This is a genomic window from Paenibacillus sp. FSL R7-277 (assembly GCF_000517965.1).
Lineage (GTDB): Bacteria > Bacillota > Bacilli > Paenibacillales > Paenibacillaceae > Paenibacillus_AQ > Paenibacillus_AQ silagei.
The window spans coordinates 57672-147838 of record NZ_ASPX01000071.1; the positions used below are offsets into that span (position 1 = coordinate 57672).

71 protein-coding genes (1 of these 71 only partly in view) are annotated in these 90167 nt (G+C 55.3%); 45 read left to right on the top strand and 26 right to left on the bottom strand.

The features are described from left to right. From C173_RS21315 to C173_RS21340, 6 genes are all read left to right on the top strand, one after another. A protein-coding gene (locus tag C173_RS21315; RefSeq protein WP_036728168.1) for an alpha/beta hydrolase crosses the window boundary here: on the top strand, nucleotides 1-282 show its 3' portion. The gene continues 336 nt to the left of window position 1, outside the view; only the last 282 of its 618 coding nucleotides appear in the window; its start codon lies off the left edge, out of view; it ends in the stop codon at nucleotides 280-282. A 237-nt stretch (nucleotides 283-519) separates the two neighbouring features. Continuing rightward, nucleotides 520-1749 carry a multidrug effflux MFS transporter gene (locus tag C173_RS21320; RefSeq protein ID WP_442792666.1) on the top strand — a complete coding sequence of 410 codons (1230 nt, stop codon included), beginning with the start codon at nucleotides 520-522 and terminating at the stop codon, nucleotides 1747-1749. Then, complete coding sequence (locus C173_RS21325) at nucleotides 1746-2612, top strand: DMT family transporter (RefSeq protein WP_036728171.1); 867 nt, start codon at nucleotides 1746-1748, stop codon at nucleotides 2610-2612. The genes C173_RS21320 and C173_RS21325 overlap by 4 nt, the downstream gene beginning before the upstream one ends. 85 nt (nucleotides 2613-2697) lie before the next feature. After that, complete coding sequence (locus C173_RS21330; protein ID WP_036728173.1) at nucleotides 2698-3057, top strand: FlxA-like family protein; 360 nt, start codon at nucleotides 2698-2700, stop codon at nucleotides 3055-3057. Nucleotides 3058-3390: 333 nt separating this feature from the next. After that, entirely contained in the window at nucleotides 3391-6045 is a 2655-nt protein-coding gene (gene mprF / locus C173_RS21335) for a bifunctional lysylphosphatidylglycerol flippase/synthetase MprF (RefSeq protein WP_036728323.1), read from the top strand. A gap of 161 nt (nucleotides 6046-6206) precedes the next feature. Then, complete coding sequence (locus C173_RS21340) at nucleotides 6207-7271, top strand: hypothetical protein (RefSeq protein WP_036728176.1); 1065 nt, start codon at nucleotides 6207-6209, stop codon at nucleotides 7269-7271. 571 nt (nucleotides 7272-7842) lie between these two features. On the opposite strand, the gene C173_RS33020 is transcribed toward C173_RS21340, so the two are convergent. Together C173_RS33020 and C173_RS21350 are read right to left on the bottom strand one after the other, a co-directional pair. Continuing rightward, nucleotides 7843-9636, bottom strand: a complete 1794-nt coding sequence (locus C173_RS33020; RefSeq protein ID WP_051478255.1) for an ATP-binding cassette domain-containing protein — start codon at nucleotides 9634-9636, stop codon at nucleotides 7843-7845. Next, a complete protein-coding gene (locus C173_RS21350) occupies nucleotides 9633-10445 on the bottom strand; it encodes an ATP-binding cassette domain-containing protein (protein WP_036728177.1) in 813 nt (270 codons plus the stop codon). The genes C173_RS33020 and C173_RS21350 overlap by 4 nt, the downstream gene beginning before the upstream one ends. A 225-nt stretch (nucleotides 10446-10670) precedes the next feature. Here C173_RS21350 and C173_RS21355 point away from each other — a divergent pair, with 225 nt between their 5' ends. Then, nucleotides 10671-11279, top strand: a complete 609-nt coding sequence (locus C173_RS21355) for a biotin transporter BioY (RefSeq protein WP_036728178.1) — start codon at nucleotides 10671-10673, stop codon at nucleotides 11277-11279. Nucleotides 11280-11713: 434 nt separating this feature from the next. Here the strand turns inward: C173_RS21355 and C173_RS21360 are convergent, their stop codons facing one another. The 3 genes from C173_RS21360 to C173_RS21370 all read right to left on the bottom strand — a co-directional run bounded on the left by C173_RS21360 (nucleotide 11714) and on the right by C173_RS21370 (nucleotide 16094). Further along, entirely contained in the window at nucleotides 11714-13198 is a 1485-nt protein-coding gene (locus C173_RS21360) for an alpha-amylase (protein ID WP_036728179.1), read from the bottom strand. A gap of 94 nt (nucleotides 13199-13292) precedes the next feature. Next, entirely contained in the window at nucleotides 13293-14138 is an 846-nt protein-coding gene (locus C173_RS21365; RefSeq protein WP_036728180.1) for a DUF72 domain-containing protein, read from the bottom strand. A 363-nt stretch (nucleotides 14139-14501) separates the two neighbouring features. Continuing rightward, entirely contained in the window at nucleotides 14502-16094 is a 1593-nt protein-coding gene (locus tag C173_RS21370; RefSeq protein ID WP_036728185.1) for a histidine kinase N-terminal 7TM domain-containing diguanylate cyclase, read from the bottom strand. 330 nt (nucleotides 16095-16424) lie between these two features. On the opposite strand from C173_RS21370, the gene C173_RS21375 reads away from it, so the two are divergent. The 6 genes from C173_RS21375 to C173_RS21400 all read left to right on the top strand — a co-directional run bounded on the left by C173_RS21375 (nucleotide 16425) and on the right by C173_RS21400 (nucleotide 23034). Then, complete coding sequence (locus C173_RS21375; protein ID WP_036728193.1) at nucleotides 16425-17207, top strand: ABC transporter ATP-binding protein; 783 nt, start codon at nucleotides 16425-16427, stop codon at nucleotides 17205-17207. A 2-nt stretch (nucleotides 17208-17209) separates the two neighbouring features. Continuing rightward, nucleotides 17210-18022 (top strand): ABC transporter permease, encoded by an 813-nt coding sequence (locus C173_RS21380; protein ID WP_036728194.1) that lies wholly within the window; start codon nucleotides 17210-17212, stop codon nucleotides 18020-18022. Continuing rightward, nucleotides 18022-18876, top strand: a complete 855-nt coding sequence (locus tag C173_RS21385) for an ABC transporter permease (RefSeq protein WP_051478257.1) — start codon at nucleotides 18022-18024, stop codon at nucleotides 18874-18876. Before C173_RS21380 ends, C173_RS21385 begins: the two co-directional genes overlap by 1 nt. 86 nt (nucleotides 18877-18962) lie before the next feature. Next, nucleotides 18963-20072, top strand: a complete 1110-nt coding sequence (locus C173_RS21390) for an ABC transporter substrate-binding protein (protein ID WP_051478258.1) — start codon at nucleotides 18963-18965, stop codon at nucleotides 20070-20072. Between the two features lie 100 nt (nucleotides 20073-20172). Beyond that, nucleotides 20173-21636 carry a CoA-acylating methylmalonate-semialdehyde dehydrogenase gene (locus tag C173_RS21395; RefSeq protein WP_036728199.1) on the top strand — a complete coding sequence of 488 codons (1464 nt, stop codon included), beginning with the start codon at nucleotides 20173-20175 and terminating at the stop codon, nucleotides 21634-21636. Nucleotides 21637-21666: 30 nt separating this feature from the next. Continuing rightward, on the top strand, nucleotides 21667-23034 hold the full coding sequence (locus tag C173_RS21400) for an aspartate aminotransferase family protein (protein ID WP_036728201.1): 1368 nt from the start codon (nucleotides 21667-21669) through the stop codon (nucleotides 23032-23034). On the opposite strand, the gene C173_RS21405 is transcribed toward C173_RS21400, so the two are convergent. Then, nucleotides 23000-24688, bottom strand: coding sequence for a PucR family transcriptional regulator (locus C173_RS21405; protein WP_036728202.1), 1689 nt, complete (start codon nucleotides 24686-24688; stop codon nucleotides 23000-23002). The genes C173_RS21400 and C173_RS21405 overlap by 35 nt on opposite strands. A 304-nt stretch (nucleotides 24689-24992) precedes the next feature. Between C173_RS21405 and C173_RS21410 the strand changes: the two genes are divergently transcribed. Genes C173_RS21410 through C173_RS21425 form a run of 4 tightly spaced genes read left to right on the top strand, consistent with a single transcriptional unit; the run spans nucleotide 24993 to nucleotide 29375 of the window. After that, a complete protein-coding gene (locus C173_RS21410; protein ID WP_051478259.1) occupies nucleotides 24993-26384 on the top strand; it encodes an NAD(P)-dependent oxidoreductase in 1392 nt (463 codons plus the stop codon). A gap of 31 nt (nucleotides 26385-26415) precedes the next feature. Then, nucleotides 26416-27705, top strand: a complete 1290-nt coding sequence (gene preA, locus C173_RS21415) for an NAD-dependent dihydropyrimidine dehydrogenase subunit PreA (protein ID WP_036728203.1) — start codon at nucleotides 26416-26418, stop codon at nucleotides 27703-27705. A gap of 1 nt (nucleotide 27706) precedes the next feature. Beyond that, the gene (gene hydA / locus C173_RS21420; protein ID WP_036728207.1) at nucleotides 27707-29134 is read left to right on the top strand and encodes a dihydropyrimidinase; all 1428 of its coding nucleotides are present in this window, start codon (nucleotides 27707-27709) and stop codon (nucleotides 29132-29134) included. Between the two features lies 1 nt (nucleotide 29135). Next, nucleotides 29136-29375: a hypothetical protein gene (locus C173_RS21425; RefSeq protein WP_036728210.1), complete on the top strand. Its 240-nt coding sequence runs from the start codon at nucleotides 29136-29138 to the stop codon at nucleotides 29373-29375. 169 nt (nucleotides 29376-29544) lie between these two features. Here the strand turns inward: C173_RS21425 and C173_RS21430 are convergent, their stop codons facing one another. From C173_RS21430 to C173_RS21455, 6 genes are all read right to left on the bottom strand, one after another. Then, on the bottom strand, nucleotides 29545-30081 hold the full coding sequence (locus tag C173_RS21430) for a GNAT family N-acetyltransferase (protein WP_051478260.1): 537 nt from the start codon (nucleotides 30079-30081) through the stop codon (nucleotides 29545-29547). A gap of 118 nt (nucleotides 30082-30199) precedes the next feature. Further along, nucleotides 30200-30874 (bottom strand): cohesin domain-containing protein, encoded by a 675-nt coding sequence (locus tag C173_RS21435; protein WP_036728212.1) that lies wholly within the window; start codon nucleotides 30872-30874, stop codon nucleotides 30200-30202. 138 nt (nucleotides 30875-31012) lie between these two features. After that, nucleotides 31013-31588 (bottom strand): zeta toxin family protein, encoded by a 576-nt coding sequence (locus C173_RS21440; protein ID WP_036728214.1) that lies wholly within the window; start codon nucleotides 31586-31588, stop codon nucleotides 31013-31015. After that, a complete protein-coding gene (locus C173_RS21445; RefSeq protein ID WP_036728216.1) occupies nucleotides 31581-31778 on the bottom strand; it encodes a hypothetical protein in 198 nt (65 codons plus the stop codon). The genes C173_RS21440 and C173_RS21445 overlap by 8 nt, the downstream gene beginning before the upstream one ends. Nucleotides 31779-31861: 83 nt before the next feature. Then, nucleotides 31862-32998 (bottom strand): response regulator, encoded by a 1137-nt coding sequence (locus C173_RS21450; RefSeq protein WP_036728218.1) that lies wholly within the window; start codon nucleotides 32996-32998, stop codon nucleotides 31862-31864. 2 nt (nucleotides 32999-33000) lie between these two features. Further along, on the bottom strand, nucleotides 33001-36120 hold the full coding sequence (locus C173_RS21455) for an ATP-binding protein (RefSeq protein WP_036728221.1): 3120 nt from the start codon (nucleotides 36118-36120) through the stop codon (nucleotides 33001-33003). A 108-nt stretch (nucleotides 36121-36228) separates the two neighbouring features. Between C173_RS21455 and C173_RS21460 the strand changes: the two genes are divergently transcribed. Then, the gene (locus C173_RS21460) at nucleotides 36229-36867 is read left to right on the top strand and encodes a TVP38/TMEM64 family protein (protein ID WP_036728222.1); all 639 of its coding nucleotides are present in this window, start codon (nucleotides 36229-36231) and stop codon (nucleotides 36865-36867) included. On the opposite strand, the gene C173_RS21465 is transcribed toward C173_RS21460, so the two are convergent. From C173_RS21465 to C173_RS33030, 6 genes are all read right to left on the bottom strand, one after another. Continuing rightward, the gene (locus C173_RS21465; RefSeq protein WP_036728224.1) at nucleotides 36853-38367 is read right to left on the bottom strand and encodes an aminotransferase class V-fold PLP-dependent enzyme; all 1515 of its coding nucleotides are present in this window, start codon (nucleotides 38365-38367) and stop codon (nucleotides 36853-36855) included. The genes C173_RS21460 and C173_RS21465 overlap by 15 nt on opposite strands. Nucleotides 38368-38547: 180 nt before the next feature. Beyond that, on the bottom strand, nucleotides 38548-39024 hold the full coding sequence (locus C173_RS21470; RefSeq protein WP_036728226.1) for a DsrE/DsrF/DrsH-like family protein: 477 nt from the start codon (nucleotides 39022-39024) through the stop codon (nucleotides 38548-38550). Between the two features lie 393 nt (nucleotides 39025-39417). After that, nucleotides 39418-39726, bottom strand: coding sequence for a hypothetical protein (locus C173_RS21475; protein ID WP_036728227.1), 309 nt, complete (start codon nucleotides 39724-39726; stop codon nucleotides 39418-39420). A gap of 83 nt (nucleotides 39727-39809) precedes the next feature. Then, nucleotides 39810-41954 carry a bifunctional diguanylate cyclase/phosphodiesterase gene (locus C173_RS33025; protein WP_051478262.1) on the bottom strand — a complete coding sequence of 715 codons (2145 nt, stop codon included), beginning with the start codon at nucleotides 41952-41954 and terminating at the stop codon, nucleotides 39810-39812. 261 nt (nucleotides 41955-42215) lie between these two features. Continuing rightward, nucleotides 42216-42839 carry an acetate uptake transporter gene (locus tag C173_RS21485; RefSeq protein ID WP_036692138.1) on the bottom strand — a complete coding sequence of 208 codons (624 nt, stop codon included), beginning with the start codon at nucleotides 42837-42839 and terminating at the stop codon, nucleotides 42216-42218. Nucleotides 42840-42961: 122 nt separating this feature from the next. Then, nucleotides 42962-45331, bottom strand: a complete 2370-nt coding sequence (locus C173_RS33030) for a bifunctional diguanylate cyclase/phosphodiesterase (protein ID WP_051478263.1) — start codon at nucleotides 45329-45331, stop codon at nucleotides 42962-42964. A gap of 171 nt (nucleotides 45332-45502) precedes the next feature. Between C173_RS33030 and C173_RS21495 the strand changes: the two genes are divergently transcribed. From C173_RS21495 to C173_RS21510, 4 genes are read left to right on the top strand one after another with little or no spacing between them, the layout of a single operon-like run. Then, entirely contained in the window at nucleotides 45503-46423 is a 921-nt protein-coding gene (locus C173_RS21495; RefSeq protein ID WP_327196473.1) for a prenyltransferase, read from the top strand. A gap of 49 nt (nucleotides 46424-46472) precedes the next feature. Beyond that, nucleotides 46473-47246: a DUF6081 family protein gene (locus tag C173_RS21500; RefSeq protein ID WP_235191976.1), complete on the top strand. Its 774-nt coding sequence runs from the start codon at nucleotides 46473-46475 to the stop codon at nucleotides 47244-47246. A gap of 32 nt (nucleotides 47247-47278) precedes the next feature. Continuing rightward, nucleotides 47279-48232 carry a 1,4-dihydroxy-2-naphthoate polyprenyltransferase gene (locus tag C173_RS21505; protein ID WP_036728342.1) on the top strand — a complete coding sequence of 318 codons (954 nt, stop codon included), beginning with the start codon at nucleotides 47279-47281 and terminating at the stop codon, nucleotides 48230-48232. Nucleotides 48233-48246: 14 nt separating this feature from the next. Further along, nucleotides 48247-49242: a Gfo/Idh/MocA family protein gene (locus C173_RS21510; protein ID WP_036728229.1), complete on the top strand. Its 996-nt coding sequence runs from the start codon at nucleotides 48247-48249 to the stop codon at nucleotides 49240-49242. 100 nt (nucleotides 49243-49342) lie between these two features. Here C173_RS21510 and C173_RS21515 read toward each other — a convergent pair whose 3' ends face one another. Further along, nucleotides 49343-50713: a dicarboxylate/amino acid:cation symporter gene (locus tag C173_RS21515; protein WP_200869579.1), complete on the bottom strand. Its 1371-nt coding sequence runs from the start codon at nucleotides 50711-50713 to the stop codon at nucleotides 49343-49345. A gap of 234 nt (nucleotides 50714-50947) precedes the next feature. Between C173_RS21515 and C173_RS21520 the strand changes: the two genes are divergently transcribed. The 3 genes from C173_RS21520 (at nucleotide 50948) to C173_RS21530 (ending at nucleotide 55640) form a co-directional block, all read left to right on the top strand. After that, complete coding sequence (locus C173_RS21520; protein ID WP_036728231.1) at nucleotides 50948-51748, top strand: ABC transporter ATP-binding protein; 801 nt, start codon at nucleotides 50948-50950, stop codon at nucleotides 51746-51748. Then, nucleotides 51741-53405, top strand: a complete 1665-nt coding sequence (locus tag C173_RS21525) for a hypothetical protein (RefSeq protein ID WP_051478264.1) — start codon at nucleotides 51741-51743, stop codon at nucleotides 53403-53405. The genes C173_RS21520 and C173_RS21525 overlap by 8 nt, the downstream gene beginning before the upstream one ends. A gap of 225 nt (nucleotides 53406-53630) precedes the next feature. Further along, complete coding sequence (locus C173_RS21530) at nucleotides 53631-55640, top strand: putative bifunctional diguanylate cyclase/phosphodiesterase (protein WP_036728233.1); 2010 nt, start codon at nucleotides 53631-53633, stop codon at nucleotides 55638-55640. Nucleotides 55641-55739: 99 nt separating this feature from the next. On the opposite strand, the gene C173_RS21535 is transcribed toward C173_RS21530, so the two are convergent. Then, nucleotides 55740-57434, bottom strand: a complete 1695-nt coding sequence (locus tag C173_RS21535; RefSeq protein ID WP_036728235.1) for a methyl-accepting chemotaxis protein — start codon at nucleotides 57432-57434, stop codon at nucleotides 55740-55742. Between the two features lie 272 nt (nucleotides 57435-57706). Here C173_RS21535 and C173_RS21540 point away from each other — a divergent pair, with 272 nt between their 5' ends. After that, the gene (locus tag C173_RS21540) at nucleotides 57707-58117 is read left to right on the top strand and encodes a MarR family winged helix-turn-helix transcriptional regulator (protein ID WP_209868567.1); all 411 of its coding nucleotides are present in this window, start codon (nucleotides 57707-57709) and stop codon (nucleotides 58115-58117) included. 165 nt (nucleotides 58118-58282) lie between these two features. Here C173_RS21540 and C173_RS21545 read toward each other — a convergent pair whose 3' ends face one another. Then, the gene (locus C173_RS21545; RefSeq protein ID WP_081751279.1) at nucleotides 58283-60223 is read right to left on the bottom strand and encodes an LTA synthase family protein; all 1941 of its coding nucleotides are present in this window, start codon (nucleotides 60221-60223) and stop codon (nucleotides 58283-58285) included. 202 nt (nucleotides 60224-60425) lie between these two features. On the opposite strand from C173_RS21545, the gene C173_RS21550 reads away from it, so the two are divergent. Together C173_RS21550 and C173_RS21555 are read left to right on the top strand one after the other, a co-directional pair. Next, nucleotides 60426-62741: an ATP-dependent DNA helicase gene (locus C173_RS21550; RefSeq protein ID WP_036728238.1), complete on the top strand. Its 2316-nt coding sequence runs from the start codon at nucleotides 60426-60428 to the stop codon at nucleotides 62739-62741. 53 nt (nucleotides 62742-62794) lie between these two features. Beyond that, nucleotides 62795-63763, top strand: a complete 969-nt coding sequence (locus C173_RS21555; RefSeq protein ID WP_036728239.1) for a Gfo/Idh/MocA family protein — start codon at nucleotides 62795-62797, stop codon at nucleotides 63761-63763. Between the two features lie 27 nt (nucleotides 63764-63790). Here C173_RS21555 and C173_RS21560 read toward each other — a convergent pair whose 3' ends face one another. Together C173_RS21560 and C173_RS21565 are read right to left on the bottom strand one after the other, a co-directional pair. After that, a complete protein-coding gene (locus C173_RS21560; RefSeq protein ID WP_036728354.1) occupies nucleotides 63791-64471 on the bottom strand; it encodes a CidB/LrgB family autolysis modulator in 681 nt (226 codons plus the stop codon). Continuing rightward, nucleotides 64471-64842 carry a CidA/LrgA family protein gene (locus C173_RS21565; protein WP_036728241.1) on the bottom strand — a complete coding sequence of 124 codons (372 nt, stop codon included), beginning with the start codon at nucleotides 64840-64842 and terminating at the stop codon, nucleotides 64471-64473. Before C173_RS21565 ends, C173_RS21560 begins: the two co-directional genes overlap by 1 nt. A gap of 112 nt (nucleotides 64843-64954) precedes the next feature. On the opposite strand from C173_RS21565, the gene cidR reads away from it, so the two are divergent. From cidR to C173_RS21600, 7 genes are all read left to right on the top strand, one after another. Beyond that, the gene (gene cidR / locus C173_RS21570; protein WP_036728245.1) at nucleotides 64955-65872 is read left to right on the top strand and encodes a cidABC operon transcriptional activator CidR; all 918 of its coding nucleotides are present in this window, start codon (nucleotides 64955-64957) and stop codon (nucleotides 65870-65872) included. A gap of 114 nt (nucleotides 65873-65986) precedes the next feature. Continuing rightward, nucleotides 65987-66271 (top strand): aspartyl-phosphate phosphatase Spo0E family protein, encoded by a 285-nt coding sequence (locus tag C173_RS35505; RefSeq protein WP_036728248.1) that lies wholly within the window; start codon nucleotides 65987-65989, stop codon nucleotides 66269-66271. A 144-nt stretch (nucleotides 66272-66415) separates the two neighbouring features. Next, on the top strand, nucleotides 66416-67822 hold the full coding sequence (locus tag C173_RS21580) for a hypothetical protein (RefSeq protein WP_036728250.1): 1407 nt from the start codon (nucleotides 66416-66418) through the stop codon (nucleotides 67820-67822). 403 nt (nucleotides 67823-68225) lie between these two features. Beyond that, complete coding sequence (locus C173_RS21585) at nucleotides 68226-68612, top strand: MarR family winged helix-turn-helix transcriptional regulator (protein WP_051478267.1); 387 nt, start codon at nucleotides 68226-68228, stop codon at nucleotides 68610-68612. Then, a complete protein-coding gene (locus C173_RS21590) occupies nucleotides 68605-70365 on the top strand; it encodes an ABC transporter ATP-binding protein (protein ID WP_036728255.1) in 1761 nt (586 codons plus the stop codon). The genes C173_RS21585 and C173_RS21590 overlap by 8 nt, the downstream gene beginning before the upstream one ends. Further along, nucleotides 70362-72260 carry an ABC transporter ATP-binding protein gene (locus C173_RS21595; RefSeq protein WP_036728258.1) on the top strand — a complete coding sequence of 633 codons (1899 nt, stop codon included), beginning with the start codon at nucleotides 70362-70364 and terminating at the stop codon, nucleotides 72258-72260. Before C173_RS21590 ends, C173_RS21595 begins: the two co-directional genes overlap by 4 nt. Nucleotides 72261-72858: 598 nt before the next feature. Continuing rightward, nucleotides 72859-75087, top strand: a complete 2229-nt coding sequence (locus C173_RS21600; RefSeq protein ID WP_036728261.1) for an MMPL family transporter — start codon at nucleotides 72859-72861, stop codon at nucleotides 75085-75087. Nucleotides 75088-75601: 514 nt separating this feature from the next. On the opposite strand, the gene C173_RS21605 is transcribed toward C173_RS21600, so the two are convergent. The 3 genes from C173_RS21605 to C173_RS21615 all read right to left on the bottom strand — a co-directional run bounded on the left by C173_RS21605 (nucleotide 75602) and on the right by C173_RS21615 (nucleotide 78419). Next, nucleotides 75602-75922, bottom strand: a complete 321-nt coding sequence (locus C173_RS21605) for an antibiotic biosynthesis monooxygenase (protein ID WP_036728263.1) — start codon at nucleotides 75920-75922, stop codon at nucleotides 75602-75604. Nucleotides 75923-75961: 39 nt separating this feature from the next. Next, on the bottom strand, nucleotides 75962-76681 hold the full coding sequence (locus C173_RS21610; protein ID WP_036728266.1) for a 3-ketoacyl-ACP reductase: 720 nt from the start codon (nucleotides 76679-76681) through the stop codon (nucleotides 75962-75964). A gap of 184 nt (nucleotides 76682-76865) precedes the next feature. Next, nucleotides 76866-78419: an FAD-dependent oxidoreductase gene (locus C173_RS21615; RefSeq protein WP_036728268.1), complete on the bottom strand. Its 1554-nt coding sequence runs from the start codon at nucleotides 78417-78419 to the stop codon at nucleotides 76866-76868. 154 nt (nucleotides 78420-78573) lie between these two features. Here C173_RS21615 and C173_RS21620 point away from each other — a divergent pair, with 154 nt between their 5' ends. The 10 genes from C173_RS21620 to C173_RS21665 all read left to right on the top strand — a co-directional run. Next, a complete protein-coding gene (locus C173_RS21620) occupies nucleotides 78574-79941 on the top strand; it encodes a spore germination protein (RefSeq protein WP_036728270.1) in 1368 nt (455 codons plus the stop codon). Then, complete coding sequence (locus C173_RS21625) at nucleotides 79941-81038, top strand: GerAB/ArcD/ProY family transporter (protein ID WP_036728272.1); 1098 nt, start codon at nucleotides 79941-79943, stop codon at nucleotides 81036-81038. Before C173_RS21620 ends, C173_RS21625 begins: the two co-directional genes overlap by 1 nt. Continuing rightward, nucleotides 81035-82144, top strand: coding sequence for a Ger(x)C family spore germination protein (locus C173_RS21630; RefSeq protein ID WP_051478268.1), 1110 nt, complete (start codon nucleotides 81035-81037; stop codon nucleotides 82142-82144). The genes C173_RS21625 and C173_RS21630 overlap by 4 nt, the downstream gene beginning before the upstream one ends. Before the next feature lie 67 nt (nucleotides 82145-82211). Further along, the gene (locus tag C173_RS21635; RefSeq protein WP_036692190.1) at nucleotides 82212-82613 is read left to right on the top strand and encodes a Fur family transcriptional regulator; all 402 of its coding nucleotides are present in this window, start codon (nucleotides 82212-82214) and stop codon (nucleotides 82611-82613) included. A gap of 235 nt (nucleotides 82614-82848) precedes the next feature. Continuing rightward, a complete protein-coding gene (locus C173_RS21640; protein ID WP_051478269.1) occupies nucleotides 82849-84903 on the top strand; it encodes a methyl-accepting chemotaxis protein in 2055 nt (684 codons plus the stop codon). Between the two features lie 91 nt (nucleotides 84904-84994). Beyond that, entirely contained in the window at nucleotides 84995-85807 is an 813-nt protein-coding gene (locus C173_RS21645; RefSeq protein WP_036728275.1) for a uroporphyrinogen-III synthase, read from the top strand. A gap of 61 nt (nucleotides 85808-85868) precedes the next feature. Next, a complete protein-coding gene (locus C173_RS21650; protein WP_036728279.1) occupies nucleotides 85869-86501 on the top strand; it encodes a ThuA domain-containing protein in 633 nt (210 codons plus the stop codon). A 115-nt stretch (nucleotides 86502-86616) separates the two neighbouring features. Further along, on the top strand, nucleotides 86617-86964 hold the full coding sequence (locus C173_RS21655) for a phasin family protein (RefSeq protein WP_036728281.1): 348 nt from the start codon (nucleotides 86617-86619) through the stop codon (nucleotides 86962-86964). Then, complete coding sequence (locus C173_RS21660) at nucleotides 86965-88635, top strand: ABC1 kinase family protein (RefSeq protein ID WP_036728283.1); 1671 nt, start codon at nucleotides 86965-86967, stop codon at nucleotides 88633-88635. Between the two features lie 388 nt (nucleotides 88636-89023). Continuing rightward, on the top strand, nucleotides 89024-90167 hold a 1144-nt coding region (locus tag C173_RS21665; RefSeq protein ID WP_155991605.1), incomplete at its 3' end, for a DEAD/DEAH box helicase.

The following is a 90167-nucleotide window of genomic DNA, read 5'->3' on the forward strand; positions in this document are numbered from 1 at the left end:
TTCCACTACGGAGGAATCTTCCGGGCGGCAGTGCTGCTGCATCCGATGGTTCCGCTGCGCGGCCTGGCGATTCCTTCGCTGCAGGGGGTTCCGGTCTTTATCGGGGCAGGGACCAATGATCCGATTATCCGCTCCGAGGAGACCCGGGAGCTGGAAGCACTGTTAAGCGGTGCCGGGGCAGAGGTTACCTCGCACTGGGGCAATCAGGGGCACCGCCTGAGCGCCGCCGAGGCGGAGGCGGCAAGAGATTGGCTGGCCGCTCTTACCGATTCTGAGGAGTAACAACAGCACCACCTGAGATAACCGCCTGCGGGCCTGCCGATCACCGAGAGGATTGGCGGCTACGGCAGGCGGTTTTTTGTTGTTCCTGCCAAGCTGCCGCACTTTCCCGCCCAACCAGAAATTCATTGAACATTCCGGCGGTAATCGGTAGTATGGAGAAATATATTAACGGACCTGAACATAAATGGCTCTGCCGTCTTACTTATGGTTACGGGCAAGAAAGGATGTATCCTGTTCATGATGAAGCAAAATTCGGTGACAAGCCTGGCCGAGGGCGGGCCGTCCAGAAGCCAGCGGCTGCAGCTTGCCGTGATTCTGGGAGCCATCGCTACCATTGGTCCCCTGTCGATTGATATGTATCTGCCTGCCCTGCCTGCCCTTGGTCTCTATTTCGATACCAGTCCCGCCATGATTCAGCTTACCCTGACCTTCTTCCTGCTGGGACTGGCTTCGGGCCAGCTTGTGGCCGGACCGCTCAGTGATGTGCATGGGCGCCGGATTCCGCTGTTGTTCGGAATGATGATCTATGCGGTATCCTCGCTGCTCTGTGCGTTCAGCCCGTCCATCGGACTGCTGATTGTGCTGCGCTTCATTCAAGGCCTGGCCGGATCGGTAGGGGTGGTAATCTCCCGTGCGGCGGTCCGCGATATGTACAGCGGCTCGGAATTAACCAAGTTCTTCTCGCTGCTGATGATTGTCAACGGACTGGGTCCGATTGCAGCGCCGGTCATCGGGGGGCAACTGCTGAGAGTGACGGACTGGAAGGGGGTATTTATCGTCTTGTTCGTATGCGGGCTGCTCTTCGCGGCGGTCATCCTGTTGCGGCTGCCGGAGACTCTGCCTAAGGAACGGCGTATCCGCAGCGGGCTCAGAGGGACCCTGCGTACCTTCCGCATCCTGCTCGGCAATGCCGGATTCATGGGCTACGCGCTCTCCCAGGGCTTTGTTATGGCAGGCATGTTCGCTTATATCTCGGGATCATCCTTTGTTCTGCAGACGATTTATGGGGTATCCCCGCAAATGTACAGCCTGATTTTCGCCGTGAATGGCCTCGGCATTATTCTGACCGGGCAGATTGCCGGGCGGATGTCGGCCAGAGTGGGTGAGCGTAAGCTGCTGATCTGCGGCCTTCTGCTCAGTACCTCTGGAGGTATTCTGCTGCTGATTACCCTCCTCGCCGATGGCGGGCTGCTGCCGATCCTAATCTGTCTGTTCGCTGTGGTTGCAAGTGTAGGTCTTGTGGGTACGACCAGCTTCTCGCTGGCGATGCAGGATCAGGGGGAGACGGCTGGCAGCGCCTCTGCGCTTCTGGGTCTGCTTCCCTTGCTGCTGGGGAGCTGCGCGGCTCCGCTGGTCGGACTTGGCGGCAGCGGCTCGGCCCTGCCGATGGCGCTGGTCATCGCGGGAGCGGGCCTCCTGTCGGTTCTGTCCTATCTGCTGCTGTGCAGAAGAGAGGTCAAGCTGTGAGCCGCAAGGACTTTGCTACCCTGTTGCTGCTTGCTTTTGCCTGGGGGGCTTCCTTCCTGTTCATGCGGATTGCCTCGCCGGAGCTCGGTCCGGTCTTCACGACAGAGCTGCGCGTTACGATTGCCGGAGCTGCTCTGCTGCTCTATGCGCTGCTGACCCGGCGCAGGCTGGGCCTCCTGAAGCACTGGAGATCTTTCCTGCTGCTCGGTGCGGTTAACGCGGCGCTTCCGTTCACGCTGATCTGTATGGCTGAGCTGCATCTGAGCGCCTCACTGGCGGCGATTCTGAATGCTACAACTCCGATGTTCGCGGCACTGGCGGCGTGGGGTACCCGGAAGGAGAAGCCGGGGGCGGCCAAATCAGCCGGGCTGATCATAGGCCTTGTAGGTGTGGGCGTGCTGGTCGGCTGGAGTCCGCTTCCGCTGACCGGCACGGTTCTTTTATCCGTTGGTTACTCTCTTGGAGCCGCGCTCTGCTATGCGTTCGGAGGATTATACGCATCACGCGTAGGCTCCGGTCTCACTCCGCTGGCGCTTGCTGCGGGACAACAGCTGGGCGCAAGTGTGGTGCTGCTGCCGCTGGCGGTGATTTTTGCCCCGGATCATCTGCCTTCTTCCGCCGCTGTATATTCTGTCCTCGGCCTCTCGCTGATCTGCACCTCAGTGGCGTATCTGCTGTATTTCCGGCTGATTGCCAATATCGGCCCGGTCAAGACCGTTAGTGTTACCTTCCTCGTGCCTGTATTTGGCCTGTTGTGGGGCGTAATCTTCCTGCAGGAGCAGGTCTATGCCAATACCATCGCCGGGCTGGTCATCATCCTGCTGAGCGTTATGCTGGTGAACCGGAGGGCCAGGAAGGGTTGAAGGGATATTCAGCAAACCTTCAGCGCATTTTAACGTTCATTGTAGAGAAAAGGGATATATTGAAGAGGTGAAAGGAGGGACACCCATGAATGTCTCATCCGTTGCCGCTTCATCATCTGTATCTTATACATCCTCCAGCGCCAGCGATACCGCTGCACTTGAGAAGCAGAAGGCGAAGCTGGAAGCTGAGCTTGAGAAAGTAAGCGCAAGCAAGGACAGCGAGCAAGCCAAAGAAACCAAAACCAAGCAGCTAGAACAGCAGATCAAGCAAATTGAAGCACAAATTACCCAGAAGTCACAGGCTGCGGGCAGCTCCGCTTCTGCCCAGAGCGCTGCTGCGCCTCCGGACAAGCCTGCCGGTAACCATAAGCTGACAGCAGCATCCGTTCAGGAGATTGCTAACGCAACCACCGACAGCGCAGGGAGATTCGACATCCGAGTATAGCCTGAGCGAGAACAGCATGTCTCTGAAGGGAGCCGCCATTGCCATGGTGACAGGCTCTCCGTTAGGGGATGACAACCCTTGGTACGATGATAAAAGCACCCGGACTAATCGCAGTCCGGGTGCTTTTAAAATATAGATGTATACGCTTCCCACCATCACCGGATAAATATAAATCTGATGCAGGGACTTATCCTCCGCCCGCCGTCTAACTATTATAGGCATGTGACCATTATACGGGAGTTCTGTTGCGGATCTTGTTATAATGGGTTCGTATGAAGAGGGCTGAATATGTTCAGGCAACAAGAGCGTTCGGCAGTGAGGATAGGTGAAGTCATGCATACTGTAATCAAAAATAAATTGGAACGCTTCAAGCTCGTACGGCTGCTGATATCCATCTACCGGATTAAAGCGGTGCGTGCGCTTTTTCCGCTGCTGATTATCGGTCTGGTCTATCTGGAGGGGCAGCATGAGCTGAAGCAAATTCATTTAGGCAAAATTATCCGTGATCTGAAATCCGTTCCCGTACCCTCTATTATGCAGATGCTGGGAATTTCGCTGCTGTCGGTGGCGGTCATGAGTGCTTATGATTACTTGATCCGGCGGCATTTCCGCCTGCAGATCGGCTGGTTGCGGACCTTCCGTTATGCCTGGATCGCCAATACGTTCAATAATATGATTGGATTCGCCGGTCTGGCTGGTGCGGGCCTTAGAACGCTGCTCTATAAACGGAGCAGTGTGCCTGCATCCTTGCTCGCGCCGGCCATTGTGTTCCTGTCACCGCTGATGATTACGGGGCTGTCGCTGCTTGGGTGGGGGACGATAACCGGACTTCTGCCGGCGGACCGGCTGCTGGGGGCGCATCGCTGGCTGGTTTTTGCAGTCTGGGGGATAGCGCTGTATCTGCCGTTCTTTGTACTCCTCCAGCGCTCTGCGCTCTTCGCCAAATGGGTCAACCGGGGTGAGGGGAGAACCGCCTGGCTTACTGTGGTTGCTTCTGTGGGTGCCTCCTTTCTGGAGTGGGTGTTCGCCGGGCTGACCTTCTGGTTCATTGCCGGTGAGATGCTCGGAAGCGCTCCATTTCTCACCGTCTTCAGTATCTATGTAGTGGCTGCGATAGCGGGAATTCTAAGTATGGCTCCCGGCGGCATCGGTGCGTTCGATCTGATTGCGCTGCTCGGGCTTACCCAGCTTGGCATCAAGAGCGACCATGCAATGGCAGTTCTGGTCATCTACAGATTATTCTATTACATTATCCCTTGGCTGCTCGGACTGGTGCTGGCTGCGCTGGAGTTCGGGCTGCCGGGTACGAAGGGCGCTGAACGCAGCGGCGACAGAGTGGAAGCCCCCCTGACGGTCTGGCAGAAAATATGGGGCTGGCCCGGTCAATATACCTTCCTCAGCGATCTGGGCGTATGGGCACTCGGCAAGCTGGTCTTGGCCAGCGGTCTGCTTCTGCTGCTGTCGGCAGCTACGCCTGAGCTGCTCTACAGGCTGAAGGTGACAGAGGAGCTCCTCTCGCTGCCAGTGATGCAGATCTCGCACCATTTGTCCGTGCTAATCGGCTTTATGCTGATTCTGCTGTCGCGGGGAATCTCCCTGCGTGTCCGCAGGGCTTATGTCTGGACGAGCCTGCTCCTATTGGGTGGGGCGGTATTTGCATTCACGAAGGGATTCGATTACGAGGAGGCTCTGTTCCTGCTGGTGGTGGCGATGATTCTCTGGATCTCACGAAGCCGGTTCTACCGGGTCAGCGTTCCGTTTAGCGCCAAAAGCACCTTATGGTGGCTGCTCCTGACTTCGGCTGTAGCCCTCAGCTATTACGGGCTGGCGAGTTATACCCATCACGGCTTCCTGAAGCATCTCCCGCCCGGCATCCAGCCGGAATGGCTGCGGCAGCACAGTAATGTGGCCGCCACGGCGGCCGGCGGACTGATTTTCTCTTGGCTGCTGCTGACGATGGTTGTAGCCCTCAGGCCGCAGCACAAGGCAGATACGCTTCTCGCGGATAAGGATATGGCGCGGCTGGAGCGCTTCCTCGCGGAGGGCTGGGGCAATGCCTTAAGCCATATGCTGTTTCTTGGCGACAAAAGCTTCTATTGGGCCCAGGAAGGCAAGGTGCTGTTCGCCTTCGCCAGAGTCCGGGACAAGCTGGTGGTACTGGGTGATCCGCTTGGGCCGATGAATCTGCTTAATAACGGAATCAGTGAGTTCAGGCAGGCTGCTGATTTGTATGGACTATCTGTAGTCTTCTATCAGGCGACCCCGGCGCATCTTCCGCTCTATCATGAGCAGGGCTACCGGTTCTTTAAGCTGGGGGAAGAAGCGCTGGTCCCGCTGGCGGACTTTAGTATTAGCGGATCGCGGAACGCCAGCCTGCGTAATGTGAAGGGGCGGTTCGAGCGCGAGGGCTACCGTTTCGAGATCACAGAGGCCCAGCATTCGAAGGAGCTGCTGCAGGAGCTTCGCCTGTTGTCAGAGGAATGGCTGGCCGGGCGCAAGGAGAAAGGCTACTCGCTGGGCTGGTTCAGCGAGCCGTACCTCCAGCTCGCACCGCTGGCACTGCTGCGTGGAGCAGACGGCCATTTGCTGGCTTTTGCCTCCATGGCTCCTGGTTATGACGGGCAGAAGACGGTCTCGGTGGATCTGATGCGCCATCACAAGGATACCCCGAACGGGACTATGGATTACCTGTTCCTGTGTCTGCTGGAATGGGCGAAAGCGCGCGGATACAGAAGCTTCAATCTGGGGTCTGCCCCGCTGTCCAATGTCGGGGGCCGCTTTGGAGCGCTGCGGGAGGAGAAGCTCGCCCGGCTGGTTTTTGAGCGCGGAGGCCACTGGTATGGCTTCTCCGGTCTGCGCCGGTATAAGGAGAAGTTCAACCCGGTATGGGAGCCGCGGTATCTGGCCTATCCTGCTGCGGTGACTCTTCCTCTCTTGACTCTGGATCTGGTGAGGCTGGTCTCCAGGCATCCGGAGGAGGGGAAGTGAGATGAATAGCCTACTGGCGATTGGCGAGCAAGCCTTGTAGTATACGGAAGGCCGGATAAGGCGATAAGAAGTCACGGAAAATATTTGTTTTTCTGCAACTTTTTATATATCCAAGCGTCATGAACAAGGATTCAAAAATCGCGTAACAGGAGGATTATTCTATGTTCAAGAAAGTATTGCTTATTTCTGTTTTGACTATGAGCATGCTGATTACCGCCGGTCCGGTGAATGCGAATCCCAAAGAGCAGCCGGTCAATGAGCGGACCGACGTGGTATGGGTTAGCGGAAATGCAGCGGCACTTGTGGATCATGTGAATAATAAAGCAGATATCGTTGACCTACATACAAACAATGCGACTACGATATCAGATGACTCCAGCCGTATCCTGGACCTACAGGTGATGAGCAGTCCGCCGAAAATTGTGCTTCTTAAACAAGGCAAAGGCACTAAAATTTCGAAATCCGTGTTCTCCTCTGATGGACGTCTCCTCAGCAAAACGGATATCCCGCTTAAAACGGCAGGGGACAAAGTAAAATGGGTAGCTCCAACCGGCAAAACCAATGAACGGATCATGGTCCAAGCGGGAAACAACTTCAGCCTGTATCAATATCCTTGGGCAAAGCCGAGTGTGACTTATAATGCCAAGTTTATTGACAAGGGATATGAAAATGTATCCGTAATGGATTGGGATTTTCAGGCATACCCGTATTTGGCCGTTAAGTATCAGGCACAAGGGATTATGAGCACGGACTATCTGGTGAAGCTGGTTAATTTGTATTCAAGAAATGAGACGGTAATCAAGGACTTCAATACAGACTTCTCCATTCATTCCAGCGGGAACTTCTATGCAGCTTACACTTCCTACACTTATCAGCCCGTACCGGGGAATGTAAGCCGTCCTTCAGCCGATGAGGCTCAGAAGGTCTTCCAGTTAATCAACAAATCCACTAGCAAAGAAACGGCTTCTGTCAAACAGGTCTTCAAAGAGGATGGCGACATTTCCGGGTGGGTAACGGAAGTCATTAATGGTCAGGTGTTTGTGGGGGATCTGCAGGGGCGCTCATGGTCCCTATTCTCTCAGGGAGGCGCGGCGCTGCTGAAGAATCAGGAATGGCCGAAGAATGGAAACACGAAATTTCTGTACGCTAATATAAAGTCGAAAACAGCGTATTTCCTGGATTATTCAACTGGTGATATCTCGGTCATTGCGAGTACATTGAAGTAAATAAAGCTGCTGTGGCAGCAAAAAAGGTGCCGCCCTCTCCGATTGCTGGAGGGGGCGGCTTACTTTTGATTAGGAGTGTGCGCAGAGTTGGGGGAAGTGCCCGTACGCATGCTGAATGAGTAAATGGTGTGACAAAAGTGTAAGCGAAAAACAGCATACAAAGTGCTGGCACGCAGGCGCACGGGCCGAATGTATGTCAAAAACAGCATACAATGTGCTGCCGCGCAGGCAAACGGGCCGAATGTATGCCAAAAACAGCATACAAAGTGCTTGTATGCAGGCGCACGGGCCGAATGTATGCCAAAAACAGCATACAAAGTGCTTGTATGCAGGCGCACGGGCCGAATGTATGCCAAAAACAGCATACAATTGGCTGACGCGAAGGAGAGTAAAACGAATTAAGGCCAATGGAGCAAAAATCAGGGGCACTAGTGCCCCTGATTTCGCCGGATACCCCACAAGTGGGCGGATAGGTAAGAAGGGTTTAACTGTATTAGCTGCGCAGCCGTATAAGTTCTTACACTATTCATCCGCTATGGTGATTTTGTTCACTGAATCGTCCCGTACCCGCTCAGCTGATACGCGCTACCCACCACAGCATAGCTGCAACCGCCAGGATACCTAGCGCTGCCAGTGTATCACGCCTGCTCCAGCGGAGCTGATAGACCGGGGTCCGCTGCTTGGCGGGATCATACCCCCGTGATTCTACGGCTGTCGCCAGCTCGTCGCCCATACCCAGGACAAGAATCAGCAGAGGCACGATGATTAGGGCGATCTGCCTCGGGGACCAGCGGGCCACCCCGCGGGCGCGTCTTCCGCGTGAGCCCAGCGCAAGCTGCAGCTGGGCCAGCTTGCCGAGAATCCACGGCACGAACTGCAGGGTCACGGATACGGCAAGCGACCAGTTACGGGTGCGGATGCCCAGGGCCCGCAGCGGAGCGATGCCCCATTCCAGACCCTCGCGCAAGGGAGCTCCGGTGGTCGTCTCGGTGAACAGGAAGCCCAGGGCAATTAACAGCAGGAAGCGCAGCACGTTAATTCCCCCGCGCACGAGTCCTGCATAGCTGAAGCTGAGCGGCCCGAGTGCGAAGTCGGGAGAGCTCCAGCTAAGCCCGGACAGGAGCCAGAGGAACAGGAACATCAGCAGGAACGGGCGGAAGAAGCGGAAGGCCCGGCGCCAGGAGATGCGGGCCGAAGCCGCGAGCCCGGCCAGCAGCCCGGCGGTAAGCAGCAGCGGGAGCAGAGTGTTCATCCCTAACAGGACCAGCGAGCCGAGAATCATCCCCAGCCATTTGGCCCGGGGATCGAGTCCTTGCCAGCCGGGCCTGAGCGGGGTGTTCTGTTCTAGTCTTGGATTGCCAGGCCTGATTATCGTCTGAACCCGCTCTGTTCTGGAGGATCGAGGAGAATGATCTCGCTTCCAGGTGCCTTCTAAGCTGTATTCCGCACTGTGTTGTTCGCTGGTTTTGGTATTCTGGTTGCCGGGTGGCATGGCGCTGCTGCGCGCAGAGGCGCCAGTGCCTGCCGGCCACCTGTCCGTCTGCGGCATAGGCAGCGGGTGCTTTTCCAGCCCTACCAGCAGCTCCTCCAGATTGTCCGGGACTGCCTCCAGTAGGCCATACTGCACCGCTCTGCGTCCCATAGAAGCATAGACGGGGGGTGTGAGTCCGGCATCTGCCAGCAGGCTGGGATCAGCAGTCAATGCCGGAGCAGGACCGTCATAATGGATAACGCCCTGCTTCATTACGATGACCTTGTCGGCAACCGGCAGGAAGCTGTCCAGATCATGGGTGCCGATGATCAGGGTCAGGCCGCCGCTGCGCAGCTCCTTCACCATTTCGAGCAGTGCCTGCGCTGCCTGGGGGTCCAGCCCTGCGGTCGGCTCATCCAGAATCAGAAGCCCGGGCTGTACGGCCAGGGCACCCGCAATACATACGCGCCGCTTCTCGCCCCCGCTAAGCAGAAAGGGAGAGCGCCCGGCGAATTCATCGTAAGCCAGCCCGGTCTTCGCCAGGGCGCTCGCGATGATCTCCGTCCGCTTCTCCTTGGACACCCCGCGCTCCATCAGGCCGTATTCGATATCCTTATGTACCGTACCCGCGAACAGCTGGGTCTCCGGCTGCTGGAATACCATGGACACAGCTTCGGCAGTCTTGTAGTCCGTCTTCTTCCCGTGATCGTAAAGAATCTGCCCGGTGGAAGGCTGTGCAAGACCCGCGAGCAGACGGAGCAGCGTAGACTTGCCGCTCCCGTTCACCCCGCAGAGGACGGTCAGTGTACCTGTAGGGATATCCAGAGAGATATCCTGAACCGCTGGCCTGCCGCCTTCATAGCAGAAGGAAAGATGCTCCGTACGAATTCTCATAGCAGCTCCTCCAGATCCTGTCCGGTCAGCGGCAGCAGGTGAAGCGGCCAGCCCTGCTTCTGCAGCAGCTTCCCGACCCGAACGGCCGGAGAAGGAAGCCAGCCGAGGGTCACCGGCAGCTCCGAGGTATAGAACAGGCTGCGCGGGCTGCCGTCATAGAGCAATTGCCCCTTGCCCAGCACCGCAATGCGCGGGCTTGCGGCCAGCTCCTCCATCCGCTGCGTGACCCAGAGGATGGTAGTCCCTGCCTGCCATAGCCCCTGGGCCAGCTCCAGAATATCCGATCTTCCCTCAGGGTCCAGCATCGAGGTAGCCTCATCGAAAATAATCATCTTAGCTTCCAGTGCCAGGCAGCAGCCTACCGCCAGACGCTGGCGCTCTCCGCCGGATAGTGTAGATACCTCTGCCTCCGCTTTATGGCTTAGTCCTACCTGCTGTAGAATCTCATGGATTCGTGCAATCATCCGCTCCCGTTCCAGTCCCCGGTTCTCCAGCCCGAAGGCGATATCCTCGAACGGGGTGGAGCCAACCGTCTGTGCTTCGGGATTCTGAAACACAAGCTGCACGTGCTGCTTAACAGCCATACGGTTCTCCGGCAGGCGCAGGTCCAGTCCGGCCACGGACAGACTGCCGCCGGAGGGGGTGTTCAGTCCGTTGAAGGAGCGGATTAGCGAGGTTTTGCCGCAGCCGTTGGCCCCTGTCAGCGCTACCCATTCCCCAGGCTCTATATGAATGTTAATCCCTTGCAGTACCGTTCGGCGATGCTGCCCCTCCCGCACGGACAAGCTTATATTATGCGCCCTGATCATCCTCATGCCTGCTTTCCGTCCAGCTCTAGTCAACAATTGCTACCCATTATAACAAAGATTTCAGAATTGATGTATCTGGAGGGTGATGTTATAGTGATTCCAAGTGGAAACGGCTTTGCCATCCTTTTAAAGGATGGTACCGTTTCGGTGAGAAATAGAAGGATAATTTGTAGCGTGAAACATATAAATTCTTATATTTTTAAAAAAAGGGGGAACCTCCCGGCCATGAAGAAATGGACCACCCGCGGCCTGATATTCAGTGCCTTATTCGCCGCCGTCATGATAGCTCTGAGTTATTTGAAAATCTCGCTGCCCTTCTCCACGGTACCCATTACCATGCAGACCCTCGCGGTAATGCTGGCTGGTTCAATCCTTGGGGCCCGTTACGGGGCGCTTGCTGTACTGATCGTGATCGGACTCGCCGCTGCCGGATTCCAGGTGATGGGCGGAAGCGGAGGATTGGCGGTCCTGGTTGGCCCTACCGCAGGATATATCTTCTCCTGGCCGTTCGTGGCCTGGCTGATCGGCTTTTTCGCCGAACGTATCAAGCAGGACCAATACACCTTCGTGAAGCTGCTGGCCGCTAACTTTATCTTCGGGGCACTGTTAGTTTATCCGGGCGGTGTGGGGTGGCTGGCCTATTCTACAGGTATGGATTCACTCGGCAAGGCATTGACGGCAGGCATGTGGCCGTTTCTTCCGGGGGACCTGCTCAAAGCAGTCTTGTGTTCGGCTGTAGTAACGGCGGTATGGAAGGTATATCCGATCAAACGTATTCTGAACCATGACACAGGCGTCTGGGCTGACGGGGACAACACAACCACAACTCCTTAACCGCAAGCTGCTGACCAATAAGTGCAAATGCTAACTGCAAGTTATGTCTTGCTCAGCATAAATAGGCGAATTCATAGCCCCTGTGGCGTGGATTTGCCTATTTCGCGTTGTTCACAATAGTAATTCTATAGGCATCCGTCAGATGCTGAACGTACTGTGGATAAAATGTGGATAACATTGTGGAAAAATCCCAGTGGTGGCGCTGAGTTTGGCCGGATGAGTGTCAAATGAGCCAATGAGTAACTTGTTTGCGTGTAAATAGAGTAATATATTTCTTTTGTGAATAATATGTGGATAAAATGGGAGGTTAGTTGCTCTGAGCCCGCGAATGAAATAAGGTGGACAGATACCCTTGATTCCACTACAAGCGTCACTTCTCACCTATAAAAAAATGCCGTCCCCTAATAACAGGGACGGCATTAATCTTTACAAGCTCAATCCTCCGCGCAGGCATCGGCTGGCTTCGGCTCGGGCAGCGCCCAGACGGAGACGCTTCCGCCATTCACCGGGAATACGGCCCAGCCGTCTTCGCCGATGGTGACGGACTCCCCGCGGTTATGGGTGAAGTCCTCCCATACCTCTCCGCTGCGCGATTCGCCCACGAACATCCGCTTCTCTCCGTTGTCTCCGTTGGAGATGACTACAGCGCAGCCGGAGCCTTCGATCTCCTGAACGCCGCGCCGGACCCAGCCGATAGTGTTCGGATGGTCGAAGTAATCGTCCTGATCACCGTAAGCTTTGGTGTGGCGGGCACAGAGCAGAGGATCGATGGCGTCCTTCTTGCCTTCCATCGGCGCAGGGCCGCCGATGCCGTAATAATCCCCGTAGAAGACAACGGGATATCCGTCGCGCCGCAGCAGAATCAGGGCGTAGGCGCTTTGCTTGAACCAGTCGCCCACCCAGGATTCCAGAGCCTCATGAGGCTGGGAATCGTGATTGTCGACGAAGGTGACGGCATTCGCGGGGTGCGTCTGTACGAGCGTATCATCGAAGATATGCGTCAGGTCAAAATCCCGGCCTGCCAGTGCGGCGGAGTACAGCTTGTAATGAAGAGAGACATCGAACAGATCGATCTGGTAATCGACAGTGTTCAGGAATTCGCGGCAGGCCTCCAGATTGGAGTTCCAGAATTCACCGACGATGTAGAAGTCCTCGCCGCGCTTCTTTTTCATCTCCATGGCGAATTCCTTGATGAACTCGTGGTTGATATGCTTGATCGCATCCAGCCGGTATCCGCTGCATTGCAGCGTATCGACCAGCCACTTGCCCCAGTTCAGCATCTCCTGCTTCACATCTTCATTGAGGTAATCAATGTTGGCGAACATCAGATAGTCATAGTTGCCGAATTCAGTATCCACATTCTCATTCCAGCCTTTATTCGTGCCGTCAATCCGGAATACGCCGTTGCGGCCTTCCTTGGCATCGAAATCGGTTCCGTTGAAGTGAGTGTGATTCCACTTGAAGCTGGAGTATTCCTCGCCGCGTCCCGGGAAATCGAATTTGGTCCAGCCTTCAATCTCGAACGGCTCGGAGATATCCTTGTTGCGGTCGTTCGGGTCCACCTCAATAACCTCGAAGACCTCGGTCTCATCTGCTCCGGCTTTATGGTTCATGACCAGATCCACGTAGACCGCAATGCCGTTCTTCAGGCACTCGGCAATCGCGTCGATTAACTCCTGCTTGGTTCCATACTTCGTGCGCACATCACCCTTTTGATCGAATTCACCGAGGTCATACAGATCGTAGACTCCATAACCGGTATCTTCGGGCGAGACGGCCTTGGTAACAGGGGGAACCCATACCGAATCAATGCCCGCCGCCTTCAGTTCCGGGGCCATCTGGGCAAGGCGTTTCCAGTGTTCTCCATCCGCCGCGACATGCCATTCAAAAAATTGCATCATAGTATGATTTCTCTTCATAATTCTTTGGCCTCCTCTACAAATATAAGACGAATGGGACGGTGATCAAATGCTTCAGCAGGGAGTAGAAGAGATTTATGTAGACCTCTGTACATCAGTTGAATAAGTCCAGTTGGCGCGGGGCCAGCCCGCCGTCGATCCCAAGCAGCGATTGCAGCTCTTGGGCATTAGGAGTGGCATCCCCGGCAGAATTATTATTAAATACCACGTAAATATTCTTACAGGTCTGTTCAAGCTCCAGCAGCCGGTCCCGCCACTGCGTTAACTCTTCGGTGCTGTAACGGTACAGATAGCGAAGCTTGCGCCAGTCCGGGTGACTGCTCTGGTTCCAGCCTGCGGTGTTGCGCCCGTGCAGCCGCACGTAGGTGAGGTCCGGCCGGGTGGCGACAGGGACAATCGGGATGGAGCCGGAACCTGCCTGCGGCTCGTCGGCTATCGTATGAATCCAGCCTTCCTGCTCCAGGAACTGGAGGGTCCGCTCACGCATCTCAGGGCTGTACCAGGAATCATTACGGAATTCGATGGCAGCGGGTACATCCAATAGCCGCTCCTTCGCTTCGCGCAGGAAATCCACATTGTCCTTGGTGCAGTCGAACCAGGGCGGGAATTGAAACAGCGCCATCGCCAGCTTGCCCGCTGAGCGGACAGGAGCGATAGAGGTATGGAAGGCCCGGTACATCTCCTCCGGCGTATCGTAGTAATTCTTTTTCCCCCGCAGATGTCCGGTCATTCCCTGATAAGCCTTCACAATGAACTGGAACGCCTCCGGCGTCTGGTTGACCCATTTCTCGTAATTTCGGACCGGCTGAACCGCGTAGAAGGAGCTGTCAATTTCCACAATGGGAAAATGGGCGCTGTAGGCAGGCAGGCGGTCGGCAGGTTTGATTTTGCCGTACAGCTCCTCATGGTCTCCGAAGCCGGTCAGCCCGATCTTGATCATAGAACCCCCTCCATGTCGCATGAACCTGAATTCTGCCGAACGGATCGGCTAACTCTTATTAAACTGAAAACCCGCCTATGCAAACAACAGGAGAACAGGAATGACGGAAATCAGTGCAGGGACAGGAAAGAACTGGAGAAAAGGGGCTATGGAAGCTGGTATCACCAAAAGAGTAGGCGGATATACCCGGCGGGTGCCATTTATTCAAATATAAGAATTTTTGGTTCAAGCTATAAATTATCCTTCTATTTCTCGCTGAAACGGTACCGTCCTTTGAAAGTACGGCGAAGCCGTTTCTACTTGTTATGCAGAGGGAAAGCGTGAGGTGACGCGCGGGGCAGGAAAAGATGGGCTTCTCCTCCATCACATGGGCTTGAAGCGGGTGATGGAGGAGACGCCATACAGATGAACGCTATTGCGGCCGTTACGCTTGGAGGAGTAGAGGGCATGGTCTGCTTCCGAGAGCAGCTCCTCCAGTGAGATCGAACGGCGGAAGGCTTCAGTCACGCCGAAGCTGGCTGTGATTTTAATTGTTCCTGTGATGGTGGAGAAGGTGCTCTGCTCGATGTCCCTGCGGATACGCTCAGAGATCAGGGCCGCTTCCTTCAAGGGGGCTCCCGGCAGGCTTAAGACGAATTCCTCGCCTCCGTACCGTCCGAAGACATCCCCTTCCCGGACATGCTGACGGCATACGCCTACTACATGCTGCAAGGCCATATCCCCGTGCTGATGCCCGTAGCGGTCGTTAATGTTCTTGAAGAAATCGATATCCAGCAGGATGACCGAGAAGGGGGCAGCGGAGTCTGCGGCTTCCTTCAGCCGTTGCCGGCTCAGCTCCATGAAGTGGGTCCGGTTGTAGATGCCGGTCAGGCTGTCGATGGTGGCAAGCTGCAGCAGCTTGTCCTGGAGCAGGGTGCGTTCGGTAACATCAATCAGCATGATCATCCGCCCGGCAAGATGGCCGTCATGCTTCTGGACCGGAGAGGAACGGACCTGATAATAGCAGACTTCTCCGCCGGAATGCCATACCAGCTCCTGCTCCTCGCTGATCTGCGGATTGGAATTCATTACATAATCGACAGCTTCCTTGCCGGCAGGCAGGAAGAGTTGGGCCAGCGGGCGGCCGATGGCGGAGGCATCCAGATCCTCAAGCATCTCGGCAGCGGCCCGGTTATAATCCACCAGCTTGTCGGAGAGGTCCATGACCAGTACGCCGTCGCGCATGCTCTCGAACAGATTCTCGCGGGCAATCGGTGCGGCGGTCAGCATCCCTCTGGACAGAATGGCCCATATATACAGGGACGAGGTTACGCTCATCACAACGGGTACAGGGTCTGTTCCGTATGGAGTCAGGTCCATCAGATAGAGGAAGGCCCCCAGCGCAGGCAGGAATTGTCCGACAAAAATAATCAGCATCTGCCGCAGATAAGCCCGCCGCATCCGCCCCCAGCGCCAGAGGATCAGGCACATACCGGCCAGCATACAGCCGAAGGTCAGACTGCCCTGCACGATATACCAGGGTCCCATGACGATATCCACCAGCGGTGCAGGCGCGCCTTCCCGGAAGTAGATAGCCTTATAGAACAGGTGATGGGAGTCGTTGGTCCAGACAAGCACCGTGGAGATCACGGGGACGGAGTAGAGGAGGACCAGCAGTTTTCGGGAGACTAGCTTCTCTAAGCCCACGAAGTGCATGATCATCAGCAGACTGGAGGGCGCGATGTACGGCATTCCGAGATACTCCAGCTTGATCCAGAACTTAATCTGTTCCATCGAGTTCCCCGAGAGCTCGAGCGCGAAGGCGAATGTGTACACCGCCGAGGCGGCGGAGCTGACGATGAATGCGCGCAGGCCCGAGAAGTCAGTCTTCCTGTAAAAAGCAAACAGGGCGAGCAAGGCGTTCAGCACACCGGAGATCGAAACGATAATAATGTAGTTGGAAATCAGAGATGCCATGGGGAGCGCCTCCATGAATTGGGATAAGCATTGGACATTGTGAATAGTCTCCTGGACACAAAATGAAATGCAATGGCAAAGCCGTTTCCACTTATAGTTACTTACTATTTTTATCGGCAATCAGCTCTATTATTTACACTGTAAGCGGCTCCCTAGACAAAGTGACGGAATTTCACAGTCTCAATGTTACGCTTTGTCTAATGTGGGATTCGCAGGCAACGTGTAACATGTTAATTAATCCTACATGGGATGAGGAATAGGACGGTAGTTAAGATAATTATGTGATGTTAATTAACATTTAATAGATTCAGGGATGGAGGGGGACTGGAAATGTCACTAGTAGCAGCAAAAATTCCTGAAATACAGCTGGAGCATGTCGAAATGCGTTACCAGACGGAGACGGCAGATGTGCTGGCCCTGCATCAGGTAAGTCTCGATATTGCCAAGGGGGAGTTCGTCTCCCTGCTGGGTCCTTCCGGGTGCGGAAAGACTACTCTTCTGAGGCTGATGGCAGATCTTATAACACCAACGGCTGGAAATATTATGGTGGCAGGCAAAAACCCCAAAGAGGCCCGGCTGGCACAGAAATACGGTATCGTGTTCCAGAGTCCGGTGCTGTATGACTGGCGGAAGGTCAAGCATAATATTACACTGCCGCTGGAGCTGCTGGGCGTCAAGAAATCGATCCGTGAGGACAAAGCGCTGGAGCTGCTTGATCTCGTGGGCTTGCAGGGGTTCGCCGATAAGTATCCCTGGCAGCTCAGCGGGGGGATGCAGCAGCGTGTAGCCATTGCCCGGGCGCTCTCCATGGAGCCGGAAATCCTGCTCATGGATGAACCGTTCTCGGCGCTGGATGAATTCACGCGCGAGCGGCTGAATGAAGAGCTGCTCTCCGTCTGGAGTAAGGTACAGAGCACGATTGTGTTCGTAACCCACAGTATTCCCGAATCGATCTTCCTGTCGGACCGGGTGTTCGTCCTGTCTCCGCATCCGGGCAGGCTCTCGGCGGTTGTCGATATTCCGCTGCCCCGTCCGCGTACGGCGGACATGAGGAACAGTCCGGAGTTCTTCGAGCTGATTGCCCGTATCCGCGACAGCTTCGAAGGGGTGTAGTGATGAAGCTGAGCCGTGCGTTAATGCGGAACCGTGCGCTACCGCTGTTTGTCTGGATCTGCGGCCTGCTGGTGCTGTGGGAGGCGGTCTCCTGGTGGCTGCTGCATGTGGCGAAGACGCCGCTGGCCCAGTCCAAGCTGCCTTATGTCCACGAGGTGGCGCTTACTCTGTGGCAGTACAGCGGCACCCTTCTCCGTGAAGGGGGAGCTACCTTCGGCAATGCCGGGGTGGGCTTCCTGATCGGAGCGCTCTCTGGAGTGCTGCTGGCCGTGCTGATGAGTCTCTCCCGGACGATAGAGCAGCTTGCCTTCCCGTATGCGGTTGCTTCGCAGATGATTCCGATTCTGGGGCTGGCGCCGATTATATACGGGATTGTGCGGGATGAGCAGCTGTCGCGGATCATCATCTCCGGCTATATCACCTTCTTTCCGGTGGCGTTGAATATGCTGCGCGGTCTGCGGAGTGTGGACCCCTCTGCCCTGGAGCTGATGCACTCTTATGCCGCTAAGCCGTGGGCTGTATATTGGAAGCTGCGCTTCCCGGCAGCGCTGCCGGGGCTGTTCAGCGGGCTGAAGATTGCAGCGCCGCTGGCTGTAACGGGTGCAATTCTAGTTGAGCTCATGGGTGCGCAGCGCGGGATCGGGGTCATTATGCTCCGCAATCTCTATTACGGACCCTCCCATACGTATATGTTCTGGTCTACGGTACTGGTTGGTGCTCTGCTGGGCATGGCCAGCTATTGGCTGATGAGTCTGGTGGAACGTCTGGTAGCCCCCTGGCAGCCGGAATTCCGTCCCCAAGGAGGCAGCCGCTAATGGAAAGTAATACGGTTCGCGAATTCCCGTCATCTAACAACGTTATTACGCCAGATACGGATCAAGGCGGAGATCCATGGAAATTCCTGAAATGGCTGAACCCCGGGTTCGTGCTGCCGCTGCTTGCCGGAGCTTTGTTCCTGCTGCTGTGGGAGCTCCAGATCTTTCATCGCATCTTCGATCTGAAGAAATATCAGCTCCCCTTGCCCTCCGCCATCGCTGAAGCGATGCGGGACAATCTCAGTCTGCTGCTCTCTTATACAGGGTATACCCTCACTGAAGCCGTTCTTGGTATGCTGATCGGCTCCGGCTGCGGCTTCCTGATTGCCTTGGCTGCTACGGCCTGGCCCCGCTGGGGCGGCGGCAGCCTCACGATGGTAGCTGCACTCAATGCCGTGCCCATAGTGGCGCTTGCCCCTATCATGAACCTGTGGTTCGGGGACGGCATCGGCTCGCGGGCGGCGATTGTGACCGCGACCACGATGGCGGCTATGGCGATCAATGCCTACAAGGGCATGGCGGCTGTGGACCCGCTGGCGCTGGACCTGATGCATTCCTATGCGGCAGGCAAACGGGCGGTATTCCGCCATCTGCGGATTCAGAACAGTCTGCCTTATGTATTCACCGCCTTGAAGATCAACGCTACAGCGAGCATGATCGGGGCGATTGTCGGAGAGTTCTTCTTCTCCTCGCGGGGGCTGGGTTATCTGCTCTCGAATTCCATCAAGGTGGCGAAGATGCCGCTGGGCTGGTCCTGCATCGTGCTTGCCGCGGTTGCCGGAGTAATCTTTTACCTGGTCGTAGAGCGGCTGGAGAAGGTGTTTATCAAGTGGCACCCTTCCCGGCGTACGTAGTGTGTAATTCCTGCATAGGGCAACAAGAACGCAATCATACTGTGTTAGGCCGTCTTACAAAAAAATGATTGGTAGGGGGAGTTGCTATGATGAAGGGCAAACAGGGTAAATATCGTGGAGGATTATGGCTTGCGGCGGCTCTAATGCTGATCTCGCTGCTTGCGGGCTGCGGCGGCAACAACAACGCCAGTCCCTCCGGAGCAGAAGCGACTGCGGGGAATGCGGCGGCAGCTTCGCCGGAAGCTGCGGCAACCACAGAACCGGCGGCTGAGCCGGTTACCGTGAAGCTGCAGCTCAAATGGGTGCCGCAGGCCCAGTTCGCAGGGTACTTCCTGGCGCAGGACAAAGGGTATTATGCGGCGGAGGGCCTGAAGGTTGAGATTCTGCCGGGCGGGCCGGATATCGTGCCTGAGCAGCAGGTGGCCGGCGGTTCGGCCGATATCGGGGTGGACTGGGTGGCGAGTCTGCTGACCGGCCAGGAGCAGGAGATGCCGCTGGTGCAGATCGCCCAGATTTTCCAGAAGAGCGGGCTGGTGCTGGTATCCAAGAAGGAAGCAGGCATCACTACACCGGCTGATCTGAAGGGCAAGAAGGTGGGCAACTGGATGGGCGGCAATGAGTTTGAGCTTCTGGCGCTTTTTGATAAATACAAGCTGGATTCAGGCAAGGATCTGAACTTCACCAAGCAGGGCTTCACGATGGACCAGTTCCTCGGCGGTGAGCTGGATGCGGCCTCGGCCATGACCTATAACGAATATCAGGTGGTGCTGGAGTCAGGCATTAAGGCAGAGGACCTCAGTGTTATCGACATGAATGACGAAGGTGTGGCGATGCTCGAAGACAATCTGTTCGCCAATAAGGAGTGGCTGGAGGGCAACAAGGAGACGGCGGCCAAGTTCGTCCGCGCTTCTCTGAAGGGCTGGGCGGATGCGATTGCTGATCCCGAAGCAGCTGTGGACAGTGTGATGAAGCTTGCGGAAGCGGGCAGTACAACCCGGGAGCATCAGCTGACGATGATGACAGAGGTTGCCAAGCTGATCCAGCCGGAGGGCTTCGATGCTTCCAAGCTGGGCTATACGGATGCTGCCGCATTCCAGCAGACTGCTGATATCGCGCTGAAATTCGGGGTCATCAAGACGGCTTCCAAGGTGGAGGAGGCTTACACGAACGAGATTGTGGAGATGGCGGCGAAATAACGGGCAACAGGATTCCTTCATAGCTGAAGCAGATGGCCGCCTGGTAAGGCGGTCATCTCTTCTAGGGTAGCGGACGAACACAGGAAAAGAGGTGCGGACGATGACACTGCTCACGGGGCAGGCCAGTAAGGTGAAGAACTATATAAATGGAGCTTGGGAGGAGTCCTCCTCCGGGCGGCAGGAGGAAGTGTTCAACCCGGCGACCGGCGAAATTATTGCCTATGTGCCGATCTCCAGCCGGGAGGAGCTGGATGCAGCCGTGCGGGCAGCTTCCAGAGCTTATTCCGAGTGGAAAAGAGTCGCCGTTCCGCGCCGGGCCCGCTATTTCTTCCGGTACCAGCAGCTGCTGGTACAGCACAGCAAGGAGCTGGCGGAGCTGATCACGCTGGAGAACGGTAAAAGCCTGGAGGAAGCGCTGGGCGAGGTGCAGCGCGGCATCGAATGCGTGGAATTCGCCGCTGGCGCTCCCACGCTGATGATGGGCAGCCAGCTGCCGGATATCGCGACAGGCGTAGAGTCCGGCATGTACCGCTATCCCCTGGGAGTTGTGGGCGGCATCGCCCCGTTCAACTTCCCGATGATGGTGCCCTGCTGGATGTTCCCGCTGGCGGTAGCCTGCGGCAACACCTTTGTGCTGAAGCCCTCCGAGCGGACACCACTGCTGGTGAACCGGCTGGCCGAGCTGTTCGCAGAAGCGGGCTTCCCGCCGGGGGTGCTGAATGTGGTGCACGGGGCGCATGAGGTGGTGGATGGCCTGCTGGCGCATGAGGAGGTGAAGGCGGTCTCCTTCGTAGGCTCGCAGCCGGTGGCGGAATATGTCTATAAGCAGGGGACTGCGCACGGCAAGCGGGTGCAGGCGCTGGCCGGCGCGAAGAATCATTCGATCGTGCTGAAGGATGCCGATCTGGACCATGCGGTGAAAAATATCCTGTCCGCAGCCTTCGGCTCGGCGGGCGAACGGTGCATGGCCTGCGCTGTAGTGGTGGTGGAGGAGGACATTGCCGATGAGCTGGTGGGCCGGATCGCTGCGGCCGCAGATGGATTGAAGATCGGGAACGGCCAGGAGGAGGGCGTGTTCCTGGGCCCGGTCATCCGGCAGGCGAACAAAGACCGGACGATCGATTACATTGAAGCTGGGCTTGACGAGAAAGCGGTGCTGGTGCGGGATGGCCGCAAGGATGCTGCAGCTGCGGGCAACGGCTATTTCCTGGGCCCGACGATCTTCGATCATGTGGTGCCGGGTATGAAGATCTGGCGTGACGAGATCTTTGCGCCGCTGCTGGCAGTGGTGCGGGTGAAGGATCTGGCGGAGGCGATAGCGGTCACGAATGAGTCGCCCTTCGCCAACGGGGCGTGCATCTATACCGACAGCGCCAGGGCGGTCCGTGAATTCCGCGAGGAGATCGATGCTGGGATGCTGGGTGTCAATCTGGGCGTGCCTGCGCCGATGGCATTCTTCCCTTTCTCAGGGTACAAGAAATCGTTCTATGGAGATCTGCACGCGAACGGCCGTGACGGTGTGGAGTTCTACACCCGCAAGAAAATGATTACCGCGCGTTACTAAAAGAAGGAAAGCCAAGGAGGAGAGTGTGCCGTGCAGAGTCTGGGCAAAGAAAGTGAGCTGGCGGTTAAGAAGGACCAGCGGTATTTGTGGCATAATATGACTCCTTACAGTGAGCAGCATCCGCCGATGATTGCCGCTTCCGCAAGCGGTTCATGGGTTACCGATATCGACGGCAACACATTCCTGGACGGCATGTCCGGCCTGTGGTGCGTGAATGTGGGGTACGGGCGCAAGGAGCTGGCGGAGGCGGCGTACAACCAGCTGCTGAGCCTGCCGTATTTCCCGCTGACGCAGAGCCATATGCCGGCCATCGCGCTGGCCGAGAAGCTGAATGAGTGGCTGGAGGATGAGTATGTCATCTTCTTCTCCAACAGCGGCTCGGAAGCGAACGAAGCAGCCTTCAAAATCGCCCGCCAGTACCAGCAGCAGACCGGCCAGCCTGACCGCCATAAATTCATTGCCCGCTACCGGGGCTATCACGGAAGCTCGCTGGGCGCCCTGGCGGCGACCGGGCAGGCGCAGCGCAAGTACAAGTACGAGCCGCTGGGCGGCGGGTTCCTGCATGTAGCGCCGCCGGACAGCTACCGCCGTCCGGCCGGCATGACCGAAGAGGCGTTCAACCTCCAGTGCGCGCAGGCGATTGAGGATATGATTGTCTGGGAAGGCGCAGAGTCTGTAGCGGCGGTAATTATGGAGCCGGTCATTACCGGCGGGGGCGTGATTGTCCCGCATCAGGTCTATATGGACCGGGTGCAGGAGATCTGCCGGACCTACGGCGTGTTGCTGATTATCGACGAGGTGATCTGCGGCTTCGGGCGGTCCGGCCGCAAGTTCGGACACCACAATTTCGGAATCAAGCCCGATATTGTCACGATGGCGAAGGGGCTGACGAGCGGCTATCTGCCGTTATCGGCTACCGCTGTGCGCAAGGAGATCTATGAGGCCTTCAAGGATAACAGCGATGACTACGGGCACTTCCGTCATGTGAACACCTTCGGCGGCAATCCGGCCGCCTGTGCGCTTGCCCTGCGCAACCTGGAGATTCTGGAGCAGGAGCAGCTGGTTGAACGCGCCGGAATTCTGGGCCGCAGGCTGGAAGGCGGGTTCGCTGGGCTTCTGGAGCATAAGCTGGTTGGCGATATCCGCAGCTTCGGGCTGGTTCTGGGGATTGAGCTGGTGGCGGATAAGGCCACCAGAGTGCCTGCTGAGCTAAGTGTGGTTAAGGGAATTATTGCCGACTGCAAAGCCAAGGGGCTGATCATCGGCAAGAACGGCGATACGGTGGCTGGCTTCAATAATGTGCTCACCTTCGCTCCGCCGTTATCCTCGACGGATGAGGATGTGCAGTTCATCATCGATACCTTCACAGCTGTGCTGAACGGGAGCTGGGCAGAGTGAATTTCTCCGGGTACAGGAACTGGTAGGCGCGCAGGGCGACCTGAATGGAGATCCGGTTCTCCGGGAGCATGAAGTCCTCGCCGAGCAGCTCGGTGATTTTGTCCAGCCGGTAGTAGAGGGATTGCCTGACGATGAAGAGGCTACGGGCGGCGATCTGCTTCGACCCGTCATGATCGAGGTAGACGCGCAGCGTCAGCAGCAGTTCGCTGCCCTTCGCCTCATCATGGTCAATCAGCGGGCCGATATAGCTGCGGATGAAATTCTCCAGCGTCTTGCCGTCGTTCAAGCTCAGCAGCAGCTGGAAGACGCCTAACTCCTCATACATCAGGACCGGCTTCTGGTAACAGGAATAGAGGGACAGCGCTTGTACAGCTTCCTGGTAACCGGCATGAGCATGCTTCAGGCCCTTGTGGGACTTGCTGACTCCGATGACGAGCTGCAGGTCCTTCAGCTTCTCATCCGCACGGATATGCTGCAGGGAATCAAGCGCCTGCTGCAGGCGCAGCTTGCCGGGCAGCTTGGACTGGATATCCAGCGCAATGACGGTCAGCCGGTTGTTCTTCAGGGTGATCAGCGGCCGGAGGGAATACTTCTCGAAGATGGAGCGCAGAATGAGCGAAAGATGGAAGGTGATGGATTCCCAGTCATTCTCCGAGCTGTTCCATTTAACATCCCGGGGATTCTCAATCTCGATCAGACAGACCCGGTAGGGCAGCTCATTGACCAGGTTGAAGTCCGGGCCGACCAGCCCCTTGAGCCGGTTGTCGTCCTGAGTGCGTCCAGAGGCCAGCTCATCCACCCACAGATTCTCCGAGAACAGCTTCCGCTCCTCCATGTACCGCGTGCGCAGCAGCTCCTGTGCGATGGATAAGGAGGCGGAATCGAGCAGCAGACAGTCGAATTCCTGCGGCTTGTGATTACAGACCATCAGGATATAGGCCCAGGTCTGATCCAAGGCTCCAACGGGCTTCACGGCGATGGTCTTGTGGCCGTATTCGCGGATATAGGGGGCCGCCTCGGGCTGTACCCCTTCCATCTCTTCGCTGAAGGTCTCGAAGAAGCCCAGCAGCGGGCGCTGCTCCTCGGGCGCGAGGGCCGGGAAGAAGAGAGGTTTACCTTGCAGGTGCATATAGAGAATCTGTGTGCGGGTGCTTTTACATAACAATTGCAGGACCTTAAGGGTCCCCTGGGAGGTTAGGGTCAGCCGGTGGAATTCGCGGGAGATGCTCTCCAGCTCTTGCAGCATCCGGTGATGGCGGTTGATGATGAGAGAATGCAGATCGAGTGTAATGTCGACGAACCGTACAGTGCGGGTGAATTGGATCAGCGGAAAATCATGCAGGTTCGCCAGAATGATCATCTCCTGCGGAATGGCACTGAAGTAGGCTCCCAGCTCAATGCACAGGCAGGCGGCGTTCTTATCAATCAGATTCTGCATGAAGGACAGGGCGGCGTCCAGATCCGTGCTTGCGCTCATTCCGGTAGTCAGAATCATCTCTTCCCCGTGAATCAGACTCTCCAGGCTCGCGCTCTCCAGCACATGCACCCAGCGGACTGCCCGGTTCAGGCCGTTTCTTCCCCCGATCAGCTCAGCTTCAGCGAACAGCGGCCGCTTCAGCGCGTCGCGGATCGTAAATACAAGTTCAAAGTCCATAAGCTTCCCCCTCGTTAACATAGTTCTCAGGCCATTCTCACAGGTAAAAAATAGACTTTTGAAATTAGACAATCTGTCTAATGTAACGAAAAAACGAATTGACTATAGTTTGAATATAATATGTCAGGAAACTTAACTCAAATTGGAGTGCGATTAGCGAATTTATCGGTTTGAAGTTTATTTTACTACAATAATTCTTACAAGTATGCAAAATATTAAGGCGATCATCGTAATAATGTTATATTATATAACATAAATCGAAGCCGAGAGTGGAAGCTACTTTGGCCAGAAGGAGGGGTACCCGATGGAGCAATCTTCACCGTTAACCACATTTACACCTGAGCTGTTCATGGGTAATTTTGCCGAGGCAGAGCCGGGGCTTACCCGCAAGGGAGCTATCGAAGAATCCAACCGCTGTCTGTACTGCTATGATGCGCCCTGTATCCAGGCCTGTCCGACCAGCATCAATATCCCTTCCTTCATCAAAAGAATCGCTACCGACAATCTCAGAGGGGCGGCGCAGACCATCATGGACGCTAATCCGGTCGGCGCAAGCTGCGCACGGGTATGTCCTACGGAGGAGCTGTGCGAGGGGGCCTGTGTGCTGAACGGCGCTTCCGCACCGATTGAGATTGGCCTGCTGCAGCGTTATGCCACGGATTGGGCGATCCGCAGCGGCCTTCAGCTCTTCCGGGCAGGTGAGCCTAACGGCAAGAAAGTAGCGGTGATCGGCGGCGGACCGGCAGGTCTGTCAGCAGCCAGAGAGCTGGCGCGCGAAGGCTTCCAGGTGGTGATCTATGAGGCGAAGCCGCTGGCCGGAGGCCTAGATACCTACGGGATTGTCTCCTTCCGGCTGCCGCAGGACATTTCGCTCTGGGAAGTGGAGCAGGTGGAGGGGCTGGGCGTAGAGATCCGCACGGGAATGAAGGTGGGCGTGGATATTTCCATAGAAGAGCTTAAGGCCGGATATGATGCCATTGTGCTGGCGGCCGGGATGGGTTACGTCCCTCCGCTGGGGATTGAAGGCGAGAAGCTGTCCGGTGTCTATGATGCGATCGAACTGGTGGAGACCACTAAGACCGGGATTCCTACCCTAGAGCTGATGGGACAGCGTGTGGCTGTCATTGGTGCGGGCAATACGGCCATTGATGCGGCTACCTGCTCGGTGCGGCTCGGCGCGGCGAAAGTGAAGATGATCTACCGCCGGACGCGCGGGGAGATGACGGCTTATGATTTCGAATATGAATTCGCCAAGCAGGAGGGGGTGGAATTCAATTGGCTGACCCTGCCGAAGCGGATTGTCGGGGATGAGCTGGGGAATGTCGCGGCACTGGAATGTGTGCGGATGGAGCTGAGCGGTGAGGCCGGGCCGGATGGACGCCCCTCTCCCGTGCCGGTGGCAGGCTCGGAATTCCTGCTCCCGGTGGATGCTGTAGTGGTGGCTATCGGCCAGAAGCGGCGGATGGACCTCATTGAGGCGCTGGGGCTTAAGCATAAGCGGGGCGTAGTGGAGATTGATCCCGCGACCGGCCGTACCTCTGATCCGCAGATTTATGCTGCCGGCGATATTGTCTTCGGCGCAGGGACGGGGGAGGCCATGGTGGTCTCTGCCGCGCAGCAGGGCAAGGATGCTGCCTATGCGATTGTGAAGCAGTGGTCAGGCCGTCAGGATGGCATAGTCGGCTCTGCCGTATAAAGCGTATTTCTTAGAAGGGGAGGGAATGGCAATGGCAGATCTCAGTATTGATTTTGCAGGCATCAAGTCACCGAATCCGTTCTGGCTGGCCTCTGCGCCGCCTACCAATACAGGCTATCAGGTGCAGCGTGCGTTCGAGGCAGGCTGGGGAGGCGCGGTGTGGAAGACGCTCGGAGAGCCGGTCATCAATACCTCGGCCCGGTTCGCCGCCGTTCATTTTGGCGGCCAGCGTGTAGCGGGCTTCAACAATATTGAGCTGATTACCGACCGTCCGCTGGAGGTCAACCTGAAGGAAATCTATGAGACGAAGCGGAGATTCCCGGACCATACGATCATTGCTTCCCTGATGGTGGAGCCGAAGCGGGAGAAGTGGCATGAAATTGTGAAGCGCGTGGAGGCTATCGGGGTAGACGGTCTGGAGCTGAACTTCGGCTGTCCGCACGGCATGGCTGAACGCGGCATGGGCGCGGCTTCGGGCCAGCAGCCTGATCTGGTGCAGGCGCAGACCGCCTGGGTCAAGGAGGTGGCAACCACCCCGGTCATTGTGAAGCTGACGCCGAACATCACCGACATTACCGTGGTGGCCCGGCACGCCGTCAAGGGCGGAGCGGATGCGATCAGCCTGATCAATACCATCAACAGTCTGGCCGGGGTGGACATCCACAGCTGGAATACGATTCCGAATGTCGGCGGCCAGGGAGCGCACGGCGGTTATTGCGGCCCGGCTGTCAAACCGATTGCCCTTAGCATGGTGGCAGAATGTGCCCGGGACCGTGAGGTCGGCGTACCGATCTCCGGCATCGGCGGCATCTCCACCTGGCAGGATGTCGTCGAATTCATGCTGATGGGCTCGACAGGTATTCAGGTCTGCACAGCGGTTATGCATCATGGCTTCAGGATTGTGGAGGAGATGATCGACGGTCTGAACCATTACCTGGACGAGAAGGGGCTGGCTTCGGTAACCGAGCTGATTGGCAAGTCGGTGCCTAAGTATTCCAACTGGGGCGATCTTGACCTTAACTATCAAGTCGTTGCGCGGATCAACGAGGAGAACTGTATCAACTGCAATAAATGCCATATTGCCTGTGAAGACGCCTCTCATCAATGCATCGATATGCTGACGAATGCGGAGGGCAAGGCGATTCTGCAAGTACGTGAGGAGGATTGTGTGGGCTGCAATCTGTGTTCGATTGTCTGCCCGGCAGACGGAGCCATTGATATGATTGCACTGGAGGGCGGAGCGGCCCCGATGAGCTGGAATCAGCGCAGCCGGATCATCAGCGGGGTTAACGGTTCTTATTCGGAAGCGGAGGTGGGATAAGATGAAGAAGATCATCAAGCACGGAATTATCGTTACAGCGGCAGATACGTATACGGGGGATGTCCTGATTGAGGATGGAATCATCAGTGGCATCGGCCTGAATCTGGAAGCGCCGGGAGCGGAGATCATTGATGCTTCCGGCTGTTATGTCTTTCCGGGAGGGATTGATCCCCACACCCATCTGGATATGCCCTTCGGCGGTACAGTTACCGCCGATGACTTCAAGACCGGCACGATTGCCGCTGCTTACGGCGGAACCACCACGGTCATCGATTTCTGCCTGACCACGAAGGGGCAGCCGCTCCAGCAGGCTGTAGATACCTGGCATCACAAATCGCAGGATAAAGCGGTCATCGACTACAGCTTCCACCTGATGGTATCAGAGCTGAATGACAAGGTGCTCAGCGAGCTGCCGCAGATTATCGAGCAGGAGGGCATCACCTCGCTGAAGGTGTTCATGGCCTACAAGAACACCTTCCAGGCCGACGACGGAGTCCTGTATAAGACGCTTCAGGCGGCGAAGCGCGAAGGGGCGCTGGTTATGGTACATGCCGAGAATGGGGATGTCATCGAGTATCTGGTGGACCAGGCGCTGGCCGCAGGAAATACCGATCCGCTCTATCATGCGCTGACCCGCCCTCCTGAGCTGGAGGGCGAGGCGACGGGCCGGGCGGCGTATTTGACCGGGCTGACGGATTCACAGCTCTATGTGGTGCATGTCACCTGCGCCGAGGCGGCCTGGAAGATTGCCGAAGCCCGCAAGAAAGGGCTGCGCGTCTACGGCGAGACCTGCCCGCAGTATCTGGTGCTGGATCAGTCGGCGCTGGCGAAGCCGGAATTTGAAGGCGCCAAGTATGTCTGGTCCCCTCCGCTGCGCGAACAGTGGAACCAGGATGTGCTCTGGGATGCCCTCTGGAGCGGGACGCTGCAGACCATCGGCTCTGACCAGTGCTCGTTCAACTTCAAGGGGCAGAAGGAGCTGGGACGGGGAGATTTCTCGAAGATCCCGAACGGTGGGCCCACCATCGAAGACCGGTTCAGTGTCCTCTACTCCGAAGGGGTGCAGAAGGGCCGGATCACGCTCAACAAATTCGTGGATATCATCGCCACCTCAAGCGCCAAGCTGTTCGGCCTGTTCCCGCAAAAGGGTACGATTGCCGTGGGCAGCGATGCTGATATCGTGATCTTCGATCCTGCAGTGGAACGGACACTGTCGGCAGAGACCCATCATATGAATGTGGACTATAATGCGTTCGAGGGGCTGGAAGTCAAGGGAGAGCCGGTCTCTGTGCTGAGCCGGGGAGAGTTCGTGATCCGGGACAAAGTATTCGTCGGTGCCGCAGGCCAAGGCAAATACCTGCACCGCAAGCGCTTCGAGGCCGAAGCTCCCCATCCGGCCCAGGCAGAAATCAGCGGAGGAGTGGTCTGAGATGTCAGCATTTGCAGAGTTCGACCGGGAACGGCAGGAAATTGACAATCTCACCGGGCTAGGCTATACCGTGGCCGGGATCTATGAGGATCTGGACGGTGCCAGGGTTACCTTCATCCGCAGGGAGCCGGCCGGCGGGCCGGTGGAGCTGCTGCTGCTTACAGCGGACGCACGTAAGCATGTGACGACGCTGCTTGTGGGCCGAACCAGACCCGTGGAGTCGATTGAAGCCCAGGCGTAAACCGGAATAACGGAGATCAAGCTTCGAACGTCTCTGACGTTGGCTTGGTCTTTTGTTTATGTTGAGGAGAGTAAGAGTTCATAATGTATGCGGAAAACCGAATACAATGGGCGCGCGGGAAGTGAACGGGCCGGATGTATTCGGAAAACCGAATACAATCTTCTCATGGCTAATGCTGTATCCCTCTAATTTGCAGGTCGGCATTGAGTTCATCCGTACGTAATTCATGGCGCAGGATAGACATGATCTGGAGTGACTCAAATCCACCCTCCGTCCGGATACATTCGCGGAGGGTGCCTTCCTTTTGGAAGCCGGCCGCTTCATAGACATGCTGCGCTCTGACATTGTAATCCTTAACGTCGAGCCACAGCCGGTGCGTATCCGTGTGATTGAATGCCCAATAGATCAGCAGCTTCAGCGCCATTGTCCCGTAGCCGCGGCCCTTGGCCTGAATCACAATCCGTTTGATGCACAGTGTGAGATTAGGGTCCAGAAGCCCTGAGAGGATCACATAACCCACCCGTTCCCCTGTCTTGTCTTGAACAATCAGATGCCTAAGATCTCCATCACCCAGAGCTGCAACATGCTGTTCCCTGTTCCACTGGCCGACGAACCGGCGGTTGGGCTCAGCTCCTTCGGCAGCCAGGACGAAGTCGAGATCATCCGGGACCGTTGCCCGTACATCTATAATATCTGAGTTCAGCATTGCAAAACACCTGCTTCCCAAGTATGTATATACACCATAGTACAAGAAATATAGACGGCAGCTAATTATGTAAGGGATATGTATGTGGATGGAGCTGCCGCAGTTGCAGGGTACACTGCTACGTCAGACGGTTAACGGACTCCAGTGCAGAGAAGACGGAGACGGACGGAGATTGGGTAATTTCGATCCTTGCCGGGGCGTTCGCTGTGACATCGGGCGAGTAGAGATAGATGCTATTCGCGGCTTCAGAGGTGCGGATTCTGGTGAATTCATTGGCCAGGCTGATCGTTGAGGAGGAGGCAAGTGTAAGTTCTTTGACCCTCAGCTTGAACGTGACCAGAGTCTGATCTACTGCCGGAATCGCCTGCTGCCCGCTGCCCGCTTCAACCTGAATATCAATGCCGCGCATACTTGTGTTTTTTCCGAGATAGATACTGCCATCCACGGGACTCTGAAAATTGAACTGGAACAGGTTATCCACCTCATTGCCAGCCGTATAATTTCCTTCCGTATAGATCGAATGCTGTGTATATTCAAGGTTATCAAATACCTGGCTGTCATATTGGATAATGAAGTTAAGATAGCTGTAGCCAAGGTCATTTGGCGCGAAGTCTTTTAAATGCACCAGCACGGTAACTTCATCCCCCGGATTATAGGCCTCTTTGTCAGTGGTCACCACAACAGACATCGCAGGAGCGGTGGTATCCACTGCAGCCTCACGAATCATGGACATCATAAGCGGCAGTACCTTCATCCCTCTGATTGCCCGCATGAATCTATTCCTTTTATTCATGTTACATCCCCCATTGCCATCATAATGATGCATCCCTATGCACGAATGATCTTGTATATGAACAATGGTAACAATTGTCACTGATAAAATACTGATAAACGTCGAACCATGGCGTAAAATATCGAAAAAATGCCGGGATTATAAATAAAATTCTAAAGCTCCTCTAGCCCATGCAGGAATTTCATCTCTGCAAAAGCCGATTTGTGAGTTCTGGATTTCCATCACCACCTCAGGTTCACTGGTGTTGTCGATAATGGTGACTTCATCTGAGATCTCTAATGCAGGTTTCAGGTTGCTTAAGGATTCACCGTATCTCCAGCGGATATCTTTTTCGGCAATCCAATGCCCTCCTTGCTCCACTCTTGAAGCTACCCGATCTATATGCATTTGTACATCCTGTAATCCAATATAATACATGACGACTTTATAACCTTGTTGCTTAGCTGTCTTCATGTGACGTAAGACAAAACTTCCCGATAGAGTAGTTTCTATAGCGAAGTCTTCTTTACGACTGATTAGTTCCCTTATTTGCTTTACAGCCTCTCGTCCAGCAGACAGATCTGCACTTCTGGGATTTTCCGGATTAATCCTCTTAGCAATCTGGTCAGGATCAATAATGATTCCAACATAGTCCCTCAACTGGAAACTAATTGTGCTTTTTCCAGCTCCATTAGTTCCGGCAAAAACCGTCATTACAGATTTAGATTCACTCATGACTAACAAGCTCAGTCCGGTTACCGGCTACATCATAAGTAATTTCGAATTTTTGCCCAGTGGCATCTTCACGAATTCGTTTCCCGTTTTTTATATAATAGATAGAAGCTCCTGCTTTCTTGGCTTCTGCGACTGCATGCTGGTTTGCCTTTTTTAGTAACCGTTGTAATTCTTCTCTTTGGGGCAGCATTAGGATAGCACCTCACTTGAATATTGGGATTTATTTTATGTTAGTATAACACGATCCAATTCCCCCCTGAAAATACCCGGACCCTATCTACCCAGCCGCCGGTATTCGTCGACGAACCAGTCCGGCAAGGCGTCGCCGGTCTCTGCGATGTATGATTCACTGAACTGGGTGAATTTGCGCTGGGCGCGCAGGGGCTTGGCGGTCTCGTAATAGATGGCGATTAACCGCAGGGCGTAACTCTCCTCCAGCGGCTCCAGCTCCGTCAGGCGCACGGCGTAATCTTCGGCCTCGTGTGGCCGTGCAGCCTGCACCAATCCCAGGGTAAGCTGCTCCAGCAGCTTGAGGTACAGCCGCCGGTATTTGTCACGGGCGGAATATACCCAGAGGCTGTCCAGCGACTGAAGCAGGTCACCGGTGTACAGGGCGCAGGCCTTCTGCAGTACCTCCAGTTGGCTGTTCTGCATTGCAAGCGCCGCAGCTTCCTGGAATTTCTCAATGTCCCCCTCAATCTCCCTCGATTCCAGCCTGTAGTTCTCCCTGCCGAAGGTCAGCTCAATCTTGTCCTCCAGCGCGGCTTTCTTCAAGGTGGTGCGGATCTGGTAGACCGTAGTGTGCAGATATTGCTTGCCCTTCTCGTAATTCCACTGCGGAAACACATCATTCAGAATGACGCTGACACTGCCCTGCCTGTGAATCCACAGATACGCAAATAATTCCTGGGCCTTGTGTGTTCTCCACTTCACCAAGCCCTGAGGGCTGGTTAGCTCATAATCCCCCAGGAGCCGGAACGCAGTTGTCCTCCCGGCTGCTCCAGTTGCTCCAGTTGCCCCGGCAGCCCCGGCAGCTGCAGGCGATAGGCGTTTACTGAGCAGCTTGTTCCAGGTCTTGAGCAGCCGCGAAGGATCAACGGGCTTCAGCAGATAATCCATCGCAGACAAGTCGAAGGCTTCGACAGCATAATTCCGGTAGGCGGTTACGAATACGATGTCTGTGTCCGGAGATACTGGCAACAGCTTCTCGGCAAAAGTGAGGCCGGACAGCTCCGGCATCTGGATGTCCAGGAATAGAACATCCGGCTTCAGTTCGGAAGCAGCAGCGAGGGCTTCGCGCGGGTTATCGTACGTCAGGACAGAGGATACTCCTTCACACTGGAGCAGCAGCCGCTTCATCTGATCCAGTGCCGGCCATTCGTCATCAATTACCATTACAGAGATGCTCATACTCAGGAGACCTCCTCCTTCCATGGGATTGTTATCAGTACATCTATACCTCCGCTGGCTCCCCGGGTAAGAATCAGCGGACGCCCGAACTGGGTGAGCAGCCGGCGGTTAATATTCCGCAGGCCGATTCCGGTGCCTTCGCCATGCGAAGACCGGTAGTCGTCCTTCATCCACGAGGATAGCTGTTCATCGCTCATTCCCTTTCCGTTGTCCGAGACGGTGATCAGGATATCACCGCCCTCCTGCCGGGTGGAGATGATCACTGTTCCTCCGTCAATTTTCTCCATCAGTCCGTGACGAACAGCATTCTCTACAATGGGCTGCACAATCAGCGGCGGCAGCGGGAATTCACTAACCTCAATATGATACTCGGCATTCAGCCGCTTCCCGAACCGGGCCTGCTCCAGTGACAGATAGGCTTCGATCAGCTCCAGCTCCTTCTCGAATGGAATGGCGGTCTCCTGGTTGCTGAAGTCGAAGCTGCCACGCAGGAAATGGCTCAGATCGTATAGCAGCAGCTGCGTCTTCTCGGTGTCACGCGTACTCATCCAGATGATTGTATTAATAGCGTTGTACAGAAAATGCGGCTTGATCTGCGCACGCAGCATGGCGATCTCCGAGCTGAGCCGCTCGGAGACAGACCGCCTTAGCTGAACCAGCGTGTTAACCCGTCCCTTAAGATCGCTCCAGATATAAGGCTTATGGATAAAATCATTGGCTCCGGCGCGGAAGGCCGCCTCGTTGAAGTGAAGCTGCTGCCCGGCTGTAGCCATCAGGATCGGCAGGTCCAGCGGGGTGTAAGTCTCGCGGATGATCCTGCATAGCTCAAGGCCGGACATCTCGGGCATCATAACATCGATCATACAGAGATCGAAATTACGGTCAACAGCCAGCAGCGCAAGCGCCTCCTTGCCGCTGCTGCGGCTTGCGATGCTGTAATTCTCCAGCGACAGCAGGTTGGTCAGAGCCTTCAGGCTGGCATAGTCGTCATCTACGATCAGGATACGCGGCGCATAGGGAACGGCTTGTCCGCTGGACTGCGGCGGATCAGCCGACCGGTATTTCCAGAGGTCATCCAGCATTTCCGGCTGGGTATACGCTTGTCTTAAGAGCGCCTGTTCTCCGGCTTGGGCGGCAGCGGCGGCTTCCGCCTCGTTGCCCGGAAGCGTGAAGGTGAATGTGCTGCCCCGGCCAACCCGGGAAGAGACGGAGATGCTCCCGCCATGCAGCTCTACCAGCTTACGGCTGATCGCAAGGCTCAGTCCGAGGCCTCCGGTCTCAAGGGAATCGGCCTCGCTCAGCTGCTCATAGTCATGGAAGATACACTCCAGCTGATCCTCGGGAATGCCCTTTCCGGTATCGGTGACGGCAATGAAGAGGAACTCCTCCTGCCAGGCGGCCTCGATGACTACGCTGCCGCGGTCCGTGAATTTCAGTGCATTATCCAGCAGGCTATAGAGGATCTGCATCAGCCGCTGTTCATCAGCCTGGACCAGGAAGCGGCCCGGCGGGATGTGATTTTTGATGCGGATGCTGCCCTTCTTGTTCAGGAACTGGAAGACCTCAATGACAATGGCTGCCACCCCCTGGACATCGACGGTCCCCCATTGCAGGGTGATGCGCTGGCGCTTGATCTGCTCATAATCGAGAATATCCCTGACCAGGAAGGCCAGCCTTCTGCCAGTACCGAGAATCAGCCGCATATCCTCCCGCTGGGACGGGCTTAGCGGTCCTCCGGCTCCCTCATGCATGGATAAAGCCACGTTAATGATGGCATTCAGCGGCATACGCAGCTCGGCGGAGGTCTTCAGCAGGAACTCATCCTTATCCCTGTCCTTGCGCTCCAGCTGCCGGGACAGCTGCTTAATGGTCTCGTAGGCATGGGCGTGGCGCGCAGACAGGAACAGCCCTTCGGCAAGAATGAAGATCGGACCGGCTATCGGCGGAACAGCGTAGAGTTCGGTACCGAAGAACAGATTGCTGGCTAAGGATAAGGTGAAGATCACTACAGCAATGACACCGATCAGCAGATAGTAGGAACCGGTCTCCCTAAGCAGAATGGCTTTGACCATAACATAGAACATATAGCAGACAGAGATGAAGCTGAAGGCCAGCAGCAGCCCTGTAATCCGCGAATACACAGTCAATGAGCTTAGCAGTACAACGATGCAGAAGCTTAAGGCATACACAGAGCAGATCCGCTTAAAGAGCCGGGAATAGAGTGCGGGAAACAAAGAATAGGTATAGCTGGATACACAATAGAACCCGACTACACCGGATACCGCCTGCAGCTTGTTGAATCCTTCATAAGAGAGGGAAGGAAGGTACTCGAGCAGCAGCTTCTCACTGTGCGTCAGCATATATAAGGCGATCATGAAGCAGAAGATAGCCAACTGAAGCGAGGACTTGTCCTCTTTGCGCTGAAAGCCCTGGCCGATGAAATAGCAGCCGATAAAAGCAAAGCCTGCCACCAGCAAAGTGTCGTAGGTCCGGTTCCGCTGGTCGATGGCAGTTATAGCAGCAGGGGTGCCAATCCGGATAGGCTCCGCAATGCCTCCGCTTGAATAGGTGAAATTGGACGTATGTATCAGAATCTCCGCCAGATTATCTCTGCTGTGAAAAGTCAGGGAATACGGATGATTGCGCGGCTTGGTGGTCTCCCGGGATTCCCCCGGCGTTCCGCTTCCGCCCAGCCGCTCGCCATTTACATATACCTCGCTGGCATTGCGGATATTGCTCACCTTGAGGGCGAAGGCGGGAACCTCCGGCGGCAGCTGAACCAGCAGACGGTAGGTTGCATATCCGTAGCGGGAGAAGCCGGTAGCCTCCGATGCCCGGCCCCAAGCGCCGGGCACGGGCATATAGGCCGGTGCCTCTGCTGTTCCGGATAAGGTATCCAGCGGTTCCAGCCGCTCCTGCCAATAGAATTCCCACTTCCCTTCAAGCGGGTAGACGGCAGAATTATCGAAGGTGCAGGAGGATAAATCGGCCCATCCTGACCTTGGGCTGTAGCAGGCAGACGAGGAGCTGAGCAGGGGGATCAGCGCCACTGCGGCGAGCAGGCCGATGCACAACAGGGCGAGCACTCTTTTGGCCAGCAGACTATAATCAAATGTTCTCATAATTTCATCATATCTCCGGCAGCTTGCGCTTGTCCAGCTTCCTTCTACTTCCCGCCGGAAGTGTTGTATAATTGAAATTCCAGATCGTACTTGAGGAGCGCTGAAGAAATGTTCTATATAGATATTATGTCATGGCTGACCGAGGAGCGCCTGTTGCAGCTGCTGGAGCAATACCGCTCGTTCGGGCCGCTGCCGGGTGTGGGGCTTACCTTCATGAAATCGTTCGTACCTCCGCTGCCGACTATAGCAATTGTAGGGCTTAACGGGGCGGTGTACGGGCTATGGCTGGGGTTCCTGTATTCCTGGATCGGTCTGGTCGCAGGCTGCACGGTCACCTTCCTGATTATCCGCAAGATTGCCGGACATCCCTACCTCACCAAATGGGCCAAGCGGCCCAAGGTAGCCAAAGCGATGACCTGGGTCCGCCAGAGCGGGTTCAGCTATGTGTTCCTGCTTAGCCTGTTCCCGGTGGGTCCGTTCGTGGTGATTAATATGGCGGCGGGTCTGGCCGGAATGCGGCTGCGTTCCTATCTGATTGCACTGTGTGCCGGCAAAGCCATTATGGTATTTGCGGTATCCTACATCGGCAATGATGTGCAGCGGTTCATCCGTCATCCGGCGGAAATCATCTATGTGCTGCTGTTTATCGGAGCTTCTCTGTGGGGGGTTAAAGCGATTGAAGCCAGGTTCGCCCGGCTGGCGCGGGAGCGGGAGCTGCGCGGCCAAGCGCCGCTACAGCACAAATAATTCACGAATCTCCCCGTCCTCTGTAACGCCTCTCTCCCCGGTATGAAGCCAGCTATTGGTGACAGCATTGTAGCGGTAATCCTTGCTCCATTCTCCAATATTGCTGACGATAGACTGTACGGCGAAGACCATATGCTCCACCTCCCGGTCCGTCATGATCGGGTGCAGGGACAGGCGGATCCAGCCCGGCTTCAGCGACTGGTCCCCGGCGTGGATCGCCTGGATAAATGCCTGGGATTGCGCCGGGTTCAGCCCGAGCAGCTGATGGCCGTACGGACCGGCGCAGGAGCAGCCGCCACGCGCCTGAATGCCGAAGCGGTCATTCAGCAGCCGTACCGCGAGATTGTAATGAATCTCCTTCAGCGTGAAGGAGACAATGCCATGCCGCTTACGGTGTAGGCCCTCCAGCACGGAGCAGCCGGGAATCTGCGCCAGCCCCGAGAGCAGCTTCCGGCACAGCTCTTGTTCACGGACGATCATATATTGTCCGGTTCCGTTCATCTGCTCCTTCAGCTTCACGCAGAGGGCGGTGCGGATCGCCTGCAGGAAGCCGGGGGTGCCCCCGTCTTCGCGGACCTCAACATCATCGATGTAGCGGCGTCCGCCCCAGCGGTTCACCCATACCACGGTGCCGCCGCCGGGCTCATCCGGCAGCCGGCCGGTGCAGAGCGCGGTGTCGAACAGCAGCACGCCACCGGTTCCCGGGCCGCCGAGGAATTTATGCGGCGAGAAGAAGATGGCGTCCAGCTTCTCCTGCGGGGCTGCCGGATGCATATTGATCTCCTGATAAGGGGCGCTGGCTGCAAAATCCACGAAGCATACCCCGCCATGCCGGTGCATGAGCGCAGCGAGCTGATGATACGGGGTCTCCATGCCGGTGACATTGGAGCAGGCGGTGAAGGAGCCGATCTTGAAGCGGCGGTTCCGGTAGATCGTCAGTAGCTCCCCGAGCTGCTGCAGATCCACCTCTCCTCCTGGCCCGGATGGAACGGTAACCACATCGCCGAAGCTCTCCTGCCAGGGCAGCAGATTGGAATGATGCTCCATATGACTGATGAAGATAACCGGGCGCTCCTCCGGTGCGCAGAGGGTTTCCTGCTTCAGCCATTCCGGCAGCTTCAGGCCCATAATCCGCAGCAGCTTGTTCACCGCGCCGGTGGTGCCGTTGCCGCAGAAGAGCAGGGCATCTGTGGGGGCGGCGTTCACATGCTGCCGGATGATGCTCCGTGCTTCATGATAAGCCAGGGTCATGGTCAGGCCGGTGGTGTTGGAGTCGGTGTGCGGATTGCTGACATAGGGGCCGAAGGTCTCTTGTATTTTGCGCTCAATCGGCTCATACAGTCGGCCGCTGGCCGTCCAGTCGGCGTACAGCAGCGGCTGCCGTCCGTAGGGGGTGGAGATCAGATGGCGGCTGCCGACAGTGTGCTCACGGAATGCCGCGAAATGCTCTTGCAGTGAAGACGGCGCGTCTGCCGCAGCGGCGCGGTGGATACTCAGCACGGACAATCCCTCCAGGCAATGAATGCTCTATCAATGAGACGGATTCCGGCAGGCGCTGGTGCTGCGCAAGGCAAGTATCGTGTGAGTCGCAGCCTCTGCATGCCCGCCGGGGGTAACCAATCCGTCTTCGTCTGCCTCAGTATATGCCCGGTGGCGTAATTAGGTTAAAGCCCATAGCCATCAGATGAAGAGCTGGATATCGCTCTCCAGCGCATCCTTCAGATACGCGGCGGCATCGATAATCTCCACCTCGGGCAGCAGCTCCTCCAGCTTGAAGCCCATGATCTCCACCGAGAGCTTGCAGGCGTAGAACTTGATGTTCTTTTTGCGCGCGCCCTTCAGAAAATGTATAAGCTTCGGTGCTCCTTGATCCTCCATCATCTCCTCCAGCATCAGCTTGCCGAGCCCGCTGAAGTTCATCCGCGAGAGCGGAAGCTGCTCCGGTCCCTTGGGAGTAATGACATCCATCAGCTTCTCATAGATACTCTTATCCTCTAGCGTCATAGTCTCCGGGTCCCGGACGAGAAACAGCCCCCAGAACGAGAAGAACATCGTAACCTCCACCTCAATATCCCTGGCCGCATTCGCCAAAATCAGCCCGGCCATCGCCTTGTCATACTCCCCGCTGAACATCAGCAGATTCAGTTTTTTGCCCATTCATCAGCCCTCCATCGGTATCCATAGAATGTCATTAGTATGGTTAGGGAGAGGGAAAGTATGCCTGCTGCCCGGCCGGAAGACACAGAAAAGGCTCCCTGGCAGGAGCCTGAAACGTAAATATAAGCTGGTACAGCGGCGAATGCCGAATGTATGCGAAAAACAGCATACATTGTGCTCACATACCGCGTATGGCCGAATGTATGCGAAAAACAGCATACATTGTGTTCATATGCAGGCGTATGGCCAGAATGTATGTGGAAAACAGCATACATTGTGCTCACATAATCTACTGGATGCGGATAGAGAGGGGGGCGAATGGTGGACGGGTTACTCCACGTTGTCTCCAGTCAGCTATCCCCGCTCCACGCAGCAAACGCACCGTGTTCCTCACTACTCCTCTCCCTGCTCAGCCTCAGCCCGGCGGGCGTTGTCATAGCGGCGGGCGGACAGCCAGATGCTGCCGGTGAACAGGACGATCAGGCCGAGGATAATGCCGAAGCGCCAGTCTCCGGCCTTGAAGTTGAGCTGAAGGACGGTAAGCACCAGGGCGACCTGGGTCCAGACGAGGGTCCGTTTGCGGAAGGCGGTAATGTCTCCGGCCATCTTCGGCATGCCGCGGATAATCCGGTACGCCAGGAGGGCGAGGATCAGCGCAAACAGGGCGGTTCCGGCCATTTCGCCGGTAGTCAATCTATTCATGGTCTCAGAATCCTTTCGGGTTAACATCGGATGAAGCTAATTATAACGATCCCCATACCCGCGTGCAAAGCATCCGGACAGCTTCAGGAGAACAGCTTGCGGATCTCATCGGCAGGAAGCGGAGGGAAGAACAGGAATCCCTGAATATGCGGGCAATTATGCTGCACCAGGAAGGCCAGCTGCTCCTGCGTCTCGACCCCTTCGGCAATCAGGTCATAGCCAAGCTGGGAGGCGACGAAGACGATGGATTTGATGATGGTCTCATCTATGGAGCTGACGCCGATGCCTGTGATGAAGGTGCGGTCAATCTTGATTTTGTTCACGGGAAAATGCTTCAGGTAATTCAGCGACGAATATTTCGTACCGAAATCATCGATGGAGACGATGATCCCGTGATCGCGCATCTGCTGCAGCAGCGGATAATGCTCCTCTAGTAGTGCGGTGCTCTCGGTGATCTCGAATTCGAGCACACCGGTATCCAGCCCGTACTCGTCAAGCACGGCGAACAGATTCTCAATCAGGTTACGGTTGTAGAACCAGCTGTTGGAGATATTGATTGAGGTCCGCAGCAGCGGCATCCCCAGGCTGCGCCACTCGCAGAGCTGGCGGCACACCTCGCGCAGCACCCAATCGGTGAGCTGGATCATCAGTCCGGCTTCTTCAACGGCAGTGATGAACGTCCCTGGTCCAATCAGCCCCTTCTCGGGGTGATTCCAGCGGATCAGCGCCTCTATGCCGATCATTTCGCCTGTGATGGCGTTGATCTGGGGTTGATAATAAAGCACGAATTCTTCCCGTTCCAGGGCGGAGTGCAGATATTTGGCGATCATCGTCTTCTGCTCCAGCTTCTCGCGCAGCTCCCAGTCGAAGATGAAGTAATTGGTGTCCTCCTGCGACTTGGCCTGATACATCGACATATCGGCGAATTTCAGCAGATCGTCCGTATTCTGCGAATGCTCGGGGTACAGGGAGATGCCAATGCTGGTGGACAGGCTCAGATGCGCTCCCGAGATCAGGAGGGTCTGTGAGATCAGCGTGCTGATCCGCCCGGCGATCACAGGAATATCCGTGTGCGGCAGACCCGCGAAGATCATCACGAATTCATCTCCGCCGGTACGGGCGAACAGCTTGAAGGGCAGGCTCCCGGATTTGAGCCGTCCGGCCAGGGTCTTGATCACCTGATCCCCCGTAGAGTGGCCAAGCGTATCGTTGATCTCCTTGAACCGGTTCAGGTCGAAAAAGAATAAGCTATAGGTCTGTGTGGGCTCCGAGCTCTGCAGCAGACGCTCAAATTCGTCCATGAAGAACCGCCGGTTGGGGATCTCCGTCAGACTGTCGTAGTGCGCAAGCTTTTCATAGAGACGCTTGGAAATACGCAGGTCCCGGGTCCGGATGCTGACCACCCGTTCCAGCTCACGGTTGAAGCGGCTCTGATACCAGAAAATATATAGAATAAAGGCAATCACCAGCAGAAAAGCAATATCGATCCACAGTACGCTGAGCAGCACCTGCCATTTCTTATGCGGTTGCATGGAAGTACCCATCAGCCAGTGCTGATTATAGGTGTTCACGGGAACCGTAAGCTGCGGGTCCTTCGAATGGGCTTCATTGCCGAACAGGAAGGTATGATCCTTGGTGGTGACAGATATTTTGCTGTCCTTATATACAAGCTGGTTAACGATATTATCCATCTTTACGGTGACGGAGACGATGCCCTCCAGAGAGTTATCCTTATAGATGGCCTGCCGGATCACCATGCCATAGCCGCCCTGGGCAAGTGTGCGCGGACCGTCTATTGTAATGCTGCGGGAGCGGAGCGTTTCTTGGATCATGCCGGGAGAGGCCAGGGAGGAATCCAGCAGCAGGCTTCTGCCTAGCAGTGACGAATTACCTTCAAGCGGGTAGAGGTAGCGGATCAGACCATCCGGAGCGATCATGATATTCGTGACATTGCTGGTGTTCTTGGCGTGTGCGGTGACCAGGTAGCTCTGGATTAGTGCGGGATCGGCATCGAAGCCGACGGTTTGGATAAAGGAGCTGACCCCTTTCACAATGGCCACCCGCTCTTCGATGTTCGAGGCCAGCATGACCGCCTGTGAGGCCAGATCCGCCTTCTCGGCTCTATATTCCCGGGCCAGGGATACGGAATAATAATAGAACAGGCAGAGCTGCAGGATGATGATGAAGCCGATGATGATGCTTAAAGGCTTTTTACTAAGGAAAGCCATGGATTGCCCCCGATACCGGAAAAATAAAAGCCGCAGATGTCAAAGTGTATAATAAGCGGTTCCTAGACCGCAGGGAAATGTCGATAAATGTCGTTTGGGTCTCTATAGCATGTCATTATTATCGTGTTTGCGCAAGGGAATTCCTAACAAAACCCGCCTGAATCCAAAAACGGATAAACACCATCTGCATAAAAGGGCAGTAAGCATTTATCCGAGTCTTTGGAGAGAAGGGCATGGCCCTGCCCGGCTGGAAGGCCGGTGCTATTTTTTGAAGATGCCTAGCGGGGCACCAATCGGCAGGAAGGTACGTCCGAAGTGGGCGTTGAGCACAGATGCGCCGCAGCCGTAGAGCGATACGATACCGATAGCCATTTCCGATACGGCAGCCAGCTTGTGGAAGAATTCCGCAGCGACGCCGAAGGCATCCATCGAGAGTCCGAGGAACAGAAAGTCGATCAGGATGAAGATAATCAGCAGTACACGGTTTGCCTCAACAGCACCGAGCGTCATGAAGAGGGTGAACACAAGATATCCTGCAAAAACAAATCCCAGCTGCTTGGGGTCCACGCCCTCTGCCAGCACTGCACCGAATACACCGAGCTTGATCAGCCAGCTTGCCCCCATGCCGAACCAGAAGAACGCATAGGCGCCAAAGGCAGTCATGCCGAAGGTATTGTTGTGCTTGGCATCCTGGATGGATGCGAATAGCTGGGCGAAGGCTCCAAGGAAGATGGCCCATGGAATACAGTAGCTGAGACCTGTTGTAATTTCGAGCTTTTGTGAAGAAGCGACCAGGGTAACGATGGCTAGTCCGAATAAGCCGATGGCGCTGGGGTCGGCGGTAACGATTTTGACGGACTGTGCGGTGTGCGGTTGCGCTGACATAACAATGAAAGCCTCCAATTTTCATAAGTGTTCGCATAGGATAACAGCACCCTAAGTCGGGTGCTGTTATCAGCCTGCCTATCATATCATATCGCCAGTAGCTTGCCTATAAAAGAAGTCTCTTAACGGCCGGTGTAATAATTACCCTGCTCCAGAAAAGAATACAGTGCCTGGGCCTGAAGCGGCCTGCTGATATAGTAGCCCTGAAGCTCGTCGCTGCCCAGCTCCCGCAGCATATCGAATTGCTCTCTATGCTCAATGCCTTCCGAGACTACGCGCAGCCCCAGATTATGGCTCAGCTCGATAATCGCCTTGACGAGCACATCGCCCTGGGCCTCCCGTGACATCTCGGAGATGAAGGAGCGGTCAATCTTGATCACATCCACCGGGAAGCGGCGCAGATAGCTGAGGGAGGAGAAGCCGGTGCCGAAATCATCCAGCGAGATCCGGAACCCGTGGGCCCGAAGCTGCTGCAGCGACAGGAAGATGCCGTCCCCGGAGACGAGCACGCTCTCTGTGATCTCCAGCTCCAGGCTGGAAGCGGGCAGCTCATATTCATCGAGCAGCTCTAAGAGCAGCTCCAGCAGGCCCGGCTGCATGAGCTGCAGCGCGGAGATATTCACTGCGGCGGTGAGCTCAAGGCCCCGGCTGCGGAAATCGCGCATATCAGAGCAGACCTGGCGCAGCACCCAGCTGCCGATGCCAACAATGGAGCCGCTGCTCTCTGCCAGCGGGATGAATTCGGCCGGGGAGACGGGGCCATAGGCTGGGCTGTGCCAGCGCAGCAGGGCCTCCACCTTGGATACCTGCAGTTGTCCCGTGTTGAGAATCGGCTGGTAGTGCAGCTCGAACTCGTTCCCGGCGGCAGCGGAGAGGAGCTGCTGGGCTAGTACCTTTTTGCGCCGGATGCCTGCTTCCAGATCCTCTGAATACTGGAAAATGTTATTACGGCCGGTCTCCTTGACATGGAACATGGCCAGATCTGCCTGCTTGACCAGATAATCGGCGTCTTCCCCGTTCTGCGGATAAATACTGATGCCGATGCTGGCGGTATTATATAGAAGATGCCCCTTGATCCGATGCGGCATGGAGAGGGCTTCCTGAATCCGTGAGAGCTGCCGGGCAATGCTGCCTTCATCAGGCACATCATAGAGCAGAATGGTGAATTCATCCCCGCCGAGCCGGGAGACGACATCATGCTTGCCGACAACCTGCGTGATGCGGAAGGCGGTCTCCTTCAGGATGGCATCTCCGAAGTCATGGCCGAGGGTATCGTTCACCGTCTTGAAATGATCCAGATCAATGAAGACCAGCACGATCTGCCGGTCACTTCCCTTGACGGAGGCAATCGCTTCATTCAATTTGTCGAAAAACAGCGAGCGGTTGGGCAGACGGGTCAGCGGGTCCAGCATCGATTGCTGCCGCAGCTCATCCTGGGTCTGCTCCAGTGAATCAATCATCCGGTTGAATTCAACCTCCACTTCACTGAATTCATCCTTGCCGGAGCTGGGAATCCGGATGGAGAGATCCTTGCTGCTGCCGATCATTCGGATGTTGCGTACCAGAGTGGACATCCTTCTCAGAATGAACCGGTTCACGAAGAGGAGGCTGGCACCCAGCATTAGCAGAATGGAGATGAAATAGAACATACGGAAGGTGGAGAGCGACTTGAGCCCGCTGTTGTAGAACTGGCGCGGCTCCTTCAGGGTGAGGACCATCCCGGGATCTTCGAACAGGTCGTCCAGTATGGTGTGGATGGACATCTGCCCGCCCCGGGCGGGGCTGGTCCAGACGCGTTCCCCTCCGCTGTCCGCAAGCAGCGGGGTAGTGAGGCGCGACATCTCCATTGTGGACAGGGTATCCTCCCAGATCTGTGCGATTCCATCCTGGTGCAGCATCCGTCCGGCAATGGCCGTTCCGATGACCGGCTTGTTCTTGCTGCTGTTAAGAATAGGCGTAAGGGTAATTAGCATAGTCCCTTTATCCAGATTAACGAAGCCGCTCCGGCTCTTGCCGGGAGATCCCGGCACAGGCAGACGGCTTCGGATCAGCTTGATTAACGTCAGTTGCTCCTCAGTTAGCGGGGTGACTATTCCTGCCGGAAGGTCGTAGGAGCCGCCGTACAGCGGTTGTCCATCCAGATCAAGCAGGGCAATCATATCGAAATGATTCATTGGATAAGCAGCCGGTTCAAGGCTGCTGCGGATGAAGGCGGCAGCCGTACTGCCGGAGTCCGCAGAGCCGGTAGCCGCTACGTTCTCTATGAAGCGGTAGGTTTCATCCCGGACGGCAACATCAAGGAGTCCCGTTCTCAGGTTGTCCAACTCTTGATGATAAGCTGCGGTGGCCTTGCTCAGGTTGCGCTTCAGCTCTGCCTCGTCCAGCTTCTCGAAGCGGTTCAGCAGAAACACATGAAGCATCAGATAGGTGGAGCCAATGCCGAGGATAGCGACAAAACTAATGAAGATGATTATTTTTTTGCGGAGTTTCATCTGATCCCCTTCATTATTTAAGATTTAATAGGAAATAAGTACCATCGGTAATAGTGTACCACGATTAGGGAATATTTTGCAGCGTAAATCTGCCCGAAGTGTCGAATTTTGATGTATAATAATTTAATGATAATAATTATCAAATAATAATAAAAGGAGATTTTTCTTGGCATGCTGGAGAAGTGGACCTTATTTAAGAAAGCCTCACGGTTTGGAGTGATCCCCGTTATGCTCATACCGGTTGTCCTGGGAACAGCCGGGGCCTATGTATGGCAGGGAGTGTTCCATCCGTTTTTATTTGTAATAACGTTCATCGGAGCGGCTGCGGCCCATTTATTCTCCAATATGGTGAATGACCTCTGGGATTTCCGCAACGGCACGGATACAGAGGCGCAGCATACACCTGGAGCCATCTCTACGAACTCCGGGTTTCTGTCCGGGGGCGTCATGCGTGAGTCGCTGTTTGCCCTGCTGACCTGGGGGCTGCTGGCCGTTGCGGCTGGCTGCGGCCTGCTGCTCAGCCTGTACAGCGGCTGGGAAATTCTGTGGTTCGTGGCCGGAGGGGCGCTGATCGCCTATTTCTATGTGGCGCCGCCGCTGCGGTTCGGCTACCGGGGCAAGGGCTACAGCGAGCTTGCCATCTTCCTGGCTTTTGGACTCATGCCGGTGCTTGGCGCTTACTTCGTACAGACCGGAGCATTCAGCCTTAAGCCGGTGCTGTTATCGTTGCCGAGTGGCCTGCTCACAACCCTGCTGCTGTTCAATCATCACTTTCTGCACTGGAGAGCCGACCGGCAGGCCGGCAAACGCACACTGGTCGTGGTATGGGGGGAGCGCAGAGCGCTGATTTTCTCGCAGGTACTGCTCTACATCTCCTATGCTTCGCTGATTGTATGTGTGCTGCTTCATATCTTGCCGGTATACGCGCTGCTCGCTCTGCTTACAGCCATTGCCCCGATACGGATCTACCGCAGCCTCCGGCCGGAGAATCCTTCTGAAGCTTATCTGCCTCTTATGGGTGCCTCACAGCGCGCATCGGTACGCTGCGGAGGGGTCATGACAGCGGCGCTGCTGATCCAAGGTCTATTTTAACAATATAAGAAATAGATAGGCTACTACACTAAAGAAAGCGGGAGAATTCATGGACAAGCATCTGCCAGCGAACGAAGGTATGCCTGCAACACAGGGCAAGCAAACGGTAATTGGGGATTTCCATACCATTCTGGAGGAAGGGAAGGTCTGGCAGACGGGCGGCTTCAAGCTGCCGGACGGCTCGTTCTGGGCGTATCGTGAGCCGGAAGCAGTGGTAATTGTGCGTAATGAGTATCTGTATGTGCGGGCTCAGCTGAGCCGCCGACATGATCAGGTGCAGATTCTGGATAATGCCAAGCATATGTACTATTCGGCCCAGCCGGTAAAGATTCCGGAGGAAGGCGAAATCCGCTTCGAGCTCCAGATCCGCGCCCGCACACAGGGCACTGCACCAGGGGATCTGTATGACGGCTATGTGTCGCTGAATCTGCTGGACTTCACCACAGGCGCTGCGCTTGATTTCTTCGCCGGCAACGACAAATACGCCAGTGTGTACGGCATCCTTCCGTTCCCCGGGGTAACCGTACCCGAGACGGGAGGGACCAAATACTTCTGTATTTTCAAGGAGGATACGGACTTCAAGCCGCGCGAATTCAATACGTACACCATCACCTACCACCGGGGCAACAATGAGGCTGTCTTCTATGTGAATGGCAATGAGGTGCGGCGCGAGCGGAATGTGCCCGTGAAATTCAACAGCTTCACCATCGCGCTGGGCATTATGACGGAGAAGGACCTGACCCCGGAAGGCAGCGTGTCGGCGCACGGACAGACGGTTATCGCTGAATGGTCGCCGGTTACTATTACAACCACTGCACAATAACGTGCTCATATGACTGATAAGGATGAATGGCCGTGAATCTAAGAACTTTCTTCAAGTTTGTCGAGCTGCCGACGAAGGTGGCCAGTATGCTCCCGCTGCTGCTGGGAACGCTGTATGCCCTGTACCGGTTCGAGGACTTCTATATCCTGCGCTTCGTGTTGATGCTGGTATCCCTCTTAAGCTTTGATATGGCGACAACAGCGATCAACAACTACTATGATTTCAAAAAGGCCGCCAAAACCCATGGCTACGGGTATGAGACCCATAATCCGATTGTCCGCTTCAAGCTGAAGGAGTCTACGGTGGTGGCGCTGATCGTCATTCTCCTTGTGCTGGCGGCAGGCGGGGGCATTGCTCTGGTATTCCAGACCAGACTGCTGGTATTCTTGCTCGGGGGACTCTCCTTCCTGATCGGCATCCTGTACTCCTTCGGACCGATCCCCATCTCGCGGATGCCGCTCGGCGAGCTGTTCTCCGGGCTGTTCATGGGGTTCGTCATTATTTTCATCTCGGCCTATATTCATTCGGATCAGGCGGTGGTCACTCTGCTGCTGAAGGGCGAATGGATCAGCCTGCATATCAATTTCCTTGAGGTGCTGTATCTGTTCTGGTTCTCCGTCCCGGCCATTCTGGGCATTGCGGGAATTATGCTGGCGAACAATATCTGCGATATCGAGGATGATATCGAGAACCGCAGATACACGCTGCCGGTGTACATCGGACGGGAGAATGCGCTGCTGCTGTGGAAGCTGCTCTATTATGTGTCTTTTGCCGATCTGATTGTGCTGGTGCTGCTCGGGGTCCATCCGGTCCTGGTCCTGCTGCTCCTGCTGACCCTGATTCCGCTGCGCCGCAATATTGCACGCTTCTATCAGGAGCAGCATAAAGGCACGACCTTCATTCTGGCGGTGAAGAATTTCGTGCTGATGAGTGCGGCAAGAATCCTTGTGCTGGGTATAGCTGTTATATGGGTCACACTAAGATAAGGAAGGTGATAACTATGGCAGAGAAGCTTCGCTGGGGAATTATGGGCTGTGCGCAGATCGCCACAGGCTCGGTAATGCCGGCGATCCAGGAGTCCGAGACCGGAGTGATCCGGGCGGTGGCCAGCCGCGGACTCACGAAGAGCAGCAGCGTAGCCGCCGAATTCGGCATTGAGCAGGCTTACGGCAGCTATGAAGAGCTGCTTGCCGACCCGGAGGTGGATGCCGTCTACATTCCGCTTCCCAATCATCTCCACTGTGAATGGGTGATCCGCGCGGCTGAAGCGGGTAAGCATATCCTATGCGAGAAGCCGATTGCGCTCAACAGCCGTGAAGCGGCCGAGATGGTAGAGGCCTGCCGGAAGGCGGGCGTTCACCTGGCGGAGGCTTACATGTACCGGCATCATCCGCGCATCAATGAGCTGCAGGTGATTATCGCCAGCGGCGCGATCGGCGCGGTACGTACCATCCGCGGCACGTTCACCTACAACGATGCTACGGATACCTCCAACATCCGCTTCAACGCTGCCTGGGGAGGCGGATCGCTCTATGATGTCGGCTGCTACCCGCTCACGGCCGCGCGGCTGCTGTTCGGTACAGAGCCGGAGGCGGTAACCGTGCACGCGCTGTTCTCTCCGGAGCATGACAATGTAGATATGATGGCCTCCGGGCTGGTGGAGTTTCCCGGCGGGAAGAGCCTGATCTTCGACTGCGGGATGTGGGCGTACAACCGCCAGCTCCTGGAGGTGCTCGGTACGCAGGGACGGATCGAGATTCCGATGCCGTTCAATGCGAGATTCGATGATGCGGAGTTCTTCGTATACGGCGGCGGAGAGCCCCGGCGTGTCGAAGCCGTCGGAGCCAATCCTTACGTCCAGCAGGCCGACCATTTCGCTACGGCAGTCTTCAGCGGCAAGCCCTGGATTGCGGAGGAGGACCCGCTGCTGAATATGAGGCTGATCGAGAGCTGTCTTACATCAGCCCGGAGGCGTGAGCGGATCAGCTTGACGTAATCATTTATTCCATCTGTTAATAACGCCAAGCAGCGATTCTTCCAGTTACGGAGGAATCGCTGCTTTTTGGCGTCTTTATGCTTTTATAGAGGGAGCTTGCTTAGATTGGGTTCAGGAGGAGCTCATCATCCTCTTTATCCCCACGGTTGAAGGCTTCGCGGTCGAATTCGCCCTCTGAGTTAGCCACCAGCAGGGCTGTTACGGTAGTCCCGGTAGCATTAACTGCGGTGCGGCCCATATCGATAAGGGCTTCCACCCCGGCAACGATGGCTATACCCTCAAGCGGCAAGCCGAGCGCTGTCAATACAACGGTGGTAGAGATTACAGCCGGTCCAGGCACTCCCGCTACCCCAATAGAGGAGATGATGCTGACCAGCACCAGCGTGATATAGTCGGTTCCGGTAAGCTGAATCCCGTAGACCTGAGCGGTGAACACAGCCACAATGGCCGGCCATACGCCGCCGCAGCCATTGAAGTTGACGGATGCGCCGAGCGGAGCCACGAAGCTGGCAATGCGCGGGGAGACATGCAGCCGTTTCGTGATGACCTCCAGATTTATCGGCAAGGTGGCGTAGCTGCTTCTGGTGGTGAAGGCCACGGTCAGCATCGGATAGATTTTGCGGAAGAAGCGGATAGGGTTCACCTTGGCAACGAGCAGCACCAGTCCGCCGAAGATCAGGACAAAGTGCAGGATCAGTGCGGCATAAGAGGTTAGGATGACACTGCCCAGCTCCTGGAGGGTATCCCAACCGTAGCGTGCCGTGATTCCGGCAATCAATGCGAATACACCGTAAGGCGTCAGGCGGATGACGAATTTCACCACTTGGTGCAGCACTGTCGTCAAGGATTCAATAAGATCGCGGACAGGCTTTACAGCCTCCGGCTTCTTGGAGCCGACCTTAATAATGGCCACTGCCAGGAAGATGGCAAAAATCAGCAGAGGCACAACCTTGCCGGTAGCCGCTTCATTCACCGGGTTGGAAGGGACAAGGTCCAGGATCACCTGTGAGAAGGTGGGAATTTCACGGGCGGTGAAGTCCTCGGGAACGGTCTGCTGGATGCCTTTGCCCGGGTTAAACAGCAGAGCCACGGATAGGCCGATGATGGAGGCGATTCCGGTGGTGCCGAGGAACCAGGCGAAGGTTTTGATTCCGATTTTGCGCAGGTATTCCAGGTTAGTTAAGGAAGAGATGCTGTTCAATACCAGAATGAACACCAGCGGCACAACAAGCATACGGATCAGACTGACATAGATGCTGCCGAAGGTGCTGATGGCCTTAGTCTCCAACGTGAAATATTGAAAAAATATTCCCGCGATCAGTCCGATGCCCAGCCCTGCCAGAACACGGGTGCCGAAGCCGATTCTCTTGCGGGCCAGGAAATAAAGGATACCGAATACGATAATAGAGACCACAAAGCCATGCCAATTCGTCTCAATGGCGGTTAATAGATTGTTGTCGATATTATTCATGCTGCTCTAAAACCTCCTAATAATAGTTTTTTGGTCGGAATTATGGGTTTAAATGTATATGGTAATTTTATGAATGTCAATGTATAAATATGTTAATTTTCGTTTCCGGGTTGATGCAGAATTCCGGCTGCGATAAATCACAGGAATCAAGTGCTAAAATTTGCTAGAATAGGGTGAATGGTAATTTCTGTTTGCGGGATGAAGAGTATGCTTACTGAAGGGAGAGAGACGTCAATGGGCTTAACGGAAGAGCCGGTGATTTCAATTGAGGGCTTGTGGATGAATTATAGTGACCGGATGGTACTGCGGGGGATTGATCTGAAGGTATACCGCGGGCAGATTATCGGATATATCGGACCCAACGGGGCCGGTAAAAGCACGACAGTCAAGATTATGCTCGGTCTGGTGGAGGGTTACAACGGGACCATACGGATTTTTGGCAGGGATATCTCGGACGGGGATACGGCTTACAAAAAAAGAATCGGTTACGTGCCTGAGGTAGCAGAGCTGTATGACAGCCTGACAGCGCGGGAGTATCTGACCTTCACCGGTGAGCTCTACGGACTGAAGCAGGCGGATGCCGATGACAAGGCGCGGAAGCTGATAGGGCTGCTGGGCATGGAGAAGGCCTATGATATGCGGATTGCCTCCTACTCCAAGGGGATGAAGCAGAAGGTGCTGCTGATTGCCAGCATGCTGCATGACCCGGATATTCTGTTCCTGGATGAGCCGCTCAGCGGGCTGGATGCCAATAGTGTCATGGTGGTCAAAGAGATCTTCGCCACGCTTGCCGCCAGGGGCAAGACCATCTTTTATTCCTCGCATATTATGGATGTGGTCGAGAGAATCAGCAGCCGGATCATCCTGCTGGACGGAGGCGATATTGTCGCGGACGGAACCTTCACGCAGCTGCGGGAGCAGAGCCGGGAGGGGTCGCTGGAGGAGATTTTCAATCAGCTGACCGGGTTCGATCAATACAGGGATATTGCAAGCGAGTTCGTGGCTGTGATAGGCGAGGGTGCGGGGCATGAATGAATTCCTGATTCTGAAGCTGCTTGACCGGATACAGTGGATCTTTAAGGGCCTGGGAGCCGATTATGCGCTCATGCGCCGCATTCTTCAGGTCAAGCTGACGATGGATGGCAGACGGACACCTACCCTGTTCTCCGGGTCGCAGAATTCCAAGCTGGAGATGGAGGGCTCGCCCTTCAGAGTCCAGTGGCTCTATCTGCTGCTGGGGCTGATGCTGATCGCTATGGTCGCGCCCAGAGATCATCATATGCTGATGATGAGTCTGCTGTTCAGTATAGTGATGTTCCTGATCACCACGACGCTGATCTCCGACTTCTCGACGGTGATGCTGGATTTGCGGGATAAGAACATCCTCTTCTCCAAGCCGGTGGACCGCCGTACACTGAACATGGCCAAGAGCTTACATATTCTGATCTATCTGCTGACCTTAACGCTGACTTTCACCGGACCTTCGCTGTTATTCTCTTTGTTCCGGCATGGGCCGGGCTTCTTCTTCGTGTACGCAGCTGAGATTCTGCTGATGGACGGCTTCATTCTGGTGTTCACGGCGCTAATCTATCTGCTGATCCTGAGGTTCTTTGACGGGGAAAAGCTCAAGGACATCATCAACTACGTTCAGATTGTCCTGTCTGTGGGGGTAACTGTCGGCGCGCAGCTGGTTAGCCGGATGTTCAATCTATCGGAGCTGGGGCTGGATTTCACTCCCGCCTGGTGGCATTTTCTGCTGGCTCCGGTCTGGTTCGGGGCGCCGTTCGAGCTGCTGGGCGGCGGAACAGGAAGCCGGTCCGTGATTATTCTGACAGCGCTCTCTGTGGTGGTGCCTGCCGTGATGTTCGCCGCCTACATCCGGCTGATGCCGGTATTTGAACGCAGCCTTCAGAAGCTGGCTGAGCATGGCGCAGAGGGCCGGGATAGCGGGCGGCTTGCCCGTGTGCTGTCGGAGACCGTGTGCCGGAACAAAGCGGAGGCCATGTTCTTCCGCTTCACCTGGTCGATGATGAAGAATGAACGCGAGTTCAAGCTCCGGGTATATCCGACCATCGGCTTCTCGCTGATCTTTCCCTTTATCTTCATCTTCAATCAGGTGTGGAGCGGCGATCTGGCCGGGATCAGAAGCTCCAAGTCCTTCCTGTTTATCTATTACAGCGCGCTGCTGCTGATGACAGTCGTGCAGATGGTCCGTTACTCGGCCAGCTATAAGGGGGCATGGATCTATCAGGTGATTCCTTTGCCGGGCAAGGGGCTGGTCTACCGGGGAATGCTGAAGGCAGCGGTCGTGAAGCTGCTGGTGCCGCTCTTTCTGCTGGAGGCGGCAGTGTTCACCGCTCTCTTGGGCTCATGGATTATTGCAGATATGGCAGTCGTCCTGCTGGCTCTGCTGCTGTATGCCGTGATTTGCTTCCTTACGTTCCCGAAGGCGCTCCCGTTCTCGGAGAAGTACGAGGCGGCGCAGCGGAAGGAATTCACCGGCAGTGCTTTTGTACAATTGTTCATTCTTGGGGGGCTGGCCGGAGTGCACTATGTCTTCACCCTGATTCCTGCAGGAATATACATCTACATGGTAATTCTGGTAGCTGCAAATGCCTGGATCTGGCGCAGGGCCTTCCTGCCGGACACCTCCCGGGACAACGGATTTCCAACCCTTCGCGCAGGCGGCTGAGGACAAATATGGACAATTTTTGCCGACGTTCAAAAAAGGGTCCAAGTTCCATTATTTACTTAGACAGCCCGGTGATTACAAGGTAAAATACAGCTAAAGTTAGTTTTCAGAGAATACCTGCAATCATTATATACTCCTCCATTTATCCGCTATCCGTATATTGATTTATAACTTAAGATAGACGCTGAAACGACGCTGATACTATAACCAGTGAAGAGGTCAACTATGGATCAAATGGGAATCCACTATAATATCTGGATCGTTTTACTATCCTATACGCTAGCTGCCGCAGCAGCGTACTCCGCGCTTAATCTGATTTCACAGGTTTCCCATTCCGCGGGCCGGGTCAGACGTCTCTGGCTGCTCTCAGGTGCCTGTGTCCTTGGCGGCGGGATCTGGGCCATGCATTTTGTCGGCATTATGGCCAGCCGCCTGCCGTTCAAGGTCAGCTACCATCCGGTGATGGCTGCCGTGTCCCTGCTTATTATTATGTCCTCCTGCTATGCAACCCTTCAGCTGGTTACGGCTCCCCGCCAGAGAAGCTGGCGGCTTCTTGCGGGCGCCGGTATACTCGGCAGCGGCATCTCATTCATGCATTATGCCGGAATGTCCTCGATGGAGATGGAGGCCAAGATTCATTACAGGGCAATGGATCAGGCTGTATCGGTACTGATTGCCCTTGCTGCTTCCTACATCGGAGTTCTAATGTTCCGCAGATTCAAGGATCATACAGGCTTCAACCGCTGGAAGCTGTATTCGGCTCTATTCATCGCCCTGGCGGTTACCGGTATGCATTATACGAGTCTGAGAGCGAGCGACCTGCATAGTTACAGCTGGCAGGCGCCCGCCCCGATGCTGATGGAGACCGATGTGGTTCTGCTGACAGGGATTTCACTGGTTACCCTGTTCGTGCTGGCAGTCTCCGGCGGGACTGTTTTTCTGGACAGGGATGTATTGGAGCGCATGGCCTATCATGACCCGCTCACCGAGCTGCCGAACCGGCATGGTCTGGAGCGCTACTTCAAGGATGATTTCTTCGGCGGGATCTCCGGCGCCGTGTTTTTTGTTGACCTGGACCGCTTCAAATCGATTAATGATACGCTGGGCCATGATATTGGAGACTTGCTGCTGTGTGAGGTGTCTGCCAGGCTGACCTGCTGCGTGGGCGGGAAGGGGAAGGTGTTCCGGCTTGGCGGGGATGAATTCCTGATTGCGCTGCCGGATTGCACCGCCGTGGCGGCGGAGGAGGTAGCACAGCATATCCTTCAGGAGCTCAAGAAGTCTTACAGCATTGAAGGTAACGAATTGTACGTAACTGCGAGTGTGGGAATCAGCATGACTCCGGCGCACGGCACTGACCGTTCGGCGCTAATGAAGGCAGCCGATACGGCGCTATATACCTCCAAGGATTCGGGCAAGAATAAATTCAGTGTGTTCGATCTGGAGATGAACCGTCATCAGGTCCGGCGGATGTCACTTGAGAAGGATCTGCGCAAGGCGCTGGCCCGCTCGGAATTCATGGTGGTCTACCAGCCCAAATGGGATTCGCTGCTGAATGTCACCGTGGGGCTTGAAGCGCTGCTGCGCTGGAGACATCCGGAGCATGGCGTCATCTCTCCGGGAGAGTTCATTCCGATCGCCGAGGAGACCGGCCTGATTGTCCCTATTACATACTGGATGCTGCATGAGGTGTGCGGACAGAATATGCTCTGGCATCAGGCGAAGGTTGCCAGTGTAGCGGTCTCGATTAATATGTCGGCTCGGATGTTTGAAGGCGGAAGCCTGTATGAGGTAGTGGAAGAGGCGTTGTCGCGTTCGGGCCTTGCGCCGCATTTCCTTGAACTAGAGATTACCGAGTCGATTGCGATGAACAATATGGAAGAGACGGTTGCCCAGCTCTCCAAGCTGCGGGATCTCGGTGTGCGGGTGTCCCTGGATGATTTCGGAACCGGTTTCTCTTCGCTTGGCAATCTGGATGAGATTCCAGTGAATACCCTGAAGATTGATCAGGTCTTCATCCGCAAGAGCAAGATGCATTCCAAGAAAGCGATCATCAGCAACATCATTGCCATTGCCAGCAATCTGAACATGGAGGTTGTGGCTGAGGGCGTGGAGACTACGGAGCAGATTGAACTGCTGCAATCGCTGGGCTGCAGCGTGATGCAGGGCTACTACTACGGCCGTCCGATGCCGGTTAACGAATTAGGCCAATGGTTCATTGAGAATACGGCATAATGCTCCTGGTTGCTGTTGCACGCAAAAGGCTGTCCTGGATGTGGAGGGTTGTTCCACATCAGGGCAGCCTTTTTCATGAATAATATATAAAGCTCTGGTCTAGATTTTGAAATTCTCGACCAATACCTGCAGCTTCTCTGCGAGGGAGGAGAGGAATGCGGCGGAGGATTCGACCTCCTGCATGGCGGCAAGCTGCTCCTGGGACGAGGCAGACAGGGTCTCCGCGCCCTCGGCTGTCTGATTGGAGACCGCTACGATCTTCTGGATCGAAGCGACAAGTCCGTCAGAGAGCAGGGCCAGCTCACGCACGGTGGCTGAGATCTGCTGGCTATGTGCAGACATATCGGAGACGGACGACTCAATCTCGGAGAAGGAATGGCCGGCCGCTATAATCATTTCTTTGCCGTGATGCATTTCTTCCGTGGAGTGCCTCATGGTCTCTCCGGCCTTGTCCATCTGCTGGACAATCAGACTGACCAGCTCACCGATCTGGCGGGCAGATCCGGCAGATCGCTCGGCCAGCTTGCGTACTGAGCCTGCCACAACAGCGAAGCCGCGGCCCTCTTCTCCAGCCCGTGCGGCTTCAATTGCCGCATTGAGGGATAACAGGTTCGTCTCCTCGGCAATACTGGCAATGGTGCCGACAATATTCTCAATCTCTTTGGAATGGCTGCCCAGCGTCTCAATAATGCCGGAGAGATCCGAGATGCTCGCACCTACAATGGCCATCTGGGAGGTGGTCGAGTCCATAGATTCCCGGCCTGTCCGGGCCTTCTGGGAGTTGATGGCTGCCTGGTTCATTGCGCTGTCGGCATTACCTGCAATTTCGGTAATGAAATGCGACATATCCTGCACGGCCTTGAAGCTGCCTTCCAAATTTTGCAGCTGGGTGTGTGCCCCGTCGGCCAGATCCAGAGTGACATTAACGCTGTGTTCTCCGGCCCGGTTGGTCTCCTGGGCGCTGGCGGACAGCTCCTGGGAAGAGGAGGCAACCAGCATGGACGTATCGTTAACCTGTGTGATCAGGTCACGCAAATTCAGGGTCATCGCATTGAAGTCGCGGGCAAGCTCGCCGATCTCGTCCTTGGCTGTAAAGAGCAGCGGTTCCCTGGTCAGATCGCCTTGGGCTACCGTGTTCACGGATGCGGACAGCTTGGTAAGAGGGCTGACCATCCGGCGGATCAGCAGATAAGCGGCGAGAATCGCAATAATCAGAATGGAGCTGCCGATCAGGAAGGGCTGGGTGATGATATCCATGGTCCGCGATTGAATCAAGGGGCCGTCGAAGTTAATCGCCATTAATGCAATGATGGGTTTGGTAGGGTCATGGTCCTGATAGATGGGGCCGTAGCCGGTTTTGAGGGAGGTGCCCTGATATGTATACACCTTCGAGTAGGCGGAGTGCTTCATCGTGGTAATCATTTCTTTATCTTCATCTGCGAAGTAGAAGGGGTCTCCTGCTTTGTAGCCGCGTTGTTTGAAGTTCTTGTCAGCGGCCAGCACCTTGCCGTCCAGCGATAGAATGAAGGCTTCTTTGAAAATAGGCTTGTGATCACTGATCCATCCGATGCGGTCTTCGATCGCAGTCAGCTTGCTGGTATCGCCGGCAGCCAGAGCGGTTATGTCGGCAGGATCGATAAGACCGGTTGTTATATTCGCGCAGCCTACCAATTCAATGCCTGCAGCTTCATCGATCTGCTTGTAAGCCGCATGATAACCGAAGAAGCCTATGGATGAACCAACCAGTAGCAATACAATCAGCATCATCCATGTTAATTTTGTTGCCAATTTCATAACAAATATCACCAGCCCTGACTCTAAAAGATTAAGTGAATTATGGGGTTCACTGCTACGATTATAGCGCATACGCTGCGGTTTGAGCAGACGTCAGAAAAAAGAATTTTTGTGTCGGAAAATGATGGATTATGTATAAAAAATCATTGAAAAGTAGGCGCCTAATCCTATTTCAGTTTCAAAAAATATTGTATGTCGGACCCGTATAATGGTACGCTTGAAGCAGAACAAACGGACTGGGAGCTGAAGGGATGTCACAAGAAGTCAATCCTTTGATCGAACGTGTGGGATTATCCATGTGGAAGGTTCAGCGCAGAATCATGTCGCAGATGTCATTTCATAAGGAATTGGGCTTGACTGTGCCGCAATTCGGGCTGCTGCATATGATCTTTCAGGAGCAGCAGGCACGGGTGATTCAGCTGGCGGACAAGATGGAGGTGAAGTCCAGTGCAGTCACCGTCATGCTGGACAGGCTGGAGCTGCTGGAGCTGATCGCCCGCGTGACGGACGAGAATGACCGCAGAGCGGTAATCGTCACGATCACCGGCAAGGGACAAGAGGTGCTGGAAGAAGCACAGCGCCGTTCACTGCTGCTGCTGGAAGAGCATCTGGCCATTCTGGAGCCGGCAGAGCTGGAGAACTTCGCGGATTATTATCTCATGCTGGAGAATCAGGAGCGTTAACATAAGCATTACAAAGAGGCAGCGCTTCTCCCGTTACGGAGAGGCGCTGCCTCTTGTCTAAATATAAGAATTTATAAGTTTTACACTATAAATTATCCTTCTATTTCTCGCTGAAACGGAACCGTCCTTAAAAAGGACGGCAAAGCCGTTTCCACTTGAGTCTGGCTATTCTGCGGCAGGATCTTTGTCCGGCAGTTGCGTGACGTAGCTGTCAGACAGCTGGCGCAGCCGCAGAGCGCGGTTGTATTCATCCTCGGTGCCGGCCGGGGAAGTGCCTCCGGCAGCCAGCGGATATTGTGTGTTATCCTCGAAGCTGTTGCCCGGAATCAGCAGGGCGGAGCTGGAAATGAATGAGCCGGTGGGCAGGTAATACCGCTGCGGCAGCAGATTGTAGGACTGGCTGAGCAGATCCTGACCGAAATGAATGTTGTTATCCATGGATACCCCCAGCAGGCTGGCGGCTGTAGGCATAATATCCACTTCTCCGCCTACCTGTGCAAGCTCCTGCGGAGCAAGCCCTTCGCCATGGATAAGCAGCGGAATGTTGAGCATATCGGCGTAGCTGTAATCATATCCGTAGATTTCCTTCATTAGCTGCTTGTCGTCATGATCCAGCGAATAGATCGGCAGGCCCATATGGTCGCCGTAGACCATAACCAGGCTGTCCTCCCATATTCCGTTCGCCTTCAGTTCATCCACAAACTGTCCGAAGGCATAGTCTGCATAGTTCTGTGACCGGACATAGTCGCCGACAAAGGTTCCTTCATACCGCTCAGGAAGCTTCATCTTGTGCTTCTCTTCAGGAATAGTGAACGGGTGATGCGCCGACATGGAGATGACCTGGGCATAGAAAGGCTGGCCCGCATCGCTCATTTCCTTCAGCTTCTCCGAGGATTTGCGGTAGAGCACCTCATCGGAAGCGCCGAAGAAGAAGGCATCCTCTTCACCGAAGAACTGGTGATCGTAATACTTCTGCCAGCCGAGGGCTTTGTATAGCTCGCCCCGGTTCCAGAATTCCACTACATTGGTGTGGAACGTGGCCGTCTGATAGCCGTTGTCTCCCAGCAGACGGGGGAGACTCGGCAGCTGCTTGTCGATATAAGACATGGTGGCCGCACCCTGCGGAGGAATATAGAAGGACGAATTGACCACGAATTCCGCATCAGAGGTGTTGCCCTGGCCGACCATCTGATAGAAGTTCGTGAAGTACAGGCTCTGCTCCATCAGACGGTTCAGGTTAGGGGTAACCTCCTGGCCGTCTACCTTCAGACCCAGCAGGAAGCTCTGGAAGGACTCCAGCTGGATCACAATCAGATTCTTGCCCTTGGCGGAACCGGCATAAGCCGATACTGCCGAAGAGTCGATGCCCTTGAGCTGGTTAATCGTGCTCTGTGTGATTTCACTGGCCTGGACCAGCTCGGTTTTATCTTTGGCAAAGATCGTGTATGCTTCATAATTAAGGATGCCCATCTCCTGGGCCTTCTTGATCTCATTCATGCTGGCCTTATTCGGAAGAATATTGAACAGGCAGAGTCCAAGCGAGACCGCGAACAGTACGACATGCAGCGTCCGGCCACTGCGCCGGTTGATCTGGTCTTTTTTATAATTGCGTCCGTTCTTGTTAATGAAGAAGTAGAAGCCCAGCACGATAATATCGGTGAAGATCAACAGATAATAAGGGTCCATCAATGAGAACACGCTGTTCTTGACGGCAGTGACCTGGTTCACCTGCTCGGCGGCATGGTAAGTGACAATGACCCCGTAATATTTGAAGTACATAATGGCGGCAAAAAAGATCGCGGTAACCAGCAGATTGACCGTCATGTAATAGCCGAGCTTCCGTCTGGAAGCAAAGCGCTCAATCAGGAAGAACAGGGCCCAGACAAAGGGCAGCTCCGTCAATAAGGATTTCCAGAATTGCAAATCATCAAAGATTACACCCCAGGCCAGCAGGCTTTTGAACAAAAAAAGAATGGAAAAGAACACAAATGGCTTAAGGAGCCAGCGTTTCACAGTTTGGGATGACACAGCTTCGCCTTCTTTCTGAAGAATGAACAGGTTTCGCGGGTGATAGGAAACAGCAGCATGAGCACATAAGAATACCATTATCAATAGAACTTATTATGCAGTGCCAGGGAAGGAATGTCAAAAATCAGAAGCGGCCGTATACTCCCTGGAGCGCGCGTAAACTACGGCTAGAACGAACCCGGCGCAGGCCACTCCCTCAGGCGGGGGGATATCGGCGTTAAACGAAGAATATGAGCCTTACGCAGCGGAAGCTGGCGGAAATTATTGGAGGTGGGGACGGATGAAGCATACAGAAATCACACTGTCCGTGAGGGCGCTTGTGGAATTTGCCTACAGCAGCGGCAGTCTGGAGCCGGGCTTCCGCAGCGGAGCCGCGATGGCGGAGGGGACGCGCAGCCATCAGTTGATCCAGAAGCAATACAAGGAAGGGGACCGCAAGGAGGTCTATTTGAAGACCGGAATTGCTTACGGAGAGCTGCTGTTCCAGATTGACGGGCGCTGCGACGGACTGCTTACGGCAGAGGATGGGAGCCTGACAGTGGAGGAGATCAAGTCCATGGCCGGAATCCCGGACCCTGCGCTTGAAGGGAAGGAGGTACACTGGGCCCAGGCTTATATGTACGCTTACATGCTGGCAACGGATCTTGAGCTTCCCTACATTCAGGTGAAGCTCACCTATGTGCAGCGGGGAAGCGAGGCACAGTACAGTCTCTACCGGGAGATGTCCCGTGAAGCGCTGACGGCCTTTGCACTAGAGACAGTAAGCAGATATGCACCGTATGCCGAGATGATGGTCCGTTACAAGGCGAAGAGAGGGGAGAGCATCACGAACCTGTCTTTTCCGTTCTCGGCTTACCGGCCCGGCCAGCGCCATTTCGCAGCCGCAGTCTACACCTCCATTGCTGAGGGGGCGAACCTCTTCGCCCAGGCACCGACCGGCATCGGCAAAACCATGTCCACTCTGTTCCCGGCGGTCAAAGCGCTGGGCGAAGGCAAGGCGGCCGGTATCTTCTATCTGACCGCAAAGACCGTTACACGGATCGCGGCGCAGGAGGCAGCCTCGATGCTGAACCGCCGGGGGCTGCATCTGCATGTCATTGCGCTGACTGCGAAGGAGAAGGCCTGCTTCCGGGAGGAAGGCATCTGCGGCACGGATTCCTGCGCGTATGCGGAGGGCTATTATGACCGGATCAACGGCGCGCTGATTGATATGCTGGAGCATGAGACGCTGATGACCCGGGAGACGATCGCCGGCTATGCCCATAAGCATCAGGTCTGCCCGTTTGAGTTCTCGCTGGATGCCGCCTATGCCTGCGATGTTGTTATCTGCGATTACAATTATATCTACGACCCGCGCATCAGTCTGAAGCGCATGTCCGAGGAGCGTAAGAAGAACACCGTGCTGCTGGTGGATGAAGCGCATAATCTGGTGGACCGGGGCCGGGAGATGTATTCGGCTTCGCTTACCAAGGCACCCTTCCTGGCGCTCAGCCGGACCTACAAAACGGCGAATCCCCGGCTCGGCACTGCCGCCAAAGCGGTGAACGCTTTCTTCATTGCGCTGCGTAAGATCTGCGGTGATAAGGGTGCGGGAGAGTGGGCGGCCTATCCGGAGGAGCTGCCGGAGCTGCTGGAGAACTTCGCAGCCGAAGCGGAGCTGGAGCTGCTGAATTCCTCTTCCCCGGTAAGCTCTGTGCAGGCGGAGGAGGACGGGGCGGATAGCCTGCTGGAGACCTATTACGCAGTACAGGCGATGCTTCGCACCTTCAAAACCTACGATGAACGCTACATTACCTATGCCGAGGTGCGTAGCGGAGATGTGTATCTGAAGCTGTTCAATCTCGATCCGTCGCATTTGCTGCAGCAAATGGGCAAGAGCTTTCGCAGCCAGATTCTGTTCTCTGCGACCCTCTCGCCGCTCTCGTACTACAGGGACATGATCGGTGCAGGCGAGGAGGACTACAGTCTGAGCCTGGCCTCACCTTTTCACAAAGAGCAGTGGCAGGTGTCTGTCCTGCCGGTATCCACCCGGTTTCATGACCGGGAGGCTTCCTTACAGCCGCTTAGTAATGCTCTTAGAGGCATGGTCTCGAAGAAGGGCAACTACCTGGTCTTCTTTCCCTCTTATCTGTACTTGAGGAATGTCTATGAGGTGTTCACCGAGAAGTACCCTGAAGTCCCTACGCTGCTGCAGGGCAGCGGGATGAGCGAGCCGGAGCGGGAGGGCTTCCTGGCGGCCTTCCGCCCGGATAACCCGGAGCCGCTGCTTGGCTTTGCCGTGCTGGGCGGTATTTTCTCCGAAGGGGTGGATCTGCCCGGCGACCGGTTGAACGGGGTAATGGTGGTGGGGGTCGGACTCCCGCAGGTGGGTATGGAGCGCAACCTGCTCCGGAGCTATTTCCAGTCACAGGGCAAGAACGGCTTCGATTATGCTTATATCTACCCTGGCATGTGCAAGGTGCAGCAGGCTGGAGGACGGCTGATCCGCAGTGAGAACGACAGCGGGGTCATTGTGCTCGCAGACGACCGCTTTATGCAGCCTTCCTACCGGCAGCTGCTTCCAGAGGAGTGGCGGGACTACTCTGTGTTGACCTAAGCGGGTATAATCTATTGAAAAGGCATTCACCAGACAACTCAGGAGGTAATGACATGACGCTTAATATCGGACTTGTTGGAACAGGCTGGTTCTCCAAGGTACATGCGGATTTGCTGGCGGGCATGGAGGATGTGTCGCTGAAGGCGGTCTGCGGCAGCAGCAAGCTTAAGGGAGAAGAGATGGCCCGCCCTTACGGGGCCGAAGGCTACGGGGAGATTACCGAGATGCTGGACAGCCACAAGCTGGATGCCGTCTACATCTGTGTGCCGCCACAGTCGCACGGGGCGATTGAGCGGGCACTGATCCGCAGGGATATCCCCTTTTTCATCGAGAAGCCGTTAGGCTCAAGTACGGCCATTCCGGCCAGTCTGCTGGAGGATATCAAGCAGCATCAGCTGCTGACCTCGGTAGGCTATCATTTCCGCTATCAGGAGAATATCCAGCGGCTGAAGCAGACGCTTGCCGGAGACAAGGTAGGGATGATTACCGGAGAATGGATGGGCGGAATGCCCGGCGTGGCGTGGTGGCGCAATCAGGAGCAGTCCGGCGGGCAATTCACGGAGCAGACGACGCATATTGTTGACCTGCTGCGTTATCTGGCCGGTGAGGTGACAGAGGTCTACGGCATGTTCGGCAACCGGATTATGCATGAGAAGCATGAAGGAGTGACCGTAGCCGATGTGGGCACCGTGTCGCTGAAGCTTGCGAGCGGCATTATCGCCAGCATCTCCAATACCTGTGTGCTGCCCGGTGAGGTGAACAAGGCCGGAATCAGCTTCTATAATGACAACGGCATGCTTGACTGGAATCCGGAGCGTCTGCTCGAAGTCCGCAGCGGGGACAGCAAGGAATACAAGAATTCGGGCAATCCTTACGCGGTAGAGAGCGAGGCCTTCCTGTACGCTGTCCGCACCGGAGACCGCTCCCGTATTCTCAGCGATTATGAGGACGGGTACAAGACGCTGAAGGTAACCTGCGCCGCGTATGAATCCGCCCAGAGCGGATTGCCTGTGAAGCTGTAGGACTCTGTCTTAGGGGCAGGGAGCTGCTTAATGAATGAACACTGCGATCAGTGCGGGTGCCAGCCCAATGGAGAACAGCGCCGCCAGAATCATTGAGATACTGGAGATGGTGCCGGTCAGCGAGCTAAGCTCGAAGGCCTTGGAGGTGCCGGTGCCATGCGCTGCGGTGCCCAGCGACACTCCGCGCGCCACTTCATTCTCAATGTGGAAGAGGCGCAGCACCGAGGGCCCCATCATCGTTCCAAGCACACCCGTGAGAATGACGAAGACTGCGGTGATACTGGGAACTCCGCCAATGCTCTGCGAGATGCTCATGGCAATCGGCGTAGTTACCGAACGGGGGACCAGGCTGGTGGCGAGATCTCCGCTCAGGTGCATTAATTTGGCCAGCAGCATGGAAGACAGTACAGCCGTTACCGTTCCTGACAGCACGCCTGCCGCAATTTCGGCGGCGTGCTTTTTGAGCAGCTTGAAGTTCTTGTGCAGCGGAATCGCGAAGGCGATTGTCGCCGGCTGCAGCAGGTCTGACAGCCATTTGCCGCCTGCATTGTAGGATTCATAAGAGCTCCCCGTGATCAGCAGGAAGCCGATGATTACCAGCGGGGTGATGATCAGCGGAGAGGCGTACATTTTGCCGCTGGCCGCATAAATCCGTTTGGTTATAAGATATACTGTGATGGTAAGTCCAAGGAATAATAGTCCGGTCATCATGAGCTTCTACGCTCCTTTACTTTATAGATCATCCCTGTCAGCAGACCCGAGCTGGCCATGACAGCAAAGGTGCCCACGAGCACAACAGCCAGTACCTGCAGGCCGAAGGATTCCAGCAGCTTCGAGTAGTTCATGACCCCGATAGCCGATGGAATGAAGAACAGCAGCAGCTCAGCCAGCAGCCATGAAGCTCCTGCCTCCACCCAGTTCAGACGGATCACGCCGGATTCGAGCAGCAGGAATAATAGAATCATCCCGATAATGCTTCCGGGAAGCGGAATATGCAGTAGTGAGGTTAATCCGTTAACGAGCAGGGAGAACACGGTTAGTCCGGCCACCTGCAGTAAGCCTAAGGCAATCTTTTTCATCATGATTACCTCCTTTCATCTCTTACTGAAATTTTACATCTAATTCTTTCATAGGTACAATGAATGGATTGAATATCTCGCATTCTAATTGTCTATGCATGGAGGTTACCTAATGGATATCAGACAGCTGGAGTATTTCGTGCAGGCCGCCAGGCTGAACAGCTTCTCCAGAGCAGCAGAATCGCTGTATATCACCCAGCCGACCATCAGCAAGATGGTCCGCAATCTGGAGACGGAGCTGGGGGCCGATCTGTTCTACCGCGAGGGCCGGAGCATCCGTCTGACGGATGCCGGAGAGCTGCTGCTCGTCAAGGCGCAGAACATTGTAGAGTCCTTTGCCAGCCTCTCCTCCGAGCTGGACAGCCTGCGCAATCTGAAGCAGGGGCATATCCGTATCGGACTTCCGCCCATGGTTGGAGCCAGCTTCTTCCCGGCGGTCATCGGGGAATTCCACCGGAAGTATCCCGAGGTGACGATCCGGCTGCATGAGGACGGGGCGAAGAAAGTGGAGGATGACGTAGAGTCCGGCCTGCTCGATATCGGGGCGATTGTACTGCCGGTGGACCCGGCCAGATTCCACTGCTTCACCTTTGTGGAGGAGAAGCTGGAATTGCTGGTTCCCACAGGCCACCGTCTGGACGGAGCGCAGCAGGTGCCGCTGAGAGAGCTGGCTGAGGAGGAGTTCGTCCTGTTCCGGGAGGACTTCGCCCTCCATGACCGGATTATCTCGGAATGTGTCAAAGCTGGCTTTCAGCCCAAGGTGGTCTATGAAAGCTCTCAGTGGGATTTGATCAGCCGGATGGTCGCCGCCGGGATGGGCATTGCGCTGCTGCCGGAGACCATCTGCCGGGATATCGACCGTTCGCGGATTGCGGTGATTTCCCTGACCGAGCCGGTGATTCCCTGGCAGCTGGGCATGATCTGGCGCAAGGACCGCTATTTGTCCTTTGCCGCCAGGGAGTGGATTGCTTTTGCGATGAATGTACTAGGAGAGCGGTATTCGCGGCCGGAGCCTCCGGAGGATATATAAATAACAGAGCTTATTTATACTTCCGCCGACATTTTTTTCTTTTTTTGCAAATTTTGTTTTTTGGCATCATGATTTATGATAGGGGAGAAGTTGATAGAGAGAAGGTGAGTAACCGTGAACCTTTACCAGAATTCTCCTGATGTTAGCGGCCGGGATTACAGAGAAGATGAGCTGTTCCTTACTATAGAGAATTTAAGAAGCGAGCTGCTGGAGGTGGCCCGGGAACGGAGTCTGAGCGACCATGCAGTGCTGGAGCTTAGCCAGCGGCTGGACGGATATATTGTGATGGCCCAGAACCTGATGATGGAGAGCCTGCGCAGCCGCAAGAATGGAGCCGCGCCTTACGGCAAGAATAAGAAGAGCCAGCGGATCAGGAATCAGGCGGCTCTGCAGCAATAATCTATAATACATCCGAGCATCTGACGGTGTTTGTTAATCATGGTCCTACTAAATGTGGGGCCATTTTGTTGTGCTTTTCATAGTGTTGTCCTATAATGGCAATTAATAGAAGGATAACCTGAATGATGGATAGGGAGGTGCCGGGTGGAGGCGAAGCTGACTACATTACGTACGGAAATCGAGAAGAGTCTGTCCCGCTCGGGCCATAATCTTGCCTCATTTGCCAAAGTCTCCGGCCTGAACCGCGGCAGTCTCAGCGCCATTCTTCACGGCAATCCGCCGAAGCCCATCTCGCTGGGACAGCTCGATGCCATGATCCGGGCCTTCGGCTTCCCGGAAGGCTGGCTGTATCCGCTCTATGTGGATGAGTGCTTCAGTGAAGAGCGGATCTCCCGCCGCCGTATCGAGCCCTTCCTGGTTAAATGTGCCGAGATGGGCAAGCAGCAATGCATTGAAGAGGTCTTAAGGCGGATTATGGAATATCAGCGGCCGCTGGATATCATCTACAGGGTGGCAGAGAGGCTATTCTGCAGCGGCAAAGTACAGGAGTCCATCGTATTCTACAAGCTGATTGTAGACCATGAACAAGACAGCTATTCCGAGCGTATGGCGATTAGCCAGTACCGTATCTTCATGTCTTTGCAATCCACTCCGGATGTGGATATGGAGCAGAAGCTGCGCGCCGTAATCAGCTTCGAGCCGTATCGTGGGCTGCTTCCCGAGGAGATGCAGCTGGACGGGCTGCTGAAGCTGGCGAAGGTATGCTTCGCGCTGCACCGCTGGAAGGATGTGGAGAAATTCGCTGATGAGCTGAGGGCATTAGCAAGCGGAATCTACCGCGAAGAGCTGCGCCGCAGCAAGGGGAAGAGGGCAGAGGCCTTTCAGGCAGAACGTCCGCTGGTGGTCTATTACGGGCACGGTTATCTGATGAAGGCATCGGCGCTTACCAAGCAGGGAGAATATCAGCAGGCCAAGAAATATACCGCCGGCTATGCGGACCTGGGATGGTTCGAGATGCTGGATGACGAGGGGCGCAGCAGTGTGGACAGCTTCAAGCTGTTTGCCACGGCCAACGGGTTCACGCTGGAGATTCTGATGGGCAATATCTCTGTATTGCCGTCCTATATCGCTTTCTTGTCCGAGCATCCCGGCGAGATTCTGTCCGGCATGGTGATCATTATGGAGTCGGCCAACCGCTTCGGGTTCTCCGCTGATGCGGTGATGTCGCGCTTTTCCCGGGAGATGCTGCGCTTTGAACAATTCCAGGATACGATCAATGTAGACCGGGTGTACCGTCTCTATTATCAGATTGCGATCTACCATATCTCCCGCAAGCAATATGCCAAGGGAATAGACTATATCATTCATTGTCTGCGTCTGACCATCAGGCTGAACAGTGGCAAGGACTTTATTAATTGTGTAACCTTATTTGAACTGAACAGAGACTATGCCTCGGATACCCAGCAGAATGCGTACCGGGAGCTGATCAGGGAGGTGAGAGCACATGAAGAGATCACTGTTGACGACGGTCAGCGTTTTGGTATTGTTTAGCTTCATTCTTGCGGGTATAGGAACAGATCAGAAGTCCAAGACCAGAGGGTTTACCGCTGTTGAACACGGAGTGGAATTTTAGAGCAGATTAAAGCAGTTAATTGTATAGCTTGAAGAGACTCCCCGGCCCTCTGTGTCGCGGGAGCGTTTGCGCGTGGTAATGTGAAATAAATTACATGCTCAGGGCGTAATCAGGAATTGACAAATGGCAGGCACGAAAATATAATTAGGTAGCCTAATTAATACATGGTTTAATTATTTGTAGACCTAACTAAAATGGGGTGGAAGCATTGGGATAAATCGCGAAGGTGAAAACTCAGTCGGACACAAGCTTTTCTCTGCACTTCGGAAGCTGCGCAAAGGGCATTGGCATCACTCAGTGGAGGGGCATAAGCCAAGTGAGATGACTTTATTGATATGTATTGCACGGGCGTCGCATGCTTCAGATCTGGGACTTAAGGTGTCGGAGATCAGCCGATTCCTGGGACTGACTCCGCCAACAGTAACCCAGCTGATTAACAGTCTTGAAGCCAAGCAGATGGTAGAACGGCAGGCTGATCCGTCTGACCGGAGGGTAGTGCGCATCAAGTTGACCGAACAGGGGAAAATTATTACCCGCAGAGCCAGGGACCATATGGACGCCACACTTAACAGGATGGTGGAGTATTTAGGTGAGGAAGAATCTGATCAACTGGCGGAACTGCTGCTGAAAGTCTATGCCTTTATGGAGGATAATCCTCCGCCTAATCTAGACCGGTTACAAATGAACGGAGATGAGAAGCATGATTAAATTAATGAAACAACTGAAGCCCTTCCGCTTGGCCATCGCAGGGGTACTGATTCTGGTATTCCTGCAGTCCATGGGCGATCTGTATCTTCCCACCTTGATGAGTAACATTATTGACAAAGGGATTGTGGAGGGTGACCAGCCGTATATCTGGAGAATTGGCGGCTTCATGCTGCTGGTGGCGGCTGGAGGTGTGCTATGCTCTATTATTGCCAGCTATCTGTCAGCCAGAGTGGCGGCAGGCTTCGGAAAGAATACCCGTTCAAGGGTGTTCAATCATGTGGAGAACTTTACGCTCCATGAATTCGACAAGCTGGGCACGGCCTCATTGATTACACGTACCACTAATGATATTACACAGGTTCAGACGGTACTGACTATGATGCTCCGCATGATGGTCGGTGCTCCGATGATGATGATCGGCGGGATTATTATGGCGGTGTCGGAGGACGCCAAGCTCTCGCTGATCTTTGTAGTGGTGATTCCGCTGCTGGTCGGAGCAATATTTTTCATCGGAATGAAGGGTCTGCCGCTGTTCAAGGCGATTCAGATCAAGCTGGACAAATTAAATCTGGTGCTGCGCGAGCATCTGACCGGTATCCGCGTCATCCGCTCCTTCAACCGGATTGAGCATGAGAACCGTCGCTTCAGCCTGGCCAACGCAGATCTTACGGATACTGCAATCAAAGTCAACAAGGTAATGGCGGGCCTGATGCCGCTGATGATGATCGTCATGAACTTCTCGATGATTGCCATTCTGTATTACGGCGGAATCCGGATTGGCGATGGGGATCTGAAGGTTGGCTCCCTGATGGCATTCATTCAGTATGCAATGCAGATTATGTTCTCGCTGATCATGGTGTCGATGATGTTCGTGCTGATTCCAAGAGCTTCTGCCTCAGCACTGCGCATTAATGAAGTGTTAGATATGCAGCCAGAGATTAAGGACCCTACCTCTGCAGAACTGAAGACTACGGCTACAGCTACACAGGAGGACGGCCGTGACGGATTGCGCGGGTATGTGGAGTTCGACAATGTATCCTTCGCTTATCCGGGTGCAGAGCAGGCAGCCTTGTCGGGAATTACCTTCAGTGCGCGCCCCGGTGAGATTACCGCCATTATCGGCGGAACCGGGTCAGGCAAGTCCACGCTGCTGAACATGATACCGAGATTCTATGATGCCATAGAAGGTACGGTAAGTGTAGACGGTGTGGATGTGCGCCAGATGACGCAGGAGGAATTACGGGGCAAGATTGGTTATATTCCGCAAAAAGCCGTGCTGTTCACCGGTACCATCAACGAGAATATCCGTTACGGCAAAGAGGATGCTACCGAGGAGGAGATTCTTCATGCCGCCAAGGTGGCACAGGCCTATGACTTTGTCACAGCGATGAAGGAAGGCTTCGATTCAAGCATCTCCCAGGGGGGCGGTAACGTCTCCGGCGGCCAGAAGCAGCGTCTGTCGATAGCCCGTGCCCTCGTCCGCAAGCCGGAGGTATATCTGTTCGATGACAGCTTCTCCGCGCTGGACTTCAAGACCGATGCCAAGCTGCGTGCCGCGCTCAAGGAGGAGACTACGGAATCTACTGTCCTTATCGTCGCACAGCGGGTAAGCACGGTAATGGATGCAGACCGGATTATCGTACTGGATGAAGGTCAAATTGTCGGTATGGGCACGCACCGCGAGCTGCTGGACAACAATGAGGTGTACCGCGAGATCGTATCCTCGCAGCTGTCAGAGGAGGAAATAGCATGAGTGAGCAGAACAAAGCAATGAAGCCGCCCGCCCGCAGACACGGCGGATTCGGCCCCGGCCCGGGCGGACCCGGCATGGGTATGCCTCCCGAGAAGGCGAAGGATTTCAAGGGCACCCTGCGCCGCCTGATCCGGTATTTGCGCCCGCGCCAGGTACAGCTGATTATCGTATTCGTAATGGCGATTGCCAGTACCGTATTCAGTATTTTCAGCCCCAAGGTGATGGGGAAGGCAACGACCAAGCTGTTCGAAGGCGCTTATGGCAAGATGATGGGCGTGCCTGGGGCGGCGATTGATTTTGGCTATGTGAATGATATTCTGATCCTGCTGGCAGGCCTGTATCTGTTCAGCGCGCTGTTCAGTTATATCCAGCAGTATGTCATGGCCGGTGTGGCGCAGAAGGTCGTATACGACATGCGCGAGCAGATCAACAGCAAGCTGGAGCGGCTGCCGCTGAAATATTTCGATTCCCGGACCCACGGGGAGATTCTTAGCCGGGCGACCAATGATGTGGACAACATCAGTACCACCCTGCAGCAGAGCTTAACCCAGCTGATCACCTCCATTGTGACGATTGTCGGGGTTATTGTGATGATGCTGACGATCAGCCCGTGGCTAACCCTGATTACGATCGTAACGCTACCGCTGAGCTTCGTGGTGATTATGCTGATCACCAAGCGCTCCCAGACCTATTTCGTCGGACAGCAGAAATCGCTGGGCCAGCTGAATGGTCATGTGGAGGAGATGTATACCGGGCACCGGATTATCAAGGCTTTTGGACGGGAGAAGAATTCCCTGAAGGACTTCAATGCCATCAATGAGGATCTGTATAACTCCGGCTGGCGCTCCCAGTTCATCTCCGGGATTATTATGCCGCTGATGATGTTCATCGGGAACCTGGGGTATGTGCTGGTATGTGTGGTCGGCGGGATCTTCGTGACCAAAAAAGCGATCGATGTCGGTGACATCCAGGCATTCATCCAGTATTCGCGCCAGTTCACCATGCCGATTACGCAGACTGCCAATATTGCCAACATCATTCAGTCCACTATCGCTTCGGCAGAACGTGTATTTGAACTGCTGGATGAGGACGAGGAAGTCCCTGAAGTGGCTGCTACACTGGCGAAACGTTCAGCAGCTGCAGAAGAGGGCTCTGTGGAATTCCGTCACGTGCAGTTCGGCTACAAGCCGGGTGAACTCCTGATTGAAGACATGAATATCGAGGTCAGTCCGGGACAGACCATTGCGATTGTAGGACCAACCGGAGCCGGTAAAACCACACTGATCAACCTGCTCATGCGCTTCTATGAGATCAGCGGCGGGGAAATTGTGATCGACGGTGTGAACATCACCGATATGAAGCGCAGCGAGCTGCGCAGCAAATTCGGTATGGTGCTTCAGGATACCTGGCTGTTCAACGGGACCATCCGCGATAATATCGCTTACGGCCGGGAAGGGGCTTCGGAGGCTGATGTGGTGCGGGCAGCCAAGGCTGCGCATGCCGATCACTTCATCCGTACGCTGCCGCTCGGGTATGACACGATTCTGAATGAAGAGGCCTCGAACATCTCCCAGGGTCAAAAGCAGCTGCTTACCATCGCCCGGGCGATTCTGGCCGATCCGTCCATCCTCATTCTGGATGAAGCAACCAGCAGCGTAGATACGCGGACAGAGGTGCAGATCCAGAAGGCGATGAACACGCTCATGCACGGCAGAACCAGCTTCGTGATCGCTCACCGTCTGTCCACCATTAAGGACGCCGATCTGATCCTGGTGATGAACCAGGGTAGCGTCATTGAGAAGGGCACCCATGTGGAACTGCTGGAAGCGGGCGGCTTCTATGCCGATCTCTATAACAGCCAGTTCTCCGGTGATGACCTGCCGGACGCAGGCTGATCCGAATAGAACAGTTACCTGAATATAGCCGGCTGTAGACCACAGCCAAGTATAACCAGCGTTCATGCAGAGCGTCTTCGGACATTCTCTGTATGAACGCTTTTTTTATAAGAACCGAATACAATGCAACTCACACATCAACTCACCACTTACCTATGCCGCTACTCGACTCCACCAACCTAACCTTTCCTGCATTTTATACAGCATTCCTCGAATTATCAGCTTATCTGTGAGCGGAAGTTGCAATTCCTGCAACATTTCTGTCTGCGGATTCAAAAGCAGGTCTAAATCGAATTCTCCAGATAATACTAGAGAGAGTGTCTACGATCAACCGTTATTAGCGGCATTGAGTAAGCTGTTTCCGGGCAGCAGCGGCAGTGATCACTCTAGTTTTTCAACATTTCAGAAAAAAGATTTGCTTAAAATTTTCGGGGTATATATGATAAGGATATCAAAATGACCCGCGGCTCATTTTTTGAAATATAAGAATTTATATGTTTCGCGCTATAAATTATCCTTATATTTCTCGCTGAAACGGTGTCGTCCTTTAAAAGGACAGCACAGCCGTTTCTACTTGGGCGGACGGATAGGAGAGAGGATGAAAGGTATGTCGGGCTACGGAAAATGGGTAGCAGGGAGCAAGACCAAATGGATCACTCTGCTGGTATGGGTTGCACTGGTCGGGGTGCTTACGATGCTATGGCCATCAGTGAATTCACAGGTTGCTAACAATGCCTCCAATCTGCCGGAGGATTCACAATCGGTGCGGGCATCGGTCGTTGCTGAGAGAGAATTTCCGGCCGGAAGCGGAGTGCCGGCACTGCTCGTATGGCATCGTGACGGAGGAATCGCGAAGGAGGAACTCGTACATATAACAGCAGTATACAGCAAGCTTGAGCAGCAGCCTCTTATGCATCAGAACTTCGTTCCTCCGCTGGGCAAGCTGCCGCCGCAGGCGCTGCAGGCGTCCTTGTCGGAGGACCGGAGCACGCTGGTCACCCCTGTGCTGTTCGACAAGACGGCAGACAGCGACCAGCTCGGAGAGTCGCTGAAGAGCTTGAAGGAGCTGGTCCGGACGGAGACGGGGACTGACCCGTCTGCCGCCAAGCCGGACAGCGGAGACTTGAGCCTGCGCGTATCCGGCCCGGTCGGAATCTCGGTAGATGCTACAGGGCTGTTCAAGAATGCCGATGTGTCGCTGCTGATTGCCACCGTCATTCTGGTGCTGGTCTTCCTGCTGCTGATCTACCGTTCACCCATCCTGGCGCTGATTCCGCTGGTTGCTGTAGGCTTCGCTTATGGCGTAACCAGCCCGGTGCTTGGCCTGATGGCCAGGGAAGGCTGGATTACAGTGGATTCGCAGGCGGTCTCGATCATGACGGTGCTGCTCTTCGGGGCAGGGACAGACTATTGCCTGTTCCTGATCTCGCGCTTCCGTCAGATGCTGAAGGTGGAGGAGAATAAGGGGCGCGCACTGCTGAGCGCCATTTCCCACTCCTCCGGGGCGATTGCGATGAGCGGCTTCACCGTGGTTCTGGCCCTCTTCGCTCTGCTGCTGGCCAAATACGGCGCGTACCACCGGTTTGCAGTGCCGTTCAGCGTCTCCATTCTGATTATGGGAGTAGCCAGTCTGACCCTGGTTCCGGCCTTGCTGGCGATCTTCGGGCGGACCTCCTTCTTCCCGTTCGTGCCGCGCACGCCGCAGATGGAAGCAGAGCGGGCCAAGGCCAAGGGCAGACCGGTGCCGCAGCCGCAGCCTGCCCGCCGCAAAGGAATCGGGTACCTGGTGGTATCCCGTCCGTGGGCCATTGTCGGAATTACCGTAGTACTTCTGGGAGTGCTGGCCTCATTCTCCAGCGGAATTAAATTCACCTATGATATTCTGTCGTCATTCCCGAAGACTATGGAGTCTCGGGAAGGCTTCGACCTGATCGGCAAGCAATTCTCCCCCGGTGAGCTGGCGCCCGCCAAGCTGATGGTCGATACGGAAGGGTTATCCGGCGGAGAAGACCTGAAATCGGTGCTGAGCAGCCTGTCTTACGTGGATGTGGTCTCAGACCCGCAGCAGGGGGCCGTCAACCCGAAGATTACTGCCTATGATATCGAGTTCAAGGACAATCCGTATTCGATTGAGGCGATGGACCATATCCCGGCACTTCAGGCTACCGTTGAGTCGGCCCTGACGGAATCCGGGATTGAGAACGCGCAGGATAAGGTATGGATCAGCGGCCAGACCGCTACCCAGCACGATACCAAGGAGCTTGGGGAACGTGACACCGATCTGATCATCCCGGTCGTTATCGGCCTGATTACGGTGCTGCTGCTGGTCTATCTCAGATCTGTCGTAGCCACAGTATATCTGGTGGGGACAGTAATTCTATCGTTCTTCTCGGCACTGGGCCTGGGCTGGATCATCATTCATTACGTGCTCGGTGCAGATGCGATTCAAGGGGCCATTCCGCTATATTCCTTCGTCTTCCTGGTAGCGCTAGGGGAGGATTACAACATCTTCATGATCTCGAATATCTGGAAAAAGCGGAAGCATATGCCGCTGAAGCAGGCGATTGCAGAAGGTGTGAATGAGACCGGCTCGGTCATTACCTCCGCCGGATTAATCCTGGCCGGTACGTTCGCCGTGCTGGCAAGCCTACCTATTCAGGTGCTGGTCCAGTTCGGGATTATCACTGCGATCGGTGTCCTGCTGGATACCTTCGTGGTCCGTCCCTTCCTGGTACCGGCTATCACTGTTCTCTTCGGCCGTCTGGCCTTCTGGCCGGGTAAGCATCAGGAAGTAAGTGAAGCCTCTGCTTCGGATACACAGCGGTAAGGAGTAGTTAGTTCTACAATTTTCTGGAGAAACAACAAAGAAATCGCCCTTTCGGGAAAATGGAAGATCCATCAACCATCCCGAAAGGAGCGATTTTTTTGCTGTTGCCAGCGAATCTCTATTAAAGGGAGAAGCCCTTCTTTTGAGCGGAGCTAGTAGATCATCAGAATTAAACAAGTGAGTTCATTCCATAAAAGCAGTAAGGTACGAAGCTGCCTTCGTAGCGAAAAAACAGGGATAAGTGTATTCTGTGCATCTAAAAACAGGGAAACGGGTGGACTTCCTCTTCTAAGTGTAGTCTGTACAACTAAATTTGCCCGGATGGGCGAAAATCCAGGTATAGGGGCATTTTAATTGCACGAACTACATCTAAATGGAGATTTGGCAGCATATCCGACGATTTAGTTGTACGAATTGCGATTAAGCCTACCCCTTGCACCCTAATCGGGTGAGGTAACCCCTCAGCAAGCCATTAGTTAAAGTAATTCTCAACATGTTTAGATCTGATGTGCTACTAGTCAGCCTGGACATCCGGAGTACGGCTGTGCAGCAGCTCGTACTTGTCGAGCGAGGAGCCAACAATGGCTTCGTTCCGACCGGCACCGCGGTGCGAGTCCCGGAAGGCGGGGCTTGAGGTCCAGCCGTTCAGCGCTTCCTCATTCTCCCAGACGGTGCTGATCTTCAGCTCCTCCACGCCTTCCTTGGGAGCGCCGCGCCACACCTCCATGCGGATGAAGCCGGGGATGCTCTGCACCCCGTTATCTGCGCTGAACCGTGAGGCCAACGCTTCACCATGTCCTTCCTTGATCTTAATCGTATTGGTAACTACCAGCATGCCAAGTCCTCCTTGTAGGGCTGTACATAATGTCTGTCTTTATTGTGGATTCGTGGTCCAGATGCCTGCTGTTTTCAGGAAGACGCGGTCAGGCAGCTTAAGTGCAGCGAGCGTCAGCTCGGCCACATCCTCCGGCTGCATCATCCGGTCCTCGTCCCCGATCTTAAGACCCGCATCGGCAGCAAGGCCTGTATTCACTGTGCTTGGGGTCAGCGCTACGACACGGATATTATGCTTACGCACCTCCATCGCCAGCGACTCCGTCATGCCCATAAGAGCAAACTTGGAAGCACAGTAGGCCGAGCCTGTAGCGAAGCCGCGTTCTCCTGCGGTGGAGGAGATATTGATAATATTGCCGCTCGAACGCTCGATCATCGCAGGCAGTGCCGCGCGGGTCACATAGTAGGCCCCGAACAGGTTGATCTGCATATGCCGTTCCCAGTCCGCCGGATCCATCTCCAGGAACGTGCCGAACTGGGCGATCCCGGCATTGTTAATAAGCGCGTCGAAGGGGCCGAGGTCCTTCTGCAGGGCTACTACCGCCCGCTCCGCTTCTTCACGTACGGCAATATCGGCTACAGCGATACTGACCTTGATGTCGTACACCTCGGTCAGCGCCGCCTTCAGCGCCTCCAGATCCGCCGAGGTTCTGGAGATCAGCCCCAGGTTGGCGCCTTCCTTAGCCAGCGCCATAGCGAGCGCCTTGCCGATTCCCTTGCCTGCACCTGTAATGACAATACTGGTTCCTCTCAAATCCATAACCTGTCGTCACGCTCCTTATATATAGAATGATGGGTAATTCTAGAAGATACTGTCTATTATACCTGAGCGGCCGGGCACAATCACGCCGGAGCCGCAGCTCCGGCAGTGCAGACCGCCAGGCCCCCGGTACCACTTGTGCCGCCTGTGCCGCTAATGCCCCGCAGCTCCTGGTCATCCCGCTTTAGTCTTCCGGCGTGATTGTCTTAAGCGGCACGGTCGCCGGACCTTCGAGCACATCGCCTTCGTAGGAGAAGCGGGAGCCATGACACGGGCAATCCCAGGAGCGCTCGGCGTCATTCCACTCGCATTCACAGCCCATGTGAGTGCAGGTTCTGTCAACGAGATGCAATTGGCCCTCAGGGTCGCGGTAGGCACCTACGCGTTTGCCGTCATGGAAGACGACAGCCCCCTGATCCGGCTCCAGATCCTTCGTCTTGGTGTGTACAATCTCCACTTTGCCGGCCACCAGCTCCTTGGCGACCGAGAAGTTCTGCACGATGAAGTTCTTGATGGCTGGAACGGCTTTGAAGCGTGAGGGATCATATAACCCGGTGTAGGGATTGCTGCTCCCCAGAATGCCATCTGCGATCAGGCGGGCAGCCACGGTTCCGTTCGTCATGCCCCATTTTCCGAAGCCGGTGGCGATATAGATCTCCTCGTCCTCGGCACGCTTGCCGATATAGGGCACCCGGTCCAGCGTGATCAAATCCTGGGTGGACCAGCGGAACGGAATACTGCGGATGCCCAGCAGTTCCCCGGCGAACCGCTCCAGATTCTCATAATGGCCGAACGTACAAATGCCTTGACCCGTCTTGTGGTTCTCCCCGCCGGCGATGACCAGCTTCCGGTCTCCCCATTCCACTGCCCGCAGCGAACGGGCCGGTTCACCGGCACTCAGATACATGCCGCCCTCATAATCCGTCTCCGGCTCGAACGCCAGACAGTAGGAGCGTTCGGCATGCAGCCGTGAGAAGTAGAGGGACCCGCCGTCATAGAAGGGGAAGTGGGAAGCCGACACGGCATGGCGGCAGCGGATCTGGAGCTTCTCTCCCTCGGTATGCAGGGTTATCTGTCCGTCCGTATCAAGCTTCTCTCCGATCATCGTATGCTCAAATACGGCGCCACCCCTGTCCAGAACCGCCTGCAGCAGTCCCTTCAGGTAATCCAACGGGTGAAAGCGGGCCTGATCCGGCATCCGGATGGCCCCGCCCGCGCCCAGCGGCAGGGGAACCTGATCCAGCCACTCTCCGGGCAGTCCCAGCTTGCCGTAAGCCTCGAATTCCTTATTCAGCGCCTTCAGCGTCTTCTCGTCACCTTGATCTGCATACAGATAGGCTGCCTCCCGCTTCATCCCGCAGGACAGGTCCAGTTCCTCCGCTGTGGCAATCATCCATTCCATGGCCTCGCTGTTAGACTGATAATACATCCGGGCCTGCTCTTCGCCGAAATGCTTCAGCAGATCATGATAGATCATGCCGTGCTGGGCGGAGATTTTGGCGCTGGTATAGCCGGTGGCCCCGCCGAGAATCTGTCCGGCTTCAAGCAGTGAGACCTTATATCCGGCCTTGGACAGCAGATAAGCGGTAGTAATCCCGGTAATTCCTGCCCCTACAATAGCTACGTCTGTGACATGATCTTCCGCAAGCACCGGAAAAGACGGCAGACCTGTACTGTCTATCCATAACGATTCCGGAAATTGCGGAAGACCTTGCGGACGGGGTTCCTGTGTGCTCATAGTCTAGTCCCTCCTAAGTGATGATCCATTTCATTTATTACCACTCTTCCGTGAAAAGAAACGCCCCGCTCCCCGGCAGGTGCATGAAAACCGCCAGAAAGTGCCAACCTAAGAAGAAATTCACGGAGCAGCGGGCGGAGAGGGGCAGAGACCTATGTCGGAACAACAGCATACACAGGCGGTCGTGCTCGAATGGATCAGAAGCCAGCTAAGCGGGTTCGGCGACCTCGAAGACAAGGTCTTGACGATTCCGGCGGGACAGGTCAGCCTGCTCTATATCAAAAGTGTGACAGACGGACAGGCCATCAGCCGCAATATTATTGCTCCGTTCTACGAGATGGGCCATCCCGCAGCCTACTACAGCTATGTGGCCGATTACCCCGGCAGTGAAGAGGTGACAGACGGGCAGCGTGCTCTGGATCTTCTGCTCAGCGGCTATGCCTGTATTGGGCGGGAGGGCAAGCTCTGCTGCTTCGATGTCCTCCGGGCGGAGGCCAGCAGTATCAAGGAGACGATTACGGAGAGTATCAGCCAAGGTCCCTCCGATGCGCTGGGGGAGAGTCTGGCGGTGAACCTCAATCTGGTCCGGCGGCGTTATCTGTCCTCTGCGCTCAAGATGGAATTTACCGTTATCGGCAATGTGTCCAAGACCAAGGTGGCGATTCTCTACGACGAGAGCCGGGTGAATCACCAGGTGCTGGCGGAGTTAAAAGAGAAGCTGGATTCGCTGAAGCTCGACATTCTGCAGGCTGCCGGTGAACTGGAGAAATATATCAGCAGCGACAAGCTGCGCATTTTTCCCAAGACCATAGTAACCGAGCGCCCCGACCGGGTGGTATTCAATCTGGCAGAGGGCAAGGTGGCGGTCCTGCTGGATACGACCGGGTATGCGATTGTGCTTCCGTCCATATTCAATGATTTCTTCACCGCCATGGATGACAAAATCCATCTGCCCTTCGTCGGCCGCTTCCTGAAGCTGTTGCGCATTCTGGGCGTGGCCATGACGTTATGGCTGCCGGCCTTGTACATTGCCTTCACCTCATACAATCCGGAGATTGTGCGGGTGCAGATCGCCCTGCTGATCGGGGGAAGCCGCGCTACGGTGCCTTATCCTTCTTTTGTCGAGGTGATTCTGATGATGATTATGATGGAGTTCCTGACGGAGGCCAGCTTGCGTCTGCCCAGAGCCATCGGTCCTACAGCGACCACGGTCGGCGGTCTGATCCTGGGGCAGGCTGCTACAGCGGCGGGGCTGATCGGCAACATTATGATTATTCTCGTCTCCGTAGTGGCGATATCCAATTTCCTGGTTCCGCTGAATATGATGAGCTTCTCCATCCGTGTGCTGAAGTATTTCTTCGTGATCGCCGCAGCTGTGCTCGGGCTTGTGGGTGTTGTCATCTGCTTGGTCGGCTTCACGATGTATTTATGCAGCCAGCGCAGCTTCAGCCAGCCGTATTTCAGGATGTTCGCCCTCGATGTACTGGGAGCAGATCAGAGGAAGAAAAGCGGGGGTCAATAATGGCGAAGAACCGCTATTTCTATTGTCTTTTTGTCATGAATACCCTGATCAATATCCTTAATTTCACTCCCAGGGAGCTCATTGATGCCCGCTTTGACGGTGCCCAGTCCTCCATTCTGGTTGCAGTGGCTGTGGGCACCTTGTTCATTTATCTGTTCACCAGAGTCATCCATAAATTTCCTGGGCAGGGGCTGCCGGAAATCTTCGGATCGGCGTTGCCGAAACTGTTGGCTTCTCCGCTAATTTTTGTATATGCGGTACTCTGGTATATGGCGGGGGCGCTTATCCTTCTGTCATTCGTAGATATTACCCTGCGGTTTATCAGTCCGGACACAGGGCCGTATGCGATCATGTTCGGGTTCCTCGCGGTTGTCTGCCTCTGTTCGCGGATTGATTCGTTGTCTCTTCTCTACGGACTGGAGGTCACGCTGGGGATTACAATACCCTTAATTCTGTATACGATCGTTAAGGCAATAATTAACCCGGACTTCAGCTGGGATGCCGTGCTCGAGGTGATGACCCATTCCCTGCATGCTCCGGATCTTAACAGCATTGCAGCGGCCACATTTACGTTCAGCGGCTATATTAATATGGCGGTCTTCAACCGGGTGTTTCATGGGCTGAAGCTTAAGCATCTATGGATTCTGAGCCTGGAAGGCTTCCTGATGCTGCTGATCACTTTTTTTGTGCCCATAGGGTACCATGGGACAGTCGGCATCGAGCGTCATGTGTATACGTGGTTCTCAACGGCGGACAGCATCCGCATTGAGGCTTTTTTGATCGAACGCATGCTGTATGTTTTCTATTTTGCTTGTATTACGTTATCACTGGTTAGTGCCATTATCCAGTGGCATGTGGGCAAGGAATTACTCCTCAGCCTGCTTCCCTCCCCCTCCGGGAAGCCAAAGACAAAGCTGCTGCAGGAACTGGTTATCCTGGTTCTGTTTGCTTCCGGAGCGCTTGCTCTCATGCGCCTGGATCAATATAACCTTAATATGCTTGGGGTGTTTCTGCAGCATATTCGCTGGTACGGCGAGATGCTGATGATCGGGCTGCTGTTCTGGTGCTACTGGGTTGTTAGGGGGCGGAGAGAATGAGAAGCCTGCGTGGCGGGATTATCGGGATTATTCTGCTGCTGGTGTGCACGGTGTTGGCTGGCTGTAACTTCAAGGATATTGACCGGAGAATATTTGTAGTAGCCATCGGAATAGATCCCGGCAAGGAGGAGGGAGTCTTCAAGGTGAGCTTGAAGCTGGCTATCCCCCAAGGGGATGTCACGAAGATTGACGAGAAGATGCTGATTCTCACGGAAGAATCCGAGAGTATCTCTGAAGCACTGCGGAGAATGAAGTCCAAAGTAGAGAAGGAGCTGGATTATGTCCACTGCAAGACAATAATTCTGGGAGAGCGAATAGCGGCGAAGGATATCCGACATGTGACAGATTGGGCGGTGCGTCGCAGAGATATCCAGTCGATTCTAAACTTTGCGGTAGGAAGACCGGGAGCGCTTGAAGTTCTGCAGGTCAAGCCGCCCTCCGAGCGTATCCCGTCCAACTCGCTGATTCTGGCGATGAGCGGGCAAGGTACAGAGTCGCCTTTTATCTCCAGTGTATATTCCTATCAACTGATGCGGAATATTTATGAGAACGGCATAGATCCCATCCTGCCTATTATTGAAGCACAAGGGAAGGAACAGTTCCTTATCGATAAGATCGCCCTGCTGGATAAGAGCAAAATCAAGCTTGTCTTCTCCCCGAATGAGACCAGACTCTTCAATCTGCTGTCGCGTTCCAATCTGCGTACGAACTTTCCGGCCCATATCGGCAGCGGAATGTACCAGTATTACACCGAGAGCTCCTCCTCCAGTTACCGGATTGTGACGAATCGGGACGAAGAGCCTTACATCCGCTACACCATTAAGATCCGGGCGATCCTGGAGGAAAACAGTACGGAGGAGATGATCACCCACCATATGCTGAAAAAGATTGGTAAGGCCGGTGCAGCAGAGCTGGGCGGTGCAGTTAAGGCTCTGCTGGTCAAGATCCGGGACAGCGGCATGGACCCGCTGGGCTGGGGACTGCATTACGGCGCACGGCATTGGAATAACGGCACGGAGATGGCCGAATGGGGCAGGCTGTATCCCCGGCTGAACTTCCAGGTGAATGCACAAGTGGAGGTGAAGTATTCCGGCATGATCAAGTAGAGGCGCATTGACGCTTCCGGCATCAGGACTTATACTTGATCTAAAAACAAATTAGAGGATGATAAAGATGAGAACCCTGAACCTGACCTCTCAGCGTCAAGCCGTGTATGATATCGTCCGCAATTCCCATGATCACCCTACCGCTGCGGAAGTCATGAACCGGCTGGTTGAGCAGGGGCATAACCTTGCTTACGGAACGGTCTACAATTCCTTGCGCTATCTTACAGATAAACAGATGATCCGCGAGCTGAAGCTGGGCGAGGCGGCCAGCCGGTATGATGCGCGCCTGGACGACCACCAGCATATTGTCTGTGAAATCTGCGGTGCCGTGGATGAAGTGATGAGCCAGGTCCCGCAGGAGTGGAGCGACTCGGTGGCAGCAGATACAGGCTATTCGATCACTCATACGCATGTGGTATTCGGAGGCATCTGCCCGGCCTGCCAGAGCAGGAATTCACGCCAGAACTAGGACGTTTGTATGAGGTATGCTGGCTCGCTTAGTAACGGAATATAACAAAAGACCGTTTTCATGGAAACGGTCTTTTTGCTGTGCTCCTATAAAAATTATCAATAAATATAGGGAAATTATCATTAATTGCCGGAAAAAAGAGGGTTTCGGGGGCTGATATTTAATTATATATAAAGCTGCCGCTATGATCCTTCTTAAGACCCAGGAAGAATGAAAGAGAGAGTGAGTCCATCATATGAATAAAAAGGTGCGTCTGAACATCCGTACGAAGCTGATTACTACCTATCTGCTTGTCCTGCTGGTACCGAGCATCATTATAGGCTGGTTAACCTATCAATCGGCCAGCAGCAACATAAGGGAGCAGCTTACCAATAATGCCCAGGAAAGTGTAGTTGCAGTGAACCAGATCATAAGTTCCAATATTCAGTCGAAAATAGATGATATTCTCTATTTCGCCGGACAGCTTCCGGCAGATTCCATTAATAACGAGGCGGCCGGACTGGCGGCGCCTGCACTGGAGAACAGATTGCGGGAGTATGCCGCGCTGCATCCCGATGTGCTTGATATTTATGCCGGAACCAGCAAAGGCAAGAGCATCCGAGCGGCAGAGCTGGAGCTGCCTGAAGGCTATGATCCGCGCAAGGAGAATACATATATCAATGCGCTTAAGAAGGGCAGCGGCACTGTGATCTCACCGGTATTTCAGACGGTGAACGGGGAGAGCGCCATTGCGGTATCGGCGGTGCTCGCAGGCGGGGACGGCGTAGTCAGTCTTGATCTGAATCTGTCCTCCCTTGCCGGTATGACGGATATCAAGGTCGGTCAGGAGGGCTATATTCTGATTATCGACAGCAGCAAGAAATTCATGGTTCATCCCACAGAAGCGATTGGTGCGGAATCCTCGCTTGAGTTCGTGAAGCAGATGTTCGGGAGTGAGGGCGGAAGCTTCGATTATGTATATAAGGATGCACCCAAGAAGATGACCTTCATGGTGAATGAGCTGACGGGCTGGCGAATCGGAGGCACCATCAGCTTGAATGAGATCACGCAGGCAACCAGCGACATCCGTGAGACGGTCTGGCTGGTCATCTCTGTATCCGTGCTGCTGGCGCTGGTGTTGATCTATTTCAACATTGCGTCGATTCTGAAGCCGCTGATCCGCCTGCGCAAGGCAACCGAGCGGATTGCCGGCGGCGACCTGTCGCAGGATATCGGGGAATTCCGGGGGGATGAGATCGGTCTGCTGGCCGGGAATTTCCGCCTGATGGTGGAGAGTCTGCGGCAGATGATTATCGGGGTGCAGACCATGACGGATAATGTCTCTTTCTCTGCGGAGCAGCTGAGCGCGGGGGCAGAGCAGACGACCAAGGCTATAGAGCATGTGACAGTGGCCATCCAGGAGGTGGCAGCCGGCACGCAGCAGCAGGTCAACAGTGTACATAAAGGAATGGCAAGCACGGCTGCCACCACAACCGAGGTAGCCCATATCTCGGAGTTCATGAAGCAGGTATCGGTAATGATGGACAAGACCTCGCTGTCGGCTTCGGAGGGCAATGATTCGGTCATCAGCGTAGTCGACAAAATCAACGGCATTCATGAGACCGTGGAGGAGATGGGCAAGGTCATCGATCAGCTGAGTGAGCGGGTCGGGCAGATCCAGGGGATCACCGGTGTGATCGCGGGAATCTCGCGGCAGACGAACCTGCTGGCGCTGAATGCGTCCATAGAAGCGGCCAGAGCCGGTGAACAGGGCCGCGGGTTCGCTGTGGTAGCCTCGGAGGTCCGCAAGCTTGCGGAAGAATCCGGAAAGTCAGCAAGCCTGATCTCCGAGCAGGTTGCCTCTATCCATTCAGAGATGCTCCGGGCTACGGCAAGCATGGAGGATGCGAAGACTAAGGTGATGGACGGCATTATGGCTGTGGATACAACGGGACGTTCGTTCTCGCGTATCCGCAGGGCGATTAAGGGGGCCGCGGAAACTATAGGCGGAATGAACGAAGGCGTTCACACCCTGACTGCAGAAGCAGATAGTCTGGATCAGGCTATTAGCGAGATCCGCGGCATTACCGAGGCTGCGGCAGGCAGTACCGAGACGATCTCGGCAGCCGCCCAGCAGCAGCTTGCCTCGGTGGAAGAGATCGCCTCTTCCTCAGCCGACCTGAGCCGGCAAGCCGATGAATTGCAGCAGCTGGTCGGACGCTTCAAGCTGTACCCGGGAAACCAGGCTCCTGCCGCGCCGGAAGCGGTCAAGCCGGGGGAGAACCTCCCTGGGGATCAGCAGAATTCATGAGGCCGAATATGCGGTCTGGTCTTTTCTTTTACCTCACTTTGCAAGTATACTGGTAAGCAACAATACGGGGTGATGAAGGGGAGAAGCGTTCATGGCAGAGCAATTAAAGGGCATTACCGTAGCCCTGGCCGGTCCGCGTAAAGCGGAAGACATGGCCAAGCTGGTAGAGAATATGGGAGGAACCGCGCTGCACCGTCCCGCTCAAGGGACAACCTTTCTGGATGATGCCGCCCTGCGTGAGGGGCTGATTGCCTGGACAGAGCAGCCGCCGGATCTGGCTATTCTGACTACCGGTATGGGGCTGGACGCATTGTTCGAGACGGCTGCGAAGCTGGCGCTTGCGGACCGCTTCCTGGAGGTTCTCTCTGGCTCACCTGTTGCTGCCCGTGGTTATAAGACAGTGAATGCCCTGAAGAAACGGGGACTTGAGCCGGTCGTACGTGACGATGACGGCAGCTCTGCCGGACTGATTCGCGGCCTGCAGGACTATGATCTGCAGGGCAAGCGGGTCATGCTTCAGCTGCATGGGGAGACTGCCCCGCAGCTAATCGGTTGGCTGGAGCAGGCGGGCGCAGCCGTAAGCTGTGTTCAGCCTTACCGGTATACTCAGCCGGAGCCTGGAGCGCTGGAGCTGCTGCTCACAGAGATCACCGAAGGACAGGTGGATGCAGTGGCGTTCACAAGTGCGCCGCAATTCCGCTTCCTGGCACAGCATGCGCGGGAGCAGGGGCAGCTTGCGGCGTTGGTGCAGGCTTTTGAAGAGAGGGTGCTGGCGGTATCTGTCGGCCGTATGACCTCGGAGGCCCTGAAGGAAGAAGGCATGAAGCGGATTGTCATGCCGGAGCACGAGCGGATGGGCAGCATGTTCGTTACCCTGGGCCGCTATATTGCGGCTAACCGGTAGCAGCAGGCTGTTCAATTACATTTACTACTACAATTACAGAGAGATATGGAGGAGGAGACCTATGGACAAGAGAAAATGCCTGTTGTTAGGCGATTACACACACCCCCGGTTTCACCCGTTGCAAGGTGTGGACAAGCAGGTCAGTGAAATTCTGAATGAGCTTCTGACGGTACAATGCTCGGAGAACAAGAAGCTGATGCTAAGCGAGCATTTGTCCGGATATGATCTGTGCATCGCATATAATGAATTGTGGAATGAAACCGTATCTCCGCAGCAAACGGCAGGTCTGCTGAGCTATGTCAGCGGAGGAGGCGGTCTGATTGTCCTGCACACCGGGGTATCCCTGGCGAAGCGTTATGAGCTGGCTCAGCTGATCGGTGCCAGATTCACCGGCCATCCGGCTTATACTCCGCTTCAGTTCAAGGTGCAGGAGCATGATATTACCGAAGGCATCGAAGACTTCCAGCTCGATGAAGAGCCGTACCGGTTCGAGTTCGATCCGTTCACCGAGAAGCAGATTCTGCTCGAATACGAAGCGGACGGGGAGATGCTGCCTGCGGCCTGGTGCCACAGCTATGGCCTGGGACGGGTGGTCTATCTGATGCCCGGCCATCATGAGCCGTCGTTCCGGCATCCGGCTGTTCGTCAGCTGATTCTGCGGGCAGCCACCTGGGCGGCGCGTATCCCCAGATAATCAGCAAATAATCGGCAATATCGAAGCTTAGCCCCACTTTGTGGGGTTATTTTGTGAAATGGCGGGCGAAGGGGTATACTTTATCCATAACTGCAATCTTTGGGAGGGAAGTACCATGAGTGATCTGTTGAAGAAAGCTATCTCATTAGGCGTAGGCCTCACCATTGTCAGCAAGGAGAAGGTTGAGAAGGTCGTTGACGAGCTGGTAAAGCGGGGCGAGCTGGCCCCATCGGAATCCAAAGCGCTGGTGGAACGGCTGGTAGAGCGCGGAGATGAAGAACGGGGTGTGTTCAAGTCTGCCGTGCAGGAGCAGGTTCAGCGGGTGCTGAAGGAGCTTAAGGTACCTGTGCAGGAGGATATCACCAGGCTGGAGTCGCGCATTGCCCAGCTTGAGGGCCGTGTTGCCGAGCTTGAGGGCAAGTCACCCCAGGAGACCACCGTGCCGGAACAGCGTACGGAATAAATGGCTGTCCGCATAAGGCATGCCGGACGTTACCGGGCAATCGCCATGGCGCTTATGCGTCATGGCTTCGGCTATATGGTGGAGGAACTGGGCCTCTACCATCTTCTGTCGCTTCCCCGCCGGATCATCACACAGGAGGTTCATGAAAGTGTGACCCTCGCTGAACGGGTCCGCAGGGTGCTGGAGGAGCTGGGGCCGACCTTCGTCAAATTGGGCCAGCTTGCCAGTACGCGCTCCGATCTGCTGCCTGATGCGATTATTCAGGAGCTGGTCAAGCTGCAGGACAATGTGCCGCCGTTCTCAGCCGAGACGGCCCGCAATATTCTGGAGCAGGAGCTGGACCAGCCTATTGATGCGGTCTTCGAATACTTCGAGAACAATCCGCTCGCTGCCGCCTCCATCGGCCAGGTGCACCGCGCTGTGCTGCATGGCGGACAGAGTGTTGCGGTCAAAATACAACGTCCAGGCGTCATGCGGACGATGGGCAGGGATCTTGAGATTCTATCGGATCTAAGTCTGCTCGCCGAGCGCAAGATGGACTGGGCCAGGCAATACGGATTAGCCCGGATGGTCGAGGAATTCTCCCGGGCACTGCTGGCGGAGCTGGATTATGCCCAGGAAGGGCGCAATGCCGAGCGTATAGCCGGGCAGCTGTCTGCTCAAGATAACATCTATATTCCGGCCATCTACTGGGACTTCAGCTCCACCAGGGTTCTGACCATGGAGTATATGGAAGGGATTACACTGAACCGCAAGGACGAGCTGGTGAACTCGGGCATGAAGCTTAAGACAATTGCCCAGCAGCTCGTGGAGATGATGCTGAATCAGATTTTTATTCATGGCTTCTTTCATGCCGATCCGCATCCCGGCAATGTCATGGTGCTGGAGGACGGAAAGCTGGCCCTGATCGACTTCGGAATGGTCGGGCGGCTTAGCGAGGAGATGAAGGATGGCCTGTCCGCGCTGGTGATTGCACTCATGCGCAAGAATACGGACTCGATGGTACGGGCCATTCTGCGCCTGGGAGTGATCCCGGAGGACGCCGACCGGATGGCACTGCACGAGGATATGGACCGGCTGCGCGAGCAGTATTATGATATCCCGTTCAAGCAGGTCAGCATCGGCAAGGCGCTGAATGATCTGTTCAGCATTGCCCGCAAGCACCGGCTGGTCATTCCGCCGGATCTGGCGCTGCTGGGCAAGACGATGCTGACCCTGGAGGGCATGGTCGCCAGCCTGGACCCGGCTTTCAGCATTATGCAGATGGCCGAGCCGTTCGGCAGGCGGCTGATCAAGCAGCGCTTCAGCGGAAGCCGTCTGCAGCGCAAGCTGCTGGGCGGGGTAGCTGATCTTGCCGAGAGTCTGGTTGAGCTTCCCGCTCAGGCCCGGCAGCTCTCCTCGCTGATCAGCAAGGGGAAGCTGAAGGTGGAGATCGGGGTCCCGGAGCTGCAGGACCTGGAGCATAAGTTCAGCCGGATCGGCAACCGCCTCTCCTTCAGTATCGTGCTGCTGGCCTTCAGCATCATCATGGCCGGACTGATTGTGGCCTCCTCCCTGCGCGGCGAGCCGTCGCTGCTCTGGGACTTCCCGATTGTGGAGATCGGCTCGGTCATCGCGCTGCTGATGATTCTGTGGCTGCTGTTCTCCATCTTCAAATCGGGCAGATTCTAGCCGGAAGAGACGGATAAATAATTATTCTTCGCCGAATGCATACAAAGGTTGCAAAATCAAGTACAATATTAAGATAACTTGCCACAATTAAAGTGTAATGGAACGCAAATGGAGTGCCGTCTGAACGTCCGGTGGATCGCTGCTGCGCCGTATAACCGAACGTTCGACCGCTGCCTTGCGGGCCCATGGGACGGAAGGGCTCCGGTGACGGGGTGCTTCCGCTTTTATTTAATACGATAAGAATGTGAAACGGTACCGTCCTTATACAGGGCCTGAGGGTGAGATCCCCTCTGCTTACCTTGCGTACATTACTCCGTTACATGGATGAATATAAGTTATGGACTGACATGATGAACTGAAAATTTAGAAAATTAGTGAGGTGGAGCAATTGCCGGGTTTTAAAGATTTAGGAGTATCTGAAGTGCTGATTGATCTGCTCAAGGGGCAGGGCATCGTGAAGCCGACGCCGGTGCAGGAAGAGGCGATTCCGCCGCTGGTGCAGGGTCTGGATGTGATCGCACGTGCGAAGACGGGAACGGGGAAGACGCTGGCTTTTCTGCTCCCGATTATGGACAAGATCCGGGTCGAGGCCGCTTATCCGCAGGCGCTGATTCTCGCGCCGACGCGTGAGCTGGCGCTGCAGATTACCGAAGAGGCACGCAAGCTGGCCCGTCATACGGGTGTGAAGATTCTGGCGGTCTACGGCGGTCAGGATGTGGAGAAGCAGCTGCGCAAGCTGGAAGGCGGCAGACATCTGATCATCGGTACACCGGGACGGCTGCTGGATCACCTCCGCCGGGAGACCCTGGACCTTAGCGGCGTGAAGATGCTGGTGCTGGATGAAGCGGACCAGATGCTGCATATGGGCTTCCTGGAGGATGTGGAGACGATCATTACGGCTGTGCCTTACCGCCGCCAGACGATGCTGTTCTCCGCGACGATGCCGGACCCGATCAAACGGCTGGCAGCGAACTATATGAAGGAGCCGCTGGATGTCATTATCAAGAGCGGTTCGCCGATCCCTCTGGACAATATCCGCCAGCAGGTGGTGGAATGCTCGGACCGTAACAAGGAGGAGGCGCTGATCTCCCTGATCGAGCGCGACCGTCCTTACCTGGCGATCATCTTCTGCCGGACGAAGCGCCGGGCCATCAAGCTGAACGAGGCGCTGCAGGCGGCCGGGTATGACTGTGACGAGCTGCACGGCGATCTGTCGCAGGGCAAGCGCGAAGCCGTCATGAAGCGGTTCCGTGACGCCAAGCTCCAGTTACTGGTGGCTACGGATGTGGCGGCACGGGGTCTGGATGTTGAAGGGGTCACCCATATCTTCAACTATGATCTTCCGCTGGATGCGGACAGCTATATTCACCGGATCGGCCGCACCGGCCGCGCCGGAGGCAAGGGCCTCGCGATCACGTTCGCTTCGCCGCGTGAGCGCGCCGGGCTCGAACTGATCGAGCACGGCATCTCCCAGCGGCTGGACCGCCGCCGGTACGAGAAGGATGAATTCGGCGTAGGCGAATTCACCTCGG

Excerpts from the sequence above, each read along its gene's own strand:
- C173_RS21320 (WP_442792666.1), top strand. The coding sequence starts at position 520 with ATGATGAAGCAAAATTCGGTGACAAGCCTGGCCGAGGGCGGGCCGTCC.
- C173_RS21330 (WP_036728173.1), top strand. The coding sequence starts at position 2,698 with ATGAATGTCTCATCCGTTGCCGCTTCATCATCTGTATCTTATACATCC.
- mprF (WP_036728323.1), top strand. The coding sequence starts at position 3,391 with ATGCATACTGTAATCAAAAATAAATTGGAACGCTTCAAGCTCGTACGG.
- C173_RS21340 (WP_036728176.1), top strand. The coding sequence starts at position 6,207 with ATGTTCAAGAAAGTATTGCTTATTTCTGTTTTGACTATGAGCATGCTG.
- C173_RS33020 (WP_051478255.1), bottom strand. The coding sequence starts at position 9,636 with ATGAGAATTCGTACGGAGCATCTTTCCTTCTGCTATGAAGGCGGCAGG.
- C173_RS21350 (WP_036728177.1), bottom strand. The coding sequence starts at position 10,445 with ATGATCAGGGCGCATAATATAAGCTTGTCCGTGCGGGAGGGGCAGCAT.
- C173_RS21355 (WP_036728178.1), top strand. The coding sequence starts at position 10,671 with ATGAAGAAATGGACCACCCGCGGCCTGATATTCAGTGCCTTATTCGCC.
- C173_RS21360 (WP_036728179.1), bottom strand. The coding sequence starts at position 13,198 with ATGAAGAGAAATCATACTATGATGCAATTTTTTGAATGGCATGTCGCG.
- C173_RS21365 (WP_036728180.1), bottom strand. The coding sequence starts at position 14,138 with ATGATCAAGATCGGGCTGACCGGCTTCGGAGACCATGAGGAGCTGTAC.
- C173_RS21370 (WP_036728185.1), bottom strand. The coding sequence starts at position 16,094 with ATGGCATCTCTGATTTCCAACTACATTATTATCGTTTCGATCTCCGGT.
- C173_RS21375 (WP_036728193.1), top strand. The coding sequence starts at position 16,425 with ATGTCACTAGTAGCAGCAAAAATTCCTGAAATACAGCTGGAGCATGTC.
- C173_RS21380 (WP_036728194.1), top strand. The coding sequence starts at position 17,210 with ATGAAGCTGAGCCGTGCGTTAATGCGGAACCGTGCGCTACCGCTGTTT.
- C173_RS21385 (WP_051478257.1), top strand. The coding sequence starts at position 18,022 with ATGGAAAGTAATACGGTTCGCGAATTCCCGTCATCTAACAACGTTATT.
- C173_RS21390 (WP_051478258.1), top strand. The coding sequence starts at position 18,963 with ATGATGAAGGGCAAACAGGGTAAATATCGTGGAGGATTATGGCTTGCG.
- C173_RS21395 (WP_036728199.1), top strand. The coding sequence starts at position 20,173 with ATGACACTGCTCACGGGGCAGGCCAGTAAGGTGAAGAACTATATAAAT.
- C173_RS21405 (WP_036728202.1), bottom strand. The coding sequence starts at position 24,688 with ATGGACTTTGAACTTGTATTTACGATCCGCGACGCGCTGAAGCGGCCG.
- C173_RS21410 (WP_051478259.1), top strand. The coding sequence starts at position 24,993 with ATGGAGCAATCTTCACCGTTAACCACATTTACACCTGAGCTGTTCATG.
- preA (WP_036728203.1), top strand. The coding sequence starts at position 26,416 with ATGGCAGATCTCAGTATTGATTTTGCAGGCATCAAGTCACCGAATCCG.
- hydA (WP_036728207.1), top strand. The coding sequence starts at position 27,707 with ATGAAGAAGATCATCAAGCACGGAATTATCGTTACAGCGGCAGATACG.
- C173_RS21425 (WP_036728210.1), top strand. The coding sequence starts at position 29,136 with ATGTCAGCATTTGCAGAGTTCGACCGGGAACGGCAGGAAATTGACAAT.
- C173_RS21430 (WP_051478260.1), bottom strand. The coding sequence starts at position 30,081 with ATGCTGAACTCAGATATTATAGATGTACGGGCAACGGTCCCGGATGAT.
- C173_RS21435 (WP_036728212.1), bottom strand. The coding sequence starts at position 30,874 with ATGAATAAAAGGAATAGATTCATGCGGGCAATCAGAGGGATGAAGGTA.
- C173_RS21440 (WP_036728214.1), bottom strand. The coding sequence starts at position 31,588 with ATGAGTGAATCTAAATCTGTAATGACGGTTTTTGCCGGAACTAATGGA.
- C173_RS21445 (WP_036728216.1), bottom strand. The coding sequence starts at position 31,778 with ATGCTGCCCCAAAGAGAAGAATTACAACGGTTACTAAAAAAGGCAAAC.
- C173_RS21450 (WP_036728218.1), bottom strand. The coding sequence starts at position 32,998 with ATGAGCATCTCTGTAATGGTAATTGATGACGAATGGCCGGCACTGGAT.
- C173_RS21455 (WP_036728221.1), bottom strand. The coding sequence starts at position 36,120 with ATGAGAACATTTGATTATAGTCTGCTGGCCAAAAGAGTGCTCGCCCTG.
- C173_RS21460 (WP_036728222.1), top strand. The coding sequence starts at position 36,229 with ATGTTCTATATAGATATTATGTCATGGCTGACCGAGGAGCGCCTGTTG.
- C173_RS21470 (WP_036728226.1), bottom strand. The coding sequence starts at position 39,024 with ATGGGCAAAAAACTGAATCTGCTGATGTTCAGCGGGGAGTATGACAAG.
- C173_RS21475 (WP_036728227.1), bottom strand. The coding sequence starts at position 39,726 with ATGAATAGATTGACTACCGGCGAAATGGCCGGAACCGCCCTGTTTGCG.
- C173_RS33025 (WP_051478262.1), bottom strand. The coding sequence starts at position 41,954 with ATGGCTTTCCTTAGTAAAAAGCCTTTAAGCATCATCATCGGCTTCATC.
- C173_RS21485 (WP_036692138.1), bottom strand. The coding sequence starts at position 42,839 with ATGTCAGCGCAACCGCACACCGCACAGTCCGTCAAAATCGTTACCGCC.
- C173_RS33030 (WP_051478263.1), bottom strand. The coding sequence starts at position 45,331 with ATGAAACTCCGCAAAAAAATAATCATCTTCATTAGTTTTGTCGCTATC.
- C173_RS21495 (WP_327196473.1), top strand. The coding sequence starts at position 45,503 with ATGCTGGAGAAGTGGACCTTATTTAAGAAAGCCTCACGGTTTGGAGTG.
- C173_RS21500 (WP_235191976.1), top strand. The coding sequence starts at position 46,473 with ATGGACAAGCATCTGCCAGCGAACGAAGGTATGCCTGCAACACAGGGC.
- C173_RS21510 (WP_036728229.1), top strand. The coding sequence starts at position 48,247 with ATGGCAGAGAAGCTTCGCTGGGGAATTATGGGCTGTGCGCAGATCGCC.
- C173_RS21515 (WP_200869579.1), bottom strand. The coding sequence starts at position 50,713 with ATGAATAATATCGACAACAATCTATTAACCGCCATTGAGACGAATTGG.
- C173_RS21520 (WP_036728231.1), top strand. The coding sequence starts at position 50,948 with ATGGGCTTAACGGAAGAGCCGGTGATTTCAATTGAGGGCTTGTGGATG.
- C173_RS21525 (WP_051478264.1), top strand. The coding sequence starts at position 51,741 with ATGAATGAATTCCTGATTCTGAAGCTGCTTGACCGGATACAGTGGATC.
- C173_RS21530 (WP_036728233.1), top strand. The coding sequence starts at position 53,631 with ATGGATCAAATGGGAATCCACTATAATATCTGGATCGTTTTACTATCC.
- C173_RS21535 (WP_036728235.1), bottom strand. The coding sequence starts at position 57,434 with ATGAAATTGGCAACAAAATTAACATGGATGATGCTGATTGTATTGCTA.
- C173_RS21545 (WP_081751279.1), bottom strand. The coding sequence starts at position 60,223 with ATGGTATTCTTATGTGCTCATGCTGCTGTTTCCTATCACCCGCGAAAC.
- C173_RS21550 (WP_036728238.1), top strand. The coding sequence starts at position 60,426 with ATGAAGCATACAGAAATCACACTGTCCGTGAGGGCGCTTGTGGAATTT.
- C173_RS21555 (WP_036728239.1), top strand. The coding sequence starts at position 62,795 with ATGACGCTTAATATCGGACTTGTTGGAACAGGCTGGTTCTCCAAGGTA.
- C173_RS21560 (WP_036728354.1), bottom strand. The coding sequence starts at position 64,471 with ATGACCGGACTATTATTCCTTGGACTTACCATCACAGTATATCTTATA.
- C173_RS21565 (WP_036728241.1), bottom strand. The coding sequence starts at position 64,842 with ATGAAAAAGATTGCCTTAGGCTTACTGCAGGTGGCCGGACTAACCGTG.
- cidR (WP_036728245.1), top strand. The coding sequence starts at position 64,955 with ATGGATATCAGACAGCTGGAGTATTTCGTGCAGGCCGCCAGGCTGAAC.
- C173_RS21585 (WP_051478267.1), top strand. The coding sequence starts at position 68,226 with ATGACTTTATTGATATGTATTGCACGGGCGTCGCATGCTTCAGATCTG.
- C173_RS21590 (WP_036728255.1), top strand. The coding sequence starts at position 68,605 with ATGATTAAATTAATGAAACAACTGAAGCCCTTCCGCTTGGCCATCGCA.
- C173_RS21595 (WP_036728258.1), top strand. The coding sequence starts at position 70,362 with ATGAGTGAGCAGAACAAAGCAATGAAGCCGCCCGCCCGCAGACACGGC.
- C173_RS21600 (WP_036728261.1), top strand. The coding sequence starts at position 72,859 with ATGAAAGGTATGTCGGGCTACGGAAAATGGGTAGCAGGGAGCAAGACC.
- C173_RS21605 (WP_036728263.1), bottom strand. The coding sequence starts at position 75,922 with ATGCTGGTAGTTACCAATACGATTAAGATCAAGGAAGGACATGGTGAA.
- C173_RS21610 (WP_036728266.1), bottom strand. The coding sequence starts at position 76,681 with ATGGATTTGAGAGGAACCAGTATTGTCATTACAGGTGCAGGCAAGGGA.
- C173_RS21615 (WP_036728268.1), bottom strand. The coding sequence starts at position 78,419 with ATGAGCACACAGGAACCCCGTCCGCAAGGTCTTCCGCAATTTCCGGAA.
- C173_RS21620 (WP_036728270.1), top strand. The coding sequence starts at position 78,574 with ATGTCGGAACAACAGCATACACAGGCGGTCGTGCTCGAATGGATCAGA.
- C173_RS21625 (WP_036728272.1), top strand. The coding sequence starts at position 79,941 with ATGGCGAAGAACCGCTATTTCTATTGTCTTTTTGTCATGAATACCCTG.
- C173_RS21630 (WP_051478268.1), top strand. The coding sequence starts at position 81,035 with ATGAGAAGCCTGCGTGGCGGGATTATCGGGATTATTCTGCTGCTGGTG.
- C173_RS21635 (WP_036692190.1), top strand. The coding sequence starts at position 82,212 with ATGAGAACCCTGAACCTGACCTCTCAGCGTCAAGCCGTGTATGATATC.
- C173_RS21640 (WP_051478269.1), top strand. The coding sequence starts at position 82,849 with ATGAATAAAAAGGTGCGTCTGAACATCCGTACGAAGCTGATTACTACC.
- C173_RS21645 (WP_036728275.1), top strand. The coding sequence starts at position 84,995 with ATGGCAGAGCAATTAAAGGGCATTACCGTAGCCCTGGCCGGTCCGCGT.
- C173_RS21650 (WP_036728279.1), top strand. The coding sequence starts at position 85,869 with ATGGACAAGAGAAAATGCCTGTTGTTAGGCGATTACACACACCCCCGG.
- C173_RS21655 (WP_036728281.1), top strand. The coding sequence starts at position 86,617 with ATGAGTGATCTGTTGAAGAAAGCTATCTCATTAGGCGTAGGCCTCACC.
- C173_RS21660 (WP_036728283.1), top strand. The coding sequence starts at position 86,965 with ATGGCTGTCCGCATAAGGCATGCCGGACGTTACCGGGCAATCGCCATG.